Raw genomic sequence first — 115,343 nt, 5'->3', positions numbered from 1 at the left:
AGAAGGTAAGGTGATCAAACAAAACAATGGTATTATTGTTACCTCTAAAGATATCAGCAAACTAAAAAAAGTGGAAGCTCAATTAAGAGATTCTTTACGTCATTTAGAGTTTCAAAATACGATCCTTAATGACTCAGAACAGATATCAAAAACTGCTAGTTTTAGGTGGAATATCAACAAAAACATTTGGGTCTTCTCAGAAAACATAAGAGAACTTTTTAAAGACACAATTGATGCGAAATGCCTTCAAAATGAAGGAGTATTTTGCTTTTTGGATGAACAAAAAAGTGCTAAACTTCGTTCACTAATTGAGATTTTGCAGTATGAGGATGTATTACCTCCGTTTGAATTTTCTATACAAAATGATCATACGCTTTTATATTTTTCTTTAAACGCTCATTTTATTCCTTCAAGAGACGGCCAAATGATGCTAGGGGTTATTCGAAATGTTACCGAAGAAATCAAATCCGAAAAACTACTAAAGGAAAAAAATCAAGAGCTTCTCACCATAAATGAAGAACTAGATTCATTTAACCATATTGCTAGTCATGACCTACAAGAACCGTTACGAAAAATAAGAATGTTCATTTCACGCATACTTAACGTAGATCAAGAAACGATTCCTGATAAAATTCTTAACTATCTAGATAAAATAAGCGATTCTTCGGAGAGAATGCAGCAACTTATTCTTCATCTTCTAGACTATTCTAGCATTGGAAAAAGGCAGCTTCCTTTTGAAAAAATTGATTTGAATACCATTCTTCAAGATGCATTCATAGAACTAGAAGAAGAAATTAGTAAACATCAGGTGCAAATTCATACTATTAATTTTCCAGAAATATATGGAATACCGTTTCTAATCAAACAAGTATTTGTAAATCTGATTTCTAATGCTATAAAATATAGAAAAACTAACGCTATTCCTGAACTTTGGATACATCATAATTTATCCGAAAATCTAGAGAATTCATCATCTCATTTCTTAGAAATCACTTTTAAAGACAATGGTATAGGTTTTGACCCAAAACACAAAGAGTCTATTTTTAAGCTATTTCACCGTCTTCATGAAAAAACACAATATAAAGGAACAGGTATAGGTCTAGCGATTTGCCATAAAATCATGCAAACACATCATGGTTCTATATCCGCAATGAGCGAAAAAGGAGTCGGTTCAGAATTCAAATTATATTTCCCAATTACAAACAATTAGCAATCAAGCTAACATCTATATTTTTCACAATAACATTAGAGAAAGTCTTACTTATTTTTGTTGTTACTATTTGTAAGGAAATATCAAAAACTTTAAAATCATATTTTTTGGTATTTTTAACCAAATTGAATTACATCAAATCCAGGAAACTAAATATATAATTCTTGGAGAATATGATAAGAAAGGAAATAAATGTTACTTCCTGTCTTGTAAAAATGTTATGAAAATGAATAGACCTTATATAGTCTCTGTAGAAGATAGCCGAACTGATATAGAATTAATGAGACGTGTTGTCGAAAAAGAAATGAAGGATTGTGAGATAAAATACCTAGAAGATGGTGAATCTGCAATTCAGTTTTTTGAGTCCTCAGAATTTATTACTCATCCTCCAAAATGCATTCTTATGGACATAAAACTACCTAAAATGAACGGTTTAGAGGTTTTGAATTACCTAAGAAACAAAAAACAGATAAAAAATGTACCTGTTATAATTCTAAGCTCTTCTGAAAGACCTGAAGAGATTAAGGAAACATATTTATTAGGAGGCAATAGCTATATTACAAAACCTAAAAATTATTTAGATCTGAAAGAGAAATTACCAAAAGTAATTTCCTATTGGACAGAGTATAACAGATAAACTCTGATCTATAAATTTAAATATTCTACTTATGTTTTTCTTTCCAATAGAAAACCAAGTTTAATTATTTCGTAATGCATCAATAAGCTCTTCCTTGTTCATTTTTGATCTTCCTTCAATACCGATATCCTTTGCTTGTTCATATAACTCATCTTTTGTTCGGTCTTCATAATTTGTTGCTTTTCCTCCTTTTGTACCGCTATCTGGAGTGTTTGCAATTCTAGCTGATTTTTCTTTACTATATCCTTTTTCGCGCAGCGCCTCATACTGTGCCTCGTTTTTAATTCTTGGTCTATCACTCATCATAATATATTTTAAAGGTTTTATTTCATTTCATTAGTTGTAGTACTCAGGATTCTAACTTCACGTTGTGGGAAAGGTATAGAAATTCCATTTTCTTCAAGTCTCTTTTTAGCTTGCTCCATTGTGTAAAAATGTATCGCCCAAAAATCCTCATTTGATGCCCAATAACGTATGGATAAAGACACCGAACTGTCCCCTAAAGAAGAAACTACTACTTCGGGTAAGGGATCTTTGATTACCGCTTCTTGCTCATTCACTAGCCCTAATAGTATATCCTTCGCTTGTTTAATATTACTACTATAAGAAATTCCGATGTCTATTTTATTTCGTCTTTTATTTTCTGCTGAATAGTTTGTGATGTTGTCATTAGATAGTTTCCCGTTTGGAATTATGACTAATTGATTCCCAAAAGTATTTAGTTTAGTAGTAAAAATAGTAATCTCTTTCACTGTTCCTGATGTTCCTTGCGCTTCTATAAAATCACCAATTTTAAAAGGTTTAAAAAACAAAATTAACACGCCACCGGCAAAGTTTGCCAGAGAACCTTGCAGTGCTAATCCAACAGCCAAACCAGCAGCTCCCAATATTGCAACCAGAGACGATGTTTGGACTCCTAACTGAGTTATTACTAGTATGATTAATAATACTTTTAACCCTAAATTAATTAGATCATATAAAAATCGTTCTAAGGTTTCATCATAATCTCTTTTCTGAAAAAACTTCCTTAATCCTTTACTAAAAAGGTTAATAACCCATATACCTATAAAGAAAATTACAATAGCAGATAGAAGACTCGGCACGAAATCCCAAACCCATTTTAAGAAATATTCCCAATTTTCTTTTGTTAACCCCAAATTCTCTATGTCCATATGTATATAATTTTTTATCGATTTAATCAAAATATGCTTCAACCTCCTCTTTGATATTTTCCCATTGTTCTTTTTCTCCATTAAACGCTCTTAGCACTTCTTTTATCTTTGACATGCCAAAGCCTTTTACTTCTTCAAAACCTATTTTAGGTGGTAATGATAGCTCTGCATTTGTAACTACAGCATCTATCACAAATGGCTTACTTGACTTTTTCGCTAATGTGACTGCAGCAAGAATATCTTTCGCTTTTTCTACTCTAATACCGTCTCCTCCGCATAGTTTAGCATACTCAGCAAAATTGAAGTTATTGACTTTTAATGCGTCCATGTTAGGAGCTAATCCTGCTTCTTCCATTTCTATTTTTACAAACCCCAATTGTGAATTATTAAAAACTATAATTTTAATGGGAAGATTATTATGTACTGCTGTAGAAAAATCTTGTAATGACATATTAAAAGCTCCATCTCCAACAAGGCTCCATACTTCTCGATCGGTATGTAAAAGCTGCGCTCCTATTGCTGAGGGTAATCCTACAGCCATAGAACCATGATTAAATGATCCTATTACTCGTCTTTCTGCATTAAAATTCATAAAGTTTGAAGCCCAAATTGCCGCCGTTCCTGTATCTATCGTAAAAATGGCATCATCAGATGCTGTATCACTTATTGCTTTCGCAAATATTTGTGGATGTAATGGTTCCATATCTCGTGATGGATCTGCTTTGTCTCTATTTCCTTCTTTCCACTCTTCAAATTGTTGTTTCAATTTTTTTAAGAAAGTATCATCTTCTTTATCAGTTGTATTTAGTAACAGACTCTCTATCGTAGATTTAATATCGCCATGAAGACCAAGATTAATAGGACATCTATTTCCTAAATTCTCTGGTCTTATATCCACCTGAATGATTTTGGTGTTTTCGGGTAAGAAATCGCTATATGGAAAATCGGTACCTAGCATTAAAAGTAAGTCACAATCCATCACTGCTTTATATCCCGAAGGATTTCCAATCAAGCCTGTTAATCCTACTACATTTTGTGTAGAATGATCAAAAATATCAGACGCTCTTAATGAATGGGTAATTGGTGCTTTTAGCTTTTTGGATAATGCTAGCACTTCTTGCTTCGCATCTCTACATCCCGCTCCAGCTAATATCCCTACTGTAGATGCTTCATTAATTAAATTTACGGCTTCGATCAATTCATCATTTTGTGGTATGATATTACTTTTGGATCTAAAAACTTTATGGATATAATCGTGATTTTTAGCTTTCATTTGAGCTATATCACCAGGAAGTTCGATTCTACAAACACAATTATGATTAATAGCAATTTTAATTGCTCTCAGAATCACTCTTGGAGCCTCTTCTGGTGATCGTACGATTGCTTGATACTCGCATACATCATCAAATATTTTCTGTAAATCTGCTTCCTGATGATAATTTGTTCCTAAGAACTCTACAGGAACCTGACCTGTTATAGCAATTACTGGTGTTCTCTCCTTTTTTGCATTATACAACCCATTAATAAGGTGTAATGCTCCAGGTCCTACAGTACTTGCACACACTCCAAAATTATTACCAAGTTCTCCTTGTGCAAAAGCAGCATATGAGCCATTTCCTTCATGATTAACACCTACCCATTGTACCACATCTTGTTTTGCGATAGCATCAACTAATGGGTTTAGGGCATCTCCAGCCACACCAAAAATATGTCTTACTCCTTCATTTTGTAATATCGATAAAAGTTGTTCCGAAACGTTCATATTCTTATTATTTACTTTTAAATACTAATTGAGACTCAAATGGTTTAGACCAATTAGATACACGGTCAACAGCAGGTATCATGGTCGCAAACACTTCAAATTTTCTGGTATACACCGAAGTGTTTTCTTGCAGTTTCCCTAATTTCAAAATCATTGGTGTCTTTATGGTTACACTTTTTTTATTGATTTCGCTTGATCTGATAAGCACACTTTCTTTACATAAGAAATCATCTCTTCTATCATCTCTAGCCACTCTTAAGACCTTTGTATCATCCCAATTAGAAATCAATACTGGAACATCTTTCTTACCATGTACATCGTATACAAAAAGATGTAATATATACTCCATATTTGTTGCTATATCTAGTGGATGAAATTCAAGTTCTGTATGAATAAGCACCTCATTTGTTTTATCATCATCAACTTCAATAAAATCTGGTATTCTGTCTATTTTAACTTCTATTATTTTTGCCATTTTTTTTATTCTTTATAAACCTTATTATTCTTCTTTTCAAGAAAAAAGGGAGATGAATACCCCAAATTCAATCTCCCTTTAATCATCATCAATCAAACTTAATTATGAATCAACATACACAATTACTTACGGATCACAATCGATCCACCTAAGGTCTTATCTTGTTTTACTTTTTCGGGATTTCCATAGATTTCAATGATGCCTCCAGCGGTTACACTCGCATCCACGTACTCATCACTATTTATATAAGCTTTTCCTCCAGCAAGAACTGTAACATCTGTTTGTTCTGCGGATAATTTCTTTGCAAAATATTTTCCTCCTGTTCGTACTAAGACATCCTGATTTGGTACATCACCCGAAATACTAATCTTTCCTCCTGATACTGCTTTCGAATCCAAGTTTTTTGCATTAACTTTTAAATCTATTTCAGCACCTTCTTGGGCTCTAATAGTTATGTACTTTGATTCTATAGTACTATTTGAAGTAATCACCGAATTTTCATTTGCATCAATAAGGGCAAGATCTTCTGTATGGTAAATGGTAACGTTGGTATCTTTCCCATCGAGAATATTATCAATCTCCATTTTTACTTTTACTCTACCATTTTTAGAAACAATTGCTACTTGGTCGACATCATCACCAGTAATGACAGCTTTATTCTCTGCCGCTTTAATTAATGTAACATTGATAGCATCATACACTTTTAACTCATCAAACGCTGCGAGTTCTACCGTAGTCTTCTGTGCGAACATCATCATCGGACTTAGTAAAAACATATATATTATTTTCTTGATCATTTTTTATTTTTAAAATTCAACATCATTTAACTTCACATCAAAAATACTACGACTAAACAGGGTATGTTATCTTATTTCATAGCAACATTGACGCATTTGAAAATTTTAATCTACTACAAGTATTCTAAAAAAATTCCAGAGGCAACTACTCCTACAATTAAGAATGCTAATACAAGAAGTATGAACTTAGCTCCCAGTTTTGTTTTCTTATTTTTTTGAAAAATGTAATCTCTTCTTTCTTCATTTTCGTCTTTTATAAATTTCATATAGGTATTTTTCTTTTTTAAATTATTTTATATAAACTGTCTTTTTATTTACAAACTCTAATATTCCCTCTTTGGAAAGTTCTCTACCATAACCAGAGGCTTTAGTACCACCAAAAGGTAATCGAGGGTCCGATTTAACCATTTCATTAACGAATAGCGCTCCATCGGGAATCTCACTAATTAATTCTCTTACTTTTTGCTGGTCTTCGGTAAAAACCATTGTACCTAAGCCGTATTTAGAGTTTGATGCTAATTGTATCGCATGCTTTAGGTTTTCTGCTTTGATTATCGATGCTACCGGACCAAATACCTCTTCATTAAAAACTGGCATATCAGGAGTAACATCTGTTAGAATAGTAGGCTCTATGTAAGCTTTATCTCGTTTACCACCAATGAAAATTTTTGCACCTTTATTTACGGATTCAGTAATCTGTTGTTCCACTTCTTCTGCAAGATCTTCTCTTGCCATAGTAGCAATATCCGTTTCATGATGTAGCGGGTCTCCAAACTTTAATTTTTGAATTCCATTATTGTAATATTCTAAAAACTTATCATAAATTTTTTCTTCTACGATATATCGTTTAGCTGCGATACAACTTTGTCCGGTATTCTGAAGTCTAGCTTTAACAATTGTATCTATATACTTATCTAAATCAGCATCTTCTGATATGATACAGGCATTACTTCCTCCAAGTTCAAGGACTATTTTTTTAAGATATTTTCCTGCAAGCTCCGCAATTTTCTTCCCTGCCTTTTCGCTACCAGTAAAACTTACTCCTTTTATACGATCATCAGCTATGATATCTTCAACTTGGTCGTGAGTGGCAATTATGGTTTGAAAACAATATTCAGGATATCCTGCTTTTCTAAAAATATCTTCAATCATTAAAGCAGATCCTAAAACATTATTAGCATGTTTTAGTACAATGGTATTTCCTGCTGTTATCGTAGGTATAGCAAATCGTAAAGCTTGCCAAAAAGGATAATTCCAAGGCATGATTCCAAATATGATTCCCAAAGGATCCTTGCTGATAAAACTTTCTTCTGCATCAGTTTCGATAAGTTCATCTGATAAAAATTGTTCTGCATTTTTTGCATAAAAATTTATCAGCCAAATACACTTATCTATTTCTGCAATGCTTTGCTTAAAAGGTTTTCCCATTTCTAAAGTAATTAGATTGGCACATACCTTTTTATTCTCTTCTAAAATATCAGATAATCGCGCAAGAATCTCTACTTTTTCTTTTAGAGTAACTTTTCTCCAAGAGGTAAAAGTCTCAGCTGACTTTTCTAACGCATTTTCTATTTGATCATCTGTAAAAAGATCATATGTATTTAAAACTTCTCCTGTAAAAGGGAAATTTGTTTGAATTTTGTTTTTCATTTTATATTCTTTTAAGAGTTCATTACATCGTGAAAATGAAATCTAAACTCATTTACTTCTTGGTATAATGAGCTATTACTTTCTAAGATCAAATCAAAATTAAATGGAGAAGATGTAAAGTATGAACGCATTTACATCAAATCTTGATCCTTTTACTAAAGTTGATATCCGTTAACATCTCCATGATTTGAGTTAATACAATCTTATTTGATTGAAGATCTTTGTAATAAAGAAATATTAACCTTTAAAAAAGATTAAAATGAGTAATTCAAGTAATACCATATTAGGCGTGCTAGCTGGTACAGTAATAGGAACTACCTTAGGAATTTTATTTGCTCCTGATAAAGGATCAAATACAAGACAAAAAATTGCAAAAGAAACAACCGCCGCTAAAGATAGAATCGCAAATGAGGCTATTTCGCTCCAAGATAAAATAAATACGACCTTATCCTCAAAGAAAGAAACATTAGATGATCAACTAGAATTAATTGTTTCTGATGCAAGTCATAAGGCTGAGGATTTAATTACCTCTTTAGAAAAGAAATTAGAAAGATTGAAATCAAAAACTCAAAAATTACAAAAAACATCATAATGAGCGTTTTTGATTCCATTAATAACAGTGCCAGCACTGTTTTAGATACTAGTAAAACGTATGTAGAAGTTTCTGAAAAATACTTCAAACTGAAGATATTTCAGCAACTAACACGAACATTTTCCTATTTAAGCAAGCTTGCCATCATAGGCAGCTTGCTATTTTTAGGATTTATTTTTTTACTGGTTGCTTCTGTACTATGGTTAGGAGAAATTTTAGAAAGCTATAGTCTTTCATGTCTTCTTGTAGCAACATTCCTTTTTATCATGACTGGAATAAGTTACTTACTACGAAAATCAATCGATAAAAAAGTAATTAAGAAAATAGGTAAAGAATTTTTTGACTAAAAACTATGAGAAAAGAATATACTTCATTTAGCGAAATCCAAAAAGACTTGAAAGTTCTCAATTTACAACGACAAATTTGTATTGAGGAAATGAAAGTAACAAAAGATCAATTAAAACAAGATTTATTGCCAAATCAATGGGTTTCTACAATACTTAGTGCTGTTAAAAAGTACGGAATATTATATTTAATCCGTAAGATTTTTAAATAACAGCGTTTAGCTTGCCATAATTTGTTCAACTGGCCTTTCTACACTATTTTTAAAATCATTAGGACTGATATTATACTTCTCTTTAAAAATTTTGGAGAAATAACTTCTACTACTAAAACCAATAGAATACACAACTTCCGAGATATTCATATCCGTAGATCTAATAAGATCTCTAGCTACTTCTAACCGAACGTGACGAATATATTCTGTCACTGTTCTCGTATATAACACTTTAAAACCTTCTTGTAATTTTGCTTGGGACAATCCACTTTCTTCGGATAATTGTTCCAAAGAATAATCCTTCGATACATTATTAATAATTTTCTTAGCAAGCCTACGAATAATAGTCAACTCTCTTCTTAATAAGGTAGTAGGTAACACCTCTTTTTTCATAGCTCTATCATGCTGCTGTATATGCATTGAAAGAATTTGATATACCATTCCTTCGATTTGCAAAATTCGAATCATCCCTTTTTGCTTTATCTTTCTCAAAGCTGATATTTTATCTGCTAATCTAAGATTATAGGTGCCGAAATAGGCAAAAGCTTTTTCATGATCTTCATCCATAAAAACCTGATATAGTTTCTCATTTAATTGAGAAACATTATTAAGCTTCTTCTTCAGGTATTTTTTTCTAGCTATTTGTATGACATTAATTTCCAGCTTTTCTTCTTTAGGAAAGTATCCATAGTTGTAACCACCATCTCTACTGGTTATGATAACTGACTGAAATTTCTCGAGCGTATGTATCTCCTTCTGATAACCAAAACGATGACCACAAAATCCAGTGAGGCAATATGCAAAATGAATTGGATTATATTCAGAGGCATCCATAATAAGAACAACCTCTTTATGGAAGATAATATCATATTCTAACAAACTAACTCCCCAATCAAATGTGATGAATCGTATAGAACCGTGGGCGTTAAGGTTATTTACGATAAGTGTAAACTCTCCCCATCGCTCTTCGATGGTACCGCCAATAACTTCTTGAATTTGTTTAACAGTACCTGCAGTATCTTTGGCTGTGACATTAATTTCTAATGCCTGGTTAGAATAACTATACATAATAGGGTTTATTTAGAAAGAACTTTATGACTTGTTTAAGTTTTTAACAAAAATAATAAAACGATCTTGCTTACATTTTAGAGTAAGGTTGTAAATATTTGTTAAATAAAAAAATCTTTTTTTTAGCAAAACAACTAAAGACTCTCGATTGACGAGAGTCTTTAAATTAGTTTTGATATGTTATGATCTCCTAGATGGTATCAAATTCGTCTACAAAAAAGAAGTCTTTGTCTTCATTGTTTACAAAATATAGACCTTCTCCAAAAATGTACTCTACATTTTTTTGATCCACTACCACTTTAAAACCTTTGTCAGTTGGCTTTAATTCGAAACTATCATTAGGATCTTTTTCGTAACGTAAAACAATGTACTTGTCATAATCATCCCATTGATCGTTATCAACATAAATTAGCTTAGTTACTTGCTCATTCATGCTCTTTCTTTCCTGATTCAACTTACTCTTATCTGTCTTCTTAAGTTTTAGAGGCGTATTACTTGTTCTGTACACTGTTACTCTGTATGGAATCGTTTTTCCGTCTTTTTTAAACTCAAACGTTTTGGTTGTTTTTGTTTCTACAGTTTGTGAGTTACTTTGTGCGATCATATTTGTCATAGAAAAACTTAAGACAATTATCATCAATGTTTTTAAAATATTCATGTTTTGCGATTTTTAGTTATTATTACTCTATTCTGTTGTGTTAATTCTTATTTAATAAGACTGGTGTCTAAATTATCTGAAGTACTTTTTGACCAAGCATTTAACATCCAACTAAATTTCTCTAGTTCTCTTATATAAGCTCCAATCATATCAATCGTTCCCTCATCACCAGCTTCTTCTGAATGTTTCAATATTACTTTCATTTGTGTAAGAATCTTCACATGATCTTTTAGAAGTTCTTCGATCATTTCTGTATCCTTCATTGAGGAAGAAGATACCTCTTCGATATCTGATAATTTCAAATATTCTTGTAATCTACTAGCAGGATGGTGTTGTAATGTTAAGATACGTTCTGCTATTTCGTCGATTTTAACTTTCGCATCATTATACAACTCTTCAAATTTTACGTGCAAATCAAAAAAGTTTTTTCCAAGGATATTCCAATGAAACCCTCTTAATTTTTGATAATATAAATTGTAATCTGCTAATAAAACATTTAGCTCTAGTACTACTGGCAGCAATTTTTTTTCTTCTATATTCAAATAATTCATAGTCTTATTTTATTATTAATTAGTAATCTTTGAGGAGCATAAGTCTTTCTTATTACTCTCATTACAAAGATATTGTGTATAAGCACGGTTCTTTTGCTCATATACCATTTATCTTAACTCTATTGTAAGGCAGGAAATATTATCGTGATGTAGTAGTTGAAAAGATTTAATTTCAAAAATGTAAATAATTCCAATTCAATTATAAAATAGATAGATCATCTTAAAATCTTAGTATTTTAATTATAGAGGGCGCAGATCGATATAACTATAATTAATTTCACCTATATGTTTATATTCAGCTTTGCGATCGTGAAGTTCTCCCCAACCAAAATTACGTTCGATTGTGTTCTCTTTGTATTGAGAGCGTAAGTTTTCTGAAAGTAATATATATTCATCTATTGGTACTTTGTTTTTTAATAATCTATGTGCAATAATCACATCTTCCCCCATTAGTTTTATGTTTTTACCTATAGGAACCGAACTTATCTCACGGCCATAATGTAAAACAATTTTAAGACCAAGCATATCAGGAATACTCTTACCTTGATTACTGTTTTTGTACTTTTTATGAAGTATTTTTAGTTGTTCGTAGAATTCTGTATAAAATAATCGACATTGATTGACCAGCTCTGTAAACGTAGGTAATGGTCCCGTTTTATAAAACAAAATTGCATCTCCTTCAATTTCTGAAACTCTAAGATCTAATTTATTCGCATAAATCACTCTATTTAGTAGCGCAGGTATAACTTTTGAACTTAATTCTATATCAGTTGTACTCATAAATTGTGTAAATCCGCTGATATCCGGAATACAAATTAATGTTGGTTCTGCCTGCATGGAATTGTTCTATTTTATAACAACTCTAAGATACGTTTTAGATCCTTATCATTGCTGATATTATTGTTTAAATCGCTAACTAATGAGATAATTTCATTTTGTATGGCTGCTACATAGCCTGTATAAATCTCTTTACTATCTCTTATAAAAACCAAAGCATTTAAAAGCTCATAAGAAACTGAACTATCTGCTTTTGCATACATACGAATCGGTTGGATCACCACACGCATTAATTCTAAAGCGCTTATTTTATTATGTACAACAGTAATGTCACAGTTAGGTACACAAAAAAAGGTTTTTGGTTTAATTTTTAATGCTTTTTCTACCAATTGTCCTAACTTAGAAATAGCATTAATAGCAGTTCCAGGGTCATTAATTCCTGGAGACAAGGCTTTTACCGCTACTTCTGTTAATTTTATCATCCCACCCACACCACTATCATCTTGGTGACGATTAGATAGAATATATAAACAAATGTGTAAAGATTCTAATTCTTCTTTAGAAATAGGTTCTTTGATAATAAGCACTGGATCTCCTTTCCAGATATGTTGATCTGGATATGGAATAATTTCAATTATATTTTCTTTACTTTTTAGGGAATCTTTTAGTAGTTCAATATCGAAAGATCGGTAATAACCCGTTTTATTACTGTATACAACTTTCCAATATTTATCTGATATATTGTGGCTTTTAACCAGGTTATCCTCTTGTTCTGTTTTTTCTTTTCTTAGTAATTTGGAACTAGATATATAAATTTTATCAATAATGTTATGTATTTGTATAGCTTGTGATATGCTATGAATAAAATATACAAACAACCCGATACAAAATGTTCCCAATACCGCTGCAACCATCACCGAAAAACCAACCAAGTTTGAAGATGAGCCATATGCTCCCATGGACATTAACACAATTATTGTATACAAAATTGTTCCAATATAGAAACCTAAAATAATTTGATGTTTTTTGTTGGAGATTAATCCAGGCAGCAGTCTTGGTGAAAAATTAGAAGAAGCTTGGTTAAGAACTACCATTACCATGGTAAAACTAAATACTGTTAGTGACAATATGCCACCAAATAACGTAGAAAGAATTGTTCTAGCCGTCTCATTATCTTGCACTAAAAGATAGGGAACTTTTTTTTTAAAAGAATTAATGACTTCTAAATTTTCTGCAAATAATAGCGCAATTGCAAGAAACAAAAACCCAGTACTAATCAACACAGGATAAAATGCAATACTATGAAATATAGTACTCTTTATCCTTTTAAAAAACTTTAATGTAGATTTCATAATACCAACTCAATTGTTCTTAACGGTATTCGGGATTATCAAAACTCCATCTATTACCATTGTCCCAGTCTTTTCTAGAATTGCCATAAGCCGGAAATCCATTTTCTTTGTTCAAAATATAGGCTAGGTTTAATAAATTATAGGTCATAAATGTGGTATTCCTATTTGTAAATTCATTATTCTTTGCATTCGACTCCTCATCTAAATAACTTGGTCCAGGACCTGCTTCTCCTATCCACCCACAATCTGCCTGTGGAGGAATTGAAAACCCTAAATGCTGAAGAGCATATAAAATTCCCATTGCGCAATGCTTAATTCCATCTTCGTTTCCAGTGATAACACATCCTCCTACTTTACCATAATATATATATTGCCCTTTATCATTCATTTCTCCACTCATTCCATATAACCTTTCAATTAATTTAGTTGCAACAGATGATTTTTCTCCTAACCAGATGGGGGTTCCTATAACGATGATATCTGCTTCCATTATTTTTTGATAAATTTCTGGCCAATCGTCCTTTTCTTTTCCTTCTTCCTTCATATCTGGCATCAATCCATAAGCTATTTCATAATCTACCAATCGCAAATACTCTACCGATACATTTTCTGATTTCATAATATCCATAGATACTTTCATAAGACCTTCGGTATGGCTTTGCTTCGAAGAATCTTTTAAGGTGCAATTGATATAGATTGCTTTTAGCAATGAATAGTCCATGGTCTTCTTTTCGCTCATTATATATTCTTTTTTAATTATACCCTCACAATTTCTCTAATCATTTTTACCCATTTAGATGCGATCGACACAATTTTTAACCCAAAACATATTCTGAAAAATTTTAAAAGTGCACTTTTTCAAAACAGTTAATCATAATCGTAAATGCGCACACCTTTAGCCCGTACACATTATAATTTTGTAACTATAAAATTGAGCTATCCATAATATAAAATTCAAAAAAACATTTTTAGAGCAAATGTGATATGTAACTTACTAGATAGCTTTTTTAAATTTCTAATCTTTAAACATTTTTATTATGAAAAATTTTATAGGGATATTTATGATTATCCTTTTAATGAGTAGTTGTGATGTACAACAAAAAAAAGAGGCCAAGTTGCCTGAAGTGGATGTAGATGTGGAAACCGAATCAGGACAATTACCAACTTTTGATGTGGATTGGGCTGACGTAAATGTAGGTACCAAAACCAAAACAGTAAAAGTTCCTAAAGTAGTTATTGCGATGGAAGAAGTAGAGGTAGAAGTACCTTATGTAGATGTAGACATGCCAAACTCTGGAGAAAAAGAAGAACTAACATTAACTGTAGAAGCTGAAGTAAGTGATAAAGAACATACTATCGAAATTCAGGAAATCGTAGCTACAAACAATAATTTATATGTTATTTCTGAGCTAAATGAAACTGATCAAAAAATAGGAGACAAAACAATGCGCGTTTCTGATAGAGTAATTTTAAATGCTCCTGATCTAAATGTAAAACATATTATTGCTGGAGAAAAGCCAGATGAAGTGTTTAACGATCAATATAAATATGTAAAAGATATCGCTGAATTTAAATCTACTTTAGACAATACAAAAGTGATTTACACGAGATAGATTATAATTAGGGTTAATCAAAAATGATCTCTTTTATTAAATAAATAATTAGAGGTCATTTTTTGTTTAAAAAATATGCTCTTACCCTTTTTACCAATAATTCCAAAGTTTATAGTATTCATTTATGCAGGAAGTAATTACAAATACCTCTTCTATACAACAGCTAATAAAGCATCCGGAACAAGTGATTGATAAATTTAATCTCTTGTATGTAAACGACCGTGATTTAGATATTTTCCGTCATAAGGACGGGAATAGATTTATATACAAAAGATCTGGCAAGCTTATATCTGAAAAAAATGAACTCTTTAGAATTGAAAACCTTAAAATCCCGCCTAATTGGAAGAATGTACGAATAACTTCTATAAAAAATGGTCATTTACAAGCTACTGGTAGAGATCAAAAGCACAGAAAACAGTACCGTTATCATCCACTTTGGAAAGAAATCAGAAGTCAAACAAAGTTCTACAAAATGTCGGATTTTGGAGAACAACTTCCTAAAATCCGTAAACAAGTAGATAAAGATCTGGAACTAAAAGAATGGTCTCGACAAAAGGTTTTAGCACTCATTATAAGACTCATGGAGGAGACTCATATCCGTATCGGTAATACTCAATATGCTAAACGAAACAAAACATATGGATTGTCTACTATGAGATCTCGCCACCTACAGATAGAAAAGGATAAGTTAAAATTTGAATTTACAGGTAAAAAAGGCAAAAAACACTCTATCACCTTGCGGAACAAAAAATTAATCCGATTGGTAAATCGATGTGAAGAAATTCCTGGATGGGAATTATTCAAATTCTATGATCAAAAAGGAATAAAACATACAGTAGACAGCAGCATGGTGAATAATTACTTGCACGATATTTCTGGAAGCATGTTTACAGCAAAGGATTTTAGGACTTGGTCTGCCAACAAATTGTTTTTTGGAGAGCTCCTAGATTTAGGTGTTGCTAATAAAGAAAAACAAGTCAAAAAAAATATTCTGAAAGCTTATGATGCAGCTGCAACGGGTCTGGGCAACTCCAGGAATGTATGCAAAAAACATTATGTACATCCAATTTTAGTATCAGCTTATGAAAATGGATCTATCCATCAATATTTCGATAAGATTCATGAATGTACTATTGCTAGAGACCATTTCTCTACCTCTGAGTACTATATGCTATCCTTAATTAGGAATTATACCCCCAACTTCATAAAAACGATTTCAAAACAAAAAAATAACAATAATGGAAAAAAAATTCATAGACGCCTGGGATAAAATGATTGAAAAATTAGGATCTTGGATGGATACTATTGTAGTTAATCTTCCTAATGTCTTAATAGCTATATTCGTCTTCATATTATCATTGATCGCCTCTAAGTATATAAGTAAATTAATATTACGAGTTCTTAATAAAAGTAACTTAAGACCTTCTATGAAGAATTTGATATCCAAAATCATTTCTATTTTGGTAATCGCAATTGGTCTTTTTTTAATTTTAGGGATACTTAATCTTAGCAAAGCACTTAACACTATTTTAGCTGGTGCTGGAGTAGCTGGTTTGGCAGTAGGTTTAGCATTGCAAGGAGCACTCGCAAATACTTATTCTGGGATTGTACTCTCTTACATAAAGAATTTAAAGTTTGGTGATTGGATAGAAACGAATGATTATGAAGGAGAGGTTGTAGATATTGATTTGCGTGCAATAACAATAAAACAAGTAGATAACAACCTAGTTTACATTCCAAATAAATTAGTAGTGGAAAACCCGATTAAAAACTATTCTACGACATCGCAATCCAGAGTTATTTTAGAATGTGGTGTAGGCTATGAATCAGACCTTAGGTTTGTTAAAAAACTTACTATAGATACTATTGTTAATAATTTTGACGCTGTAGAAAACAAAGAAGATGTTTTGTTTTTATGGAGAGAATTTGGTGATAGCTCTATTAATTATGAGTTGCGATTTTGGATTAATTCTACCTCTGCGTTAGAAGTAGCTAAAGCAAAAAGCGAAACTATGATGTTATTAAAAGATGCTTATGACGAAAATGATATTAATATTCCATTCCCAATCCGTACATTAGATTTCCCGAAAGAGTTTACTATTGGTAACGAAAAGGATGTATCTAAAAACCAATAATAGAAACAGCACTATATTGAACATATGAAAAACATAAGCCCAAATATTATCAGGCAGATTTTTATCCTCTTGCTAATCCTATTATTAGGAGGGCTAATATTTAGAGAAATATTACCTTATTTATCGGGTATACTTGGAGCAATTACCATATATGTAATACTACGAAAATGGATGGTTCTTCTGGTTAGAAAAGGATGGCATCCAGATCTTGCGGCTGGTGTATTATTAGTAATATCATTTGTTGGAATATTAGTTCCGATTATTGGACTTATTTTAATGTTGAGCAATAAAATTGGAAATGTAACCGAAAACTCAGAAAAATTTATACGCGCCGTTAAAAAGCAATTAGATACTTGGGAACATCAAATTGGATACGATATTAGTTCTCAAATCGATCCAGATAATGTTTCTTCATGGATTGCCGAAAACCTTCAAAATTTGGCAGGTGGAACTTTTAATGTATTTATAGCTATCGGAATCATGTATTTCTTATTGTATTATATGCTTACAAACCGCAAGAAATTAAGAGAATCTCTTTTTGAATACATTCCTATCAATGACGGAAATCTAAAAATTATAGGAGACGAAAGTCAAAAGATGGTACGATCTAATGCCATAGGGATTCCATTGGTTGCCATTATCCAAGGATTGGTGGCACTAATTGGCTTTTTTATTTTTGGAATTCCAGATCCTCTTTTTTGGTTTGTGATTGTAACTGTAGGTTCTATGATTCCGTTTATAGGAACGCTAATCGCTATTATTCCGATCTTCATGATAATGCTATCTAACGGAGAAACTTTTCAGGCATGGGGAATTCTAATATACGGATTAGTAGTAGTTGGGTCTTCTGATAATTTGGTTCGTTTATTTGTATTAAAAAGACTGGATAATGTACACCCAATTATCACTTTAATAGGAGTGATAGTTGGTGTACCACTTTTTGGATTTATAGGGTTAATTTTCGGACCTTTATTGATTAGCCTTTTTCTTATTGTTGTTCAAATCTATAAATCCGAATATGGCCAATCCGATACTGGAGGACAAGATAAGCTTTGAACACGATTTCATGTGAAATCATATCAGACTACTATACCTACTTCTGTTATAATTTTGATGATAACACTTTCTTTTAAACATTTGAGCTACCTTATTCCCGTCGATTCCATAAAATATGAGTGATGTGGAGATTTTGGTTAGGACCTCCAAAATATCTAAAGGAATATTTTTAATGTTTAAGCAATTAATGCATTTCTGGATTAACTTTTGGTCGTGATCTAAACATTCTTCCATCAATTCTAAATACCCCTGTTTTTTAATATGTAATCCAGCGTACAAGTCATCTATATCAAATACGTGTTTTCGTTTTTCTACCTCAAAAACACTAAGTCCTATTTGTTTTTGTTCAAAAACTTCTACCAGTTTATTAATGTATCCATTTCTAAGGATATTTTGATGATTTAAAAATCGTAAAAGTTCTGGGTTTTGGACTTTTTGAGATGCCACAAAATATTTACGTTCTGATAGAAACATTGATTTTAAAACATCCTGCAATTCATTAACATATTCCATAATGACTTAATTATTGATTAACAATAAAAGCATGAATTACTCCTGGAATCCAACCTATAATTGTAAGGAGTAAACTAATTAAAAATGCAGTACCTAGACCGTGCTTTAAGAAAACTGCTAAGGGTGGTAAAAAAATATTTAAAAGTATTGTTAGTATAGACATTCGATTAATTTTATAAGGTTTATCATTATTTTATTTTTCGATTAAATAGACTTGTGTGTCATTTTTAAGAACATGAGTTCCATCAGCAACACGAATAAATAAAGCTAGACGGGCTTTCCTGGATGTATTAAGGATACTCTTTTTCACTTCTCGTCCGATGGAATACATATGTATTCCTTCAACAGTACCAGATAAAATTTTACTTCCTTGATTCCATTTAACCGTCATTCCTTTTTCTATCATGGTTTCAAATTTTATATAGAATTACTATTCTACTCTCTCAACTTCTTCTTCACTTTTTAGTACATGATCTCCATCCTCTTGTCTAATATATAGAGCTTTATTTCCTTGTTCACCATTTCGTGAAACTTCAGTTCCTTTGATGGTTTTGGTAATTTTATCAGTATAGGTTTCCACTACTTTACCTTCAGCCATTCCATTGCCCCATTTCCATTTAACTATAGTTCCTTCTTGTATCATTTTTTTTGGTGACAATTTGCTTTTTTAAATAGTTATAATTTGATTCAAACGGAATTTTTATTAACCCAAAACGATTCTTTAAAACTATACGCACTTTAAAAAAAAGTTAAAAATCATATGAGTTAACTTTTGTTCTATTTGAACCATTCTTTTTCCTAAATCAGAAATAATTTAGTGGCAAGAACCCGATGATATGATATTAGAAGCGCTTTTAATTTTTGTATGTGGATTTGCAACAGGAATAATTTTGGTTGTCCTCAAAGGATTTCTCAAAATTAATATCAGATATATTTTTTCTAAGAGAAAAATTAGAAATATAAGATGATTTATCGGTAATCATCCTAAAACAACATACCGTATAACTTAAAATTTAGTATAAATATGGAAACATATTCTGAAAAGGTAGGAAGTAAATTAAATGATCTATTAGAGAAGACGTATGATGCAGAAAAAGGCTTTAAGAAGGCCGCAGAAAACGTAAAACATTCGTCTCTTAAGAACTATTTCAATCAAAAAGCTCAAGAGCGTTATGAATTCGGTCACGAGCTAAAAAGTGAAATCAAATCCTTTGGGCAAGAAGTAGATAAAGGAGGAAGTATAACAGGAAATTTACATAGAACATGGATGGATGTTAAATCTTTAGTATCTGGTAATAATGAAGAATCCATGTTAGAAGAAGCCATAAGAGGAGAAAAAGCTTCTGTAGAGGAATATGAAGATGTTCTTGCAGAAACTACACTACCGCCAAGTACACAAACTATCTTAGCAAAACAGAAACAAAAAATAGAACTCGGCTTATCTAATATAAAGAGATTGGAAGACCTAAATTAATTCTACGATTCCCTGTTAATTAGTTGTAAAAGTTCCTCTTATAAGTCTTTTATCCCATGAAGGTTTGTAAGGGGGACTTTATTTATTGACAGATTAATTAAGGTATTAAAATTTTAAAAAAGGGAATTTTATTATTAAGAGGAGTAATGATTATGATGTTTTTTTTAGTTTATATTCTTTTGGACTACAGAGATATTTTTTTTTAAATATCTTACAAAAATAACTCCTACTTGTGAGCCCAACGGAGTATACAATTTCTGAAATCGATAAATCTGTATTTCTTATAAGTTTTGCGGCTTTTTCTAACCGCACATTGCGTACAAAATCAGATACGGTTCTTTCATAAATAAATTTAAACCCTTCTTGTAATTTTGCTGGAGAAATACTAGATTTAAGACATAATGATTTAATACTATGTTGAATTTCTGGATGATTTCTAATGAATTCCCCTAATGCTGAAATAGAAGTTAATTCGTTTTTTAGTAAACCAGTAGTGTTTGATTCATTTTCGATTTCTGTATAAAACTGCTCTATATGTTTAGCCAGGATAAGATAATATCTCCCCTTTTGAGAAAGTAATTCCGAAAACTCAATACTATGTTCTATACTAAATAACAATTTTAGTTGTTCGGCTATTTTTAAATTATAATTTCCTAGATGAAAACACTTTGATGTATTCTTTACATTGAATAATAAATCTTGAATTTTCTTATCAAAAAGGTTGTTTTGAAGGTTTGAGTAATCGAAATATTCATTTTTATCAATACAAATTATATTAAACATAAATGAACAATTCTTTTCTATATATATCTTATTAGTTGAAAAGTTATTACTGTGTGCAACTGCAGTATGATATTGTTCTATTTTTAATTGTTCAATAAACTCATCCGATCGGTGATAATAATATCCTTTCAGACAATATAAAAATTGTATAGAATTAGTTGTAATAGAATTTATTGGCAACATCAAATCTTTGAACAATTTGATATCAAAATCGTACGTATACAGACCTTTCTGTAAGTTTGTGTATCTAATATGACCAACCCCTATTGATGAATCAATGACAAGTGTATGAATATTATACTTTGTTTGAACACTTCCATGAAAAAGTTCATTTAGAGTTTTTAACTCTGATGGAATATTTGAAGTATTCATTTTTACACTTTTCATGTATTCATGGACAACATTTATCTTGTTGAATTTTAGAAGTTTAGCATTTTGTACTATTTGCAAATTTAATCCGCAAATAAACAATTCTTTATCTTTATTGGGTTTTTGATTGACTCTATCGCATAAAAAAATAAACGACTACTAATAATTTCTAAAAAGCATTTAAATGCGTTACTAATTAAATGATACGAGATAACTTTGTCTTGTATATTTTTTTTACTTGCAATCGTAAGAAGAAGAGATGTTTAAAAAAATTGCAAACATAGCAGATAAGGATACTATAGAAACTGAATTTAAAATTAAATACAAGTTTCCAAAACTTTATACCCAAAAATCCGTGATTGACGGTACTAGTGAATCAACAATATCCATTATTACTTCAGAAAACTTAAACAGCATATCTTTTGGTATTTGGGGTCTTTTGCCAAGTAACTATCAAGATGAATGGTCTGATTTTCAAAAAGTTTACAACACTCTTCATGTAGAGAAAGAGGAACTACATACGAATTTAGTGATAAAAAATTCTTTTGATATAAGGCATTGTGTAATAATCATTACAGGCTTTTACATATATCATTTACATAATGGAAATCTTTACCCATATTACGTTTATCAAAAAAATAGAAAACCATTTTTAGTAGCAGGAATTTATAATACGCTCGATGATGGGTTTATAACCTGCAGTATAGTAACTTCAAAAGCTACTGGAATTGTGCAAGCCATCCAAAATCTTTGTAATTCAATGCCAGTTATTATTACCAACAAAGATTACAAAGCATGGTTAAATTCAAAATTAACACTTAACGAAACTAACGAACTTTTGGACAATGCAACATCATCTGAATTAACAGCACATCCAATTGCCAAAGAGTTTTTTAAAAATGATATTTCTTTTGAATCTATGCTAGCCCCAGTTTATTACAACGACATTCCTATTCCCTAATATTTTCGATATCAAAATTTTCTCCAATTATTTCTTCTTTAATAGAACCTATATCTATTTTCAGTGTCATGGGAATCACTCCGTATTTTGGGCCTAAGCCATCGGTTAAGAATTTTCCGACGTATTGGTTTGCAAGGATCAAACTTTCAAAAATAAAAATACCTCCAATGGTTTTGGTTTCATCATTTGTATAGCAGAAAAACGATATCAATCCCTTTGTTTTTTTTAAAATGCGTTTCCGTTCCGTAGAGATCTTTTCCAGCTCTTCGATTGGCAACGTAGTTTTAAATTTTAGATTTACTAGTGTTCTTTCCTTTTGTGTTAAGGTCATATTTATTAAGATTTGGACAATATCTATCCTTTAAAATGTAATAATTACTACATTTTAGCAGATAGGTTTTAGCATTTAGAATTTGTATTAGTATTCCAAAAACAGCTCTTTCTATTACTCTTTCCTTACTTTTTTCCTGTATTCTGTTGGTAGAATTCCATAGCGCTCAAAGAAGATTTTAGAAAAATAACTTCTACTTTTTAAGCCTATTTTATAAACGATTTCTGATATAGAATCGTTGGTATTTTTGATATAATCTCTAGAAATTTCTAGCTTTAATTGTCTTATATACTCGTTAACAGATTTTGAGTACAATACCTTAAAACCCAATTGTAATTTCTTAGGGCTCATTCCCGCTCGTGTAGCCAGCGCACTAACGGATAACGGTTCTGAAATGTTATCCATAATATATCCCGATAATTTATGAATCCTTTTTATATCGTATCTGGACAATGATTCTGGAAGTCCCAGATTATTTTCATAATTATAATGTTCTAACATTTGCATAGCCATGATCAAATTTAACTGACCCTCTATAGAAAGGGTTCTTACAATTCCATGATCGTAACTTTCCTGCAATTGCTTGATCTGATCCGCAATTTTCAAATTGTAATTTCCAAAATGCTTATACGGCAAAACATTTTCTTCTTGATTGAATAAAGAAAGTAAACCTTTGCTCAAATAAGTTAGGTTGTTATTTCTTTTCTTTATAAACTTACCAGGCAATACGTAAATGAAGTTTACTTTTACACTAGTATTATTTGGAAAAATATAAGTCTCTTTAGATAACTTTTCACTGGAAATGATAATGTTTTGATAACGTTCGAAAGAATATGATCCTTCTCTGGAGCTGTTCTGGTACTCTAAACTACCCTCGGATATAAAAATAAACTCTATAGGGCTTGCATTGCCAACACTAAAGATAATCTTAGTGTCCTCGGTAAAGTTGACGTTGTAATCCACTAAAGTAATTCCCCAATCAAAGGCGATACTTCTTATAGATCCTTTTCCAAATCTATTGTCAAATTCTAGAATATACTCTCCCCATTGTTCTACAATATTACCGTCTAAGAATTCATTAAGTTGTTGTAAAATTTCCGCACCATCAATACTTCGTATTTCGATTCTCTGCATTTCTTGACTCAATCTAACTTGTAATTTAGCTTTTGTACAAAGAAATTAGATTTAGCCTAAACAGATTAACAATTTTGAAACTTATACTAACACTATTGGTCAGTTTTGCATAAGGAAAAATAGTTATAACAAGGGATTGGAAGCTATATGTACTGAATAAAGTTGCTCTACATTAGTAGTTTATGCAGATTTAGAATCATCTTTATTACCTCTCACTTTATCTAAGTAATTTTTTGGAGTCACACCGTACTTCTTCTTAAATAATTTAGAAAAATAACTTCTAGAATTAATACCAACTTTATAGGTGATTTCGGTTATATTAAGATCCGATTCTTCTAATAAATCTTTAGCTTTTTCTATCCTAAAGTTTTTAATAAACTCATTGACCGATGTGTTATATAATTTTTTAAAACCACTCTGAAGTGTATTTTGATTAAGACCAACTCTTTTTGCAAGATTAACGATATTGCCAATACCTTCTATTTCTTCTTCAATAATTGTTACTGCATTTTCAACAGCTTCGATAGTAGCTTGTCTAATTATTTGGCGTTTATCTGGATCTTTTAAATCATCCAAATACTGTTTTAGGAGTAATGTTAATATTTCATATGCTTTCCCTTCTAAATAAACCTGTCGCATAAAACCAGAAAGCTCGCATTCTGTAAATTCTGAAATAAGTTTCGAGATGTCTAGACTATAATTATTTTTACTGTAAAATGTATTGATTCCATTCACATCGCGAAATAGCATTCTGAGATCGTCATGCATATCGGGAAGGAACGATTCTATCTTTTCCTCAAACAGTTTTCTATTAATTTCTAAACTAAAAATACAAATTGGATTACCCGACGGCACCTTAAAAATATGATTATTTGAAGGGGTACTCGCTACAATAATGTTTTCTAACCTTCGTATCTCCTGAAATTTCTCTTCTTCTTCAAACTTATGAAAGATACTAGATTCTCTATTAAAAATTAATTTTAAAGGGTGTACTACTCCCTTTTGTAAATGAAATTGAAATTCTTTTTTTAATAAATAGTCTGTCTCTACAACTCCAACTCCAAAATCAAATTCAAAAGATCGAACGTACCCAGAGCCCAATTCTTCTGGTATACGTATACAATATTCTCTGTTAATTTGTTCATAGTCCACTCCCAAATCATTGGCCATGTCTATGACAATATTTTGAGTCTTTTGATCCTTTACTGAAATCTTTTTTTTCACTTAGATGATTTGTTGTATAATATAAAGATAATCTAATTTAACGAAGTCTTTTAAATTCTATGACCGAAAAGTAAAGGAGTTAAGATCTAAAGTGATACAGTTAAACAATTCCTCTTGATTTAAAGACCTTTACAGCAGTTAAGGTTTGAAAATCAAACCACTCTTTACAGAGCAAGTTAAATCATTAAAAACACACATTATGTTACGTTGGACCGTCATTTTTGTCATTTTAGCAATAGTTGCAGGAATATTTGGATTTGGAGGAATCGCTGCAGGAGCAGCTAGTATCGCCAAGATATTATTTTTCCTATTTATAATACTCTTTTTAGTATCCTTAATATTTGGAAAAAGATTCAAAGCCTAACCAATCCAAACCTTAAATAATTATATGATGAAAAAAACATTTATAACCATAACAACAGTGTGCCTGTTACTTATAGGATTCACTAGTTGTAGAGAAAAGAAAACCACTGGAGAAAAAATTGAAGATGCAGTAGAAGAAACCACGGATGCAGTAGAAGATGCAGCTGATGAAGTTGGAGATGCTGTGGAAGATGCTACTGATGACAATTAATATTTAAATATTAATTGTAAAGAAAAAAACAGGTGATTCTAGGGGTATGGTAATTGCCTGTTTTTAAAATAACCAATTCTAAAAACGCACTCATGAACAATATTCCACTAAAAAAAATTGTAAAGTACACTATAAACTTTTTTATAGTGCTATTTTTATTTATGTGTATTTACTTTATAAAAGTGCTAACCTAACTCTAGTTTAATCAAAAAAACATACTCCTGAATATCCATTCTTTGAATTCATCTCAATTAATAACTCAATATATATATTATAGATAAAACTGGGATAAATTTTGTTACTACAAGATTCCTAAAAACCAGAACCTTCTTCGCTTTTTTAAAGTCTAAAAAAAGAAATTATCTTTTGAACATTTATTTTACTAATTTCAATTTTTGAAGTTAATATTAGTATAGAGGCTTTTCAACAAGATCACATATTAAATATGATATATATTCTATGTCTTTATGGACTCCTAAATTTTTTTGCTACACTACATATCATATTGTATGGATCGAGACCTACAAAATCCTTAAGTTGGCTACTCATTATTTTACTTTTTCCATTTATTGGTATCATTCTTTATATCATTTTTGGAATCAACAGAAGAAAATTTAAATTTTTCAAACTAAAACAAACAGTACGAAGACGTCTTTATAACGAAAGTTTTAATCAAGAACTTATAAAAGAATACCAAAGCCAATTCGACGATAAAATATGCTTCAAACTATCGCAATTGATGAAAAAAAGCTCGGGCTTCACTACACTTTCTGGAAATGAAATTAACATACTACAAGATGGAAAAACGACATTTGATACCATTTTTACAGCACTAGAAAAAGCGAAAAAATTTATTCATCTACAATATTACATCTTAGAAGAGGGCGAATTAGTAGAAAAGTTATATCAAGTAGTAAAAGAAAAAATACAAGAAAATGTAGAAGTCCGCATATTATATGATGCCATTGGCAGCTATTCTCTGAAAAAAAGTACTATTTCGAAGTTTAAAAACGTAGGTGTAAAAATATTCCCTATAATGCCATTGCATTACGGTAGCTTTTTATTCACTTTAAACTATAGAAACCATCGAAAAATACTAATCATTGATGGTGAAATAGGATTTACTGGAGGTGTAAATATTTCTGATAAATATATCAATCCTGAATCCGATTTGGGCATTTGGGATGATACTCATTTATGTCTTAACGGACCCGCAGTTGATCATTTACATCGAGTTTTTATAAAAGACTATTACTTCGCCAGTGATAAAGAATTGCTTTTAACAGATTATTATCTTCCAAAAATAAAAATGGTAGATGATGTGCCTGTCCAGATAGTCTCTAGTGGTCCAGACTCTGATCATCCATCTATAATGCAGCAGTATATCACAATGATCAACCTAGCCGAAGAGTACATCCATATTTCTAATCCATACTTTATACCTAATAGTGCCATGCTGGAATCTCTGAGAATAGCAGCATTAAGTGGTGTAAAGATTAAATTATTAATTCCTAGAAAATCAGATTCCTGGTTAGCTAAATACAGTGTACTTTCTTTCTTAGAAGAATTGCTTTTCCTTGGGATTGAAGTATATCAACAAAAAGAAGACTTCTTGCACAGCAAATTAATTATTATAGATGATAAAATTGCCTCGGTAGGATCAGGAAACTTTGACCATAGAAGTTTTGAACATAATTTTGAAACCAATGTGCTAATTTATGATGAAAACGTTTCGAGAGAACTAACTAAGCATTTTATTGAAGATTGTGATACGAGCACTCAATTGGACTATGAATGCTTTAAGAACAGGCCTCTAAAAATGAAATTATTAGAAGGTATTGCTAGATTTTTTAATCCACTATTGTAATACAATTTTTAGAGTTTCAATTTTAAACCTCCACGGATATAGAAACTGTTTTGATCGTTTAAGGTTAATACATTTTCTTGATCGTCATTTCTAAGCCTAATATCATTTAAAATTGTAAATCCTCCATACGTATAAAAAACAAGGTTTTTAGTAATAAATCGTTCATAACCTAAGCCTGCTAATACAATTGTCATTGATATATTATGAGCAACTTTTTCTTCTGCAGTAATACTATCATTAAAGTTTCTATTGTTTTGAATATTGGCAAAAAATCCATCCAAGGTAGCGAAAGCCTGAACAGCATTCTTTTTCTTAAATCGATATTTGATATTAGACTTAGGAACTCCCAAAACAAAAGACCAATCAGGTTTAAATTCTCTATAATAGTTAATAAAAGGTAGTGGAAATGGTCTTCCTGCTGTGGTAGAATAACGGATCCCTAAAATAAGCCTCCAAGGTTTTGGGATCTCTTTTTTTGTATGGTCTTTTATGAAAAAAACTGATCCGGTAAATAAGATATCATCCTTGTCAATTTCTCCATTTTCAAAATTCGACGCTACAATTCCTCCCAATTGTGCAGCAAATCTCCAATCATTTTTTAATTTAAAAGTATATCCTAAACTTGCTTCAAACGAGCTGAATCGTTCCAAATCTGTTTTATCAAAATTCACTTCATCACGATACCTAAAGTTAAAATTTCTGTATTCTATTCCAGGAATCAGGTAGCTACCCTTATCATTTAATTTGATAGGATACTTTATAAATGTCCTGAATCTTCTAAAAGAATTATCACTATCTCTTTGCGGAAAATAGGTGTATTCTATCCTAGCCAAATCAGAAAGTTGGCCATACATCGTAAATGAACATAAAAAGAAAAGGATATAAAGTCTATGCATAAATTTTTAAAAGTTTAGTATTAAACAATAGTTCTAGAATCGATACGAGATACGTAGATTTTGTTCTCTAAAGCCTATGCTTGGTATTATCTTTAGGTTTCTATTCTTTTTTTTATGTAATTCTGGAACTAACACTCCCGTTAATGCACCAATTGTGTACCCTAGAATTACATCTGAAAGAAAATGTTTCCCAGATTGGATTCTAAAGTATCCTACTGCGGCAGGAATAATTGCAGCGCCAGCCCATACAAAAGGTTTTGCTTTAGAATCGGGAAAAAAATCACTAAAAACCTTCGCCGCAAAGAACGTTGCTGTTGCTGATGCAGCAGCATGACCACTATAAAAGGATCTCTGAGAGTCTTTTGATAATCGTTCGGATAAAGGAGCTTCTTCAGAATACACTAAAGGTCTAGGCCTATTTACTAAACCTGCAGTTATTGTAAAAAGTGCTCCCGTAGTAGCCATACTTTCTACAAGCATAATTGATAATTGACCTGCATGTCCTCTAGTATCTCCATTTAACAAGAATAAAAATGGAGTAGCAAAAGATGTATAGAAAGGAATATCACTTACTTTATTTATACTTTCAGAATAATTGCCAGCTGCCCATCTATCAAAAGAAGGTATATCATCTCTACTAAGATCATTAAGCTCTTGCTCATTAATCCCTTCCTTATTAACCAATAGCGTAAAACCGTATACGGATCCTGCCACACCTAAGGTTGTCCAAGCTCCATCAACCCATAAGTCGGTTTCGTAGGGTGAATCCTTTTGCGAATAACTATTTACTGTACAAAAAACAGTTAATAGAATTAATGTAAATGTTCTAACTATCATATGATTTGTTTTTTTGTTTAAAAATTAAATGAGAATCCAAATGAAAACCTCAACCCATCTTCACCTGTAAATAAATTTAGAGTACCCTGAATAGCATCTGTACTATTCAACCAAAATCCACCTCCAAAATCACTATGCCAGGTATTTGTGATATCTGCACCTTCTAACCACACTCTACCCGTTCCAGTTCCTACGAATACTCCAATTTGTAATGGAAGAAGACGCGTCTTAAATTGATCGAAACTGTACCTTAGGTCTACATTTCCTGCTAGAGCACTCTGACCAGAAAAACGTTGATTTCGATATCCTCTTAGTAGATTTTCTCCACCAATCTGAGCAGATTGATAGAACTCATAATTTCGTCCAATATTAAAATGTCCTAAAACTGCAGTTTTAAGTACTAGTTTCCTGTTTCTAATTATTGAATTGTAGAACCCTAAATAAGGTTTGATATAACCGTATGCTCTCTCAGAATCTTCTAAATTTAATTTACCACCTGCCTTCACTTCAAACTTCATTCCCTGAGTAGGATTCACATCCACATCGTAACTTTCATATCGATATGTAGTCTCTGCTCCTGCAAACCATAACCGATCAAAAACTCGGCTATTCCCTTCGGTAAAAATGGACTCAGAAATAAATCGGTCAGGAGTCTGTTCGGCCTCAACACCTTCTATAGAAATACGATGATTAAAATAACTTCCGAATCTTCCTAGTTTTACTACACCAATATGGCCTCCGTATCGACTTAATCGAACACGATTATAATTGAAATCTAATTCGTCCTGATTATTTTGACTATCATTACCAAATCCAAAAAAGTTGACAGCAAAATTCGGGTTGGAATACAATCCCGAGATTTCTACATTATAATCTCCTAAAAGCCCAGCAAATTCTCCAGTATATTCAATATCGAAACTTTGTGTCGCAAAATAATACCCAAGTCTTATTTGATGCTGACGTGTAAACGGATTTCTAAAAAAACCGTTAGAAGTGTATGTATTTGATAATCCTAATCTGACTCCATCATCCGGATTAAATCCAACAGTTGGAACGATTGAATTACTATTAAAAATCCGTTGATCCTTATTGAAATGATTTACTTCATAATTATCGGTAAACCTAAAAGATGCACCGCCTTTTTTCTTAACTGTATTTGGTTTTGTTTTATGATCATATACCGTAATTTTTCTTCCTTTCTTGATATTATATATATCATTATTTTGACCTCCTATTATTCTAATTTTAATAGGGTTTTCTGGTTTTCCTGATACCTCAAAAACATCATCATCATCCAAACCATAAATCCATATTTCCTTCGTATACTCTTTACTGTATATTTTCTCATTAACAATATCTGCTTTTTCACCATCCTTGATTCTAGAAATGGTAATTTTAGTTTTACCCTTAGGGAGCCTTTCTATTTCTATATAATCATCTTTATCCGTTCCTGTAACTATTGCTAATTTTGCCAAGTACTCATAGTAGCGCTCTGCTATATTTACCAAGTTATCTCTACGTCCTTTTAATTTAGTGACGATGTCAGTCGTTGTTTCATTTTGCACTTCAATAGGAAGGTGAGTAAAAGCTTCCTCTATATCTTGATCACTTAAATTGTTCTTTATGTATGTTGCTTGTTGAACCCAATTGTCTTTACTACTATTGTTCAATAGAGACCTATCCATTCTAAGAGCGGATATATTCATCCACTTTTCATCTTTGATATCATCGCCATACACCTGAAATTGGTTTGCAAAGCCAAGTAAACCACGAAGTGTTCCTAAAAAAGCTCCGTCGAAATTAGAAAACACCTGATCTCGATCTCTAGGGATCGGTTTAAAAAGTCTATTCCCATTTTCTAGTTTGTATTCTGACCATCTCCATTGATCCTCATGTCTATCCCAATCTCCTATCAACATATCAAATAATCGCGCTCTTATGTAAGCAGATTCATCGAGTTTGTATTTTTCATCTCTACGCAATCTTTCGAAAAGGTCATTTGTACTTTCTATATCATCAGGTTCTCCAAAAGATTTCAAATCTTTATGACCCTCTTCAGGACGTTCTTCTATCATATATAATTCGTCTCCATAACTCTTGTTATAGTCTTTTAAAGCTTCCTGTTTGGGTATATAATAAAGCTTTGGATTCGTGTGAAAAACACCTACCGCATCTGCTAATTTTGGAATTGCCAGAAAGGCAAATGGATGTGCAGCCGTGTAGAAATCTTGCAAAATGTCTTCTGAAACCGTGTTTTTTAGAGAATTACCTACGTAGTTATCTTTAAATAAAGTAGACTGTAGAAACAACACACTACTTTTTCTAAGTGCTCGCATATTATATTCTCTACCCTGCTTATCCACCAATCGTAAGGATCGTGTTTGATGACCTCCACCTCTTCTAACTACTGTAAGACCTCCATAAAGAGTGTCTAATTGGACAACGGGTGTTTCGATTTTAGTCCCATATAATTTTCTATAATGATCTCCCCATATTCCTTTATAAAATTCGGTGCGCCTAGTCCCTTCCAGATTATAAACTGACGCTTTTATTTTATTATTTGTAATTGGTTTAAGAGAAGAAGTATCGAACTTTTTATTGGCAGGAAATATTTCTTTGGTATATACTAATTCTGGTTTCCCATCTTTATTCACAAAAAATGACACTTCTGATGAACCATCCGTGTATATATTTAGCTTGGCAAAACCTTGCGCTCCATAGGCAAACAATCCATTGTTTCTAAGTGTTGCATATGAATTTTTAGATCCAGATCCTGATACGATCTGTTTTATACTACCTTCTTCTATATATTGCAAGGAATGTTCATGACCTGATGCAAATATGATATTTCCCGCAGTCGTTGCATTTGCTAAAGTCTCTAATCGATTAACCAGTTGTTTATATTGCTTATTTAAATTATCCTGACTAGAAACACCTCCACTGGTTCTAATCAACAATGATAAAGATGCTAATCCTGGTAAAGGTATTTTCTTTTGTGAAGGAAATAGATGTTTTTCTAAAGCGAAATTACCTCCATGGACTCCATTTGTGTAAAGAGGATGATGTAGGGCAAACAGAATAGTTTTGTTCTGATTTTTTTTGAATTCACTTTCTATTTCCAAGAACAATGCTTCTCTGGTCTTAATTTCCGGGCAGTTATCATTTATAGTAGGATGTTTGTCCCAATCTTCTAAAAACCATTGCGAATCAAATAATATCAATTGTACATTTTCACTAATCTCAATACTTTCTAATGCACATCCTGTCTTTGGTTTAAAAAGTTTATTATCATCTAATTGATCCTCTATATAATCTTCTTCTCGTTTTAATCCTTTAAGCCCTTTGTTGTACCAATCATGATTCCCTGGGATAAAATATACTTTACCACCGAAATCCTTTACCGCTTCAATCTGTGCGTCCAGTCTATGCTCTGCTAACTTTCTTTTCTTGCTTTCTTTATCAGGCATTCCTTCTGGATAAATATTGTCTCCTAAAAAAATTGTGTAATCTCCCTCTTGCGGATGCTCCTCTATGTATTTTTTTAAGGCTGTTAATCCTAAGGTACTTTGATTGGGCTTAGCATATCCTGCATCACCTATTAAATAAAAAGTTTTGTCTACTGTTTTTTCAGCAACTAAAACCCCAGATTCATCGAAAGGTTCTCGATATTTAGGCTCATATGTTGCACAACTGCAGACAATGAAAAGAATAAGACTATAACATGTATTTTTAAAATTCATAAAACGATTTCTATTTTGATATTTTTTCTGAGACAAAGGATTCCCATTCCAAAAATTTCTCTTCAGACATGACTCTTTCCATTTTTACCTGTCCCCCTTTTTTCTTTTGAGTTCCGCTCCATTCTGAGAAAATGGATACAGGAACTGTTGTAACTTTGACTCCTTTGAGAGATTTACTTCTAGCAACTTTATAGTTTTTGTTGCTATTTTTTAAAGATTGGTCTAAAGCTTCGGCCAACTCTTGATCATTAATCTCTGTCTCTATACCTAAATACCAACAGTGATAAAATTCGCCATCAATTCTTTTTGCGGATAGAGTAAATTCGGGTATTTCTGTATTAAATTTTTCTTCTAGTTCCCGAAGTGCTGTATTCATTTTGTTGACTGATAACTGAGACCCCACGACATTTAAGAAAAACTTAGTTCTTCCTGTGATTCTTATTTCAGCTCTATCAATATCTGTAAACTCAATAGTATCGCCGATGATATATCTCCATGCTCCAGAAACCGTACTAATGATTAACACATAATCTTGATCTGTTTCCACTTCATTAATTGTGATGGAAGGTGCATTCTGTTTAAGGGATCCATCTGGATTGATATATTCGGGTTTAAACGGCACAAATTCGAAATAAATACCATTATCAGTAATTAACTTCATGGCATCCGTTTCCGGTCTCTCTTGATAGGCTATAAATCCTTCAGAAGCCAAATAAGTGTCAATAACAGTGATGGGTTGTGCAAGTAATTTATTAAAGCTTTTTTCATAGGGTCCAAAAGCTACTCCTCCAGAAGTATACACCTGTAAATTTGGCCATATTTGGTGTATGTTATTAAGCCTGTAATACCTTATAATTTCCTGCAATAATAACTCCATCCATGAAGGGATTCCACTTAGTGCTCCTATATCCCATTCTTTTGCATGCTTGACAATATGTTTTACTCTTTGGTCCCAGTCATCGATTCTAGCAATTTCTTTTCCTGGTTTATAATACCCTTCGAACCAGAAAGGAATATTACTAGCACTAATTCCACTAATTTCTCCTTCTAAATGACCATCTTTCTGTTTTAAATCTGTGGAACTTCCTAACATCAAGATTTCTTTCTCAAAAAAAGCGGGTGGTAAATCAAAATTTGCAAGTGCTTCTACCTGCTTAATTCCTGCTTTACGAATTGCAGTAATCATATCTTCGGTTACAGGAATTCGCTTACTTTTTTTACCGGTAGTTCCAGAGCTTAATGCGAAATAATCTGGATTTCCTGGCCATGTCACATTCTCTTCTCCTTCTACCACTCTTTTCCAAAAATCATGATGTATTTGATGATAATCACTATAAGGAACTCTTTTCGCAAAATCTTTCTGAACCTCTTCTGATTTAGCTAGAGAATTAAAATCATACTTTTCTCCAAATTCTGTTTTTTCTGCCTTACGTAATAAATCGATGAGTACTTTTTTCTGGGATTCTATGTGATTAGGTTCATTTGATAATGCTCCTTTTAAATCAATGGCTCCTTTAATTAATGATCCTACAATTTCCATAAACTTCTATTTTGTTATTATTGGTTTAGCAACCTGCTCCGCAAAACTCATATCAGCAAAAGCCACAATAAATGCGATAACAGAAAGAATGATTCCGATTGTAAATACTATATAAGTTACCTTCAGTAGTCTGTATTTCTTTTTTAAAACAATCCCCAATAGATAGAGATCTTTTGTGAGCATTTTATAGACATATTTTTTATCATTAATCACTTCATCAATAGCTTCTTGGTAGCGGTCATATGGCATTTTGAAAAAATTCCCAAAAAACAAAAGGTTCACTTTTCTATTTTTCACTTGTTCTTTTGTGAACTCGCCTCCTGTTACTTTAGGTTGTGTTGATCTTATAGAAAGAATAATGGATGCCACACTAAACAAGATTAGTATAAGACTAGGAATCATTAAATGTCGGTTAGATGGTGCATCTAGCTTAGGAATCAAGTTTGCCAACGCAAGAGAAATAATAATCGCATTTACAGAAAGAAGAATATTTGCTTTTGTATCTGCTATATCACTTAACTTTATATGATTTCTAAGGGTAACTCTATATAGTGTTTGAATGCCTCTTTCAGGGCTTTCATTTTTATATTTAACTTTTAATTTTGCTTTTAGCTTTTCTTTATTTCTTTTTCTAATTCTCTTTTTTTTCTTCTTCAGAATTGATAATAAGTTCTTGTGTTTCTCTGGTTCCCAATGCTCTACTGCATATTTTGTATAATATCGATGCTCTTGTGTAAATAACTTTATATTTTCTTCTCTCCATTCTTCGATACTATATTCACAAGTACCTTCTAATTTTAATTCCTGAAGCAATAAATTACTAACCTTATCAAAATATTTCTTGGCTAAATGAGAAGTATCTGCATCTTTTAAAATCTCTTCACACTCGTTGATAGGTGGTTGATCAATTCTTGTTGCCAGAATGCAGTCAGTAATCAAAGTGATCTTTTCTGAACTTATTTGTTCCTTTTCCAAAAAGTCTCTAGCTAAATCAGCACTTCTTTCTTCGTGATTTTTGGAACCTTTTATATAGCCCGCATCATGAAACCAAGCAGAAATCAATACAATTTCGTGCAACTCTTCTTTAATATCGCTATGCTCCAATATTTCTAAAGCAGCTGTAACTACTCTTTTTGTATGCAAATAATTATGATACAAATAACTAGGTGAAAGCTCCTTTTTAAAGAGCTTAAAAATGTATGTTTCTGATTTTTTAAGTATTGATTCCATGTTAGTAAATTCCTTGATGATGCGTAAACGCTATTAGTTTTGCTCAAACTCCTTAGTCAACAAAAGAATTTCATCTGGTGATAAATACAATCTTCTTATTCTATCTTTATATTTCTGGGGTAAACTTGCATTATCTAGAATAAATCTTTTGGTCTGTAGGATGTAATGCTGCATATTATGAGTTAAAGCATATACATCAGCTGCTTTTTCAGCCTCTCGTATGTAATTTTGAGACAACAAATATCTAATGCCGTACCACACTAAGTTTATTGAACTTCTCTGTTGATAATCAATTATATGTCCTAGTTCGTGACCAAACCAACCAATCAAAACCTCAGAAGGAATATCTTCGATTTTTAATACCAATTCATCCAGGCTAAATGAATTACTAATTAATATTACATATTTTCTGTTTTTTTTAGATCGAAAAAATGAACTCAACTTTGGTTGAGCCTTCATAAATGATTTATTAAGAGATGGCTGTATTTTAAACTCTATAGCTACTTCTTTTAACTCTGGATAATACGAAAGCGCCTTAAGAATTTCATTCTTTAGATTGCCCGGTAATATCTTGTTATTTTTATGTATTATCTCTTGTGAAAAAATCATCATTGGTATTAATGTCACTACTAGGTGCAGGATATATTTTTTAATTCTTTTTATAACATTCGAATTTGAATAATGGCAAGATATATCAGATTTGATCCAGAGTTTGATGCATATGATAGAAAGGGTAACTCTTTCGCTTAAAGCGCTAATATTTATAGAGATTGAGGTATTATTATTCTTTAGCAAATAATATATTTACTATCAAAGCAAAAAAAATAAGGTTAGCCTTCTTCATCTACATAAGGGCTCTACCTTCTTGATTTATAAATTATAAAAATTGTGAGTAAAATATTTAAACATATCCAGTCCTTTCTTAAAACGTTGATTACAACTTTTAAAAATTGGAATGCAAATGAACCTTTTCAAATGAGTGCTGCAGTAAGCTATTATGCATTATTTTCTTTTCCAGCATTGCTTATCATCATCATTCAAACGACAGGTATTTTTTATGAAAAGCAACAAATTAAAAACAAAATTATTAAAGAGATATCAGAAGTTCTCGGCAGAGACGCTGCGAGCACTATAGAAAGTATGTTACAAAATGCAATTGATATAGAACAAACCTCGTTAGTAATAATTATCGGAATTATCACCTTATTATATGGAGCAACGGGTATGTTTATTGCCTTACAAAAGTCACTAAACACGATATGGAAAGTAAAACCTAAACCAAAAAATGAGCTTCTAAAAATGATTAAAGATCGTGTCTTTTCTTTAGGTTTAATTCTCGTAATAGGTTTTCTTCTTCTAACATCTTTAGTACTTACCGCTTTGATTACCGCAACTACTGACTGGATAGGAGAACATTTTCCCAACTTTATTATTTACATTATCCAGTTTATTAATTTCATTTTATCTTTTATACTAACTACTGTATTATTTGCATTGATATTTAAGGTTTTACCTGATGTTAAGATACAATGGAAAGATGTTTGGTTAGGTGCATTCATAACTACATTGCTATTTAGTATTGGTAAGTATGCATTAGGAATATATTTTGGAACTGTAAACCCACAATCTGCTTTTGGCGCAGCTGGATCTGTAATTTTAATTTTATTATGGGTTTCCTATTCTAGTTTAATACTATTTTTTGGTGCAGAATTTACTAAAGTTTTATCATCGCGATATGGCTCTGGAATTGAACCCGCTTCTTACGCCGAAAGAATCTCGTAGCATATCCGAATAGTCGGAACATAAGAATATCTAAAGTGCAATTTGAAGAAAATTCAAAATCTGATGATTCTTGTGAGTATTTTAAGAATCTTCTCAAAAAAACTTTTAATTAAAAGAGTTACTTTTAGATACACAAGACATGCCATATGAATCTTAAAATCTAACAAATGGAAATACAAATCAAAGAACGTGAAAATAAGGGATTTGCTATTGCTCGAGACAATGATAAAAAAGCAGGGATAATGACCTATTCTGATCCAGGAAGTGATTTCATAATTATCGATCATACAGAGGTAGAACCAGAATACAATGGTAAAGGTGTTGGTAAGCAATTGCTTTATAAAATTGTAGAAATGGCAAGAGAAAAAAATATAAAAATCCTTCCGTTATGTCCCTTTGCTAACGCTATGTTTAAAAAACTCAATGATATCAAGGATGTATTAAAACCCTAACTATGGAAAAAATAAAAGAATATAAGAAAGGTGATTTTACAGTCGTATGGGAACCTAAAAAATGTATCCATTCAGGCATTTGTGTTAAAACTTTACCTAAGGTTTATAATCCCAAGGACAGACCTTGGATTAAACCAGAAAACGCATCAATAGAAGCACTAAAAAATCAGATTACTGCTTGCCCATCGGGAGCATTAACCTTCAAGTAGTAAATTATTTATTAGACATTTGTCTTCAGCATATGATAACTTGATGATTATACAATAAAAAACAACTTAAAAAAATACTTACCTCAACTTATGACCGACTCACGATTTCCTGTATTAACTCAAAAACAAATTCATATTTTCAAAGAATATGGAACCTTTCTAGACTTTGAAACCGAAACACCAATATTTAACGTTGGAGATAAGGATTATGATTTTTTCATTGTTATTAAGGGAGAGGTATATATAAAGGATGAAAGCGGAGCAGAAAAAATCATAGTTACTCACGGTATTAATGAATTTACTGGTGATAATAGTATGCTGTCTGATAGAAAAGCACAATTTAATGGATATGCTTCAAAAGGTTCTACCTTATTACGTGTCAAAGCCGATAAACTTCGTAACGTAATCTCAACTCATAGCGATATTAGCGACATTCTTTTAAGTGCTTTTGTTCAACGACAGGAAACCATGTTACATGAATTCGAAGGAGGGATAAAATTAATTGGTTCGTTATCTTCTAAAGAAACATATGCACTTCGTGATTTTATGGAAAAAAACCATATTTGGTGTACTTTTTTAAATATAGATACTTCTGAAGAAGCACAGCAGTTATTAGAAAGCTTTGGTGTTAAGGAAAATGAATTACCAATACTATTAAACCCTGCCGGAGAGATTTGCAGAAAACCAAGTATTCCAGAACTTGCCAAGCAAGCAGGTGTTTTAATGGACTTTGGCAACGAGCTTTATGATGTCTTAATCGTTGGAGCAGGCCCTTCTGGACTAGCGGCAAGTGTATATGCTGCTTCTGAAGGATTAAGCGTAGTAACTATAGATAGTAATGCACCAGGAGGACAAGCCGGAAAAAGTTCAAAAATTGAAAATTATCTAGGATTTCCAACAGGCATCTCAGGAAATGATCTAGCCAATAAGGCTTATATTCAGGCTCAAAAATTTGGATGTAATATTTCTATTCCACATCGAGCTAAGACATTAGAATACAATCAGAATTACTTTACTATTTGTGCTACCAATGGAAAGACAATAAAAGCTAAAGCAGTAATAGCAGCCACAGGAGCACAATACCGACAATTACCTATAGAGACTATTGAAAAGTTTGAAGGCAGCGGAGTTTTCTATTCCGCAACAGTGATGAACGCCTCTTCTTGTAAAAATGAAATAGTAGGAGTTGTTGGTGGAGGTAATTCTGCCGGACAAGCTGCTCTTTTTCTAGCTGAACATGCAAAGGAAGTTCATATCATAATTCGCGGTACTAATATTGGAGCGAAAATGAGCGACTATTTAGTACAAAGAATAATTACAGAGCCTAACATTATACTGCATAAGGAAACCAATGTAGTTGACTTACATGGAAAACATCATTTAGAATCCGTTACGCTGCAAACTAATGGTAAAAAGGAAACTATATCCATTTCTAATCTTTTTACTTTTATAGGAGCAAAACCTTGCACGGAATGGCTTGGAGAAGTAATTGCAACTGATTCAAAAGGTTTTATTTATACGGGATCAGATGTTACTGAAAACGCTTTGACTAAGTGTGCGATTTTTGAACAAAGAAAACCACAATCCTTGGAAACAAGTGTACCAGGTTTTTTTGCGGTCGGTGATGTTCGAAAGGGTTCCGTAAAAAGAGTTGCTTCAGCTGTTGGAGAAGGTTCTATGGCTATTAGTCAAATACACCGATATCTAGAAGAAAGAAAGACTATTGATTAGAAATTACTTTCAACATTTTCTTTTTAATATTTAGAACTCATCAATAAATTTTAACTAGAAAATAACAAACAAAACTACTACTTGGAAAATACTAATAGACTTTTTTGTTTTTAAATAGGTTTTCATCTTTTACAAACTCTTTTTTCTCTCTATTCTAAAATTTATTAACTTTATTAAAGAACCAAAACATAGTAGAATGAAGACTTTGAAAAAATTTAGAAAATTAACTCGGCAAGAGTTATCGAAAGTAAATGGAGGTACAGATTATAGTGCAGGACAATGTGAAAACTTTATATACATACCACCGACAGCAGCCATGCCAGAACCTGGAAGATATTGTTTATCATAATAAACTATTGAGTTTAAAAAGAAAATCAATTGAATTCTAAAATTTCATAAAAATAATCGGCTCTTAAGAACTTTTTATTTCTTAAGCTATCTACTCTATAACTTTTTCGTTCCTTATTCAAGGACAACCCTGTTACAGTTTCATATTTGGTGTTTTCTATATAACTATAGGTATCACCATGGTGCACCATAGTACTTAAAAGTTTATAGGTTCTCTGATCAAAATAATACCACCATATGTTGTCAGGAGAACCATCTTCTTTAAAATAAATTACCTTCACAGTATATACACTTTTATTATCCACCACATCTGCTCCTTCATAAGATAGATGCAATCCTTCGTCCAATAATTTAAAAGGCTGCCAAATCACGTAATTCGCTCCAGTTATGGCACTACGGTATTTTTCTTTAAGTTTTAGTTCTTTTTGTTCAACGCCATTAAAATAGATCGAAATGTTATCGTTTTTAAGCAATACGATTTTACTAATACTATCTTCTATCCATTTCATTTCGGCAGTAAGTTTAGCACCAAATATATTCTTATGAGTTTGAATAGTTTTTTGCTCAACACTTCCCAGGCTATCATATAAAATAGTTGTTTTTACATAAGAAAGTTCTTTTGCAGACTTCCACTTATCAATACCTCCATGTGCTTCAATTGATTTTAACACAATCTTTTCGGGATCTAATTCTTTTTTGCAACACTGTAGGTTCAATATTGTGATATAAAGAACTGGTATTAGTTTGATGATCTTCTTCATCATTAGGCTTTTATCAGAATATTTGATTAAAATTTCAACCACTATTCTACATTACTCTAATATAAGGCATTAATATTACTTTATGTTGCCAGAGAAAAACTTAATTACTAGTTTTGCCAAAAAGTAAGAAAGGAAAAAATTATCTAACACCCCCTCCTCTAGATAATTAAAATACTATTTTAAATCAAGATAATGAGATAGGAACAATTCTCAATTATGAACTTTATAGCGCATAATTGTTACTTGCAAAAAATAGTACTGTTTAAAAATTGTATAAAAAGCTTTTATGGTTAAATTCTGTTCACAGAACTAATCAGCTATATCTGGAATAAAATGATAAAAAAATTAATTTCTATTTATCTACTTCTTTTACTGGGGAATCAATTATTATTCTCCCAAGCAGATTATATAAGTTGGGAATTTAGAGGAGGAAGCCTTCTCAATAACCCTGATGGAACATCAACTGGACCAGGACCCGAACCAGCTGGATTAGATGTAGCAACGATACCTAATACTTCCATTACCAGAGGTCGTCTACGATCGGCAATATTGGGTGACTTGGATAATGACGGTGATCTAGATTTTATTTCTGGTAGTCAAGGAGGAACCGTACATTATTTTGAAAACGATGGCACAATCACAGCCCCTAATTGGGTATCAGCGTCCATTCCTACTTTAGATACTATTTGGATAGAAAGAACGCTTACAGTAAGAAATCAAAACAGACCGCAACTTGCAGATATTGATGACGACGGAGATCTAGACTTGTTTATTGGTACTGATTATGATTATGAACGAGATAGAGATAATGATGTTCTTTTTTACAGAAATATAGGAACTCCAGAAACTCCAGTATTTGAATATATACCCGATGGATTGCCAGGACTCCATGATCAGGAGATAGCTGAATTTCCAGGTTTAGGTTTTGTTGATCTCGATAATGATTTAGATTTAGATCTTGTAGCACTTGGTAGCGACAAACTAACTTATTTCAAAAATATCGGAACGATAAACAATCCTATCTTCGAACGCCAATCCGAAGCAGATAGTCCATGGGATGACGAAAGTGCTTTTAATAATATGGATGTTCCGATACCTGTATTCGAAGATTTTGATAAAGATGGGGATCTTGATATGTTTTTTATGATTGATACAGGTTTTGTTAGATGGTTAGAAAATACTGGAACACCTACCGCTCCAAACTTTGCCTCCGTTCAAAGTACTTTCAATGGAGAATTAACTCGTGGTGAAATAGGAAGTTTTCCAACTATAGACTTTGGAGATGTGGATGGAGATGGTTTAAAAGATGCTATTTTAGGTAGTTTTAATGTAGCAAGATTTGCATGGTTTAAACAAATTCCTGTATGTATAGCCCCAAGTACACCAAATATTTCTGCAGCTACTGAAGTATGTGAAGGAGAAACAACTACTATCACTATAACTGGTGACTTAAACATTGCTTCTACCTGGTCTATTTACACTGATTCCTGTGGAGGAAATTTATTGGGAACTACCAAAAAAAATACTTCAACATTTGAAGTAATTCCAACAGCACCTAGTACCACCTATTATATAAGAGCAGAAGACGGTGATATTAGCTGTATCGATGAAACAACAGCTAATTGCTTAACCATCACAATAAATGTGAATCCTCTGGATGATCCTAGCTTTAGCTATGACCAATCCTTGTATTGTAAAGATCAATCCGAAACAACACCCACTGTTACAGGACTAACAGGTGGAGTATTCTCCAGTACAACTGGATTGGATATTGATCCTGATTCAGGAATTATTGATATCACAAATAGTAATCCGGGTGATTATATAGTAACCTATACCACAACTGGAACTTGTCCTAACTCCAGTCAAGTAAACGTAAATATAACAGATCTTGATGATGCTAGCTTTAGCTATGACCAATCATTATATTGTAAAGATCAATCTGAGGCAACACCTGCAATTACAGGATTAACAGGAGGGATATTCGCTAGTACAACTGGATTGGATATTGATCCTGATTCAGGAGTTATTGATATTACTAACAGTGATCCGGGTGATTATGTAGTAACCTATACCACAACTGGAACTTGTCCTAACTCCAGTCAAGTAAACATAAATATAACAGATCTTGATGATGCTAGCTTTAGCTATGACCAATCATTATATTGTAAAGATCAATCTGAGGCAACACCTGCAATTACAGGATTAACAGGAGGGATATTCGCTAGTACAACTGGATTGGATATTGATCCTGATTCAGGAATCATAGATATTACTAACAGTGATCCTGGGGATTATGTAGTAACTTATACCACAACAGGAACTTGTCCAAACTCCAGTCAAGTAAACGTAAATATAACTGAACTTGATGATGCTAGCTTTAGCTATGATCAATCCTTATATTGTAAAGATCAATCTGAAGCAATACCTTCTATTACAGGGCTAGCAGGCGGAGTATTCTCTAGTACAACAGGATTGGATATTGATCCTGATTCAGGAGTTATTGATATCACAAATAGTGATCCTGGGGATTATGTAGTTACCTATACCACAACTGGAACTTGTCCTAACTCCAGTCAAGTAAACATAAATATAACAGATCTTGATGATGCTAGCTTTAGCTATGACCAATCCTTATATTGTAAAGATCAATCCGAAACAACACCCACTGTTACAGGATTAACTGGTGGAGTATTCGCTAGTACAACAGGATTAGATATTGATCCTGATTCAGGAATTATTGATATCACAAATAGTGATCCGGGTGATTATATAGTAACCTATACCACAACTGGAACTTGTCCAAACTCCAGTCAAGTAAACGTAAATATAACAGCTCTTGATGATCCTAGCTTTAGCTATGACCAATCCTTATACTGTAAAGATCAATCTGAGGCAACGCCATCAATCACAGGATTAACAGGAGGGATCTTCTCTAGTACAACTGGATTGGATATTGATCCTGATTCAGGAGTTATTGATATCACAAATAGTGATCCCGGTGATTATATAGTAACCTATACCACAACTGGAACTTGTCCAAACTCCAGTCAAGTAAACGTAAATATAACTGAACTTGATGATCCTAGCTTTAGCTATGACCAATCATTATATTGTAAAGATCAATCTGAGGCAACACCTGCTATTACAGGACTAACTGGTGGAGTATTCGCTAGTACAACTGGATTAGATATTGATCCTGATTCAGGAGTTATTGATATCACAAATAGTGATCCCGGTGATTATATAGTAACCTATACTACCACTGGAACTTGTCCAAACTCCAGTCAAGTAAACGTAAATATAACTGAACTTGATGATCCTAGCTTTAGCTATGATCAATCCTTATATTGTAAAGATCAATCTGAGGCAACACCTGCTATTACAGGACTAACAGGAGGGATATTCTCTAGTACAACTGGATTGGATATTGATCCTGATTCAGGAGTTATTGATATCACAAATAGTGATCCGGGTGATTATATAGTAACCTATACCACAACTGGAACTTGTCCAAACTCCAGTCAAGTAAACGTAAATATAACAGATCTTGATGATGCTAGCTTTAGCTATGATCAATCCTTGTACTGTAAAGATCAATCCGAAACAACACCCACTGTTACAGGACCAACAGGTGGAGTATTCTCTAGTACAACTGGATTGGATATTGATCCTGATTCAGGAGTTATTGATATCACAAATAGTGATCCTGGGGATTATGTAGTTACCTATACCACAACTGGAACTTGTCCAAACTCCAGTCAAGTAAATGTAAATATAACTGAACTTGATGATCCTAGCTTTAGCTATGATCAATCATTATATTGTAAAGATCAATCTGAGGCAATACCTGATATTACAGGACTAACTGGTGGAGTGTTCTCTAGTACAACTGGATTGGATATTGATCCTGATTCAGGAGTTATTGATATCACAAATAGTGATCTCGGTGATTATATAGTAACCTATACCACAACTGGAACTTGTCCAAACTCCAGTCAAGTAAACGTAAATATAACTGAACTTGATGATCCTAGCTTTAGCTATGACCAATCATTATATTGTAAAGATCAATCTGAGGCAACACCTGCTATTACAGGACTAACTGGTGGAGTATTCGCTAGTACAACTGGATTAGATATTGATCCTGATTCAGGAGTTATTGATATCACAAATAGTGATCCCGGTGATTATATAGTAACCTATACTACCACTGGAACTTGTCCTAACTCCAGTCAAGTAAACGTAAATATAACTGAACTTGATGATGCTAGCTTTAGCTATGACCAATCCTTATATTGTAAAGATCAATCTGAGGCAACACCTGCTATTACAGGACTAACAGGAGGGATATTCTCTAGTACAACTGGATTGGATATTGATCCTGATTCAGGAGTTATTGATATCACAAATAGTGATCCGGGTGATTATATAGTAACCTATACCACAACTGGAACTTGTCCAAACTCCAGTCAAGTAAACGTAAATATAACTGAACTTGATGATCCTAGCTTTAGCTATGACCAATCCTTGTATTGTAAAGATCAATCTGAGGCAACACCTGCTATTACAGGACTAACTGGTGGAGTATTCGCTAGTACAACTGGATTAGATATTGATCCTGATTCAGGAGTTATTGATATCACAAATAGTGATCCGGGTGATTATGTAGTAACCTATACTACAACTGGAACTTGTCCAAACTCCAGTCAAGTAAACGTAAATATAACTGAACTTGATGATCCTAGCTTTAGCTATGATCAATCCTTATACTGTAAAGATCAATCTGAGGCAACACCTACTGTTACAGGACTAACAGGAGGGATATTCTCTAGTACAACTGGATTGGATATTGATCCTGATTCAGGAGTTATTGATATTACTAACAGTGATCCGGGTGATTATGTAGTAACCTATACCACAACTGGAACTTGTCCTAACTCATTTGATTTTAATATTACTATTAACGATTTAGATGACGCATCATTTTTATACACTGAATCCTCCTTTTCAACCACAGCTCCAAACGCAGTTCCTATTATTACAGGGATCACAGGTGGTGTTTTCAACGCAATACCAACTGGATTAGATATAGATGGTAGTACGGGAGAAATCAACCTAACCAATTCAGTACCGAATACATATACAATTACATATACCGTTGCCAACATTTGTGCTAATTCATCCAATATAAATATATTAGTCATAGATGATATACCTCCAATTGCAAGTATTACCTCTGCCGAAAGCAATCCTACGGCTAACTCTTCTTTTGAAATCACAATTAATTTTGATGAGGATATTAATAATTTTAGTTTGAATGATATTATTGTTGATAATGGAACAATAAGTAATTTTTCTGGAGGAGGTCTCTCCTATCAGGCAACTGTTACTGCTATCACCACGGGAACAGTAACCGTTTATATTAATCCTGGGAGCTTTACCGATCTGTATGGGAATGAAAATACCGTATTAACTGAATTTATGATTAATTTTGACAATACCTTAAGCGTTAATGATGAAAATCCTTTGGAAAGGCTTGCCATTTATCCAATACCATCAAAAAACACAATTAATATATCTGGTGAGTTAAATCTAAAATTAAAAAGTGTTGAATTTTACGATATTCACGGTAAACTAATATTTTCTGAAATATTAGACAGTCATAACACTTCTAATAGTATTGATATTTCTACATTTCATTCAGGTTTATATTTAATGAAAATATTTTCTGAAACATCAACAATTACTAAAAAAATTATCAAAGAATAAAGTTCTGTTTTGAAAGTGGTATGATGTAGAAATTAAATTGAAAAGGAAGTAACTTTAAAATACCTCTACCTCATTCAATTTAAAATTTTTGAAACAAAGACGTATTGGTAATGATTTAATTAGGTTGTTTTTTGTTTTTAAATTTTCGGATTCCCCAGGCAATTTTATAATTTCTATATAGCAAATCATAAAGAACCATCTCATGCAAACGATTTTTAGATCTAAACAACCTGTTCATAAGCATATGAATATAACTACTCATTCTATCATCTAATATTGAAGTATTCACCTTAGATTTTATACTACCAACTAAGGCTTTACTCTTGGTACTTTTTTCTTCAAGCAGATCAAGAATTGGTATATATTCAGGAGTTGCTTCTTTGCTAAGACTAAGAAAATTTTTAATCTTTTCTTGCTCATTTCTAAACTTCTTATCCATTTGCTTTTTGAGATTTTTATTCATCCCAAACTCTGCTCCAAAACCAGTTTTTAATCGCTCCATTAAAACCAATTTCTGGTCTTCATCATATCCAAAATCCGCAAGCAACTGATCGATTGCTCTTATCCCAAACAACCATCTTAACTCTTCCCCTTCATCTCCATCAATCAAATCGAGAAAATCTACGATCATCTTGCTATCCAGAAAAAATAATTCTTCTGAAGCTACCATTGTATCAACACCGTAACGTTCAATCTCCCTTTGATACGTATCCAACTGTATTTTCCATATTAAATCTTCATCAGAAAACTCTTTTAATCCTGCATACAATGCGTTAATGACAGCTGCTACATTTTCTGGTTCATTGTAGTGAAATCTAACTCTAATATGATGTTTAGGGTCGTTATACCGAATGAAGAACCACTTATCAATAACATCTTGTTCTAAAAGATGACTCGCTATAGGTTTTATAATTTCAGTTAGAATAAGGTCTGAAGTTTTAGGACCAGTATAGATTTTATAGTATAACCATTCACTACCTATAATAAAAGCTCTTTGTACTCCTTCCATTAATTCTGTATATTTTTTAGTTTCTTTTCGTTGTAAAAAGACACTACAATTTGGTTTGTAAATGCTTTATCACCACTCTTTACAATACTATCTTCGGTATGCAAAAACTCTTTTAATTTAAATCTTCCTCTTTTCTTTACAGTATTCAATAACATTTTTATTGACGTTGTGTTCCTAGTATTCACCAGCAACTCATTGTCTCCATCAGCGAGCAGCACAAAACGAGGTAGTTTCTTGGCATCAATAAATTTGTTTAATTCTTCCAAGAATTTCTCTTCATCTTTTAATACCCCCAAAAGCTCTTTAATATCTTTAGAGGATATATTCCATATTGCACTAGAGAGTATAACATCTTTATACTCTACCCTAGGCAAAAAATCGTATTCATCGGCAAAAGGTCCCCAATCAAATCCAATTCCGCCTCTTATATTTTGAGTTTGCATATTTGCTAAAAACTGATAGATAGGTAAAGCATTACTCGAATAATTATGAGCGTTTGTAAGATGTGGTATTACCTCTTTATCAAATTTTTTAGACCTAAGTTTCACTTTGCCTCTTGGAGTTGCTGAGATCATTAGATCATCTAATAATAATTGATCTTCATCTTTTAGAATAGATTTTGCTAAATAAGGTATTTCATATTTTCTAAAATTTGGTCTCATTAAAATATTCCCAACTCTCGATTCTGGTAAATGGACAATCTCAGCAAGAATTTTATCCGGATTTAATTTGGTTTCTACATCAATTATCTCATGCGTATATGTATTTAATTCTTTATCTCCATGACAGAATCTACCCAATAAATTGGCAGCACTCGAACCTCCACAACTGGACATTATTATTTTTTCCTCGGACTTGACTTTTACCAACTCTACCATCGCAGAAATGGTATCTGGTAAATCTTCCCAATTCTCTTCCAATCCTTTAAAGTCTTCATCGGTTACTACTAACGTTTGCTCTTCTTCCTTTATACTTTTTACCAATTTCTTCTGAAGTACCGAATTAATAGCTGACCATTTCACATCTCTAACAACTACTTTCTCCGAATTATAAGGCAGCATAAGATCATCTATAATCTGACTTACATCGCCCGAATCCTTATCTTGTAAAAAACCAATACCAAGTTCTACATCCAGAGCATTAGACAAGGAAACTTCTCTACTCTCATAACGTTCATAAAACGCTGTTCTAAATCTAGAAATAAAAGTTTCTTTTGGTGGTAAGGTTAATTTATTAATAATAGAAAGCCCCTTTCTTATTTTTTTAATGGTATCATAACTGAGGGTATTCGATTCTACAGATAAGCTCATATCTGTCTGAAACATATATTTTAATTCGAATTCTGTCCCCAGTTTCTTAAGAGATTCACTTAGTTTTATATACTCATATGCATTGTTACCTATATTTTCATCAATTCGACTTAGGGTAGACTGAACATTCTCTAGTTCGGAAATAATATATTCTGTCCCTGAAAGTCTTTTTAAAACTGGCATTATCTGATCCAAAAATTCTGGTCCAGACACTGAAGGTTCTAATTCGCTAATCAGTAATTGACTGTCCACTAATTGATCGAGAAACCCTGATGCATCTTCTAATGTAATATCATCATCTACCAGTAATGCCGCTAAATCTCTTAATAAAGCCCCTTTTCGCGCTTGTCCTAATATTATTTGTAAGTATTCAGAATCTTCTACTGCTACAATATGATGAACCCTTCTACTTTTAACATAAGAGTATTCTACATATCTTAATTGTTTGCCAGCTTTGTAGATACTAGTATTGGGATAGAAGAGTAATTGTTCTTTAATTTTTTCGTCCTTTACAATATCTTGGGACAGTGCTACCAAATAATTCATATCCAATCGTGTATGACGATTGTTTTTTGATTTATCTGAGAGTGTAATGTTTGCAATTTCCGAAAAGCTTCCTACCGAAGTTCCAGCAAAAATACCAAAGGGCGTACATCTTGAAGACATTCTACTTAAATACTTCAGCACAGAATACATCATACGCTCCGAAGCTGCTTTTTCGGTAAGATTCCCAACTAACCACTTTTCAAATTCTTGATATAAGGAAGGTGAAGCTAAAAAAATTGCCTCTTTAATAATCTGATCCGAACATATCTTTTTTAGCTTTTCTTCTTTCAGTTCATTATCCCCAGTTAATTCTTTAAAAAAGGAAAAAGAAAAAAGAGGAGCTCGCAAAACATATTTTGGAAAATTTTTATAGCTCATATTACTTTATACTTCAAATTAACTGATTAATAAACATTCATCCCATTTCGTATCAAATGGCGCCAAATAAGAGATAATACTTAACCCAATCCCAGCGATACCTTCTAATAAATTGATTTCCTTTCTCCAGCCTTGATCTTCTCCTCCAAACCATTGCTTATATCCTACGTACCCATCTTTGTGTATGGCCATATCGATCCCTTGCTCCATCCAAAAATTTGCGGTTTCCCTAAAAATCTCCTTTTTTGTTTCCTTGTACATATAATTGTAAATCTGTACCATACCAAAAGTACCATGACACAAACCATTGTCTTTTACTTTGGCTTCTTCCAGATCTCTTCGTTTGCAAGAATGTTCTACTGTTTTCATCCCTTTTTCGGTTATCATATCATTTTTTAATGCTCTTCCAACCCTAAATAAAGTAAGTCCAATCCCTAAATCACCATAACACCAAGCTAAACGTTCTTGGCCATTCTTTTCCATGCCTTCATAAATCCAACTTGGAAAAGACGAAGAACAAGAAGAATCTGTATTTTCATAACTTAGGATGAACTGAGTAGCTTTCTCTAAAAGAGGTCTAACCTCATCCTTAAAATCATCGTAGCCTAACAAACGTGATAAAAAATTAACAATGCTTGCCATACCATGAGACAAACTAAGATTGGCTCCAATTACTCTAGTATTATTACTAAAAGAGGTTTCCCATTTTAACATACTATCTTCTTCAATTGCGGTTCTTTTTAGGGAGGCAATAAGTTCTAAAAGTTTTGCTTTATAAGCATCCTTCAAAGTTTTAGACTTTGTGTTTTGATATCTTTTGAAGAAATAAAAACCAATTCCAATAGTTCCATGTAAGAAATCATAAAATTTATCTTTTTCTCCCATTTGAATGATTGCGCTAGTTAGGTATTCATCTAAATCTGCCAATAACTCATCACAATCCACATCAATAAAACCTTCATCGTCCAACAACTCAATAGTCCAACCTGCTCCCGCTATACCAGTACAAAAAGTAGGAAAACTATAGCCTTGATTTATTTTTTCGATCACTGTTGATATCATATCCACTCCAACATCAGCATGAGCATCATTCTCAGTAAATTTTGCATAATAAAACTGAAACAATGCAATTCCTGATATTCCGGATAAAACACCTACGTGTTGATTATCTGTATAATTTTCTGAAAGGATAGCACTAATCTTTTCTAGCTTATCTAATAAAATAGATTCTGTATTCATTTTTCTCTTTAAAACATACTATAAAAAAACTGCCTAAAAGTAAGGCAGTTTCAGCGTTCAAAATATTAAAAAAACTTGTATTATGACAGGTACTATGAAATCATTTTAAAAAATATAGTACTTGTCATAATTTTATTAGAAACAATATCTTCCTGGAGGAGGACAGCTGTTAAAAGCATCTAATGTAGGACAACAATGTGTTGGATCGATACCTCCTTTGATTTTATTAAGATTTAAGTCACTAATTGTTTGTTTTTTAAGCTCCAGCTTTTTCAATGATTTTTTCATGAATGTAATTTTAATTAAGACACCTACTCTTTTTCTAAGGTTTTCGGTTACCCCTTGCTAAAATGAATTGTTAACAATTTCTCATTTTGTTCTTCTACCAAATTAGCACAGAGAAACGCAGTAAAAAAGTATAATTTCCGCATTTTGGATAAAATAAGGCATAAAAAAAGCCTCATTTACTGATGAAGCTTTTTCTAATTATTTTTTTTTGTAGTTGATCTAATACCGATGTTGAGTGGATTCACATTCCATATGTGAATTACAATGATCAGTAGCTAAACAATCGCCTCCTTTAATTTTTGTCATACCATAATCATTAATTCTGGCAACGGTAAGCTTTTTGAGACTTACACTTTTCTTTAATTGCTTTTTCATTATGTAATATTTAAAAGATCCTAAAAACCGTTAAAAACTAATAAGATCTATAGAGTTAATATAATGAAATATACTTTTTACAAGCCTTAAATCATAATTGACAAACCTCATTTTAAACAAAATGCGGCATTCTTCTATTGACTTTTTTTAAGTTTTATAGTTTTACAGGTAACTTCTCAATATTCTTGATATAATAAGAAGGGTTTAACCCAGTCTTTGCCTTAAAATGTTTGGTAAAAGAATTATCACTTTTATATCCAATCTCGCTAGCAATCGAACTAATAGAAAATGACCTGAATTTGTTGTCATTTTTTAATCGTTTCAATACGTAATCAATTCTTAAGTCATTGATATAATCATTAAAACTTTTTCCTTTATAGTTATTTATAATTCTGGAAAGGTAGGTAGCATTGGTTTTCACCTTTTTCGCTATGGATCTTAAATTGCAATCGACACTTAAAAAATACTCTTGCTTTTCTAGTTTCTCTAATCCCTTTAGCACTGCATTAATTTTGTCATCATCGATATAAATTTCTTTAGTAGACTCTCTAGTTTCTATATTTTCTTGAGCTTCTTTTGATTCAAGATCAGAAATTTTTTGAATCAGTTTATTAAAAACCTTCTTATTTGCTTTTTGCTTTCTAAAATAAGTAATTAGTATAAAAACAAGGGATAATGCCACAATGACTAAAGCCCATAAAATATAACTCTTAAGCTTTTGTTCTTTTTCCTGTTCACTTTCTAGCTTTCTAATTTTGTTATCCAGTTGCTGTGTACTCTGATCATAGATTTTATGAACTGTTTTATCTTTATCTTTCTGAAATTGATCTTGAAGTTCCTGATGTTTCGAAAACCATACTATTGAGGCATCTGTATTTCCAATTTCCTTGTAGCTTTTAGCGAGAAGCATATGTGCATCTATCACTCTATTCTTTCTTAGGTCATTTTCCTTTAAGGCATTGATCGTTTTTAATAGATAGTCAACTGCTTTTTCATATGATTGCATGTCATAGAAATAACTCGCCAAAAAATAATTCACATTAATTCTCTGGTTGGATCTATCATTAACTTTTAATTTGTTTAAGATTTTTTCCGCTTTATATAAAAAGCTCAAAGCTTGATCATAGTCATTCCTTTTAAAGAAAACAATTCCTTTTTTGGTATATAAATCTGCTATCCCGATTTCATAATTTAAAGGAGTACTAATAGCAATACCTATATCCGCGTATTTTAGAACAGAATCAAACTGTCCTAGATCTAAATACACTTCACTTATAATCGTCAATACATTTACATGATTTTTCTTATTCTTATATGATGTCTTATCTATAAAACTCAATAAACCTCTGCAGTCTTCCAGTGCTTTATCTAACTGATTCATTCTTCTGAGCACAATTACAATATTGGATTTGGCAACAATTTCTTTTTTAAGATTCCCTCGTTCCTGTGCCATTTGTAACACTTGATGGTAGGTATCTAAAGCGTTTTGATTTTGCCAATCTTGCAAATAAGAATTTCCTAATTTTAAGTATGCATTAGCGAGGGTTTCATTATCCGAATTGCTTTTTGCTACATCAATCGCTTTTTGAAAATATGAAATACTTATTTCAGACTCTTCTCTTTTATAAAAGCTGTATCCAATGTCTATATAAATCTCAGAAAGATCGTTACCCGACAGGTTTTTGCTTTTTAATATGTTTTCATAAACTGCAGCTTTTTTCTTTCTGGAACTTTTAATCAAATCTACTAGTTGATCAATACTTTTGTTTTGGATTGTATCTATTCCTATAATTTCTTCCTTCTGCGCACTTAGCCAAAAAGTAGACAATAACATCCAATAAAATATACATCTTCGTGTATACCTATTAACAAAAAAGCTCATTCAGAATTGTATTGTGTGATCATCCAAATGTAGCAATTCTTTTTAATTGACCTTCAATAGCGAAGTGAAGTAAAAAATTATCTAAAGTTAATTGTGCAACTGGTAGACTGTCCAAACCACTTTACTCTGTTGCGAGAAGCTAGTTTATAAATTCCATCGCGTATCATTCGAGGAACAAAGGCTAACAGGGCTGCTACTCGTTTCCACTTTGGAATTTTAGAGACTATCTTAATAAAACCATCAGAGTGTGTATGTGCTCCATTTTCATCTATTAAAATCACTGTATCTAACCTTTCAGTTGGGTAGCCGTATTTTTTTAATAATTCTTGGCCTTGAGGAGATTGAAAAGGAGTAAAATGGAAAAGATCTTTCGGAGCAAATTTCATCAACCAGCCTACTACTCCATTGCATAAATTGCACTCACCATCGAAAATCACAATACTTTTATTAAAAGAAGTTTCCATTTTATTGATTTTTAAGTTTTTATACGATCATAGTCGTATAACTCCATCAATCATTTCAATACTTCTATCAGAATTATGATAAATTTTAGAATTATGGGTGGCAATTACTACAGCTTTATTTTTGGTTCCTGTAATTTCTTTAAGCAAATCGAATATTAATTCTGAGTTTTTTTGGTCTAAATTTCCAGTAGGTTCATCTGCAACAATTAATGAAGGATTATTTATTAAAGCTCTTGCAATAGCTACTCGCTGTTGTTGTCCACCAGAAAGTTGATATGCAGGGCGTTTAGCAAAGGATTTCATACCCACTTCTGCTAATAAACTCATAGCATCATGTTCTATCTCCTTTTTATTTTTTAAGGAAAGTTTCATAGCAGGCAACATTACATTCTGAAGGACATTAAACTCTGGAAGCAAATAATGAAATTGATATACAAAACCGATATGTTTATTTCTAAAATCAGTTAATTGCGAAGCAGTTAACCTTTTAATTTTGTGATCATATATTGTTAGATCACCATCAAAATCAGTATCTAACGTAGACAAAATATATAATAAGGTAGATTTACCGCTTCCAGACTCACCAAATACAGATACTAACTCGCCTTCAGAAATTGATAAAGAAACATCTTGTAAAACCTGATGCTTTTCTGGTTCTGTAAAATATTTATTGATCTGTTTAGCTTTTAAAATCATATCCCTCTTATAATCGTTACCGGATCCACTTTACTAGCTTTTTTAGATGGGAAATACCCAGCGAAAGCAGTTGTCAAAACACCAAAGAAAAATCCCAAAATGTAGTAAAAAACCTTAAAGTTAATAGGATACGTCTCTACTATAATAAAATCCGAAGTATCCAAGGGTGTTGTAGATATTAAATAACTAATACCATATCCAAATAAGACGCCTAAAAATGCTCCAAACACACCAATAATAATTGATTGTACCAAAAAGATAAATACAATATCTTCACTAGAATATCCAACGGTTTTCAAAACGGCAATATCCTTTCTTTTCTGAATTACGGTGATATTTAGAATATTATAAATTCCAAATCCTGCAACCAAAAGCAATGCAAAAGAAACTGACCATGTTAGAATGTCTCTTACTTTATTACCAATGACAATAGTTTTATTACTGTCCTTCCAATCTTCTGTAGTTATCCCTTGGAATTTTTGAACAAGATCATCTTTAATACTCACATCATCTCTATCTTTTAATTTAATGTGAATATTAGTGATATGATTCTTCTGACCTAATAAATGTTGTAATGTTTCTGAAGAGGTATAAGTTCGTACGTTATCAATTGTGGTAATCCCAAAACTAAATATTCCTGAAACTTCTAATTGTTGATTTTTACCATTAGGAAGAATCATTTTAATAGAATCCCCAACAGAAACTTGCAATCTTTTTGCCAAGCTTATACCGATAAGGATGGTGTTTTTTGCAGATAAACTCTGAAACCCTTTTCCTTCTACCAATCTTCTTTCGAGATCAACCATAGTATCTTCATGGGTCGGAAAAACTCCATTAATACTGCCAGGATGTTGCTTAGCATCACTTATTAAAATTGCTGGAGAGATTATTTGATGCGCAAAACTTCGCACATTATTCTTATTCTTTAAAAAAGAGTCGATTTTATCATAGTTATCTAAAAAACTTCCTTGACTTAAGATCGAATTAGCGTTTGGTTTTTCTACATCCTTACTAATAATTATATCAGGACTTCCATTAAAAACAGCATCATCTAAAAAATCGTTCACTCCAGTCATAAAGTTAATCATCACTATAAAAGTAGTTACTCCTAACAATACACCAATCATTGCCAAAAAAATTTGTTTTTTCCTAGCAAAAAGATACTGCATTGCAATAAATACGTTTGTTTTAGTAAAGATTGTTTTAGACATATGCAATAGGTCGCTATCGAACTTTAACAATTACAAAAACTATCTATTTTAAAATAGCATTTTAGAAACTTTTCATACCTATTTCTTCTTCTTACTACTTTTGGCTAAAGGATTAAAATCCAGACATAATTGTATCCAATATTCAAGATCTTCATCCATATCAAAACCTTCTGGAGTTACAAAAACATATCCTTTCATTGGTCTTCCTGTAAAATCCATTGGATAACACCCAGTTCTATTGATAGCAATAGCATAGGCTTCTTCTCCTATTCTTGCCATTAATAAATCGGTTTCCTTCTTTTTATCATAATGGATTCCACAACACATTTTGTCATCTACCATAAAACAAAGACCTCCTATCATTCTTTTGGTATAGAAATTTGTTCTTTTGTCTTTAAAAATCTGATGAATCCGATCCGAAAGGAACTCACTATACGCCATTATTGAATTGCTTTGGTTAAATACTCATTTATAGGACGCATTATCTTCCAATACTCCATTAATTTATCAATAAGAGAATCATTGGTGATCAATGAAGGTGATTCTTCTCCAACAAAATAGAATTGTTTGTTCCCAATTAAAGGTTCAATTTTGTAAGCTTCTTTCCATTCTCTTGGAATTCGTTTTATTGCTCGTCCTTTGATTTCTCCAAATCTCTCAACAAACTCTTTTTCTTCAATTAATTTTCTAAAATCTTTAGGATTATTACTAATCGTAGTTCTTAAATTAAACAATTGTTCCTTTGTAATACCAAAACATCCTCCCATAACTCCTACCATAATGGGTGACAATCGCAAAAACAAACCCGGAACACTTTTATCTTTTCGTCCTCCATTAGATATAAAGGCTGTGTAGTATAAATTATACGGGGATTTATCTTCAGAAAAACGAATATCCCTGTTTATACGTAGCACACACTCTTTAGCATCAATTTGCAATGTAGGATCGTACTTCTGAATTTCTTGAATCATTTTACCCACAAAAATCTCAAAAGGTCTCTTCACACTTGCTTCATATCTCTTTTTATTGGTATGAAACCACTCTTTATGATTATTAAATTCTAATTCCTTAAAAAATTCTACAAAGTCTTGTGTAAAATATTGCATGGTCTTATGTATCAGTTATTAAATATAGCAAAATACTATCTAGAGTAACATAAACATCCTGAATTTCTTAATGAACTTCTGTTGGATAGTATAATCTCTAGATAGTTTAGGAATGTATTAAATAGTTTATTTCATGGAATGAAATGCAACCCTATTTCCTTCGGTATCCAGAAAAATTGCCATAAAACCATTCTCTCCTATAGAAGTTTTAGGCATTAAAATCTTTCCTCCAGCTTTTTCTACTCTAGCTAAAGGAATGGAAAGATCATCTCCTCCATTAAGGTAGGCAAATGTACCTTCTTGTGATGGTGTATTTCCGTTTCCATGCGTAACACAGCCACCTACTCCACCATCTTTGTATGGAAAAAATGCCATTTTAAATTCCATCTCCATAGGTTGTAGTTCTACATCTAAAAGCTCATTGTAAAATTTTACAGCTCTTTCAAAATTGGTACTTGGTATTTCAAACCAGCTAATTGCATTTGACATAATAAAATAAAGTATTGATTAAGATTCTCTCAAAAGTATGTGATCAGAGTCATGAAAAAAAGTATTATTTTTGAAAAAACATAGGTTTCTAAAATGAAGAAAAACGAAGAATTATTCTATTTAATCAAATCATTGACAAAAAGTGAGAAACGTTATTTTCGACTCAGTTCTAAAGGAGGAGAAGACGCTGAATACCTATTGCTTTTTGACGCTATCGAAGCGCAAAAGATATATGATGAAACATTAATCAAAACACAATTCTCAGACAAAGCTTTTATCAACCAGCTAACAACCATAAAGAACTACCTAAAACAGCGTGTTCTGCAATCTCTCAGAAATTATCACGCCAAAATTTCGATACAAGCCGAACTAATCAGTATTATTAAAAATGTTGAAATTTTATATCACAAAGGATTGTATGCCATTTGTAATAGCGAATTAAAAAGAGCAGAAAAAAAAGCTATCAACTTTCAACAAAATGTATTGCTTTTTCAAATAAAAGATTGGAAAAGAAAAGTTTATCAAGCCTTACATCCTCAAGATTTCGAAACCTTAAAAGATATTATCACCGAGCAGAAACAATGCTTAGATTCTACAACCAACTATATCAATCTTTTATTAGCCAACACAGACCCCATAAACGCTTCTTTATCTCACAAAAAAACAAATCACCTACAGAACAAAACACTAAAGGCACTTCATTTATACCGAAAACATCTTGCCTCTAACAATCCAAAAAAGGCAAAACAACTCATAGAAAAACTGATCAAAGAATGGGAACAACAGCCTGAACTGCTTAAAGAGTACTTTACCACATATTTCTCGGTCTACAACAATTATCTAGGATATCTTGTTTTCGAAAAACTATACAAAGAAGCATTCGTTAGAATATTATTCTTAAAACAAAAAGCATCTGAAATTACGGTAAATTCTGCTTCATTAATTAAAGAAAAACTTCGTCTGTACAATATAGAATTAGAAATTCACAGAAACCTAAAAGACATTCACAACACACAAGAGGTTATAGAAAATATTCATGGTTTTATAGAGGAAAACAAAAATGTAATTCCAGATAATTATTGGCTTTCTTTTAGATTTCAGTTTGCCAACATCTACTTTCAAAAAAGAGATTTTCAAAAATCCCTTCACTGGATCAATGACATCCTAAACAATCAGACAAAAAAAGACCGAAAAGACCTTATCACCTACACCTATTGGCTCAACCTTCTAACACACTACGAACTAGGAAATGGATTTTCGATGAGATATTTAATAGATGCACTAAAAAAAAATATTAAAAAGCAAAAAAACATAGAAGTCTATGAAAAGCTCATATTGAAATTTTTAAGCAAAACTGTCGAACTTTCTGAAAAAGCAAAGAAGGATGCTTTTGAGGAGTTAGCTTTAGAACTAAAGAAAAACCCCATCCCAAATTTCATATTAGGTTATATCAATTTCAACCAATGGATTGAGCAGAAATACGAATTACATTCTTTATAAGTAATGTTGTGTTCTTTTTTTTAAAACAATACCTTAGTGCTTTACACAAAACAAAAGTTAGTTTACGTATAGTATGGACGATGCTATTAATCTTCTCAAAACCACTCTTCATAACTTTCATAAACTCACGGACGAAGAGTTTAAAGAATTTTTAAAGATTTCTGAATACAAAACATTAGCAAAAAAGGAATTTCTACTACAAAACGGACAGTACAATCACGGAATACTATTTGTTACCAAAGGCATTTTGGGTCTATACGAGCTCATTAATACTAAAGAGATTTACACTTCTTTTTTTAGTGTTTCTGATTTTGCCACAGAAATATCCAGCTTGGCTTCTCAAAACACTTCCAACAAAAACATTGTAGCCATAAGTGATACAGAAGGTTTTTTTATTAAGAGAACCGAACTTTTACAACTTTACGACAAATCAATATCCTTTGAACGTTTAGGAAGAAAACTACTCGAACATTTATTAAGTGAGCAGCATACCTTTACAACAATGTTAACATCGCTAAAGCCCGAAGATCGATATAAATATTTATTAGAACACAATCCAGAACTTATTCAGCAAATACCAGTTCAATATTTAGCATCTTATATTGGCGTTGCCAGAGAAACTCTGAGTAGAATTCGTAAAAGAATGTCCTAATTACACTTTGTGATCATCGTCACAAAAATCCTGTTTCCGTATTCTTAGTTTCACACCGTTTAAAATTCTAAAATTGATACTAATGAAAACTTTAGCACGAATTATGGTTTGTATTATATGTTTATGTACGGCCGATTGTAAATCTCAAACTAACGAAGAAGTTATGGAAAACGAAATTAAAACTGTGGTAGAAAAATTTGTAACCGCAGGAGCGCAACGCAACACAGCTATGTTTGGTGAAATTTTACATCCCGACTTTCGAGTTGTGGTAAATCGATATCCTACTTCTGATAAAACCACTGTCATTTCAGGAGCCGGATATATTTCATTAATGAATCAAAAGAAAATTGGCGGCACGCCTTATAAAACCTCTATTTTACATCTAGATATTAAAGGACATTCTGCAACCGTTATTGCACTACTAGAAGCTCCTGAAAATAGTATGCAAGTAACTTTTTTGCTAGTTAAAAATCAAGAAAACACCTGGCAAATCATTTCTGATCTCACTATACAAAACCCTAACCCTTAAATTTATCGACAAACAAATCACTGAAAATCAACCTGTTTGTAGGATTTTTACTTCTTATGTTACAAATGTTAACGTTTCCTGTTTTATGTCGCATTAAGTGTTAATTATTTATTAGAAAAATACTAATTGATGTGGTTTCTGGTTAGAGCAAGTGTTAATAACATAAAAACACAAACTCAAATGAAAATTAACAAATCAATCCTAATGCTAGGAACAGCATTAGCTATGTTCTCATGCTCTGAGAACGAGCCTATTTCGGATCTAGAGAATTTAGAACCAGAAACACCTCTTTTTGATGGAGCAGAAAGGGCTAATTTTAGCACGACAGGAACTATTGAAGAAGGATTCTATGCTGGTCTTCCTATTAATTACGAATCGCTAAATGGAGATCGTATTTTTGAAGGGGATATCATTCTTCCCAAAGATCACGTTTTCTCCGAAGATACTAACTTTGTTTTAGAAGATGGCCAAGATCCATCCGAAAGCAAAAGCGTTGGAAGAACTTCTGGAAGATGGCCGAACAATACGGTATATTACACAATCGCGAGTGATTTACCGAACAAGGCACGTGTTACTAATGCGATTGCAAGCTGGGAAAACAACACGAATCTAACATTTATTGAAAGAACAAACGAACCAAACTATATCTATTTTAGACCTGGTAGTGGTTGTTCTTCTAATGTTGGAATGGTTGGTGGAAGACAAAACATTAATCTTGCAAGCGGATGTAGTACTGGAAATACCATACACGAAATTGGTCATGCTGTAGGTTTATGGCACGAACAAAGTAGAGCAGGTAGAGATCAATATCTAACAATCAATTTTCAGAATATTCAATCTGGAAGAGAGTTTAATTTCAGAACCTATGTAGAACAGGGTTATGATGGTGACGAATATACAGATGCCTTAGATTTTGGATCTATTATGATGTATGGAGCTTATTCTTTTTCTAAAAATGGGCAACCTACAATCACCAAAAAAGATGGTAGCACTTATTCCGTTCAAAGAAATGCATTATCCTCTGGTGATTTACAAGGAATTGATAAAATGTATCCTGATGGAGATGGCGGCGGCGGAGAACCAACTTATGAAAATGGTCAATACTATACGGTATACGGATTAAGAGTATATAGATATAATGACAAATGGTATTACTATAGCTCGCGTTATGGTTGGAGAGAAGTGGTCTATGTAAATGGCGCTTGGTATTATGCGTAATATATAAATTAGTAATTGTTTTAAGCCTTAGGTAGATATACTTAAGGCTTTTAATTTTTAGTTGCAACGATATTCCCTATTTTTGGTCTGTTATTGAAAATTACACGATGAGATTATTGCTTTCTACATTATGTATTCTTACTATATTCTGTACAGGATGCAAAAAAGAAAATTCCAACACTGCTCAGGAAGAAAAAGAAATTATCCAACTAGATAGTTTATCTAAAGAAAAGGCTACGGTTGATGTTTTAAAATTGTCTCCAGAAGCTTCTAAAGACTTAGAAAGTTTTGAAGATTTTCAAAATCTTAAAAACTTAGTTGTATCCATGAAAGAATCTAATCCCTTTTATGTTAGAAAATATGCTGATAGCATGAATTTAATGGTTGAAAATTTTAAAGAAAATATTTCTGCAGATCTTAAAGTAAATACCATTATTTCTCGTATCGCTGTTTTAGCTACAGAATCGGGTTTACTATTGCAACTAAGCGAAAATAAAAAACAAGATTCACAGAAATTAATAAATGCTAATATTAGACTAATTACCGCATACAATAGTCTGATAATACAGTTAAACGAATTATCTCTTGCCATTCCAGAAAATATCGAAAAAGAGCTATTAAGAGAGCGAGACATTCTAAGAGATTCTATTGCAAACCCTGAAGAAGACATTATTGAAATTGAAGAATAGTATACTATGAAAAAAAATATCCTTTATTTATTGCTTGTAGTTTCCTTTTGTGGTTTTGCCCAAGAAAAAGAGCAAATTAATACCATATTAGAACAATGGCATAAAGCTGCTGCCGATGCATCTTTTGACAACTATTTTTCACTAATGACAGAAGATGCTATATTTATTGGTACTGACCCTACAGAAAATTGGGATTTGACTTCATTTAAAGCTTTTTCAAAACCTTATTTTGACAAAGGGAAAGCGTGGAGTTTCAGTACGCTTGAACGAAATATTTTTGTTCAACCAAACTCCAATCTAGCATGGTTTGATGAATTATTAGACACCCAAATGGGTATTTGTAGAGGTAGTGGCGTTTTAGAGAAAACTAGCAAAGGATGGAAAGTTAAACATTATGTTCTTTCGATAGCGATACCAAATGAAAATGTAAAAGAAATTACCCTTCTTAAGAAAAGTTTTGACACTGAATTAATAAAAAAGCTAAGAGCGCAATAAGACCTTAAAACAACTCTTTACTAAACTCCACTAAATTTGGGTAATATTGCGTAGCTCCATTATCGATAAGCTTTCTCTTATTCTTGTCTCCTATTCCAACAAAATCTAAAGATAAGTTTTGTGCCGTTTTTAAATCCCACAGACCATCACCTAACGAAACGATATTTTCAAAATATCTTTTATCATAAAAAGATTTTGCCCTTTCTATAGCATCTTTCACAAATCCTTCCCTTGACTCATGTGTCTTAGAAGTAGCTAATAATCGCTCATCGCACCATATATCACATTGATTTAATTTCTGTAAGGCAGGTTTAGGTAACGCTCCTGTTGCAAAACAAAATGGAATATTGTCACCTCTAAGTCTATCTATCAATTCTTTTGCACCACTAATCTCCTTTACAGGATCAAAATCGTTCATTGCTGATATCAAGTTATCTTCAAATTTATCTAGTAAATCCTTAGGTACACTTTTATTAAAATTACGTTCATAATTGTAACGCAACGCATAACTATCAGTATGATGTTTATAATTATTGTAATCAGTATCTATATCAACAATTCCTAAAGCTTGCATCGCCTTAGTAACAGAAATCAAGTACATAGGAACGCTATCTGTAAGTGTTCCATCGATATCAAAAATGTATAATGTATCTTTCAAATATATATGCTTTAGTCTACAACGAATATTTTAAGGAAGCAATAAAATTTCTACCGGCACCAGCGATTCCAGAAGAATAAGGTCTGTATCGTTGATCAGTAATATTTTCAATAGTAAAAGTAGCCTGCAAACTCTTTGTAAATTGATACCTAGAGCGAACGTTTAGCGTATACCACGATGGCGAATAAGGATTTCCATTTTCGTCCAATGCATATAAAAAAGCATTATTTTGTTGTGAAGGTGCTAAGTCTTCAAAATCAAACTGACCGTTGTAAACTGCGGAAAAATCGATCATCCATTTATGATTATCATAGGTTAGATTGGTACTTCCAAATTGCGGAGCTACATGTCTAGATGGAGAAACTGATCCATCATCTAACTCTTCTTCTCCTCCTGTAAACGTATATTTTGCTGCTAGGTTTAAATTTTTAGCAAAATCATAACGAAACCCTGCCTCAAACCCATAAACTTGAGCATTCGCTGCATTTTGGATAGCTTGTACATTACTCAACTCTCCTCCAAACAAAATTTCTGTTTCGCCATTAAGAGAAAAATCTCTTCGTACCAAAGCATTATCCAATTGGGTATAATAAGTTGCTAAATCAATCTTGAAATTTTTGCCAACATTTGCAGTCAATCCTAGTTCCCCATTATACGCATACTCTGGCTCTAAATCTGGATTGGGAACCACTACTGATCCAGGTTCCGAATCAAAAATCTTACCCACATCATCAATATTAGGAGCTCTAAAAGCTGTAGAAAAGTTTAATTTCCAATGTAAAAGATCATTTGGAAGCCAACTAAAACCTGCCGTACCAGTAAAAGCTTCAGTATCCAAATTAGCTTCGGTGAATGGAAAATCAAAAAAAGTATCATCAAACTCCGAATACAGAATAATTCTATTGTAACGCAATCCACCTTGGAATCTTAATTTTTCACTTAGCTTACTTTTTAGACTTACATAAGCTGCAATAGATTGCCAAGTAGATCCATCAGGATATCTGGATGGCGCAGCCATTAACTCATTCGTAGAAATATTGAATTCTGAACCGTCAGAAGACACTTGATTTAAAATATACTCCAATCCATAATGCATGGTTGTTTTATCATTAAATATTTTTTCAAAATCAAGATTTGCAGAATAAGCATCCACATTTTCTTTTGTTCTTGACAAAATCACGTCTCCAAAATCTCTATCATTCCTACTCTCCTGAAAGTTTTGGTATGCAGCCGTGAATTTTAGTTTATTATAAAATGTATTTTTCCACTTGTAGGTTAATTGAAGGTTTCCCATCAACCATTTTTGCGGTCCATAAAACCACTCTGCAGACCTTAAATGATCGTCGCTACGTCTAATCAAACGATCGTATCTCGGATAATCAGATGTTGCTGTATAAATAAATCCTGCATTGACATCCCATCTTTCATTGGGAATGAAATGTATTTTTTGCAAAAAATTAATTTGATCATATCCTGTAGAAACCTGCGTCCTCGGATCATCATTTTGAACAACGGTATCAACCCCACTAATCGTTTCTACAAATTCAGTTCTTAAATAATCGTCTGGTCCATGACTTCCCATTTTTAGATCATCAAAATCCGTATAGCTTACACTTGTCAAAAAAGCCCATTTTTCTAATCCAATATTAAAGTCAACATGTCCAGTTTTCTCATTACTTGCGCTAGCATATCTCATGATAGCATTACCACTCAACTTATTTTTACCACTAATTGCAAACTTGGGTTGTGCCGTATAAAAATTCATAACACCTCCCACAGCATCACTACCATAAACGACCGATCCAGGCCCTAAAATAACTTCTGTACGATCTATTGTAAAAGGATCTACCGAAATTACATTTTGAACATTTCCCCCTCTAAAAATTGCATTATTCATTCGCACTCCGTCCACGGTAAGCAATAATCTATTAGTAGAAAAACCGCGTATAATTGGACTACCACCACCTAATTGACTTTTTTGTATAAATACTTGACCACTATTTTGTAATAAATCCGCAGATGTTTGAGGAGTAGAAAAAGCTATTTCATCAGAAGTAATACTAACAATTTTTTGAGTAACATCTTTCTTATCCTGCTCCCATTTAGAAACCGAAATAACCACTTCTGATAACTGGTTCTCGTCGATCTCCATATAAAACATATTCGAAGATGTAATTATATTTGCTTTCGTCGTTGTTGCCGTAATATGTGAGATATGCACAAAATACAACTTTTCATTTTCCAAAAAAGCCGAAACATCTGCTACTCCATCAAAATCAGTTATTGCTGTTTTTGATTTTGATTTGTTATGTATTGTAACACTAGGAATAGGCTGACCATTTGCTCTACTAAGTACAGTAATACTTTGAGAAGCACTTTCCTGTAAAAAAAGTAACGTGAATACAACAACAAAAAATAAACGCATTGTTTAACTAAAAATTTCGTTCAAAACCGAAAGTGATTTTGGTTTTTTAAAGCCGTGCAAATGTAGCTCAAAATATACTAATAACATCCCAAGAATCTCATTTCTTACTATTCTAGACATTTTAATATCCATACTTGCCTCAAATGTCGTGCCTAAAAATTCCTTGAATAAGGAAATCACATTTCCATCCATACAATAAATGTTTGATGTATCATTCTGAAAACACCCTTCTTGCATATTAAAAACATCCAAATGAATATTTGATATATCTGGATAAAAGCCCAAATATTGTGTAAGTTTTATTAAAAAAGAAATATGAAAATTACTAATATTATCGTTAGCATCTAACCATAGAAAAGTAGTCTCTAAATAATTAAAAAGTTCATCATTAACTTCTTCTTCCTGAATTGTATTCTTAAGTATTTCTGAAAGAAAAAAGACTAAAGAGTTTTTAATTAAATCTGTATGCAGCGAAGAATAAGGAGTTAGAATTCTTGCTTCTCGAATTCTCTCTAAATTTCCCTTATCTCTATGATTAGCTTCAATTTCTAATAAAGTCAAAGGTTGAAACAAAGATGATCTAATTTTACCTCGCTTAGATTTCAGAATTCCCTTTAATAGATACGATTTAAGACCACTAGTCTTCGTCAATAAAGAAACAATTAAATCACTTTCACTATATCGCAAAGAATGAATGACTATTGCAGATGTTTTTACAACCATTATCTGACTACCAATAGCTTAGAAACAGTAGTTTCTCCTTGATCTTCTCCCGTGACCAAAATTAGATACACACCAGAAGCCACTTTATGCCTACCAAAAGCAGTAGTGTCCCATTGTATACTACCTCCTTCGCTTATTTCCTCATGAACTAAATTACCTTCTATATCGGTAATTTTTACATTAGCCCTACTAGTTAATCCTCTTATAGTTACTTGTCCATTAAATCCGGGTCTCACAGGATTTGGAAAAGCCACAACATTGTCCAAATTATTTTCTGGCCCTGTTGCAGTACCTTTAAACTCTAACAAGCCTTTTTCTGTAGCAAAAAAGACAGATCCAGTAGAATCATCAACAGAAATATCTCGAACGTTATTGGTAGGTAAAGGAGAATTATCTGTGGTAAAATGAGCTAATGTTTCTTGCCCGTCTGATGAAAAATAAAATACCCCAGAAGATGCAGTCGCTACCCATTTATTATTAGAACCATCTGCCTCTATATCCGTAATAGTCTCATCGAACAACAATTCCTGAGGCACACCTTCATCATCCAAAATAATGATTTGACTTGCCTGCGGATTACTTTGTTGAAAAACTCCTGAAGGATTAAACAAAACTCTTATCCCTCTAAAGGTACCGATCCATAATTGATTATTTCTATCTATTTCTAATGCTAATACATAATCACTAGGAATATTTGATCCTTCAGCTTCTCCTGATAACTGAACTTGATTACCAGTATCGGGATTATAACCAATAACTCCAGAATTCCAACCGCCAATAAAAAGGTTTCCATCTCTATCTATTACAGTATCAGAAAATCCAAGATTCCCTAAAGGATCCGAAATTATACCACTTAAATCAACATTTAAGGTTTGTGTAGCACCAGGCGAAAATCTTTTGAGACCATCATCTACTCTAGAATTATTAACCCACAAATTACCGTCATTATCAAAAACGGAACCGTTGAGGAATACAAAATCAGAATTATCTGGTATAAATGATTCGAACCCACTATTTACATCATTAAATAAATTAGTAACTACATTATTATTGACTTCTATCAACCCACTGCTCAAACTACTTATAAAAACCTGATCTTCATTATTTGGATTTATGGTAATATGAGACAAAGATGTTGCCCCCAACACTTCATCTCTAGAAATATTAAACCAACCATCTGCTGTAAGTTTACTGATCCCTCTTCTTTGTAATGGAAATGGGTTAAAATTCACATCATACTGACCAAACACCACCCATAAATTATTATTCAACGCTTCGATTCCAAAAGTAAAATTACTCAAAGGCCCTTCTGGAGAAACTAATGTTTTTGTATTTGGATTACTTAATTCAAGTTCTAGTAATCCTCTAGTATTTGTACCTAGATACACCTCATTATTGATAGTTAAAGCAGTGTTCAGTTCAAAACTATCTTCTGTAGTACTCGTTATGGATGCGGTTTCAGAAAAGTTTGTATCTAGAACCAGTGCACTATCTGCTAGCGAAATTGTTAAATTTCCAGAATCCGCATACATATCTCTAATTGGAGAAGGTGCGGTAAATACAGTAGTAAGTACATTATTTTCTAAGCTTTGAACTAGATCCAAGTTTTGATGGACCAAAATCTGATTATTGAAAATTACTATATCTCTAAAACTCCCGGGAATTGGATTAGCCCACTGGTTAAAATCTACCAGATTGGGATTGGTCACATCCGCTGAAAATATTCCATTATTCAATGTAGTAGCGTATATAGAATTTTCTGCAACAATTGTACCTGTAACGTTAATTTGGGAACCTCCTGGACCAATAAAGAAGGTATCTCCAAACTCTATTCTTTCCAAGTTAAATTCTACAATACCAAATTCTGTAGAAATATAAAGTTTATCATCATTTTCGAAAAAATGATTAATTCTTTTTTCTGTAGGTGGAATTGTGGGTTGATCCACTATATCGATAAAAGTTCTAACTTCATCATCTAATATCAATTCTAATAAACCATTATCATACCCTACTACAGTAATATCGTAAGTGGAACTATGATAAATGGAAGATATAGTTTCTCCAGACAATCCATTAATTGTAGAAAATGTCTCTGAGGTTCTGGTCTCAGTATCAAAAATAAAAACCGAATTTTCTGAAGCTGTATAAACACGATCTTCGGCAGCATATATATCATTAATCTCAAAATAAGAATAATGTCCAGTCCATTGATTACTGAAATCTTGAGAAAAAAGAAATAATGGGAAAATTAGAAATATTGATAGTCTGAGATACTGCATAATTTCTGAGTGCTATTTACTCTGCTTTGATAACATGCTAAAATACTAATTATTGCTTTTAGATAATGAAAAAGCCGTTCTAATATTATAAGAACGGCTTCTATAGTATGGATTATTATTAATTTATACTACTCCTTGTGCCAACATAGCATCCGCAACTTTTACAAAACCTGCGATATTAGCTCCTTTTACATAATCAACATATCCATCTTCCTGAGTTCCATATTCTAAACATGAAGAGTGAATATCTTTCATTATTTGCTTCAATTTTTCGTCTACTTCTTCGCGCGTCCAATTATATCTCAAGGAATTCTGAGTCATTTCTAATCCAGATGTCGCTACTCCTCCAGCATTTGAAGCTTTCCCAGGCGCAAAGAATATTTTTGCCTTATGAAAAGCAGCAATAGCTTCAGGTGTACTTGGCATGTTTGCTCCTTCGCTGATACAGATACAACCATTTGCGATTAATTGCTCTGCTTCATCACCATCAAGTTCGTTTTGTGTAGCACAAGGAAGTGCAACATCACATTTTACACTCCATGGTCTTTCTCCTTTGTGAAATTCTGCAGAAGGATATTTATCTACATACTCACTGATTCTTCCTCTTTTTACATTTTTCAGCTCCATAACAAAAGCCAATTTCTCTTCGTCGATACCATCCTTGTCATAAATATAACCTGATGAATCCGACAAAGTAACAACCTTTGCTCCTAACTGAGTAGCCTTTTCTGTAGCATACTGGGCTACATTTCCAGATCCAGAAACTGTAACTACCTTTCCTTCAAAAGAATCATTCTTTGTAGCTAACATATTTTGTGCAAAATACACAGCTCCATACCCTGTTGCTTCAGGTCTTATCAATGATCCTCCCCAAGTAATTCCTTTACCTGTAAGTACTCCCGTAAATTCATTACGTATTTTACGATACATACCGAATAAGAATCCTATTTCGCGACCTCCTACTCCAATGTCTCCAGCAGGAACATCGGTATCAGGCCCAATATGTCTACAAAGCTCACTCATGAAACTATGACAAAAACGCATAATTTCATCATCAGACTTTCCTTTAGGATCAAAATCGGAACCTCCTTTTCCACCTCCCATAGGAAGTGTGGTTAAGCTATTTTTAAATACTTGTTCAAAAGCAAGAAACTTAAGTATACTTAGATTTACCGAAGGATGAAAACGCAATCCTCCTTTATAAGGACCTATTGCAGAGTTCATTTGAATTCGATATCCTCTATTTACGTGTATCTCTCCTTTATCATCTACCCATGGTACACGAAACATAATCGCTCTCTCAGGTTCCACCATTCTTAAAAGAATGTTTTTTCCATTATATATTTCTTGTGTAGCGATATACGGTATTACAGTTTCTGCAACTTCTTGAACCGCTTGTAAGAACTCAGGCTCATGCGAGTTACGAGCTCTTACTTCTTCCATAAATGCATCTATTTTTGCTTGCATATGTTAATAGGATTAAAAGATTCTTATTTAATGGTTAATTTAACTTGTCAAATATATCATATTATCAAAATAATACCTATATTTTTTTGAATTTAATAACTAGTTAACCTATAGCCTGTTCTAAATCCGCAATTAAATCATCTACATCCTCTATTCCCACACTCAATCTAATTAAAGAATCTACAACACCAGTTTTTTCGCGTTCCTCTTTCGGAATAGATGCATGTGTCATACTTGCTGGGTGACCTGCTAGACTCTCAACACCACCAAGAGATTCTGCTAGTGTGAAAATCTTAAGGTTCTCCACGATTTTTATCGCTTCATCATAATTACTATCCTTAGTTACAAATGATATCATTCCACCAAAACCATCCATTTGCGCTTTGGCAACTTCATGGTTTGGATGATCCTCAAATCCTGGCCAGTACACTTTTTCTATTTTAGGATGTTTCTTTAAATAATGTGCAATTGCCTCACCATTTTCACAATGACGTTGCATACGAACGTGTAATGTTTTTATACCTCTTAAAGCTAAAAAACTATCCTGAGGTCCACAAACAGCACCACTTGCATTTTGAATAAAATACAAACGTTCAGCAATTTCATCATCTTTTACGATCAAAGCACCCATAACCAAATCACTATGCCCTCCAATATATTTCGTTGCACTATGCATTACAATATCAGCTCCAAGATCCAAAGGTCTTTGTAAATAAGGAGTAGCAAACGTATTATCCACCGCCAATAGTAAATCATTCTTTTTAGAAATCGCAGCAATAGCTTTGATATCTATAATATTCATCATTGGGTTTGTTGGTGTCTCTACCCAAATTAACTTAGTGTTTTCATTTACATAATTCTCTATAGCATCGGCATTTTCCATTCCAATAAAATGAAATTTGATTCCGAAATCTTCAAATATCTTTGTAAACAACCTATAAGTACCTCCATACAAATCATTTGTAGAGATCACTTCGTCACCTGGCTTTAGTAATTTAATTACAGCATCAATAGCTGCTAATCCAGATCCAAATGCTAAACCATGCTTTCCATTTTCTATACTTGCAAATGCATTCTCCAACGCCTTTCTTGTAGGATTATGTGTTCTACTATATTCAAAACCTTTATGTCCTCCTGGTGTAGTCTGGGCATAAGTAGAGGTTTGGTATATTGGTGGCATCACTGCTCCGTATGCTGGATCATGCTCCTGACCTCCGTGTATTGTTTTTGTATTAAATTTCACTAGTTTCGATTTTTATAATATTTCTTAATTTTTTGACGTTTCTTTAATCAAATTTTACTTTTTAGAGTCGAAAAAATCAACTTGAATAGTAATATGTTAAAAAACTGAACAAATGTATGATTTAATTCGTTCTAATCATATTTCAATGAATACCTTTAGTAGATGATTAACAGAAAAACTAACACTCCAATAAAGTTCATTTTCCTATTAGTAATTCTATCTTATTTCTATAGTTGTGAAAAACATGAACCACTACGTTTTCAGAAAAAAACAATAAGTATAGAAACCTACTTTGATTGTGAAAACACAGACTGCGTAATTACTGAAGTTTTACTTTTAGAATCTATAAGTGAAAACGATCTGTCGGAAAAGATAAACAAGCGAATTGAAAAAGCCGCTTGTGATGCTTTAAATATTGAAGATGACAACAAAGTTGATAATATTGAAAACGCATTAAAAAGCTTTAATAGTTCATATCTAGAAATGAAAAAAGAATTTCCAGATGAAATTATTCCTTATGAGGCTAGTATCAATTGCGACATTAGTTTTCAAAATGAAAATATGCTATCCGTTCTTATAGAATCTTATATTTTTACTGGAGGTGCACATGGTAGTGGTAATTCTAATTACCTAAATATCGATCTTAAAACGGGTGACATCATAAACAACGAAGGATTTATAAAAGATGATAAAGGTTTTAAAGATTTTGCAGAAAAGGTATTTAGAGAAACTCACAATATCCCTAAAAACGAATCTATCAATAGCACTGGATATTTTTTTGAGAATGACACTTTTCATTTACCATCCACTATTGGATTTACAGAGGAACATATTATACTTCTATACAATCAATATGAAGTTAGCTCTTATGCAGAAGGTCCTATTGAAATAAAATTAAGTAAAGAGAAAGCGTTAGCCTATTTAAATAAAAACGTATTATAATGACTTTTTTAGTGCTAAAATATACCCAAGATGTATTCCTTCATGAAAATTATTAAAACTCATAGCATCTTCTGTAGATTTTAAAACAAAACCTGTACTAGTTGGATATTCCTGATATTCTTTAAAAATAGAAGCTTCAATATCCTTTTCAGTTTGATCCAATGTACTAAACATTAACTCTTTTACTTTTTCAACTTCTGCCTGATCTACAAAACCCTCTGTTTTAGTTCCTTTTCTATACTTTAAAACCAATTCATCATCAATCATCATTGGTAGACCACTAAGTTTGTATACTAATAACTGCTGTGTTACCACTACATGAGCTATATTCCATATCAAATTATTCTTGAATCCTTCAGGAACTTTATTAAGATCTTCTAATGAATAATTATCCATAATTTTGGACATTAATCTTCTATTAGTTCTGGTAATTTCTAATTGATCTTTCATTGCTTCTTTTTAAATGTAATGATGATGTTCTTAATTTTTAGCCAAAAATATAAGTTTTCATCGTGAAATGAATTTCCTTTGTATGGATTTTGACATTTTAACTATTTTTCTCGTGAAAAAAATATACCATCTATCCACTTGTGACACTTGTAAACGAATTTTAAAAGAATTAAACCCTTCTTCAGATTTTGTTTTACAAGACATTAAAAGTGAAGCTATTACTCAATCTCAACTAGAAGAAATGAAATCACTTTCTGGAACGTATGAATCTCTGTTTAGCAAAAGAGCAAGACTTTATAAAGAAAGAGATTTAAAAAATAAGACTCTTTCAGAGAACGATTACAAAGACTTAATTCTAGAACATTACACCTTCTTAAAACGTCCGGTGATTATATATGACAACCAAATTTTTATTGGAAATAGTAAAAAAGTGGTTGAAGCAGCAAATAAGCAGATTAATGAATAAAAGAACCATAGCACTATTAGCTGCTTTTGGGGCAAGTTTGATTTACGCCATCAACCATACATTGGCTAAAGGTGTTATGCCTACCTACATTAAACCTTTTGGGTTTATCTTTCTTAGAGTTATAGGAGCCACTTTACTTTTTTGGCTTGCCTCTATATGGGTGCCAAAACAAAAAATTGATCGATCCGATTGGTTAAGAATTTTTGGATGTGCAATTTTTGGGATGGCTATTAATATGTTGATGTTTTTCAAAGGTCTACAACTATCAACTCCTATTAATAGTTCGGTAATGATTACCATAGCGCCAATTTTGGTATTTATCTTATCTGCCATTTTTCTGAATGAAAAAATCACCTGGTTACGATCTATTGGAATTTTATTAGGCTTCTCGGGCGCATTAGGACTTATACTATTTGGAGCCGAAGTACGACAAGACGCACCTAATATTCCATTAGGAAACGCCCTGTTTATAGTCAATGCCGCTTCTTACGCAATTTATCTTGTAATGGTAAAACCATTAACGGCTAAATATCATGCTATCACCTTAATGAAATGGTTTTTCTTATTAGGTGTTATTATTAATTTCCCTATTACGATTTCAGAATTTAATGAAGTTCAATGGACATCACTACCTTATGATGGTATTTGGAAAATGGTATTTGTAGTAATAGGAACCACCTTTTTTACTTACCTGCTAAATGTATTTGCTTTAAAAACTTTAAAAGCGTCTACAATTGGCGCTTTCATATATCTACAACCATTATTAGCCATAAGTTTTGCCATGGCAATGGGAGCAGATTCCTTAAAACTGATTCAAATAATAGCTGCAATACTAGTTTTTGTAGGAGTCTACCTAGTTACTAAAAAACCCAAAAAACTAACTTAAATCAGTTGGGATTTTGGCAAACTTTCGTGTGTCCTCTTTCGTAAGTATTTTAAAGCTATCTGGACGCTCTACTTTATCCATAAATTCGCGCATTTCTTCAGGAAGTGGAATTAATTTACGTGTTTTCAAATCTAACCAAGCCCCCATCATTTCACATCTTGCAAAATTTCTTCCTTTGTAATCATAAAAGTTATGCAAGAATTCAAAAAACTTTCCATCTTCACTCATACCTACAAGTTCCAAAGAAACTCTAACGGGTCTTCCATAAAAAACTTCTTTGAAATAATAGATGTGTTCATAAAAAACAACAGGACCTATATTAAGCTTACCTAAGAGTCTTTGATCAAAACCTAGCTCAGATAAAAATGTCATTCTGGTATGCGCAGCATATTCTATATACGCCTTATTTGCTAAATGACGATTAGCATCAATATCATTCCATCGAATTTCGAACTCTTTTAAATACATACTTAAGATTTTATTGGGTCAAAAATACAAAACAGATAATATGCTTGCATAATAAACTTTAGTTAATATTATCTCCCAACATTGAACTAGATTTTTAAATATTTCTATTTTGAAAACCAACGAGGTCTTCTTACTTTAGAACAAAAAATCACACATGTATATCAAACGTAATATTGGTTGGGGACTTATTTTAAGATTTGCATGGAAAAATCTACTCTTCTTTATCCTCTATACCGCAAGTATTTTCTCTCTCTATTATTTTTTTGACTTACAATTTATAGACATCCCCTTTCAACCATTATCTGTCATTGGTATTGCTGTAGCTTTTTATATTGGTTTTAAAAACAGTCAGAGTTATGATAGATTCTGGGAAGGAAGAAAAATTTGGGGAGGTATTGTAAATTATAGCAGAACTTGGGCAAATCAGGTTTTGAGCTTAGTAGACGATTCTCCAGAAACCAAGAGAATATTAATATATCGTCATATCGCTTGGATCAACGCCTTACGAATCCAACTAAGACAACCCTCTTCTTTTTCGATGAAAGAAAATGCCTCGGTAGAACGTTTACTTCAAAAACATGGAGAGCGAAATCCTGCTTGTGATGCCACTAAAAGTTTTGTTTCTGAAGAAGAATACAACGACCTTCTAAAAAGAAAAAATGCAGCGACTCATCTTGTAAAAAATCAGGGACTGCATCTAAAAAAGTTATTGAGTTCAGAAAAAATAAGCCCATTTGATAACCAGCTGTTACATGGTGTATTAGAAGAATTGTATAACTTACAAGGTAAATGTGAACGTATAAAAAACACCCCTTTTCCTAGACAATATGCATATTTCAGTACTGTTTTTACTTGGATCTTCGTATTACTATTACCCTTTGGATTATTAAATGTTTTTGAAAGTGAACTTGGTGATATGTCGCAACATTTACAGCCTTGGTTTATCTTTTTAATGATTCCTTTATCGGTACTAATTTCTTGGATATTTACTACGATGGAAAAAGTAGGTAGTAATAGTGAAGACCCCTTTGAAGGAAGAGTGAACGATGTTCCTATGACAGCATTATGTAGAACTATAGAGATAGACTTACGAGATATGTTGGATGAAACCAATCTGCCCGAAAAAGTACAACCAAAGGATAATATTTTATACTAATGCCTTTAGTCACCTCAAACTACAAACCATCATATTTTTTCCGAAATGGTCATTTTTCCACCATCTATCCTAATCTGGTTAGAACAGTAAAAGGTATAGAACAAAATCGAGAAAGAGTAGAACTAAAAGACGGAGATTTTATCGATATCGATTGGAGCTATTCTAGTGATCCCAGATCTAAAGGAAAAGTAGCTGTTTTGGTCCATGGACTAGAAGGAAACGCACAAAGGCAATATATCCTAGGTCTTGCGAAACATTTTGTCAAAAACCAATGGAATGTAGCTGCCATAAATCTTAGAAATTGTAGCGGTGAAGTAAATAGATTATACCAATCCTATAATGCTGGAGTAAGTGATGATCTTGCTGCTATTATATCTCATATTACAGAGAAAGACTATCATGCTATCTCTATATGCGGATTTAGTCTAGGCGGCAATATCACATTAAAATATTTAGGAGAAAGAAAAATACCTAAACAAGTAAAATCTGCTGTGGCTGTATCCGTACCTTGTGATCTTTATAACTCACTAAATGAAATTAACAAACCTAGAAACTTTATATACCAGCAACGTTTTATTCAGAGTCTAAAAAAGAAGTTGTTAGAAAGGCAACAAGTATTTCCAAATGAAATTAGTATATCCGATATCAAAGCTTGTAGCTCCCTTATAGATATCGACAATTTATACACAAGTGTTGCTCATGGCTATGTGGATGCTATTGATTATTATACTAAGTGTAGTAGCAATCAATTTTTAAAAGACATTTCCATCCCTACTCTAATCATCAATGCTAAAAATGACACTTTTCTAGGAACTACTTGTTATCCGCACAATGAAGCTCAAAGAAATTCAGACCTCTATTTAGAAACCCCAGATTTTGGAGGTCATGTAGGTTTTTATATGCCTTCGGGAATTTTTTACAATGAGTATAGAGCTATAGAATTTGTGCAAAAATCACTAGATTAAATAGTTAAGTTATTACTTTTTGTAATCCTTTACCTACTTACTGAATAAATGAAACAAACGTTAACTCTTTGTTAAGGTTTTGTATAGTCATTATTAAACCCTTTATCGAAAATCTTTTGCCAATTAGGAATAATTTAAGAGTTTTGGCTGTTTCTCAGATAAATCATCAGAGAAATTTAATTAAAGCTAACTCAAACTCAATAAAAATGAAAAAAAGTTACAAAAACCTTATTGGGGTTTTTGGCACTATGCCAAAAAGGTTTGGAAAACTTCGAACTCTCGCGTTTTCCACAATGTTTCTTCTTTCTGCTGGAGCATTTGCTCAAACACCAGCACAAAAGTCAAAAATTATGCAGAGTAGTAATTTGTCGGAACTTAACAAGTTACAAGTGCAAAATGCTGAAAAAGCTGCTATTCAAAAGAAAGAAGCTATTCAGGCTGCAAAACAAAATGGATGGCCTGTTCAAACCACTCTTAAAAACGGAAGTTTTGCAGAATTACAAAAAATTGCTGAAGATGGCACTCCTATTTATTACGTAACCTATAACGTGGATGCCGCTGAATCAACAAGAACAAATCATCTTAATTCTGGAGGTTCTTTAGGATTAAACTTAGATGGTCAGAACATGACGGCTCACGTTTGGGACGGTGGTCATGCTAGAGCATCTCACCAAGAATATGATGGGCCTGGAGGTAACAATCGTGTTACTATCCAAGATGCTGCATCTGAAGGTGGAACTCAATTAAACTTCCACGCTGCGCACGTAACAGGAACCATTATGGCTTCTGGTGTTCAAGCTGCGGCAAAAGGAATGGCACCTCAGGCAAGAGTAGATGGATATATGTGGAACAACGATGTTGCAGAAGCTACCAGCGCTGCAGCGAATGGAATGATTATTTCTAACCACTCTTACGGATTTAGAGGAGATCTTGTACCTGATCAATATTTTGGTGCTTATATAGATACTTCTAGAGATTGGGATGAAGTAATGTTTAACGCTCCTTTCTATCTAATGGTTGTAGCTGCAGGTAACGATGGTAACCAAAATGGTTACAACGGTCAACCGCTAGATGGGAATTCTTCTTATGATAAACTTACTGGACATTCTACTTCTAAAAATAATTTAGTTGTTGCAAATGCTCAAGATGCTAATATCGCTTCTGATGGTAGTTTAAATAGTGTTTCTATTAACTCTTCAAGTAGTGAAGGACCAACCGATGATTATCGTATCAAACCAGATATTACTGGAAATGGTACTGGAGTTTATTCTACTTACGAAAGTAGTAATACAGCATATGCTAGTATTACGGGTACTTCTATGGCATCTCCAAATGTTGCTGGATCATTGTTATTATTACAACAACATTATGACAATACAAATGGTAACCTGATGAGAGCTGCTACTTTAAAAGGTTTAGCTCTACATACTGCAGATGATGCTGGACCTTCTGGTCCTGACGCTGTTTACGGTTGGGGATTATTAAATGCTAAAAGAGCTGCTGAGACTATCACCTATGCAGGAAACGAAACAAAAATTGAAGAATTAACTTTAAACAGTGGACAGACGTACACAATTACTGTTGATTCTGACGGAACTAATCCGTTAATGGCTTCTATTTCTTGGACTGATAGACCAGGTACGGCAGTTACAGCTACCAACTCTAATAATGCAGTATTAGTAAATGATCTTGATATTAGAGTAACCCAAGGATCTACTACATTCCAACCATATAGATTAACAAGCATAACTACTAACGGAACAGGTGACAATACTGTAGATCCATTCGAAAGAATTGATGTAGGTAGTGCTTCTGGAACATATACAATTACAGTAACTCACAAAGGGTCATTAACAGGAGGAAGCCAAAACTTCTCTCTAATTGTAACTGGATTAACTGGAACTCCAGTAGTTTGTAACGCTACGGTTCCTTCTGGAGTTGGAGCATCGAATATCTCTTATGATAGTGCTACTATCAACTGGACATCAGTACCAGCGGCTACTTATGATGTTAGATATAGAGTAGCAGGAACTTCTTCTTGGACAACATTAAGTGATGTAAGTGGTACTTCTACCGCTCTAAGTGGATTAACTCAATTAACTTCATATGAAGTGCAAGTAAGAAGTAAGTGTTCTGATGGCACTACATCTTCCTATAGCAGTACAGCAAGCTTTACTACTACAGAATTCCAATTGACATATTGTGATTCTAACGGAAATAGTGTTGCAGACGAATATATTAGTAGAGTTCAATTAGGAACTATAGATAACGCGTCTGGTGCTGGAAGTGGTGGATATTCAGATTTTACTTCTGTTGCTACTGGATTAGCAAAAGGTGATTCTTACACAATTACTGTAACTCCTACTTGGACAGGAACAGTATATAGTGAAGGATATAGTGTTTGGATTGATTACAACCAAGATGGTGACTTTACAGACTCTGGAGAACAGGTATGGACACAAAGTGCTACACAAACAACTCCTGTAAGTGGAAGTTTTACTGTGCCAAGTGGTGCTGCAGACGGAAATACGAGAATGCGTGTATCTATGAAATATAATGGAGTGCCTACTTCTTGTGAATCTTTCCAATATGGTGAAGTAGAAGATTACACTGTTACTATAGGTGGCGCAACTGCTGATACTCAGGCTCCAACTGCACCAACTAGTTTATCTGCATCTAATGTAGAAGAAACCACTCTAACATTGAGCTGGAATGCATCCACTGATAATGTAGGTGTTACTGAATACGATGTTTATCAAGGAAGTAGTGTTATCGGTTCTACCTCAAATACTACTGCAAATGTAACAGGGCTTACCGCTAATACTTCTTACTCTTTTAGCGTACGTGCAAAAGATGCTGCTGGAAATGTATCAGGAGCAAGTAATACAGTAAATGTTACGACAACTGGTGGAGGTTCTGGAAGTGGATGTACCTCAGGAATTTCTTCCTTCCCATATAGTGAAGGATTCGAAAACACCATAGGAGATTGGACACAATCTACAGCAGATGACCTTAATTGGACTGTTGATGCTAATGGTACTCCATCCAGCAGTACAGGACCGTCTTCTGCTACTCAAGGATCTTACTATATTTATGTGGAAGCTTCAGGAAATGGAACAGGTTATCCAAGCAAACAAGCTATCATTACTTCTCCATGCTTTGATTTAAGTGGACTTAGCCAAGCTAATTTCTCATTCGCTTATCACATGTATGGAGCTTCAGATATGGGTAGTATCGCTGTTGAAGCAAGTACAGATGAAGGAGCTACATGGACTAGTATCTGGAGCGAAACAGGAAATCAAGGAAATTCTTGGCAAACAGCTACTATTGATCTTGCATCTTATGTAGGTGGAGGAGTTCAGTTACGATTTAACCGAATTACTGGTAGTACTTGGCAAGCAGATATCGCTATTGACAATGTATCTTTAAGTGATTCTAGCGGACCAGTGGACCAATGTGCTGGTGTACCTGAATGGAGTTCTAGTCAAACTTATCAAGTAGGTGATAAAGTTACATATCAAGGTAACTTATACGAAAGAACTGCTACAGGATGGACGAATTTAGGACCTTGTGGAACAACATCATCATTTGCAACAACATCTGATGATCTAGTTGGACCACCATTAGGATTATCTCTATATCCAAACCCTGTAACAGGATCAACTCTTAATGTTCATAACGGTAAATCAGGTTCTCAAAACTATATCATTTATAATATGCTTGGACAAACAGTTCTAAAAGGAACTTTCTCCAACACTATAAATGTTCAAAATCTTGAAGCAGGTGTATACATGCTACAAGTAAACACTCAAAAAGCTCGTTTTATCGTAGAATAAAAATTATAGATAGATAACCTTAATTTTTATAAAAAAGCCCAGAAACTTTCGTTTCTGGGCTTTTTGTATATTACCATTCTTGATATCAAAACTTCTTAGCATACATGAAACACTTTGAGACCGATAGATTATTATTAACACCCTCAGGTATTGGGGACGCTTCGTTTTATTTAGAACTTCTAAATACACCGAAGTGGTTACAAAACATTGGTGATCGCAATGTAAAATCTATTGAAGATTCAAAAACTTATATAGAACAAAAAATGCTCCCACAATTAGAAAGACTTGGGTTTTCGAATTATACGGTGATACGAAAATCAGACAACATAAAACTTGGTTGTTGCGGTCTCTATGACCGAGAAGGAATTGACGGATTTGACATAGGTTTTGCATTTCTACCAGCATATGAAAAAATGGGCTACGCTTATGAAAGTGCTTTTAAACTAAAAGAAGTTGCTATTACACAATTTAAAATAAAAAAAATCAGCGCTATTACAATTCCAGAAAATAAATCCTCTCAGAAGTTATTGGAAAAACTAGACTTCAATTTCATAAAAATCATTACAATTCCCAATGACAATGAAAAATTAATGTTATATGAATACAAAACTAGCTCATAGCATCATATCATACCTATAAAACATTACCAATGTACAATTATGTGCTGTGGTTCCATATTTCATAACTATGAAAAATAAATATTCACTTCTTGTTTTAATATATTTTATCTACATAGGTTTCAGCTACTCGCAAAAAACCAATAATGATACAAAATTCATAAGTTATGAAGTTGATCTAAAGAATCAACAATTACATTTCTTTTGGAAAAATAAAAACAATAAAAATTATGAAAGTTTTCAGAAGCTTAAGAAAGCCCTAAATGATGATGGCAAGGAACTCGTTTTTGCTATGAATGGAGGAATGTATAAGAAAGACTTATCTCCACAAGGATTGTATATAGAAAATAATATTATAAAATCACCACTAGATACTATTCAAAATGCATATGGCAACTTTTATCTACAACCAAATGGAATTTTCTATATTACCCATAATACCCCACATATTGTAACTACCAAAAACTTCTCTTTTGAAAAGAACATAATCTATGCCACCCAATCAGGTCCTATGTTACTGATAGAAGGAAAAGTTCATGAGAAATTTAACCAAGGATCACCAAATGTTCATATTAGGAACGGAGTTGGAATATTACCAAACGGTAATTTATTATTTGCAATGTCCAAAGAAAAAATAAATTTTTATGACTTCGCTTCCTTCTTTAAGGAGAAAGGTTGCAAGAATGCGCTATATTTAGATGGTTTTGTGTCAAAAACCTACTTGCCCGCTAAAAGCTGGGAACAACTAGAAGGCAACTTTGGTGTCATTATCGCAGAAATCAAATAACTTTAAATATAAAAAACCTGTTAAGCTCTATAGACTAACAGGTTTTTTATATTCATCGCGACTTGGGGAGGTTGCGATTTGTTAACAACAAAAAATCACATAACAAAAAGGAAAACCTTTTGTTAAAACAAAAATACTTTTTTTGCTAAATACATACAGTTAGAAATCAATTCGATTGTAGGTTTAACTGATTTCTGAATACGATTTAAACGCTTTTTCATAATAGGGCAATGTGTGAGGGTTAAAAATTTAATTAATTTTTAAAAGAGAACATTTAACTGTACTACTTTCAAGGGATTGCTAATATCCAAAATTAATTTGAAAATTACGTTTAAATACAATTAAAATCGACAAAAAACACAAAATTTTAACATTTAATAACATTTAACGCCTATTTACAAGTTAAAGCAAAGGTTTAGGTAAGGTAAAAACATATTTATTAAGTAAGTTTTATCTTACAAATATTGATTTTTTGTAAGTCTATTTTTACAAAAAAATCTAATCTCATTTATTATTCGTTCTCCTTATTTAGAAAAGTGTTCATTTTCATATAGAATTCGATTTGATTAATCCAAAACCATTTCTGGCACATTTCCTTCAATTATTAGCTTTCCTTCTGTAGCTTTTTCAATTTCTTCTACACTTACTCCTGGAGCTCTTTCTAACAATTTAAAACCATCTTCAGTTATACTTAATACCGCTAAATTAGTAACTACTTTTTTCACACATTTCACTCCTGTTAAAGGCAAAGAACATTTAGATAGTAATTTAGAAGCACCTGCTCTATTTGTATGCATCATGGCCACGATAATATTTTCTGCACTAGCCACCAAATCCATTGCACCACCCATTCCTTTCACCATCATACCAGGAATTTTCCAGTTTGCAATATCTCCATTCTCTGCGACTTCCATTGCTCCCAAAATAGTTAGATCTACATGTTGACCACGAATCATATTAAAACTTGTAGCAGAATCGAAAAAAGAAGCTCCTGGCATTGTTGTAATTGTCTGTTTTCCTGCATTAATGATATCTGCATCTTCTTCTCCTTCGTAAGGAAAAGGTCCCATACCTAATACTCCATTCTCACTTTGAAACTCCACTGCGATCCCATCTGGTATATAATTGGCTACTAACGTTGGAATTCCAATTCCTAAATTCACAAAATAACCGTCTTCCAGTTCCTTTGCTATACGTTTAGCTATTCCGTTTTTATCTAACATATGATTTATCTTTTTCGTACTGTTCTTTGTTCTATTCTTTTTTCATAGTTCTTGCCTTCAAAAATTCTTTGTACAAAAATTCCCGGGATATGAATATGATCAGGATCTAGTGTTCCTGCAGGAACTATTTCTTCTACTTCGGCAACTGTTATTTTTGCCGCTCCACACATACAAGGATTAAAGTTTCTTGCTGTTCCTTTGAAAATCAGATTACCGGCCTCATCACCTTTCCAGGCTTTTACAAAGGCAAAATCAGCTTTAAAAGCTTCTTCTAGTATGTACATTTTGCCATTAAACTCTCTTGTCTCCTTCCCTTCCGCTACTTCAGTTCCATATCCTGCAGGTGTATAAAATGCCGGAAATCCGCCTTGCGCAGCTCTACATCTTTCTGCTAATGTTCCCTGAGGAATCAACTCTACATCCAATTCTCCGCTCAACATCTGTCTTTCAAATTCATCATTTTCTCCTACATAAGAAGAGACCATTTTCTTTATTTGCTTTTGCTGTAGTAGCAGTCCTAATCCAAAATCATCCACACCTGCGTTATTGGAGATACAAGTTAACCCTTTGATATTTTTTCGAACCAATTCTGCAATCGCGTTTTCTGGTATTCCACAAAGTCCAAAACCACCTAACATAAAAGTCATATCATCTTTGACTCCTTCGGTAGCTTCCTGAACTCCGTTAACTATTTTACGAATCATATTATTCTATTTTTAGCGGATTAAATGTACCAAAAAAAAACAGTACTAAAACGTTTGAAAACTTATAGTTTTGGAAATATTTAAGAGATAGACAAATACGTTCTAAAAGCGCAGCTCGTCTTCGTATTTAACCTCTTTTTTATAAATATCGCAATCTAATTCCACAGAAAGATTTTGTGGTTTTTTAAATTCTGACTTAGATATATTTAAGACTGGATCTTCATAACATTTTCTCATGTAAAGCGCCCAAATTGGCAATGCCATGGTAGCTCCATTTCCGTAGGCAATCGATTCGAAATGGGTAGAACGATTATCACCACCTACCCAGACTCCTGTACATAAATTTGGTACGATGCCCATAAACCATCCATCACTTTGATTCTGGGTAGTTCCTGTTTTACCCGCTATAGGATTCTCAAATTTGTAAGGATGTCCTGTTACCAGCTTCTTATAAATGTATGAATTAGAAGCTTCAGTTCGTAATCGTTTCCCTGAACCTGTTTCTGTGACTCCTTGCATTAAATTGAGCGTTAGATAAGCAGATTCTTTATTTATAACATCTTTTTTGTTAGGAACATTCTCATACAATAAAGCTCCATTTTTATCTCTTATATGAGAAATAATATAAGGCTCACTATAGATTCCTTCATTTGCAAAAACGCTATAAGCTCCTACCATTTCCGAAAGTTTTATAGCCTCTGTCCCCAGAACAATAGAGGCAACGGTATCTAAAGGGGTGGTAATTCCCAGCTTTTTTGCAAGATTAATTACAGGTGCAGGTCCGATTCTATCAATTAATCTAGCCGAAACTGTATTAATCGATCCTGCCAAACCTTCTTTTAGTGTAACAGAGCCCGCATAATTATTATCAGGATTTGTTGGAGTCCAATCCTCTCCAGAAACACCATGTTTACCCACTGGTATCGTTACTTTGGCTCTTGGTATTCTGTAACAAGGAGCGTAATTCAACTGATCTATTGCAGTAGCATATACCAAAGGCTTAAATGTAGAACCTACTTGTCTCGCTCCTTGATTTACATGATCATATTTGAAATATCTATTATTAATTCCACCTACCCAAGCTTTAACTTCTCCGGTTTGGGGATCCATTGACATCAATCCTGTATGTAAAAACCGTTTGTAGTAAAGGATAGAATCTCTAGGCGTCATGATCGTATCGATAGTTCCTTTCCAGGAAAACACTCTCATTTTGGTTGGCTTATCAAACGAAGCAATAATCTCTTCTTCACTTGCACCTTGCTTTTTCATTATTGTTCTTCTCGAAGAACTTTTAATAGCTCTATTTACGATATCTTTTATTTGCCCAGAAGAAATACCTCGAAAAGGTGAAGTTCTATTAGTTTTTTCTTGCTTATTAAACTCCTTTTGAAGATTCGTCATATGTTCTTTAACAGCCTCTTCTGCGTACCTTTGCATTCGAGAATCTAACGTAACATAAATCTTTAGTCCATCTTTAAAAATATTATGGAATTCCGTAACACCTTCATCATTTACACCCTTAGGATGTTCTTTAATCCAAGTCTGAACCTCTTTCTTAACCACATTTCTAAAATAGGTAGCACTTCCTTCTGAATATCCTTCAGGAGTATATTGCAATTGAATAGGTAACTTCTTAAGGCTATCTTTTTCTTTAAATTGTAGATATCCATATTTTACCATTTGTGCCAGAACCGTATTTCTCCTGTTCAGAGCACGCTCTGGCTTCGTAATAGGATTATAATAGGTAGCGCTTTTTAACATTCCTATAAGCACTGCAGCTTCTTCTATTGTTAGATCCTTGGGTTTCTTATTAAAATAAATTCTGGATGCCGATCCTATACCTATTGCCTGTCTTGCAAAATCATATTTGTTCAGATACATTGCTATGATCTCATTCTTTGTATACTGCCTTTCGAGACGTGCAGCAATAACCCACTCCCTAATTTTTTGAGTGTACTTATCAATATTTTTTGATCTAAGACCTATAAAAAGTAATCTTGCTAGCTGTTGCGTAATGGTACTAGCTCCACCTTTTTTTCCTAATGATGTAAATGCTCGTAATGTACCTCTGGCATCTACTCCAGAATGCTCATAAAAACGTGCGTCTTCAGTAGCAATGAGAGCATCTACCAAATGCTGTGGTAAATCATCATATACAATAGGAGTTCTGTTTTCATTTGGTTGAAAAATTGTTCCCAACTGCACACCATCTGAAGAAATAATTTGTGCTGCCAAATCTGTCCTAGGATTTTCTAAATCTTCAAAAGTTGGCATTTTTCCGAGAACACCCCAACTCGCCAAAAGAAACAACAAAATCCCGATGCCAATCAAAGAAACAAAGCCGATCCAAAAACACTTGATATATAGCCTCTGATCCAGATTCACAAATCCTTCTTGTTCTTTTATGCTCGTATCCTTGTTCTCCATCATGGATAACAGAAATTTATTTTAAAGACCGAATTCGTCTTCTACCGGATCTTCAACCTTAATCCTTTTCTTAAACTCTTTGCAATCAACCTCAATGGTTAAGTTTTCAGGTTTACTAAAAGCTGATTTAGATACCTTTAATGATTTATCTGCGTAACATTTTCTCATATACAATGCCCAGATTGGTAAAGCCATAGTCGCTCCCTGACCATATCTGGTAGAATTAAAATGTGTAGCACGATCATCTCCACCAACCCATACACCGGTACATAAATTTGGTACAATTCCCATAAACCATCCATCACTTTGATTCTGTGTAGTTCCTGTTTTACCAGCAATAGGATTCGTAAATTGATACGGATAACCTGTTACCACATTTTTATAATCGTATCTATTAGAAGGTCCCGATCTAAGACGAGCTCCGGATCCTGATTGTGTAACTCCTTCTAATAAATTTAGGGTAACATAAGCAGCCTCTTTACTAATAACATCACGTGTTTCCGGTTCGAATTGATATAATGTTGTACCATTCTTATCTTCAATACTGGTGATCATTACAGGTTTATTATAAATACCTTCATTAGCAAAAGTACTGTAGGCGCCTACCATCTCTGATAGTTTGAGATCTACAGATCCTAAGGCAATCGATGCTACTTCAATAATTTCTGATTCAACGCCTGATTTTTTTGCTAATCTCACAATTGGTTCTGGTCCAATACGGTCCATTAAACGTGCAGATATGGTATTTACCGATTTTGCCAATGCTTCTTTAAGACTTAAATATCCCGTATAATCCGCGTCACTGTTTTTTGGTGTCCAATCCTCCATTACTCCATGAGATCCAGCTGGTATTGTAATCTGTGACATTGGTAATGTATCACAAGGTGATAATTTTAATTGATCAATTGCTGTAGCATACACAAAGGGCTTAAATGTCGATCCTACCTGACGTGCTCCTTGATACACATGATCATATTGAAAATGTTTAATATCTACTCCTCCAACCCAAGCCTTAACTTGTCCTGTCTGTGGTTCCATAGACATCATTCCTGATCTTAAAAAACTCTTGTAATATAAAATAGAATCCCTAGGAGTCATAATAGTGTCTATATACCCTTTCCAGGAAAATACTTTCATCTCCGTTTTAATATCAAATGATTTCAGAATCTCCTCTTCGCTTTTATTTTGAGACAACATCTTTTTTCTTCTCGCAGAACTCCTAATAGCTCGTTTGATAATACCATCAACTTCTTGCTTTGTAAGATCTCTAAACGGTGCTGTTTTATTTTTCTCTTCCTGCTTGTCAAATTCTTTCTGAAGATTTGACATATGTTCCTGCACCGCCTCTTCTGCATATTTTTGCATGCGAGAGTCGATAGTTACATTAATCCTTAAACCGTCTCTATAAATATTATAAAACTGTGTGTTTCCATCTTCATCTTCTCCTTTCGGGTTTTTCTTTACCCAATTTCCCATCCAACTTCTTACATATTCTCTAAAGTAAGTTGCTATTCCATCCGAATGCCCTTCTGGTGCATAATCTAGTGTCAAAGGCAACTGCTGTAAGCTATCTTTTTCCTTTTCTGTGATGTATTCATATTTTGCCATTTGTGACAACACTACATCTCTTCTGTTTTTAACTAATTCTGGACGTCTAAGCGGATTGAACAAAGAAGAATTTTTTAACATCCCTACCAATACAGCAGCCTCTTCCTGCTTTAACTCTTTAGGAGTTTTATTAAAATAAATTCGACAAGCAGAACTAATTCCAATGGCCTGATTAAGGAAATCATATTTATTAAGATACATTGCCATAATCTCGTCCTTAGTGTACTGTCTTTCCAGTCGAGCTGCAATTACCCATTCTTTGATTTTTTGGGTATATCGTTGCCAACCTCGAGATCTTGTACCTGTAAACAAAAGTTTAGCTAACTGCTGTGTAATCGTACTAGCTCCACCTCTACTTCCCAAAAATGTGACAGCTCTTAACGTACCTCTAGCATCTATGCCAGAATGATCATAGTAACGCACATCTTCTGTAGCGACTAAAGCTTCTACCAACTTCGGAGATAAATCTTCAAAACTCACTGGAGTTCTGTTTTCCTTGAAAAAAGTTCCTATTTGTTTTCCATCGGAAGAAATAATCTGAGTAGCTAAATCATTCTGAGGGTTCTCTAATTCATCAAAACCTGGCATTTCACCAAAATAACCCCAACTTGCAAAAAGAAATATCAGAATTACTAGGCCAATTCCTGAAGCAAAAGTGATCCAAAACCACTTAATATATTTTAAAACACTGATTTCTTTTGATGCCGACTTTTTCCTAGTCGATTTAGGTGTTGCTTTTGCCATTATTATTTAGGATTTTGTGCAAATTCTATTCTAAAACCAATATCTGTAATTCCTTCGAGTTCATTTATACCGAATGTCTCTCCATTCTTCCTCATAGCATGCTGAAGCGTAACTTTATACACCCCATTTTCTGTAAAACTAACGTTCTCCTTATACCACAGCTTATTCTCTTTTACATCAGAAAAACCTACACCTAACCATTCTCCATTTGGTTTTGCCATTTCATATTCTAATGTATCTGTAACGATCTTACCATTTGGAAATTCCATTTCACTAATCAAGAAAAGATTACTGAACTTATAATCATTATTGTTTCTTACATTAATGAATAAGTTATAGTTTTCTATAGAGTCTAATTCTGGTAAATTAAAAGTAACTTTTTCTTGTTTTTCCCAAGAACTGGAAACTGTTTTATATTCATCAAAAACCCTTGCATCATCACATGAATACAAGCAAACGCATAAAAAAAGTAGTATAATAAGTCTAAGATTTATCATTATTTTTTCGTTGCTGTGGTTTTCGTTTTTTATTACGTTGACTATTCTTTTTCCTATTAGAATTTTTAGTATTGGTATTGGAAGGATTCTCTTTAGTTTTTTGCGGGTTTTGCTTTTTAGCAGTAGTATCCGCAGTAACCTTTTTCTTATTTCTATTCCTATTCTTATTTCTTCTTCTTTTACTTCTTTTAGGTTGATCAAATCTTGTTAAACTATCTTGTCCTACAACGTTTTCAAAATCTACTTTAGTATCTTCTAATAGTTCAGAAGCAAATTCCTCTAGACCAAGTACTTTTTCATTTTTCTTATTAGCCTCTATAATTTCGTTTGCATGATCCGCAGATATTTTATGCCAATTCATCCATTCTCCTTCATAGGCATACCATAAGTATCCTTTGAAAATATCTATTTTCTGGCAAACAGCTGTACCCTTTTCCGTTTTCAATTTTACTTCGGTCTTCGGAAACTCCTTCAGCGCATCTATATAAGCATCCAATTCATAATTCAAACAACACTTTAATTTCCCACACTGGCCTGCTAACTTTTGAGGATTTAAAGATAGTTGCTGATATCTTGCCGCGCTGGTATTCACTGACCTAAAATCTGTAAGCCACGTAGAACAGCATAATTCGCGTCCACAAGATCCAATTCCTCCTAAACGAGCTGCTTCCTGACGAAAACCAATTTGTCTCATTTCTATCCTAGTACTGAATTCTTGTGCAAACTCTTTAATAAGCTGTCTAAAATCTACTCGTTCCTCTGCAGTATAATAAAAAGTACATTTGGATCCATCTCCCTGAAATTCTATATCAGAGATTTTCATTTGCAAATTTAAGCGAATGGCAATTTCTCTAGATCTTACCTGAATCTGTTTCTCACGATCCCTAGCTTTTTGCCAGATATCAATATCCTTTTGCGATGCTTTTCTGTAAATCTTTCTTACATCATCGCTATCGATATCTACCTTTTTCTTCTTCATTTGAATACGTACCAATTCGCCTGTAAGTGATACAATCCCTACATCATGACCAGGAGAAGCTTCTGTAGCTACAATATCTCCTATACTTAACGATAAATTTTCTGTATTTTTAAAGAAGCTTTTTCTTCCGTTTTTAAAACGAACTTCTACACAATGAAAAGGAGCTACACCACTTGGAAGCGACATATTCGCTAACCAATCAAAAACGGTTAACTTATTACAACCATCTGTGCCACAAGTACCATTATTCTTACATCCTTTTGGCTGTCCGTCTTTCCCGGAGGAACAACTACTACACCCCATATACTTTTATATATTGTAACTTGCTCGCAAAATATGCGACAAATATGATTCTTACTCAGGTCGGATGTTCCTCATCCAACATTCACTTAATCGATAAAGATACTATGATTTCTTTTAAATCCATAGCATCTAAATCATTTTAGCATTACTGCTTAAATTTTAATACCTCAGAACGTCCTTTTTTGAATATCTTATTGCTGTTCCCTTTTCCTTTACGAAGTGCTTTTTGCTCTTCATACGGCAAACTGTTAATGTCTTTGCATTCAACAGAACAACAATTATCCATTTTTGCCGCACATTCTGGACATTGAATAAACAACAAATGACATGCCTCGTTAGCACAGTTTACATGGGTGTCACAAGGTTTTCCACACTGATGGCAATTAGATATGATATCGTTTGATATTCTTTCGGACCTTCTATGATCAAAAACAAAGTTTTTTCCCAAATATTTGTTTTCAAGTCCTTTTTCTTCCACTTGCCTGGCATATTCTATAATACCACCTTCTAACTGAAATACTTTTTTAAAACCTTTATGCTTATAATATGCACTTGCTTTTTCACATCGGATTCCTCCTGTACAATACATCACCAGGTTTTTATCTTCTTTGTGCTCTTTTAAGTCTTCTTCTATAATATCTAATGAATCTCGAAATGTATCAACATCTGGAGTGATAGCTCCTTTAAAATGTCCTATTTCACTTTCATAATGATTACGCATATCCACCAAAATAGTATCGGGATCTTCTATTAATTGGTTGAATTTTTCAGCATCCACGTGTACTCCTTTATTGGTAACATCGAACGTATCATCGTTTAATCCATCCGCGACAATTTTCTTACGAACTTTTACCTTCAACTTTAAAAAAGATTTTACATCTTGCTCTCTTGCAATGTTTAATCTTACATTTTCTAAAAATGTAATGCTATCCAGATGTTCTTTAAAAGCATTAAAGTTAGGTGCAGGAACCGATAATTGACCATTGATTCCTTCATTGGCCACATAAATTCGACCAAGTACATCTAATTCATTCCAATTAATAAATAAGTGATTTCTGAAAATTTCGGTGTTACCGATGTGTGCGTATTTATAAAAAGAAAGCGTAAGACGATCCGTACCTGCCTCATCAATAAGGGCTGCTCTCTCTTTTGCACTTAATTTATTGTACAGTTGCATGCTATACTAATTTTTAAGTTAGAGAAATAATTTAATTTTTTGCAAAAGTACAAATCCTGCTATAATATCCAAGAGTATGATTGTCTCCATAAAAAAATGCCTTGAAAACCACTTCAAGGCATTTTTTGGCTAATTCGTTATTTGAATAATTATTTCATCTAAACGATTAAAATCAAATAAAGAAGCTAGCCACCTTCTACTATACAACTACTAATTTTCGTAGTCATATGTCCATAAAGGTTATGTCTTACGACTCTTTTAAGAAACTTCATCTACATCTTCTTTACGCACAATTGTTCTAGTATTGCTTTTTAGGTAGATGCCGTTATATAAAAAAGGTTGCGTCCATCATTAAAAAAAAATTAAGCAGCATAAAACGGGTTAAAGAACCAGATCATTGTTAATAAATTAGTTGCCTAAGTTGAATATTTGAAAGTATTATGCAAAAAACTTGTAGTATTTTAGCAAAAATCAATTACAAAAGAGAGTCAGCGCATGAGTACTGAAAAAGAAAAAGATGCAAAATTAAAAGCGTTAAAACTAACTTTAGACAAGCTAGATAAAGCTTATGGTAAGGGAACTGTAATGAAAATGGGCGATGATGCAGTTCAGGAAGTAGAAGTTATTCCTACGGGATCTCTAGGTTTGGATTTAGCACTTGGAGTTGGAGGATATCCTAAAGGAAGAGTTATAGAAATTTTTGGGCCAGAATCTTCTGGTAAAACCACTTTGACATTACATGCAATAGCGCAAGCGCAAAAAAATGGCGGAATTGCTGCTTTTATAGATGCAGAGCATGCCTTTGATAGATTCTATGCAGAAAAATTAGGAGTAGATATTGACAACCTTATTATTTCACAGCCTGATCATGGTGAGCAAGCGTTAGAAATTGCTGACAATCTGATCAGATCAGGAGCAATTGATATTATCGTAATTGACTCCGTTGCAGCCTTAACTCCAAAGAGTGAAATCGAAGGAGAAATGGGTGATTCTAAAATGGGACTTCATGCTCGATTAATGTCTCAAGCACTACGAAAATTAACCAGTTCTATTAGTAAAACTAATTGTACAGTAATATTTATTAATCAGTTGCGTGAGAAGATTGGAGTTATGTTTGGTAACCCAGAAACCACTACTGGAGGTAATGCACTTAAATTTTATGCATCTGTGCGCTTAGACATCAGAAGATCGACACAGATTAAAAACAGCAATAGCGAAGTGCAAGGAAATAAAACTCGTGTTAAAGTTGTAAAAAACAAAGTGGCGCCACCATTCAGAACTGCTGAGTTTGATATTATGTATGGAACAGGAATTTCTAAAACTGGCGAGATCATTGATATCGGAGTTGATTATGAAATCGTAAAGAAGAGCGGATCTTGGTTTAGCTATCAGGACACAAAACTTGGGCAGGGAAGAGATTCAGTAAAATCATTACTTAATGATAATCCTGAGCTTATGGAAGAATTAGAGGAGAGGATAAAAGAAGCTATCAAAATTGTTAGTGAATAAACAATTTTCAAATTCTATACGAAAATCCCGAGAACTCGGGATTTTTTTTTGTCAAAACACCAAAACAAAAGCAAATTTTTTTGCTGAAATATTAAATAAGTAAAATCTACTATTTTTTTATACTTTAAACGCAACCTTCGTACTAACTCATCATCTATTAGATAGAATTTGGTATGTATAACCCCAAAGTTAGCAGTATGAAAAGGATTAAAATAATAGCACTAATCATTGTAACAGCTTGTTTATCTAGCTGTTTAACAGATGATGATTTGGGCATTAACTTCTCTTATGAGTTAGTACCCATAGAGCAAGTGGATATTCCGGATCAATTTACAAGAGGAGAAACCTATGAAATAACTGTTTCGTATTTTAGACCTTCTGATTGTCATTCATTTAGTGGTTTTGATTATGACAGATTATCTAATGAACGTACGGTTTCGGTAGTAAATGTTGTTGTAAATGATCGTGAATGTGAAGATCTATCACAAAGTGATCTCATCGATGCATCTATTAATTTTATTGTAGGTTCAGAAGATTCTTATGTTTTTAGATTTTGGCAAGGAAGAGATGATCAAGGAGAGAATCAATTTTTAATCAGGGAAGTCCCTGTTGTAGATTAATATTTCGTTTAAACTTTTTAACTCAAACAAAATTGTTCGTGAGTTTAGAGCAACTCATAAAAAAGTGTAAAAAACAAGATGCTAAGGCACAAGAGCAACTGTATAAATTATACGGTAGCAAATTATTTTCAATATGTTTAAAATATTCGAATAATTACTCTAGTGCTGAAGATACCTTGCAAGACGCTTTTATTACAATTTTTGATAAGATAGGACAATATAACGGAAAAGGCTCTTTTGAAGGATGGGTTAAACGAATAACCATAAACACTGCTTTACAAAAATATCGAAAACAAAAAGTATTCGAAATTATTGGAGAAGAGCAGATTGAAGATGTAGAGGTAGAAATAGATGAAGACAATGTTTCTTTAGACTATTTATTAGAGATCATCCAACAATTACCTGATAGATATAGATTGGTATTTAATCTATATGTTTTAGATGGTTATTCTCATAAAGAGATAGCCAAAATGCTAGAGATCTCTGTAGGAACATCTAAGTCTAATTTAGCGAGAGCAAGAAATATTTTAAAAGAAAAAATAGAAAGTAATCAAGAACATCGTGTTCAATCAATTGAAGGATGAAGATGGATGATAAAAAAAATATAGACAGATTATTTCAGGAGAAATTCAAAGATTTTGAAGTTACTCCTAATGATGCGGTCTGGGAAAAAATAAAAGCCCGTAAAAATGATGATCGCAAACGTATATTAATAATACCTTTTTGGTACAGAATTGCTGGAGTAGCTGCTTTAGTTGCGGTTATTTTATCAGTAGGTTCTTTTTTATTACCTGACACGGCTAATAAAAATAATGTAATTGTTACCAATGATAATGTTCAGGATGAAAATGTAATTACACCTAAAAACCCTAGTATCGAGTTAAATAAACCTAAAGAAGGTGTCGTAAATCAGGAAGCTAGTTTTACAGATGGTGAAGAAGAGAATATGAGCACGAATAATGAGGCTCTTACAGATACTTCTATATCCGATTCTAACAAAACACAGCCATTTACTGATAATATAAACCCTTCTAATCATACTGCTAATAAACACAATACATCAATTACATCTGTAACTGAAGAAAAACAAGACACGAATAATCTAAATCGTAACGATATAAGAAATAACACTACTATCCAAGAAGAAAAATTTACATCTGATATTGCTACTGTATCTAAAAGCACAAATTCTAAAATAGAAAAGCAAAACCTAACAACTACTTCTAACAAGAATGAACTACAGAAAATAGCAACGCAAGAAAGTACAACCGTTGATGGTAAAAAGCAGTCAATTATTGATAATGATTCTAATTTTGTAGATCCTACCATTATTGACAATAATATTAAAGAAGCTATTGCTAGTGATACTGGAGAGTCAAAAGAAATTGAAAATCCAGATAATACTGGTAAAAAATCAATCTTTGATGCTATTAAAGAAAAGGAAAACAAAGAAAAAGTTGTTGCCACTGCGGATCCTGAAAAAGAAAAAAGATGGAATATTGCTCCTAATGTAGCACCAGTTTATTATGATTCTTTTGGCGGTTCTTCAATAGATCCGCAATTCTCGGATAATACAAAACAAGGAGAAGTTAATCTTAGTTACGGAATACAAGTTGCGTATGCTATCAATAAAAGATTAATTGTAAGATCTGGTGTAAGTAAAGTAGATGTAGGGTATAACACCGAAGATGTAGGTTTTGGAATTGCTGCATTAGGAAGAGATGCCAACGGAGCTGGCAATACACAAAGCATTGTAGTATCGGATTATCGTAATGGTTCTGTTTCCCTTGCACCTCCACCTGGAGATGTTAACAGTGAAATTCTGGTTACTTCACAAAATCCTGGACTGCTTAATCACAGTATAGGATATATTGAAGTTCCTTTAGAACTGAAATATGCCCTTACAGATTCTAAAATGGGTATTCATATGATAGGAGGAGTAAGCACTTTATTTTTAGAAAGTGATGAAGTTTCTGTGATTGCCGGAAGTTTTAGAAATGATAATGTATCAAGAGAGCAGACCGTAAATGATGTTAGCTTTAGTGGTAATATTGGCATAGGGTTTGATTATAAATTATCAGATCAATTTAAGATCAATATGGAGCCTATCTTTAAATATCAGTTTAATGGTTTTAGAGATAACGCTCAAAATTTTAGGCCTTATTATTTTGGTGTATATACCGGAGTAAGTTTTAGGTTTTAGTATCATGAAAAAGAAAGAATACCTAAAAATGTGTTAGGTAAATTTAGTTGGTTAGGTTAAATTATTGCTCTAGGGAAGCAATGATGACAAAGCTGTTTCTGGGGAGGAACAGCTTTTGTTTTTAAACAATATATTCTATAAGGAATTTGAACTTAGTTTATTCAAAATAACAGTTCTCGTTTTACTCTTAAGTTCTTTTTTATGATCTTGAGTAAAATCTTTGGTAGGAATTTCATTATGTACAAAAGCTCTCATCAAACCTGGACTTCCACTAAAAAAAGTATAAGAAAATCGTTTCTTGTTATCCAGAAAAGTTAACGGAAGAATAGGGATTTGATGATCGATCGCAAGTCTAAACGCTCCGTCTTTAAACTCATCCAACATAACCGATTCATCATCTGGCACTCCTCCTTCTGGAAAAATACAAATACTGGTACCACCTTTTAATCTTTCTTGAGCTCTATCAAAAACCTCTTTTCTACTCTTTTGGCTACTTCGATCTACCAAAATACACGTTCTTTTATAGAAAAAACCAAATATTGGAATTTTTGCCAATTCCTTTTTTCCAACAAAAACGAAAGGATTCTTTATACAATATAACATCAACATAATGTCGGCCATAGAGGTATGGTTAGCAACAAACATATAACTTCTATTTCGATCGACTTCTCCCTCCTGTTTCACTTTTGGAACAAAACCACTACCATACAATACTATCTTTGCCCAAAAACGAGCTACTACAAAGAATTTAGCATACCATTCTTCTCTAGAAGTCAATATCAGCAACACTGGAAATAATATAATAATAGGAACTCCCATCATTATATAAAACCAAATACGCCAAAGAAGTATTAATATATACCTTAGGATCATAATTTCAAAAATACATAATTGGTTTGAGGTATGTGAACAAAAAAATTACCTTTGCCGGAAACTAAAAAATACTATGGCAAGAATTCTAACAGGAGTGCAAAGTACAGGAACTCCTCATCTAGGAAATTTACTAGGTGCAATCATTCCTGCAATTCAGATGGCAAATCAGCCAGAGAATGAATCTTTCTTATTTATTGCAGATATGCATTCGCTCACACAAATTAAAGACGCTAACATATTAAGGGAGAATACCTACTCTACTGCTGCAACCTGGTTAGCTTTTGGTTTAGATATAGAAAAAACTGTGTTTTATCGTCAAAGCGATGTTCCACAGGTAACAGAACTTGCCTGGTACCTTAATTGTTTTTTCCCGTATAAGAGGTTGACCTTAGCACATTCTTTTAAAGATAAAGCGGATCGATTAGAAGATGTAAATGCTGGGTTATTCACTTATCCTATGTTAATGGCAGCGGACATTTTATTATATGATGCTGAAATTGTTCCTGTGGGAAAAGATCAAGAACAACATTTAGAGTTTACACGTGATGTAGCAGAAAGAATACACAACAAAGTAGGAGAAATTTTTGTTTTACCTAAAGCTCAGTTTAGATCAGAAACCATGCACGTTCCAGGAACTGATGGAGCTAAAATGAGTAAGTCTAAGGGAAATACTATTAATCTATTTTTACCAGACAAAAAATTACGTAAAGATATTATGTCTATTCAAACGGATAGTACTCCTCTAGAAGAACCTAAAGATCCAGATACTTGTAATGTATTTGCCTTGTATCAACTAGTTGCATCACCTGATGAAATATCAGAAATGCGAGCAAATTATGAAGGAGGCAACTACGGATATGGACATGCAAAACAAGCATTGTACGAACTTTTAATAACCAAGTTTGCTGAAGAGCGTAAACGCTACAACTACTATATGGAAAATCTTGAAGAAGTAGATAAAGCCTTAGCAGTTGGAGCAAAAAAAGCTTCAGAAGTAGCCGCAAAAGTACTTTCTAGAGTACGTGAAAAAGTGGGATACTAATTAGTGCCATACATCAAATATAGGAAAGCCAGTTGTTCTAGAACTGGCTTTCATTTTTTACTACGCAATTAAATGTTTAGAATCCATTTTCTACTACTACTAATAAATTGTGTGTTTTATCTTCCTTGTTAACCATAACAGGATATTTTCCAGGCAGAATCACATTTCCTTGTAATCCCATTTTTTTCGCCATTACTGGATCTAAAACAATTTTGTTTTCCAAATAGAATACACTTGGTTGCGGAGTTGGATCTCCATAAGCAATTTCATGATATTGTAATCCAGATGTTGGTGTTTCATAAAACTGTACTCCCAATACATTTTTATTTAATGCGAACGGAATACCTTCTACGCTTTCATCAATCCTTAGCTCATAGAGTTCTTTAAAGGATCTAAACTCTTTAGGATTGATTCGTTCATTGATAATCCAAGGATCAATAAAATCTATGCCACACGGAACTACTAAACATGGATCCCAAATAACTGGAGGTAATTCAAAAATAATATCTGGATCGGGTATACATTCTACAATAGCGCAAACATTACCTGCACTATATCGGCATACAAGATTTCCTGTAATAGGATCAATTACACTTCGAGCATCAATCTGTAACGTAAATCTACAAAACTCACCAGATCTTTTTTCCTGTAGATCGATACTATTTTGTTCTATATTCATTTCCGAAATACCAGTTTCTTCTGTTACATTTTCCTTTTGACAAGCTACTAACGCAAATAACATTGCCCCAATGATTACTAATGATCGTTTTTTCATGATTATATGGTTTTAAGTTAAAAAATAAAAAAGAACTTCCCAGACCATTTACAACTCTTAATCGTTGTGGTCTTGTGAAGTTCTTTGACCATTAGTATAAACCATAATATAGAAGTAAACATGTGGAAATAAAAATTATTCATCAAAACTTTCATTACATCCAGCTTTTCATAATATTTGTTTTCATAAGCATATTTTTTTATCTTAAAAGATCTAAAGAAATAGGTAAAAGTTATGAAAGTAAATTGCAGTTTAGTGTTCGTATTTCTCTTTTTACAAGGTTTTTCTCAAAATATTTATAAAACCTTGCTTCATGATAAAGGAGCAGATGTTTTAAATGATAAACAAGTATCCGAAATTACAACCTTGATCACTTCTTATACCGAAGAAGGTACAGAAATAGTAAAAGACATAACTACATTAAATGATCATCATAAAATTGTTTCTTGTATTAGATATAATGATAAAGATTCTTTAAAAAGTAAACTTATCAGAAGTTTTGACGAAACTGGCCTTAGAAGTTTATCCGCAAAACGTGAAACTTGGAATAAGATGCTTGGATATAGCTCAGAAACTTCTAAATATCAATATGATCAAAAAGGGAATATTATTAAAATGATTGAAAGTAACAACTTTAATATCATTATGAGAGAAGTTATGATTAACAATAATGAAAAAGGAGATCCTATCGCAATTAGCATAGAACGACCTAAATCTAAACCTAGTGGGTTTATTGAGATTGCTGAATATGATTACCCAAACAATACTGTAATTACAAAATTATTGGATCCCGAAGGGAATATATTAAAAAGAGACTATCTAAGTCTGGACGGAGACATTATAAAATTAGAAAAATCGTACGATCAACAGGGGAAACTTATAAAACCAGATGCATATGAGTATGAATATAAGTATGATGAAAAACAAAATTGGGTTGAAAAAAGGGTTTACAAAGTAGAAAATGGAAAACGTATAAAACACCAAACGTTCATCAGAACAATACGATATAATTCATGATTTTAACTAAAAAAACTTTATATAATATCATCTGATAGAATTCCCTTTATGAACTTTCATTTCTAATAAATTATACTTTTCCCTGATTTTAAAAGGATCTGCTTTAACATCCTTTTTTAGGTGTTTATCAAAGAATTCAACTATCAACTCATTCGTTATTTCTAAACCTAATTCAGCATTAATAGTGCCTGTACCAGCAATCGATTGTATAGGGATCATAAGAGGGATATCCATAAAGTTTGGATGTCCAGACGTCAGCAACTTACATTCATAAAAATAATCGGTACTCTTGTTTACATATGCATGAGCACTTATATTTTCGTGATCTTCGGGCCAGTCTGCAGATAAGAAAAGAAAAGGTTTTTGAAATATCGTATCCATCATTTCACCCCATTGAATCCCATCTATATTAGCAGCAGCTTTTACTCTTTTGTCTTTTAACGCTGTTTGTCCTGCAGCTCCACCACCTCTAGAATGCCCAAAAGCACCAATTTTATCTAAATCCAGTCGCTCCTTGAAAAATCCATCATTATTCAATTTTTCCAAATGATTTATAACAGATATTAAATCTTTAGACCATCTTTCTACAATATGAGTTACAAAATAGTCTTTAGAGGCTTCTCTTACTATTTTATGACGCTCCTCAAAGGAAATATCTTTGCTAAAAGCTTCTTTTATGGGCAAGATATGTTCCATGGATGAAGCGTCTTGTTCGTACTGATATTCATAATCAAAAAACTTCTGTGTGCCATCTGGAAAAGTAGTTCCCAAGCTCTCATATGTATGAGATACGTTAACAATGATATATCCATGGCTTGCTAATTCCGATAATAATGCATAATACCCTGTAGATTTAGAGCCATAACCTGGAGAGAAAATTAGGACAGGAAACTTTTGTTGGGCAATAGGCACTCCTTCATACACATATGTTTTAACTCTATCTAGGTAATTAATAGTCCATGAAGGTAAAATCCCCATACTATACTTTCTGATAAAACCTAATCGATTAGCCTCATCCACATAAGGCTCTCTCTCGCCTTTTGAAATATCATCGGTGGGAAACCACATTTTTACCATGAGTTCTCTTTTATCAAAAGGATCCTTTGTAATTACTTCATCAAGGTCTGTTTTCACGTGTATCCATTTACTTCCTACCTGGTATATACCTGTTGGTTCTGGTAAAGAAAAAACAGGAAGTACTTGTGGTATAAACCATCCTACAATAAGAACTAAAACCAGTAATAGATATCCAAAAACGCGAATAAAGGTTGGCTTAACGGTCTTCATAAAATCAATACGACTAATTCTCCAAATCAGAATAGCCATGATTACATAAGCAGGAAACATCTGCCAGCGCCAACCATCTATTAGAAGGTGTAATACGGTTAGTACTAAAAGAAAATAAATAGTATGTTTTTTAGATACAACCTGAAGTAATGGTCGTTTCATAAAAGGTAAAACTGTTATAACAATAAGAAAAAATATCTCTAAAACTCTCATTTTACAATAGGATCAAGTGATTATATCGCAAGATTCTTAATTTGTTTTTAATATTTTATTTTAAGCGATAAACTACCATTTTTAAAGGCTTTTCTACCTTCTCAACACCTTTAATACGATCCTAATTCATGTTAAAATGTAAATTTAAAACTAAAATATTAGTTCAAACTAAATATTTAGTTTATATTAGCATTCTCAAACTAAGACCTTAGTTTGAAAGTAAAAATCATTCAAAAATGAAACAATTAACGAAAGCGGAAGAAGACATCATGAAAATCCTATGGGATTTGCATGAAGGAAGTGTAGTTCAGATTCTTGAAGAGTTGCCAGAACCGAAGCCGGCATATAATACCGTATCAACCATCGTAAGGATTCTAGAAGATAAAGGTTTTGTAAACTACCGAAAAGAAGGAAGAATTCACATTTATATTCCTATAGTCCAGAAAACTGAATATAGCAATCAAAGTATTACAAAACTAATCGATGGATATTTTCAGGGATCTTTTAAAAGCATGGTTTCATTTTTTATGAAGAAAAATGATATCAGCATTGCCGAAATGGAAGACGCTCTCAAAGAAATTAATCAGGAAGAAGAATAATATTATGATACATTACATTTTACAAATCATTGCATTTCAATTACTTTTCTTATTAACCTATGACCTATTTCTTAAAAAAGAAACCTTTTTTAATTGGAATAGAATCTACTTGCTTCTCACACCAGTTTTAAGCTTACTACTTCCTTTACTTAGGTTCGATTTTATTAGAAATACCATCCCAGATACATATAGTATTCAATTGCCAGAAGTATTGATTACGAATTCGCCAATGCAAGTTTATAACCTACCAGAAGTAGTTATAGCTTCCCAAACCGAAGCTTTTAATTATTATTCACTAATACCCATATTAGGATATATATGGTATGTAGGTATAACAGCTAGTTTATTATTATTTATCTATAAAATATTTAAAATTGTAAGGCTAAAAAAGACAGGAACCAAAGTAAAATCCAAAGATATTACATTTGTTTCCTTGCCTAATACAACCGCTGCTTTTTCCTTTTTTAAAACCATTTATATAGGAAATAATCTATCACAACTTAAAAAAACTAATGTGATAGAACATGAAAAAATTCATGTAAAAGAATATCACTCTTTTGATCTCATCTTTTTCGAAATACTCCGCATATTATTCTGGTTCAATCCATTAATCTATATATATCAAAACAGAATGGCAATGCTTCAGGAGTATATCGCAGATGCCAAAGCTATTTCAATCACTAATAAAAAAGCTTACTACCAAGACCTTTTATCGCAGGTTTTTCAAACCGAAAAAATATCATTTATCAATACATTTTTTAATCATTCACTAATTAAAAGTCGACTAGTTATGTTACAAAAGTCAAAATCAAAAAAAATCTATCAATTAAAATATTTATTGCTAATTCCAGTCATTGCAGCCATGTTAGTATATAGCTCTTGTTCTGAAGATCAGCGTGCAATAGAAAACAAAGAAGTTCCTCTAACAACCCTTACTGAAAGAGCAGAGTATCTCTTAAATAAGATAGAAAATGAAGGTGCTTATACTGAAGAAAGTGAGAAACTATTTTCTACACTGATGCAGGATATAAATAGTATGCCCGGAAACGGATTAACTCCTGAAAACATTGAGATTTTCAAGAATTTAATGCAAACTATTTCTCAAGTAAAACCTATAATCACTGAAAAAGTAGAAGTAGAAGGTGTTCCTTTCATGAAATTAGATGCTGCTCCAATACACCCTAATTGTAGTGATCTATCTGGTGCAGAAGCTAAAAAATGTTTTTCCCAAGAAATAAGTAAGCATGTGGCAAATGAGTTTAATACCAAACTTGGTAACGACATTGGCTTAACAGGACGATTACGAATATATGCTCGATTTAAAATAAATAAGAGCGGAGATATCGAGGATATAAAAGTAAGAGGGCCTCACCCTAGCTTAGAAGAAGAAGGTTCGCGTGTCATAAAAATGTTACCTAAAATGCAACCAGGAATTAAAGATGGAGCTCCTGTAAGTGTTTTATACTCCTTACCTATTATATTTGAAGTACAAGAATAAAAGGAATAATCATATTATAAAAAGGCTGATATGTGTATTACATACCAGCCTTTATTTTTACCAACATTTTTTATCCACATCGTGGATTTCAATCTTTAAGATGATTTTACATGAATATTATCTTTCGAAACCTTTTTCTACAGCCAAAATGACATTAAAAGTTTCACTCTCTTTGTTAATAATAACAGGATACTCTCCTGCTTTTACCACATTCCCCTGTAATCCAAGCTCCTTAGAAACCTCAGCATCCAAAACGAGATTTTCTTTAATTACAAAAGTCTCTCCTTTTAGTATACCCTCTTCGTTATATACTTGTAATCCAGCAATTCTTTCATTTAAAGCAAAAGGAATTACGGCTTCTTTTGGATCTATATCCAATTCCAATTTATCCTTGATAGAAATAAACTCTCTCGGATCTATCTTTTCATAAATAATCCAAGGGTCAAAAATATCTATCCAGCACGGTACGAACCAACATGGATCATATATAATATCTGGTATACAAATTTTGTACATTTTACAGATACTTGGAAATGTAGTATAGCATCTCCCTTGAAACTTCAATCCAGGCTCTATTAAATAGAAACATCTACCATATCCTTTGCCTTCAATTTCTGTTGCATCTACAGCTTCAATGGCTTCAACTTCTGTTTTTTCTTCTACAGTTTCTCTTTCGCATGCGTAGAATACCCCAATCGTTATTGCTATCGCTAAAAAAAATACTTTTTTCATATTATTTAGGTTTTAAGATTAAAAAATCCCCACCACCATTGGCTGTTGGTATACCAATGATACTGGGGAAGATTTTGATAACTTTATAAATGCTCAATTCACTATAAAGTTATTTGTGAAAGTTTTAATTACGAAATATGAAACAAATGTACATGCTTACGCACATCTATACACAGGGTATTTAACTGTTTTTAAGGAAGTTATTTAACTGAATTATTTAAGAAACCAAAACACCACGTTGTTCCATAACAGGAAGATCACGAAAAGCATTTTCATTTATGGTGTTTTTTCTGAAGATGTATTTCTTATCATATAATTTACCTTCCGAAAAGAACGAAACTGCAAACTCATTGTTCATTACAAACAACTCTTCTTGGATCATCTCTATTTTAGCAGATGATTTAGCTTCTACAGTACCTATTCCGTGACGTAATAAAGAAGTCTTTTTTTCGGTATTGTAGCCTTTTGTTACCACAAATACCATTTCTATAGGTGTTTCTTGATCATTTATGATATATGAGTTCCAATCATATCCACCGAATTCTTCATTCCATTCTTTTACCACAGCAATGTGAACGTCTTTTACAACAGGTATTTCTATGTCCTTTCTCAATTACAAGGCTGATTTAAACTGTTCTAAAAAGCGTACGTCATTTTCGCTAAGCATACGAATATCCGAAACTCCGTATAATAATAATGCAATACGGTCGATTCCCATACCAAATGCAAAACCACTATATTCTTCTGGGTCTATGTTACAGTTTTTTAAGACATTAGGATCTACCATACCACAACCCATGATCTCTAACCATCCCGTTCCTTTGGTCATTTTATAATCCGTTTCGGTCTCTAGTCCCCAATACACATCCACCTCTGCACTTGGTTCTGTAAACGGGAAATAAGATGGACGCAGTCTGATCTTGGATTTACCAAACATTTCGGTAGTAAAATATTGTAACGTTTGCTTCAGATCTGCAAAAGAAACGTCTTTATCTATATACAATCCTTCTACCTGATGGAAAAAACAATGTGATCTTGCTGAGATCGCTTCATTTCGATATACTCGTCCTGGAGAAATCGTTCTGATCGGTGGTTTATTCTCTTCCATATATCTCACCTGCACGGAAGACGTATGGGTACGCAATAAGATATCAGGATCGGTTTGTATAAAGAATGTATCCTGCATATCACGTGCTGGATGATATTCTGGTAAATTAAGTGCAGTAAAATTATGCCAATCATCTTCAATCTCAGGACCTTCACTTACATTAAAACCAATACGAGAAAATATATCTATAATCTGATTCTTTACCAATGATATCGGATGCCTAGAACCAAGAGCTATTGGCTCTGATGGTCTTGTTAGATCTCCATAAGCTCCTTTTTCCTCTTCTTTAGATTCTAATTCGTCTTTCAGCGCTCTCACTTTCTCTTCAGCTGCAACCTTAAGCGCATTGATAGCTTGACCAAATTCTTTTTTCTGATCGTTCGCTATATTTCTGAATTCTGCAAAAAAATCATTTACCAATCCTTTTTTACCAGAAAACTTTATTCTGAATGCCTCTACTTCTTCTTTGGTTTTTGCTGAAAAATCTTCAACTTCCGATATATACTCTTTAATCTTGTCGATCATGATCTTGTGCTTATTAGAGAGGGCAAATTTAACATTTGTAATACATAAAATCATACATGTGATCTAAAAAATGCATGATTTAGCCAATAAAATGTTCATTTTTAAGAAAAATCACTCTTCCGAAAGTATTTTGTGTTGTCATGCACTATCATACAACTAAAAAATGCAAAGAAGAATATTGTCTTTTACTAGATAAGATGGCCGAACGAATGACACTTTTTGTACAAAAATCAGTTCTGCCTAAGATATTTATACTCTTAAAAACTGATTACAACTATAAAAAGCATAAAAGACTGTAAAAAAGATCGTTAAAGCTCGTTAAAACTCTTGAAAATACTTCAATAATTTGTTATATTTAGGTGTATTAAAATAGATAGTATATCTTTTAATACAATCTTCCCAAACAACTTTACCTAACTGAATAAATGTAATGTATTGGTGCATAGCTAAAAGTTAGCTATGGTATAATGTTTAATTAAAAATTGCCGGATATGAAAAAGTTATTTTTTGGAATTCTGATTATTGATATGAAAGGATTAAAAGACTTAATTAGTAATCTTCCTTCGGCTTGCTGGTATGCCATGAGTAGATAATTACTAAATAAATATCAATAAAAAAGGGAACCAAGTAGGTTCCCTTTTTTGGTTTATCTTGTCTATAATTTAGATTCTTGTATACACTTCTCTGTATACTGTAGTTGTACCTTCGAAAGTTTCCGAGTACTCAATAGAAAAAGTGTTTGCAGAGAAAGTAATAGTTTCTGTATCAGTTTCCCCATCGCTGGTAAAACTATATACATTGTTTCCACCATTTTCCCAAGTACCTGTAATTCCTTCTAACTCTACACAAGTTCCTGTTCCATCATCCTCAAAAGATCTTCCCGTAAACGTTCCATCAGCATTAAAAGTTAACACATCCTGAAGATCACAAGGATCTGAAGTAATCAATTCTCCATTTTCAAATTCTTGAGAAAATTGCCAAGAACCAATTAATGCATCCTGACTTACACCATCATCATCACTTCCACAAGAGGTAATACATAAAGAAAGAGTCGCTACAAATAATACAATAAGTTTTTTCATTTAGATTGTTTTTTTAATTATTATCTTCTTAAGATGACAAGTTATTCGATTGGTTGCGTCATTTTTTAAAAAATATACTCACTAGCCAAAAAATAATTTACAATAGCTTCTTTCATTAAAACAGATTGTTCTCCCGCTTTCAGGTTTGGTAGTTGTTCTTTAACGATATAATGAGGCCAGCCATCATCATCAAAATAATCAAATTCATAATATCCATAGGGTTCTAGTAATCTACAGATAGCAATATGCATGAGATCCAATTTTTCATCTTTCTTAAACTTGCGATGCACCTGACCTAATTCCTGAACACCTATTAAATATATGATTGCATCCAAATCTAGTTCTTCACCATCACCAAATTGAGCAGATAATTTTTGTACTAGTATCTCCCATCGTTCTTTAAGCTTCTCGTCTCTAGCCATACTCAAATATTTTGCTTGTTATATATAAAAAATTAAGCGCTACAAAAGTAACGCTTAACTAAAAAACCAACCATCAATTCGGGAGAAATCTTAAAACTCCCACAATATGCCTATACCAGCATATTGATTTCTATAATTCCTAAATGACCTGGCGTCTATATCGGTATAATTTGTACTTCTAATTCTAGAAAACAACGTAGTCGTGATAGAAAAACCACCACCTATTTTTTGAGATGCATTTAATTGAAAGTTAGCATACTCATACTTTAAATTTTCTCCAATTGTTCCTTCCGTATTTCTAGCCTCAATATCTGTGTAATCTCGAGTTATAAATGAAAAAGAGCTACGCACCTTAGTATTCTTCTTCTTATACCTTAATGCGATTCCTGGACCAAATTGATTAAATCCAGAGCGATTCGTAGAATTATCGATACGCATATAATACACAAAACTAGGCTTAACTTGTAGGTGCTTATTAATTGGTAATCCATAAGACAAGGTACCTTTCACATAATCCCAATCTCTTTCTCCATCGGGTTCTACATCACTTGCATTAAACGTATCATACAGTCTTTTTTTGGCATATACATTAAGCCCTAATTTATGTTTCAACCGACCTATTTTGAACGTTTGCACGGAAGCTAGTTGCACACCAAACTCACTATATTGTAAATCTCTGACTCCAAATGCATCAAAATTTCTGAAATTGTAAAATCCTTCTATAGAACTCTCATTGTTTGTGATCGGAACAAACTCTACTCCCAATGTTCCTCCGTAATTGGTATATCCTAGTGGATTAATAAGCACATCTTGATCTCCTCCAAGTCCTTCTCGATTCATTCTCATCAATCTAGCTTCGGCAATAAGAGCGGTTTTTCTATTAAACTTATAATCATATTTTGCTACGGTATTAAGGCTCCAATAGCTATCATCGCTGTTTTCATAAAAAATCCTAGCGAATGGATTTGCCGAAATTCTAAATCGATTGTTTTTCCATCGATATCTAAATTTGTAGTTCACTTCGATATCCTGATAAAAACTACTTGATATTAAATCACTTTCATTTAAAATTCCTTCATCAGTGCGTATCTCTTTTGGACTTCTGAAATAATTGTATTCATAGCCACCTTCAGTACCTATATTGAACGTATTTTTAACCTGACTAAATGATTGCATATATATAAACCCCAACAAAACGGTCATCCAAATCTTTATTGTATTCATAAATTTCTTCTCCTTTTTAATAATTTTTTATTTGTTCTTTGATTGCTTTTTTTAATCCTTGTTTATTCACCAATTGAATCCCCAATCCCGGACGCACATTGATCTCCATAATCTGAGGACCTTTGTTTTTGTCTATTACGATATCAATCCCTAGATAGTTTAGAGGAAAAGCTCTTGCCGTATCAATCGATATTTTCAGAATCTCTTCCCAATATGGAATAGGCATATTTTGTATCACAAATCCACTATCGGGATGATGATCAAAGTAATTTTTGCCGTCATATACTTCCGTTAATGTTCCCGCAGTTAAATCTACTCCAATCCCTACTCCATTCTGATGAAGATTTGCTTTCCCGTCGGATCTATCGGTTGGCATTCTTAGCATTCCCATCACAGGGTTTTGATGGAGTGTGATGATTCTAAAATCAGGAACTCCCGCCGGATAAATTTTATGGAAAAAGGGATGTGGTTCTATGCATTCTTCAATCAAAACCCTATCATGAGAACCTAGAGAAAAGAATCCCATAATAATCGCAGCCATATGCTGAAATATTTGTCGTTCTGTAATTACTTTTCCGCTACTGATCCAATTCCCATTACGATCTTTTTTAATGATTTTGATCCCTCCACCACCGCATCCATTTGCAGGTTTAATCGCCATCGCATCATATTGTTTGCATACTTCCCAGGCTTTTTTGATATCATTATTATACGCTACGACTGCATATGTTTTAGCACAAGGAATCTGATGTTGATGTAGAATTTCTTTGGTTCGAACTTTATCATCCGCCAAGGGATAATCCTTTTTCTTATTATTGGGATAGATGAATTTTATATTCCTTTCGTTTAAACCCACCACTTCATTTTTTTTGGATGGTTTTATTTTTAAAAATGTTGAAAGCATAGTCTTTTGTTTATTGATGGCACATAGTTATAAGGCATGTTCGTTATAGGGTAAAAGCACCTATTGTAGTACCGGTTTGAATCTGTATAGTTCTGTCCATCGAATTCCTATGTATCTTCCTAGAAGCATTGCTGATGAGATAATGAGTAGAATAATTTCTGGAAAAATGATAAGGATAGAAGGCAGTACTTTCCAGGATAATAATCCATAGCATAGTGTTGTAGCCAAGATCGTTTGGAAAAGCTTATCAATTGCAATTTTATAGCCATCTTCGACCGTAGCTCTAGAAAACCGTTCGGCTGCTATGGTTAAAATGATCGTTGGAAAAAATGTTAATGTAGTTAACCAACTGATATCAAAAGTTAACCCAATATTAGTAGCAATAATCATTAAACCCACCATAATGGTGAGCGAGACTACTAATTTTGGTGTGTACAATAGTCCAATATTATCAAATGGATACGAGATCAAACCAACCAATAGAATCAATCCAACAAACAGGATAATTCCTGTAAAAAAACCGGTATGCAATAAAGAAAATGCAATTAAAACAGGAAGAAAAATCCCAAAGGTTTTTATTCCCACAACATTTCTTAAAAATGCCACTAGTAATCCTCCTAATGGCAATAGTAATAATAGATGTAAGGAAGATTTCGAGATAATTCCGGATTCAACCATACTCCAAAGAGAAATACCAGACAGCTTTGAAATTTCTTCAGAGTTCATCTTCAAAAAAGCGATATGATTCATTTCTTCGATCTGATAGGTATAATCAAACTGAATTCCAGATGTATGTGTGATTAAAAACTCATCTCCCTGATATATTTCTAAATAATTAGAGGGTAGATATGCGAAATGATTGTTGAGCGTATCAAATGGAATCCAATTTTCATTGATAAGTACTTCTGCCCATACGTGGGATGTTCTTTTTGTTGTATTCTCAGCTATAATTCCTCCTTTAATTCGAGCTGGATATCCTAAATTCCGTAATAAGGCAACAAATAACCTACTTTTTCCATTACAGGAAGCTCTATTCTGTTTAATCGTAGTAAGCGCATCCGTAAGGGTAATAATTGGTGCTGAAGGAATGCTAGAAACATATTCAAAAACAGTACTAACTATTTCCTTATCAGTACTAGCATTTTGTACCAGTTGTTTTGCTAAATCAGTGATCATATCATGATCCGATTGAATATTTTCTGTAGGTTGTAAAAACAACTCATATCCACCAGCAGTTTTCAGAAAATTCTTGGGAATGATATAGCTTTTATCCTTTCCTTCAAAAATAAATTCATAATTCACATTATGGTATGAATCCTTACTATCAGTACTCCAAACAGCTCTTAGATTTTCATGCTGTTCTTCCTTTTTACTAAAGTGTAGCGTACTATCTAAATAGATGCTTCCTACCGAAATTCTTTGTCTCGAATTATTCTTCGGAACAAATGCTTTTACATAGGTGTTTTTATTTCCAGACTTAAAAAAATAATTGTAATTTACTTTATAAACTTTGTCTGGATTAAAATCATCATAGCTAGATATGATGGGTTTTAATTTAAAAGCAATAGAGGTTAAGGCGATAACTGTAATTAGGAGTACCACAGTTCTAAGATTTGTTTTGGAATTCATAATAAGTTATTTTTGGCTGTATAACCGGGCAGAAAAAAAATACCCTACCCTGGACCGAAAAAAATTCACATATGAGTGTATCCTCCAAATCTGTTTGTGAACAAGACGTGTTTAACGAATTGTTCAAAACGCACTCCAGAACCATCAGAAATCATATCTATTATAAATGTGGAGATCCTGACCAGGCAGAAGATATCATGCAAGAATCTTTTATTCGTTTATGGAATAATTGTAAAAAGGTAATCCTGGAAAAAGCCAGAGCTTTTTTATATAAGGTATCCACCAATTTATTTTTAAATCAGGTAGAACATCAAAAAGTAAGATTAGCCTACTCCAAACTTTCACATCGCGACAGAAACCATGAATCTCCTGATTTTATTCTAGAAGAAAAGGAGTTTATGATAAAGCTTCAAAATGCCATTGGTGATCTTTCTGAAGCACAACGCGAAGTATTTTTACTTAATAGAATCGATAAAAAAACATATAACGAAATCGCCGAAATGCTAGGTATTTCGGTGAAATCAGTAGAAAAAAGAATGCATAATGCCCTTAAAAAACTAAGAAAGATTATAAAAAATATTTAAGCAAGGTAGGGTATTTTGCAAAACGCCGGTTATACGGATATTAAACCTGAATGATATAGTAAAACATCTGAGTATTCGAAACATAACTACACTACATGGAAGAGGATAAAGATCCATATTTAGCAAAATGGTTAAACAATGATTTAACCAATGATGAGCTAGCACAATTTTCTACATCTGAAGAGCTTGAAGATTATGAGAAAATTGTAAAAGGGCTGGAGTATTTTCATGCGCCTCCTTTTGATGAAGAAACCTCTCTTTCGGTAACCTTAGAAAAATTACAACACCAAAAAAAGAAGAAGGTTATTCCATTAAAACCTATTCTTTACACCATTTCTGCTGCAGCATCTATACTGCTGGTGATAGGATTGTTTTTTAATAAAGTTACCCATGAAGCAGCCAATGGAGAACAACTTGCCATCACATTCCCAGATGGTAGCAAAGCAGATCTAAATGCGGGATCATCGCTATCGTACAATCGTTTCTTTTGGTCTCAAAACCGAGAAATAGATTTAAAAGGTGAAGGATTGTTTACTGTAAAAAAAGGAGAAACCTTTACGGTAGCAACTACCGCTGGAGAAGTCGAAGTATTAGGAACTATTTTTAATGTAAAGTCTAGAGATCACATTTTTGAAGTGGCCTGCTATGAAGGAAAAGTAAAGGTACAAACCATTGCAGATGTACAAGAAATCATTACGCAAGGAGAGTCTGTTCTTTTAAAGGATAACACCCTAAATAAAGTAAAAATTTCGGAGACCCAACCACTATGGAAACAAGGAGAAAGTTTATTTAAGAGTATTCCACTAAAAGAAGTGTTAGACGAGCTAGAACGACAATACAATGTAACTTTTGTGAGAACCTCTATAGATGAACATAAATTGTTTTCTGGAGGCTTTGTACATAACGATGTTAACCTTGCTTTAGAATCTGTACTGGTTCCTATGAATATTGAATATATCGTAAACGGAAAAGAGGTAAAACTGTCTAATAAATAAAAACTCCCACTGTTATTTAACACAACAAGCGTGAAGAAAACTATTGTATTCCTTTTACTAGTAACCTACTCAGCACAAGCGCAAATTGTAAAGGAGTATAAAAATGCTCCATTGCAAGAAGTACTTACCGATATTTCTGAATCTTACGGACTGATTTTCTCTTACAGCAACGATATTATACAAGGCAAATCCGTTTCTATTAGGATCAATGATACTCCTATTGATGAGATACTGATTACGCTACAATCCCTAACGAAACTTTCGTATAATAAGATTTCGGAAAGACAAATTACGGTGAGTACGCCAGATACCAAAACAACCATTTGTGGATATCTATATGATGGTGAAACCAACAGTCCTTTATCCTATGCCACCATTGTGATAAACGAATCTAATGAAGGTGTGATCTCCGATGAAAATGGTTTTTTCATATTCGAAAAAATTAATAAAACCGCTACCATCTCCATTCAGTATGTGGGATATAGCGAAAAAGCCATTCCTGTCACTGCTTTTAAAAAATCAGATTGCCAACGCATTCAGTTGATCAAAGAAAGTACCACATTAGACGAGGTACTTATCATAGAGTACATTACCAAAGGACTGGGAAAAAATATCGATGGATCCCTTATCATCACCAATGAGGAGTTGGGAATCTTACCCGGACAAATCGAGCCCGATGTTTTTCAGAGTATACAATCCATTCCTGGCATCAACAGTCCGGATGAAACTGCTACCGGAATTCAGATTAGAGGAGGTTCTCCTGATCAAAATTTAATCCTTTGGGATCATATAAAAATGTATAATACCGGACATTTGTTTGGGTTAATTTCTGCTTTTAATCCCTATGTGGTATCAGATGCAAAAATATTTAAAGGTGGCGCTGATCCTAAATATGGAGACAGAGTTTCTGGTGTAATCGACATTTCTAGTGATCACAAAATTCCTGAAAAGCTAGAAGGCGGTCTTGGTATTAATGGTACGCATGCAGATCTATTTCTAAAAGCTCCTATCGGAAAAAAAATAGGAGTCATTGTTTCTGGAAGAAGAGCGTATACCGATTATCTCGAAACACCTACCTATTCCGCTTATTTCCAGAAAGTGTTTCAGAATACGAAAATCACCGAAGCTTTAAATCCCATTGATGCAGAAGAAGAAGATGAAATCGAGGAAGAAGTTTCGGACAACAATTTCTTTTTCTATGATACTAGTGTAAAGCTCATTGCAGATATAACCGAGCATAATAACCTTAGCGTAAGTGGAATTTATACCAAAAACGATCTCGCTTTTGAGATCAATAATGAAGAAGATCAACTGCGTGATAATCTTACGATCCAAAATGAAGGCGTCAGTTTTTCTTGGATCCATACCAGTTTTAAAAACATTGAGGCGAATATCCAAGGGTATTATTCTAAGTATGATTCTGATTATAACTTTACAGAAACCCAAGAAACGGTTATCGAAGAACAATCCATCCGAAAAAATACGGTAGGAGATATCGGTTTTGATGTGGATCTGCAATACAAATTTAACAACAGACACTTGCTAGCATTGGGATATCAGTTTTCTAATAACGAAGTGTCTTATACGGTCACCAGAGAAGGAACCTTTGAAACTCCTATTAATGAAACAGACCTTATAAAAAATAGCGCGAACACGCTCTACAGCAATTATAAATATACTACTGATCATAAAGGTTCTGTGAACCTTGGATTTCGTGCTTCGCATTATTCGGTGGTGGATCAATTCTATGTAGAACCGCGTATTAATATAGAATATCCGATCACGAATTCTTTACGCATCAAAGCTACTGGAGAACTGCGATATCAACCTATCAGCCAATTAGTAGAGTTTGAAGATACCCAACTACGATTAGAAAATAACCTATGGATTCATTCTGATAATGATGAAATACCTGTTTTAGAAAGTTTACAATTCTCTGGAGGGTTCTTATTCTCTAAAAACAATTGGAACGTCGAAATCGATGGTTATTATAAAAATATTGATGGTCTCACCTCTCTTACCAATGGATTTAACAATATTAATAATGATTTATCTACTGGAAAAAGTGATGTGGTAGGTGTCGATGTTTTAGTAAAAAGAAGATTTAAAAATTTTAGAACCTGGATTGGATATACGTTTAACAACATCGAATATACATTTCCAGAATTTCAGGAAGCTTCTTTTCCTGGCAATAATGATATCACCCATAATTTTAGGATTTCGAATACCTTAGAAATAGATGATTGGGAGTTTTCTTTGGGTTGGCTATGGAGGTCTGGCGCTCCTTTTACCGATGCTGATCTGGTAGATGAAGAAATCGAATTTGGCACTCCCAATGCATTAAATTTACCAAATTATCATCGATTGGATGCTTCACTGACCTATCATTTTGATATTATAAAAAATAAAGATTGGAAAGGACAGATTGGAATCTCAGTATTAAATCTTTATAACAGACAAGTACCTATTGCGATCAATTACCAATTAGATGAAAATGCAGATGGCGATGCAGAGTTAGATATCATACGCCAACAGTCTTTGGGCATTACGCCTAATGTTACATTTAGAATGAGTTTTTAGAAACGTGTGTTTATGCATTAATAAACGATTATTCTTTAAAACTGTTTTTCTTTTTTTCATTGCCAAACCAAGGGTAATGTTATTAAATTAAGTATTCTTGTTGTCAGTCTGAGCTTGTCGCAGACCTATAAAAACTTAGTTTTCAATTTCACTTCGACAAGCTCCTTTAGATTTGTTTTTTAGATATTTATGAAAGAGAAAGGAAACAAAAGTAACCTATGACAAGG

Annotated in this window: 111 protein-coding genes (1 of these 111 running past the window's edge); 45 read left to right on the top strand and 66 right to left on the bottom strand. The window is 32.8% G+C overall.

The window, feature by feature from the left end:
* Nucleotides 1-1,210, top strand: the 3' portion of a protein-coding gene (locus Q1B37_RS00555; RefSeq protein ID WP_299894236.1) for an ATP-binding protein. The gene continues 338 nt to the left of window position 1, outside the view; only the last 1,210 of its 1,548 coding nucleotides appear in the window; its start codon lies off the left edge, out of view; it ends in the stop codon at nt 1,208-1,210.
* Nucleotides 1,211-1,436: 226 nt separating this feature from the next.
* Nucleotides 1,437-1,847 carry a response regulator gene (locus Q1B37_RS00550; protein WP_299604525.1) on the top strand — a complete coding sequence of 137 codons (411 nt, stop codon included), beginning with the start codon at nt 1,437-1,439 and terminating at the stop codon, nt 1,845-1,847.
* A 60-nt stretch (nt 1,848-1,907) separates the two neighbouring features.
* Here the strand turns inward: Q1B37_RS00550 and Q1B37_RS00545 are convergent, their stop codons facing one another.
* The 7 genes from Q1B37_RS00545 to Q1B37_RS00515 all read right to left on the bottom strand — a co-directional run bounded on the left by Q1B37_RS00545 (nt 1,908) and on the right by Q1B37_RS00515 (nt 7,703).
* Nucleotides 1,908-2,150, bottom strand: a complete 243-nt coding sequence (locus tag Q1B37_RS00545; protein ID WP_299604527.1) for a Rho termination factor N-terminal domain-containing protein — start codon at nt 2,148-2,150, stop codon at nt 1,908-1,910.
* 20 nt (nt 2,151-2,170) lie between these two features.
* On the bottom strand, nt 2,171-3,019 hold the full coding sequence (locus Q1B37_RS00540) for a mechanosensitive ion channel domain-containing protein (protein ID WP_299894233.1): 849 nt from the start codon (nt 3,017-3,019) through the stop codon (nt 2,171-2,173).
* Nucleotides 3,020-3,041: 22 nt separating this feature from the next.
* On the bottom strand, nt 3,042-4,781 hold the full coding sequence (locus Q1B37_RS00535) for a thiamine pyrophosphate-dependent enzyme (protein ID WP_299894230.1): 1,740 nt from the start codon (nt 4,779-4,781) through the stop codon (nt 3,042-3,044).
* 7 nt (nt 4,782-4,788) lie between these two features.
* Entirely contained in the window at nt 4,789-5,256 is a 468-nt protein-coding gene (locus Q1B37_RS00530; protein WP_299894228.1) for a hypothetical protein, read from the bottom strand.
* Nucleotides 5,257-5,378: 122 nt separating this feature from the next.
* Nucleotides 5,379-6,053 carry a head GIN domain-containing protein gene (locus Q1B37_RS00525; protein WP_299894227.1) on the bottom strand — a complete coding sequence of 225 codons (675 nt, stop codon included), beginning with the start codon at nt 6,051-6,053 and terminating at the stop codon, nt 5,379-5,381.
* Between the two features lie 113 nt (nt 6,054-6,166).
* On the bottom strand, nt 6,167-6,319 hold the full coding sequence (locus tag Q1B37_RS00520; RefSeq protein WP_299604537.1) for a hypothetical protein: 153 nt from the start codon (nt 6,317-6,319) through the stop codon (nt 6,167-6,169).
* 22 nt (nt 6,320-6,341) lie between these two features.
* Complete coding sequence (locus Q1B37_RS00515; protein ID WP_299894225.1) at nt 6,342-7,703, bottom strand: NAD-dependent succinate-semialdehyde dehydrogenase; 1,362 nt, start codon at nt 7,701-7,703, stop codon at nt 6,342-6,344.
* A gap of 259 nt (nt 7,704-7,962) precedes the next feature.
* On the opposite strand from Q1B37_RS00515, the gene Q1B37_RS00510 reads away from it, so the two are divergent.
* Genes Q1B37_RS00510 through Q1B37_RS00500 form a run of 3 tightly spaced genes read left to right on the top strand, consistent with a single transcriptional unit; the run spans nt 7,963 to nt 8,851 of the window.
* Nucleotides 7,963-8,295 carry a YtxH domain-containing protein gene (locus tag Q1B37_RS00510; RefSeq protein WP_299604543.1) on the top strand — a complete coding sequence of 111 codons (333 nt, stop codon included), beginning with the start codon at nt 7,963-7,965 and terminating at the stop codon, nt 8,293-8,295.
* On the top strand, nt 8,295-8,642 hold the full coding sequence (locus tag Q1B37_RS00505; RefSeq protein WP_299604546.1) for a phage holin family protein: 348 nt from the start codon (nt 8,295-8,297) through the stop codon (nt 8,640-8,642). Before Q1B37_RS00510 ends, Q1B37_RS00505 begins: the two co-directional genes overlap by 1 nt.
* A 5-nt stretch (nt 8,643-8,647) precedes the next feature.
* A complete protein-coding gene (locus Q1B37_RS00500) occupies nt 8,648-8,851 on the top strand; it encodes a DUF6327 family protein (RefSeq protein ID WP_299604549.1) in 204 nt (67 codons plus the stop codon).
* A 6-nt stretch (nt 8,852-8,857) separates the two neighbouring features.
* Here the strand turns inward: Q1B37_RS00500 and Q1B37_RS00495 are convergent, their stop codons facing one another.
* The 6 genes from Q1B37_RS00495 to Q1B37_RS00470 all read right to left on the bottom strand — a co-directional run bounded on the left by Q1B37_RS00495 (nt 8,858) and on the right by Q1B37_RS00470 (nt 13,996).
* Entirely contained in the window at nt 8,858-9,919 is a 1,062-nt protein-coding gene (locus Q1B37_RS00495; protein ID WP_299604550.1) for an AraC family transcriptional regulator, read from the bottom strand.
* Nucleotides 9,920-10,109: 190 nt separating this feature from the next.
* Nucleotides 10,110-10,577 carry a hypothetical protein gene (locus Q1B37_RS00490; protein WP_299604552.1) on the bottom strand — a complete coding sequence of 156 codons (468 nt, stop codon included), beginning with the start codon at nt 10,575-10,577 and terminating at the stop codon, nt 10,110-10,112.
* 47 nt (nt 10,578-10,624) lie between these two features.
* Entirely contained in the window at nt 10,625-11,128 is a 504-nt protein-coding gene (locus Q1B37_RS00485; RefSeq protein ID WP_299894223.1) for a DNA starvation/stationary phase protection protein, read from the bottom strand.
* Between the two features lie 240 nt (nt 11,129-11,368).
* Nucleotides 11,369-11,965 (bottom strand): DUF2652 domain-containing protein, encoded by a 597-nt coding sequence (locus tag Q1B37_RS00480; protein ID WP_299894222.1) that lies wholly within the window; start codon nt 11,963-11,965, stop codon nt 11,369-11,371.
* Between the two features lie 14 nt (nt 11,966-11,979).
* Nucleotides 11,980-13,257 carry a DUF2254 domain-containing protein gene (locus Q1B37_RS00475; protein WP_299894221.1) on the bottom strand — a complete coding sequence of 426 codons (1,278 nt, stop codon included), beginning with the start codon at nt 13,255-13,257 and terminating at the stop codon, nt 11,980-11,982.
* A gap of 19 nt (nt 13,258-13,276) precedes the next feature.
* Nucleotides 13,277-13,996 (bottom strand): flavodoxin family protein, encoded by a 720-nt coding sequence (locus Q1B37_RS00470; protein WP_299894220.1) that lies wholly within the window; start codon nt 13,994-13,996, stop codon nt 13,277-13,279.
* A gap of 298 nt (nt 13,997-14,294) precedes the next feature.
* Between Q1B37_RS00470 and Q1B37_RS00465 the strand changes: the two genes are divergently transcribed.
* From Q1B37_RS00465 to Q1B37_RS00450, 4 genes are all read left to right on the top strand, one after another.
* Nucleotides 14,295-14,870 (top strand): hypothetical protein, encoded by a 576-nt coding sequence (locus Q1B37_RS00465; protein ID WP_299604565.1) that lies wholly within the window; start codon nt 14,295-14,297, stop codon nt 14,868-14,870.
* A gap of 124 nt (nt 14,871-14,994) precedes the next feature.
* Nucleotides 14,995-16,140, top strand: a complete 1,146-nt coding sequence (locus Q1B37_RS00460) for a DNA topoisomerase IB (RefSeq protein ID WP_299894219.1) — start codon at nt 14,995-14,997, stop codon at nt 16,138-16,140.
* Nucleotides 16,109-17,005 (top strand): mechanosensitive ion channel family protein, encoded by an 897-nt coding sequence (locus Q1B37_RS00455; protein WP_299604570.1) that lies wholly within the window; start codon nt 16,109-16,111, stop codon nt 17,003-17,005. The genes Q1B37_RS00460 and Q1B37_RS00455 overlap by 32 nt, the downstream gene beginning before the upstream one ends.
* Before the next feature lie 24 nt (nt 17,006-17,029).
* Nucleotides 17,030-18,061 (top strand): AI-2E family transporter, encoded by a 1,032-nt coding sequence (locus Q1B37_RS00450; protein WP_299894218.1) that lies wholly within the window; start codon nt 17,030-17,032, stop codon nt 18,059-18,061.
* An 18-nt stretch (nt 18,062-18,079) separates the two neighbouring features.
* On the opposite strand, the gene Q1B37_RS00445 is transcribed toward Q1B37_RS00450, so the two are convergent.
* The 4 genes from Q1B37_RS00445 to Q1B37_RS00430 are packed head-to-tail and all read right to left on the bottom strand — an operon-like array spanning nt 18,080 to nt 19,217.
* Complete coding sequence (locus Q1B37_RS00445; protein WP_299894216.1) at nt 18,080-18,574, bottom strand: hypothetical protein; 495 nt, start codon at nt 18,572-18,574, stop codon at nt 18,080-18,082.
* 10 nt (nt 18,575-18,584) lie between these two features.
* On the bottom strand, nt 18,585-18,737 hold the full coding sequence (locus tag Q1B37_RS00440) for a YqaE/Pmp3 family membrane protein (protein ID WP_299604576.1): 153 nt from the start codon (nt 18,735-18,737) through the stop codon (nt 18,585-18,587).
* A 30-nt stretch (nt 18,738-18,767) separates the two neighbouring features.
* Nucleotides 18,768-18,980: a hypothetical protein gene (locus Q1B37_RS00435; protein WP_299894214.1), complete on the bottom strand. Its 213-nt coding sequence runs from the start codon at nt 18,978-18,980 to the stop codon at nt 18,768-18,770.
* Nucleotides 18,981-19,004: 24 nt separating this feature from the next.
* Nucleotides 19,005-19,217: a DUF2945 domain-containing protein gene (locus Q1B37_RS00430; protein ID WP_299894212.1), complete on the bottom strand. Its 213-nt coding sequence runs from the start codon at nt 19,215-19,217 to the stop codon at nt 19,005-19,007.
* 381 nt (nt 19,218-19,598) lie between these two features.
* Here Q1B37_RS00430 and Q1B37_RS00425 point away from each other — a divergent pair, with 381 nt between their 5' ends.
* Entirely contained in the window at nt 19,599-20,048 is a 450-nt protein-coding gene (locus tag Q1B37_RS00425) for a PA2169 family four-helix-bundle protein (protein ID WP_299604584.1), read from the top strand.
* Between the two features lie 150 nt (nt 20,049-20,198).
* Here the strand turns inward: Q1B37_RS00425 and Q1B37_RS00420 are convergent, their stop codons facing one another.
* A complete protein-coding gene (locus Q1B37_RS00420) occupies nt 20,199-21,203 on the bottom strand; it encodes an AraC family transcriptional regulator (protein ID WP_299894210.1) in 1,005 nt (334 codons plus the stop codon).
* A gap of 256 nt (nt 21,204-21,459) precedes the next feature.
* On the opposite strand from Q1B37_RS00420, the gene Q1B37_RS00415 reads away from it, so the two are divergent.
* Nucleotides 21,460-22,161, top strand: coding sequence for an SOS response-associated peptidase family protein (locus Q1B37_RS00415; protein WP_299894200.1), 702 nt, complete (start codon nt 21,460-21,462; stop codon nt 22,159-22,161).
* On the opposite strand, the gene Q1B37_RS00410 is transcribed toward Q1B37_RS00415, so the two are convergent.
* The 3 genes from Q1B37_RS00410 to Q1B37_RS00400 form a co-directional block, all read right to left on the bottom strand.
* Nucleotides 22,151-22,492, bottom strand: a complete 342-nt coding sequence (locus Q1B37_RS00410; RefSeq protein ID WP_299894198.1) for a hypothetical protein — start codon at nt 22,490-22,492, stop codon at nt 22,151-22,153. The two genes, Q1B37_RS00415 and Q1B37_RS00410, sit on opposite strands and share 11 nt — an antisense overlap.
* Nucleotides 22,493-22,606: 114 nt before the next feature.
* Nucleotides 22,607-23,626: a helix-turn-helix domain-containing protein gene (locus Q1B37_RS00405; protein ID WP_299894196.1), complete on the bottom strand. Its 1,020-nt coding sequence runs from the start codon at nt 23,624-23,626 to the stop codon at nt 22,607-22,609.
* A gap of 180 nt (nt 23,627-23,806) precedes the next feature.
* Complete coding sequence (locus Q1B37_RS00400) at nt 23,807-24,850, bottom strand: helix-turn-helix transcriptional regulator (protein WP_299604598.1); 1,044 nt, start codon at nt 24,848-24,850, stop codon at nt 23,807-23,809.
* Between the two features lie 199 nt (nt 24,851-25,049).
* Between Q1B37_RS00400 and Q1B37_RS00395 the strand changes: the two genes are divergently transcribed.
* The 3 genes from Q1B37_RS00395 to cls all read left to right on the top strand — a co-directional run bounded on the left by Q1B37_RS00395 (nt 25,050) and on the right by cls (nt 27,291).
* Entirely contained in the window at nt 25,050-25,214 is a 165-nt protein-coding gene (locus tag Q1B37_RS00395) for a DUF1328 family protein (protein ID WP_299604601.1), read from the top strand.
* A 27-nt stretch (nt 25,215-25,241) separates the two neighbouring features.
* On the top strand, nt 25,242-25,424 hold the full coding sequence (locus Q1B37_RS00390) for a hypothetical protein (protein WP_299604604.1): 183 nt from the start codon (nt 25,242-25,244) through the stop codon (nt 25,422-25,424).
* A gap of 445 nt (nt 25,425-25,869) precedes the next feature.
* The gene (gene cls, locus Q1B37_RS00385; protein ID WP_299894194.1) at nt 25,870-27,291 is read left to right on the top strand and encodes a cardiolipin synthase; all 1,422 of its coding nucleotides are present in this window, start codon (nt 25,870-25,872) and stop codon (nt 27,289-27,291) included.
* An 8-nt stretch (nt 27,292-27,299) separates the two neighbouring features.
* Here the strand turns inward: cls and Q1B37_RS00380 are convergent, their stop codons facing one another.
* The 6 genes from Q1B37_RS00380 to Q1B37_RS00355 are packed head-to-tail and all read right to left on the bottom strand — an operon-like array spanning nt 27,300 to nt 36,146.
* The gene (locus Q1B37_RS00380) at nt 27,300-28,187 is read right to left on the bottom strand and encodes a DUF6268 family outer membrane beta-barrel protein (RefSeq protein ID WP_299894192.1); all 888 of its coding nucleotides are present in this window, start codon (nt 28,185-28,187) and stop codon (nt 27,300-27,302) included.
* A 33-nt stretch (nt 28,188-28,220) separates the two neighbouring features.
* Nucleotides 28,221-29,024: a phosphatase PAP2 family protein gene (locus tag Q1B37_RS00375; RefSeq protein ID WP_299894191.1), complete on the bottom strand. Its 804-nt coding sequence runs from the start codon at nt 29,022-29,024 to the stop codon at nt 28,221-28,223.
* 17 nt (nt 29,025-29,041) lie between these two features.
* Entirely contained in the window at nt 29,042-32,764 is a 3,723-nt protein-coding gene (locus Q1B37_RS00370; protein ID WP_299894189.1) for a metallophosphoesterase, read from the bottom strand.
* A 10-nt stretch (nt 32,765-32,774) separates the two neighbouring features.
* Nucleotides 32,775-34,304 (bottom strand): GH3 auxin-responsive promoter family protein, encoded by a 1,530-nt coding sequence (locus Q1B37_RS00365; protein ID WP_299894188.1) that lies wholly within the window; start codon nt 34,302-34,304, stop codon nt 32,775-32,777.
* Nucleotides 34,305-34,310: 6 nt separating this feature from the next.
* Complete coding sequence (locus Q1B37_RS00360; protein ID WP_299894186.1) at nt 34,311-35,534, bottom strand: Pycsar system effector family protein; 1,224 nt, start codon at nt 35,532-35,534, stop codon at nt 34,311-34,313.
* Nucleotides 35,535-35,567: 33 nt separating this feature from the next.
* Nucleotides 35,568-36,146 (bottom strand): hypothetical protein, encoded by a 579-nt coding sequence (locus tag Q1B37_RS00355; RefSeq protein ID WP_299894184.1) that lies wholly within the window; start codon nt 36,144-36,146, stop codon nt 35,568-35,570.
* Between the two features lie 276 nt (nt 36,147-36,422).
* Here Q1B37_RS00355 and Q1B37_RS00350 point away from each other — a divergent pair, with 276 nt between their 5' ends.
* The 5 genes from Q1B37_RS00350 (at nt 36,423) to Q1B37_RS00330 (ending at nt 40,057) form a co-directional block, all read left to right on the top strand.
* The gene (locus Q1B37_RS00350; protein WP_299604624.1) at nt 36,423-37,316 is read left to right on the top strand and encodes a YihY/virulence factor BrkB family protein; all 894 of its coding nucleotides are present in this window, start codon (nt 36,423-36,425) and stop codon (nt 37,314-37,316) included.
* 167 nt (nt 37,317-37,483) lie between these two features.
* Nucleotides 37,484-37,768: a GNAT family N-acetyltransferase gene (locus tag Q1B37_RS00345; RefSeq protein WP_299894183.1), complete on the top strand. Its 285-nt coding sequence runs from the start codon at nt 37,484-37,486 to the stop codon at nt 37,766-37,768.
* Between the two features lie 2 nt (nt 37,769-37,770).
* Nucleotides 37,771-37,977: a (4Fe-4S)-binding protein gene (locus tag Q1B37_RS00340; RefSeq protein ID WP_299894181.1), complete on the top strand. Its 207-nt coding sequence runs from the start codon at nt 37,771-37,773 to the stop codon at nt 37,975-37,977.
* A gap of 90 nt (nt 37,978-38,067) precedes the next feature.
* Nucleotides 38,068-39,708: an FAD-dependent oxidoreductase gene (locus tag Q1B37_RS00335; RefSeq protein WP_299894179.1), complete on the top strand. Its 1,641-nt coding sequence runs from the start codon at nt 38,068-38,070 to the stop codon at nt 39,706-39,708.
* Nucleotides 39,709-39,904: 196 nt separating this feature from the next.
* The gene (locus tag Q1B37_RS00330) at nt 39,905-40,057 is read left to right on the top strand and encodes a hypothetical protein (RefSeq protein ID WP_299894178.1); all 153 of its coding nucleotides are present in this window, start codon (nt 39,905-39,907) and stop codon (nt 40,055-40,057) included.
* A gap of 25 nt (nt 40,058-40,082) precedes the next feature.
* Here Q1B37_RS00330 and Q1B37_RS00325 read toward each other — a convergent pair whose 3' ends face one another.
* Complete coding sequence (locus Q1B37_RS00325) at nt 40,083-40,817, bottom strand: DUF6503 family protein (protein ID WP_299894176.1); 735 nt, start codon at nt 40,815-40,817, stop codon at nt 40,083-40,085.
* Nucleotides 40,818-41,150: 333 nt separating this feature from the next.
* Here Q1B37_RS00325 and Q1B37_RS00320 point away from each other — a divergent pair, with 333 nt between their 5' ends.
* On the top strand, nt 41,151-46,589 hold the full coding sequence (locus tag Q1B37_RS00320) for an Ig-like domain-containing protein (protein ID WP_299894175.1): 5,439 nt from the start codon (nt 41,151-41,153) through the stop codon (nt 46,587-46,589).
* A gap of 115 nt (nt 46,590-46,704) precedes the next feature.
* Here the strand turns inward: Q1B37_RS00320 and Q1B37_RS00315 are convergent, their stop codons facing one another.
* The 12 genes from Q1B37_RS00315 to Q1B37_RS00260 all read right to left on the bottom strand — a co-directional run bounded on the left by Q1B37_RS00315 (nt 46,705) and on the right by Q1B37_RS00260 (nt 57,582).
* Nucleotides 46,705-47,598, bottom strand: coding sequence for a thiopeptide-type bacteriocin biosynthesis protein (locus Q1B37_RS00315; protein WP_299894171.1), 894 nt, complete (start codon nt 47,596-47,598; stop codon nt 46,705-46,707).
* A complete protein-coding gene (locus Q1B37_RS00310; RefSeq protein WP_299894169.1) occupies nt 47,598-49,832 on the bottom strand; it encodes a lantibiotic dehydratase family protein in 2,235 nt (744 codons plus the stop codon). Before Q1B37_RS00310 ends, Q1B37_RS00315 begins: the two co-directional genes overlap by 1 nt.
* 18 nt (nt 49,833-49,850) lie before the next feature.
* Nucleotides 49,851-51,071 carry a lanthionine synthetase C family protein gene (locus Q1B37_RS00305; RefSeq protein WP_299894168.1) on the bottom strand — a complete coding sequence of 407 codons (1,221 nt, stop codon included), beginning with the start codon at nt 51,069-51,071 and terminating at the stop codon, nt 49,851-49,853.
* 135 nt (nt 51,072-51,206) lie between these two features.
* Entirely contained in the window at nt 51,207-51,359 is a 153-nt protein-coding gene (locus tag Q1B37_RS00300) for a hypothetical protein (protein ID WP_155839727.1), read from the bottom strand.
* A gap of 219 nt (nt 51,360-51,578) precedes the next feature.
* Nucleotides 51,579-51,734, bottom strand: a complete 156-nt coding sequence (locus tag Q1B37_RS00295) for a class I lanthipeptide (protein ID WP_299894165.1) — start codon at nt 51,732-51,734, stop codon at nt 51,579-51,581.
* Between the two features lie 154 nt (nt 51,735-51,888).
* A complete protein-coding gene (locus Q1B37_RS00290) occupies nt 51,889-53,616 on the bottom strand; it encodes a helix-turn-helix domain-containing protein (protein ID WP_299894162.1) in 1,728 nt (575 codons plus the stop codon).
* Nucleotides 53,617-53,693: 77 nt separating this feature from the next.
* On the bottom strand, nt 53,694-54,080 hold the full coding sequence (locus tag Q1B37_RS00285) for a thiol-disulfide oxidoreductase DCC family protein (protein WP_299894159.1): 387 nt from the start codon (nt 54,078-54,080) through the stop codon (nt 53,694-53,696).
* Between the two features lie 27 nt (nt 54,081-54,107).
* Nucleotides 54,108-54,776 (bottom strand): ABC transporter ATP-binding protein, encoded by a 669-nt coding sequence (locus Q1B37_RS00280; protein ID WP_299894157.1) that lies wholly within the window; start codon nt 54,774-54,776, stop codon nt 54,108-54,110.
* Nucleotides 54,773-55,987, bottom strand: a complete 1,215-nt coding sequence (locus Q1B37_RS00275) for an FtsX-like permease family protein (RefSeq protein WP_299894154.1) — start codon at nt 55,985-55,987, stop codon at nt 54,773-54,775. The genes Q1B37_RS00280 and Q1B37_RS00275 overlap by 4 nt, the downstream gene beginning before the upstream one ends.
* A 78-nt stretch (nt 55,988-56,065) precedes the next feature.
* Nucleotides 56,066-56,428: a TfoX/Sxy family protein gene (locus Q1B37_RS00270; protein WP_299894151.1), complete on the bottom strand. Its 363-nt coding sequence runs from the start codon at nt 56,426-56,428 to the stop codon at nt 56,066-56,068.
* Nucleotides 56,428-57,093 carry a DUF2461 domain-containing protein gene (locus Q1B37_RS00265; RefSeq protein ID WP_299894149.1) on the bottom strand — a complete coding sequence of 222 codons (666 nt, stop codon included), beginning with the start codon at nt 57,091-57,093 and terminating at the stop codon, nt 56,428-56,430. The genes Q1B37_RS00270 and Q1B37_RS00265 overlap by 1 nt, the downstream gene beginning before the upstream one ends.
* A gap of 126 nt (nt 57,094-57,219) precedes the next feature.
* Entirely contained in the window at nt 57,220-57,582 is a 363-nt protein-coding gene (locus Q1B37_RS00260; protein WP_299894146.1) for a VOC family protein, read from the bottom strand.
* A 93-nt stretch (nt 57,583-57,675) separates the two neighbouring features.
* On the opposite strand from Q1B37_RS00260, the gene Q1B37_RS00255 reads away from it, so the two are divergent.
* The 6 genes from Q1B37_RS00255 (at nt 57,676) to Q1B37_RS00230 (ending at nt 62,665) form a co-directional block, all read left to right on the top strand.
* Entirely contained in the window at nt 57,676-59,082 is a 1,407-nt protein-coding gene (locus tag Q1B37_RS00255) for a hypothetical protein (RefSeq protein WP_299894143.1), read from the top strand.
* 73 nt (nt 59,083-59,155) lie between these two features.
* Nucleotides 59,156-59,734: a Crp/Fnr family transcriptional regulator gene (locus Q1B37_RS00250; RefSeq protein WP_299894141.1), complete on the top strand. Its 579-nt coding sequence runs from the start codon at nt 59,156-59,158 to the stop codon at nt 59,732-59,734.
* 82 nt (nt 59,735-59,816) lie between these two features.
* Nucleotides 59,817-60,263 (top strand): nuclear transport factor 2 family protein, encoded by a 447-nt coding sequence (locus tag Q1B37_RS00245; protein WP_299894138.1) that lies wholly within the window; start codon nt 59,817-59,819, stop codon nt 60,261-60,263.
* A gap of 180 nt (nt 60,264-60,443) precedes the next feature.
* A complete protein-coding gene (locus tag Q1B37_RS00240; RefSeq protein ID WP_299894135.1) occupies nt 60,444-61,481 on the top strand; it encodes a M12 family metallopeptidase in 1,038 nt (345 codons plus the stop codon).
* A 107-nt stretch (nt 61,482-61,588) separates the two neighbouring features.
* A complete protein-coding gene (locus Q1B37_RS00235) occupies nt 61,589-62,170 on the top strand; it encodes a hypothetical protein (RefSeq protein WP_299894132.1) in 582 nt (193 codons plus the stop codon).
* A gap of 6 nt (nt 62,171-62,176) precedes the next feature.
* The gene (locus Q1B37_RS00230; protein ID WP_299894129.1) at nt 62,177-62,665 is read left to right on the top strand and encodes a nuclear transport factor 2 family protein; all 489 of its coding nucleotides are present in this window, start codon (nt 62,177-62,179) and stop codon (nt 62,663-62,665) included.
* A 4-nt stretch (nt 62,666-62,669) separates the two neighbouring features.
* On the opposite strand, the gene Q1B37_RS00225 is transcribed toward Q1B37_RS00230, so the two are convergent.
* The 6 genes from Q1B37_RS00225 to Q1B37_RS00200 form a co-directional block, all read right to left on the bottom strand.
* Nucleotides 62,670-63,323, bottom strand: coding sequence for an HAD family hydrolase (locus tag Q1B37_RS00225; protein WP_299894127.1), 654 nt, complete (start codon nt 63,321-63,323; stop codon nt 62,670-62,672).
* Between the two features lie 16 nt (nt 63,324-63,339).
* Entirely contained in the window at nt 63,340-65,748 is a 2,409-nt protein-coding gene (locus Q1B37_RS00220) for a TonB-dependent receptor (RefSeq protein WP_299894125.1), read from the bottom strand.
* 3 nt (nt 65,749-65,751) lie between these two features.
* Entirely contained in the window at nt 65,752-66,471 is a 720-nt protein-coding gene (gene recO, locus Q1B37_RS00215) for a DNA repair protein RecO (RefSeq protein ID WP_299894123.1), read from the bottom strand.
* Nucleotides 66,471-68,750 (bottom strand): two-component regulator propeller domain-containing protein, encoded by a 2,280-nt coding sequence (locus tag Q1B37_RS00210; protein ID WP_299894120.1) that lies wholly within the window; start codon nt 68,748-68,750, stop codon nt 66,471-66,473. Before Q1B37_RS00210 ends, recO begins: the two co-directional genes overlap by 1 nt.
* Before the next feature lie 123 nt (nt 68,751-68,873).
* Nucleotides 68,874-70,217 (bottom strand): NADP-specific glutamate dehydrogenase, encoded by a 1,344-nt coding sequence (gene gdhA / locus Q1B37_RS00205; RefSeq protein ID WP_299894117.1) that lies wholly within the window; start codon nt 70,215-70,217, stop codon nt 68,874-68,876.
* 103 nt (nt 70,218-70,320) lie between these two features.
* A complete protein-coding gene (locus Q1B37_RS00200) occupies nt 70,321-71,460 on the bottom strand; it encodes a cystathionine gamma-synthase (protein ID WP_299610810.1) in 1,140 nt (379 codons plus the stop codon).
* 162 nt (nt 71,461-71,622) lie between these two features.
* On the opposite strand from Q1B37_RS00200, the gene Q1B37_RS00195 reads away from it, so the two are divergent.
* Nucleotides 71,623-72,402, top strand: a complete 780-nt coding sequence (locus Q1B37_RS00195) for a DUF3298 and DUF4163 domain-containing protein (protein ID WP_299894114.1) — start codon at nt 71,623-71,625, stop codon at nt 72,400-72,402.
* On the opposite strand, the gene Q1B37_RS00190 is transcribed toward Q1B37_RS00195, so the two are convergent.
* On the bottom strand, nt 72,397-72,852 hold the full coding sequence (locus Q1B37_RS00190; RefSeq protein ID WP_299894111.1) for a DinB family protein: 456 nt from the start codon (nt 72,850-72,852) through the stop codon (nt 72,397-72,399). The two genes, Q1B37_RS00195 and Q1B37_RS00190, sit on opposite strands and share 6 nt — an antisense overlap.
* 112 nt (nt 72,853-72,964) lie before the next feature.
* Between Q1B37_RS00190 and Q1B37_RS00185 the strand changes: the two genes are divergently transcribed.
* Together Q1B37_RS00185 and Q1B37_RS00180 are read left to right on the top strand one after the other, a co-directional pair.
* Entirely contained in the window at nt 72,965-73,318 is a 354-nt protein-coding gene (locus Q1B37_RS00185) for an ArsC/Spx/MgsR family protein (RefSeq protein ID WP_299894108.1), read from the top strand.
* Nucleotides 73,311-74,204, top strand: a complete 894-nt coding sequence (locus tag Q1B37_RS00180) for a DMT family transporter (RefSeq protein WP_299894105.1) — start codon at nt 73,311-73,313, stop codon at nt 74,202-74,204. Before Q1B37_RS00185 ends, Q1B37_RS00180 begins: the two co-directional genes overlap by 8 nt.
* Here Q1B37_RS00180 and Q1B37_RS00175 read toward each other — a convergent pair.
* Nucleotides 74,196-74,672, bottom strand: coding sequence for a thioesterase family protein (locus Q1B37_RS00175; protein WP_299894102.1), 477 nt, complete (start codon nt 74,670-74,672; stop codon nt 74,196-74,198). The genes Q1B37_RS00180 and Q1B37_RS00175 overlap by 9 nt on opposite strands.
* Nucleotides 74,673-74,826: 154 nt before the next feature.
* Here Q1B37_RS00175 and Q1B37_RS00170 point away from each other — a divergent pair, with 154 nt between their 5' ends.
* The 5 genes from Q1B37_RS00170 to Q1B37_RS00150 all read left to right on the top strand — a co-directional run bounded on the left by Q1B37_RS00170 (nt 74,827) and on the right by Q1B37_RS00150 (nt 82,033).
* Entirely contained in the window at nt 74,827-75,828 is a 1,002-nt protein-coding gene (locus Q1B37_RS00170; protein WP_299894098.1) for a bestrophin family protein, read from the top strand.
* Nucleotides 75,828-76,793 carry an alpha/beta fold hydrolase gene (locus Q1B37_RS00165; protein WP_299894096.1) on the top strand — a complete coding sequence of 322 codons (966 nt, stop codon included), beginning with the start codon at nt 75,828-75,830 and terminating at the stop codon, nt 76,791-76,793. The genes Q1B37_RS00170 and Q1B37_RS00165 overlap by 1 nt, the downstream gene beginning before the upstream one ends.
* A gap of 206 nt (nt 76,794-76,999) precedes the next feature.
* Nucleotides 77,000-80,629 carry a S8 family serine peptidase gene (locus Q1B37_RS00160; RefSeq protein ID WP_299894094.1) on the top strand — a complete coding sequence of 1,210 codons (3,630 nt, stop codon included), beginning with the start codon at nt 77,000-77,002 and terminating at the stop codon, nt 80,627-80,629.
* 104 nt (nt 80,630-80,733) lie between these two features.
* Nucleotides 80,734-81,249: a GNAT family N-acetyltransferase gene (locus Q1B37_RS00155; protein WP_299894091.1), complete on the top strand. Its 516-nt coding sequence runs from the start codon at nt 80,734-80,736 to the stop codon at nt 81,247-81,249.
* A gap of 67 nt (nt 81,250-81,316) precedes the next feature.
* Nucleotides 81,317-82,033 carry a phosphodiester glycosidase family protein gene (locus Q1B37_RS00150; protein ID WP_299894088.1) on the top strand — a complete coding sequence of 239 codons (717 nt, stop codon included), beginning with the start codon at nt 81,317-81,319 and terminating at the stop codon, nt 82,031-82,033.
* A gap of 566 nt (nt 82,034-82,599) precedes the next feature.
* Here the strand turns inward: Q1B37_RS00150 and Q1B37_RS00145 are convergent.
* From Q1B37_RS00145 to Q1B37_RS00115, 7 genes are all read right to left on the bottom strand, one after another.
* On the bottom strand, nt 82,600-83,256 hold the full coding sequence (locus Q1B37_RS00145; protein WP_299894085.1) for a 3-oxoacid CoA-transferase subunit B: 657 nt from the start codon (nt 83,254-83,256) through the stop codon (nt 82,600-82,602).
* Between the two features lie 5 nt (nt 83,257-83,261).
* A complete protein-coding gene (locus Q1B37_RS00140; protein WP_299894083.1) occupies nt 83,262-83,960 on the bottom strand; it encodes a CoA transferase subunit A in 699 nt (232 codons plus the stop codon).
* 102 nt (nt 83,961-84,062) lie between these two features.
* Nucleotides 84,063-86,390 (bottom strand): transglycosylase domain-containing protein, encoded by a 2,328-nt coding sequence (locus Q1B37_RS00135; RefSeq protein WP_299894079.1) that lies wholly within the window; start codon nt 86,388-86,390, stop codon nt 84,063-84,065.
* An 18-nt stretch (nt 86,391-86,408) separates the two neighbouring features.
* Complete coding sequence (locus tag Q1B37_RS00130) at nt 86,409-88,739, bottom strand: transglycosylase domain-containing protein (RefSeq protein ID WP_299894075.1); 2,331 nt, start codon at nt 88,737-88,739, stop codon at nt 86,409-86,411.
* A gap of 2 nt (nt 88,740-88,741) precedes the next feature.
* Complete coding sequence (locus Q1B37_RS00125) at nt 88,742-89,236, bottom strand: gliding motility lipoprotein GldH (RefSeq protein ID WP_299894072.1); 495 nt, start codon at nt 89,234-89,236, stop codon at nt 88,742-88,744.
* A complete protein-coding gene (gene ricT, locus Q1B37_RS00120) occupies nt 89,223-90,518 on the bottom strand; it encodes a regulatory iron-sulfur-containing complex subunit RicT (RefSeq protein WP_299894070.1) in 1,296 nt (431 codons plus the stop codon). Before ricT ends, Q1B37_RS00125 begins: the two co-directional genes overlap by 14 nt.
* A gap of 145 nt (nt 90,519-90,663) precedes the next feature.
* Nucleotides 90,664-91,695 (bottom strand): rhodanese-related sulfurtransferase, encoded by a 1,032-nt coding sequence (locus tag Q1B37_RS00115; RefSeq protein WP_299610771.1) that lies wholly within the window; start codon nt 91,693-91,695, stop codon nt 90,664-90,666.
* A 495-nt stretch (nt 91,696-92,190) separates the two neighbouring features.
* On the opposite strand from Q1B37_RS00115, the gene recA reads away from it, so the two are divergent.
* The 4 genes from recA to Q1B37_RS00095 all read left to right on the top strand — a co-directional run bounded on the left by recA (nt 92,191) and on the right by Q1B37_RS00095 (nt 96,027).
* A complete protein-coding gene (gene recA / locus Q1B37_RS00110) occupies nt 92,191-93,204 on the top strand; it encodes a recombinase RecA (RefSeq protein ID WP_299894068.1) in 1,014 nt (337 codons plus the stop codon).
* A gap of 197 nt (nt 93,205-93,401) precedes the next feature.
* On the top strand, nt 93,402-93,824 hold the full coding sequence (locus tag Q1B37_RS00105) for a hypothetical protein (protein ID WP_299894066.1): 423 nt from the start codon (nt 93,402-93,404) through the stop codon (nt 93,822-93,824).
* 38 nt (nt 93,825-93,862) lie between these two features.
* Complete coding sequence (locus Q1B37_RS00100) at nt 93,863-94,408, top strand: RNA polymerase sigma factor (RefSeq protein WP_299610763.1); 546 nt, start codon at nt 93,863-93,865, stop codon at nt 94,406-94,408.
* Between the two features lie 2 nt (nt 94,409-94,410).
* Nucleotides 94,411-96,027 (top strand): hypothetical protein, encoded by a 1,617-nt coding sequence (locus Q1B37_RS00095; RefSeq protein WP_299894063.1) that lies wholly within the window; start codon nt 94,411-94,413, stop codon nt 96,025-96,027.
* Between the two features lie 135 nt (nt 96,028-96,162).
* Here the strand turns inward: Q1B37_RS00095 and Q1B37_RS00090 are convergent, their stop codons facing one another.
* Nucleotides 96,163-96,900 (bottom strand): 1-acyl-sn-glycerol-3-phosphate acyltransferase, encoded by a 738-nt coding sequence (locus Q1B37_RS00090; protein ID WP_299894060.1) that lies wholly within the window; start codon nt 96,898-96,900, stop codon nt 96,163-96,165.
* A gap of 73 nt (nt 96,901-96,973) precedes the next feature.
* Between Q1B37_RS00090 and trpS the strand changes: the two genes are divergently transcribed.
* On the top strand, nt 96,974-97,942 hold the full coding sequence (gene trpS / locus Q1B37_RS00085; RefSeq protein WP_299610756.1) for a tryptophan--tRNA ligase: 969 nt from the start codon (nt 96,974-96,976) through the stop codon (nt 97,940-97,942).
* A 76-nt stretch (nt 97,943-98,018) separates the two neighbouring features.
* On the opposite strand, the gene Q1B37_RS00080 is transcribed toward trpS, so the two are convergent.
* Complete coding sequence (locus Q1B37_RS00080; RefSeq protein ID WP_299894058.1) at nt 98,019-98,717, bottom strand: hypothetical protein; 699 nt, start codon at nt 98,715-98,717, stop codon at nt 98,019-98,021.
* Between the two features lie 234 nt (nt 98,718-98,951).
* Here Q1B37_RS00080 and Q1B37_RS00075 point away from each other — a divergent pair, with 234 nt between their 5' ends.
* Nucleotides 98,952-99,734, top strand: a complete 783-nt coding sequence (locus Q1B37_RS00075; protein WP_299894054.1) for a hypothetical protein — start codon at nt 98,952-98,954, stop codon at nt 99,732-99,734.
* Between the two features lie 27 nt (nt 99,735-99,761).
* On the opposite strand, the gene Q1B37_RS00070 is transcribed toward Q1B37_RS00075, so the two are convergent.
* Complete coding sequence (locus tag Q1B37_RS00070; RefSeq protein WP_299894051.1) at nt 99,762-101,183, bottom strand: hypothetical protein; 1,422 nt, start codon at nt 101,181-101,183, stop codon at nt 99,762-99,764.
* 287 nt (nt 101,184-101,470) lie between these two features.
* Between Q1B37_RS00070 and Q1B37_RS00065 the strand changes: the two genes are divergently transcribed.
* Complete coding sequence (locus Q1B37_RS00065) at nt 101,471-101,833, top strand: BlaI/MecI/CopY family transcriptional regulator (protein ID WP_299610748.1); 363 nt, start codon at nt 101,471-101,473, stop codon at nt 101,831-101,833.
* Between the two features lie 4 nt (nt 101,834-101,837).
* A complete protein-coding gene (locus Q1B37_RS00060) occupies nt 101,838-103,331 on the top strand; it encodes a M56 family metallopeptidase (protein ID WP_299894048.1) in 1,494 nt (497 codons plus the stop codon).
* 117 nt (nt 103,332-103,448) lie between these two features.
* On the opposite strand, the gene Q1B37_RS00055 is transcribed toward Q1B37_RS00060, so the two are convergent.
* From Q1B37_RS00055 to Q1B37_RS00020, 8 genes are all read right to left on the bottom strand, one after another.
* Complete coding sequence (locus Q1B37_RS00055; protein WP_299894045.1) at nt 103,449-104,063, bottom strand: hypothetical protein; 615 nt, start codon at nt 104,061-104,063, stop codon at nt 103,449-103,451.
* Between the two features lie 217 nt (nt 104,064-104,280).
* Nucleotides 104,281-104,676 carry a hypothetical protein gene (locus tag Q1B37_RS00050; protein WP_299610740.1) on the bottom strand — a complete coding sequence of 132 codons (396 nt, stop codon included), beginning with the start codon at nt 104,674-104,676 and terminating at the stop codon, nt 104,281-104,283.
* Nucleotides 104,677-105,696, bottom strand: a complete 1,020-nt coding sequence (gene pheS, locus Q1B37_RS00045; protein WP_299894042.1) for a phenylalanine--tRNA ligase subunit alpha — start codon at nt 105,694-105,696, stop codon at nt 104,677-104,679. It lies immediately after the preceding gene.
* Between the two features lie 662 nt (nt 105,697-106,358).
* Nucleotides 106,359-106,778 (bottom strand): lipocalin family protein, encoded by a 420-nt coding sequence (locus tag Q1B37_RS00040; RefSeq protein WP_299894039.1) that lies wholly within the window; start codon nt 106,776-106,778, stop codon nt 106,359-106,361.
* A gap of 65 nt (nt 106,779-106,843) precedes the next feature.
* Complete coding sequence (locus tag Q1B37_RS00035; RefSeq protein ID WP_219006421.1) at nt 106,844-107,200, bottom strand: hypothetical protein; 357 nt, start codon at nt 107,198-107,200, stop codon at nt 106,844-106,846.
* Nucleotides 107,201-107,290: 90 nt separating this feature from the next.
* Nucleotides 107,291-108,424, bottom strand: coding sequence for a hypothetical protein (locus Q1B37_RS00030; RefSeq protein WP_299894030.1), 1,134 nt, complete (start codon nt 108,422-108,424; stop codon nt 107,291-107,293).
* 16 nt (nt 108,425-108,440) lie between these two features.
* Nucleotides 108,441-109,328: a sugar-transfer associated ATP-grasp domain-containing protein gene (locus tag Q1B37_RS00025; RefSeq protein ID WP_299894027.1), complete on the bottom strand. Its 888-nt coding sequence runs from the start codon at nt 109,326-109,328 to the stop codon at nt 108,441-108,443.
* 60 nt (nt 109,329-109,388) lie between these two features.
* A complete protein-coding gene (locus tag Q1B37_RS00020; RefSeq protein WP_299894025.1) occupies nt 109,389-110,957 on the bottom strand; it encodes a 7TM domain-containing protein in 1,569 nt (522 codons plus the stop codon).
* 71 nt (nt 110,958-111,028) lie between these two features.
* Between Q1B37_RS00020 and Q1B37_RS00015 the strand changes: the two genes are divergently transcribed.
* The 3 genes from Q1B37_RS00015 (at nt 111,029) to Q1B37_RS00005 (ending at nt 115,116) form a co-directional block, all read left to right on the top strand.
* Nucleotides 111,029-111,541: an RNA polymerase sigma factor gene (locus Q1B37_RS00015; RefSeq protein ID WP_299894022.1), complete on the top strand. Its 513-nt coding sequence runs from the start codon at nt 111,029-111,031 to the stop codon at nt 111,539-111,541.
* A gap of 95 nt (nt 111,542-111,636) precedes the next feature.
* The gene (locus tag Q1B37_RS00010; protein WP_299894019.1) at nt 111,637-112,536 is read left to right on the top strand and encodes a FecR family protein; all 900 of its coding nucleotides are present in this window, start codon (nt 111,637-111,639) and stop codon (nt 112,534-112,536) included.
* A 30-nt stretch (nt 112,537-112,566) separates the two neighbouring features.
* Nucleotides 112,567-115,116, top strand: a complete 2,550-nt coding sequence (locus Q1B37_RS00005) for a carboxypeptidase-like regulatory domain-containing protein (protein WP_299894016.1) — start codon at nt 112,567-112,569, stop codon at nt 115,114-115,116.
* Nucleotides 115,117-115,343 lie beyond the last annotated feature (227 nt).

It is taken from the genome of uncultured Aquimarina sp. (assembly GCF_947492965.1).
Taxonomy (GTDB): Bacteria; Bacteroidota; Bacteroidia; order Flavobacteriales; family Flavobacteriaceae; genus Aquimarina.
This window is presented reverse-complemented; position numbering and strand designations above follow the sequence as displayed.

Bases quoted from the DNA above. Each gene is read 5' to 3' on its own strand.
- Q1B37_RS00175 (WP_299894102.1), bottom strand. From the start codon at position 74,672: ATGTATTTAAAAGAGTTCGAAATTCGATGGAATGATATTGATGCTAAT.
- Q1B37_RS00255 (WP_299894143.1), top strand. From the start codon at position 57,676: ATGAAGAAAAACGAAGAATTATTCTATTTAATCAAATCATTGACAAAA.
- Q1B37_RS00115 (WP_299610771.1), bottom strand. From the start codon at position 91,695: ATGCAACTGTACAATAAATTAAGTGCAAAAGAGAGAGCAGCCCTTATT.
- Q1B37_RS00330 (WP_299894178.1), top strand. From the start codon at position 39,905: ATGAAGACTTTGAAAAAATTTAGAAAATTAACTCGGCAAGAGTTATCG.
- Q1B37_RS00065 (WP_299610748.1), top strand. From the start codon at position 101,471: ATGAAACAATTAACGAAAGCGGAAGAAGACATCATGAAAATCCTATGG.
- Q1B37_RS00250 (WP_299894141.1), top strand. From the start codon at position 59,156: ATGGACGATGCTATTAATCTTCTCAAAACCACTCTTCATAACTTTCAT.
- Q1B37_RS00060 (WP_299894048.1), top strand. From the start codon at position 101,838: ATGATACATTACATTTTACAAATCATTGCATTTCAATTACTTTTCTTA.
- Q1B37_RS00510 (WP_299604543.1), top strand. From the start codon at position 7,963: ATGAGTAATTCAAGTAATACCATATTAGGCGTGCTAGCTGGTACAGTA.
- Q1B37_RS00425 (WP_299604584.1), top strand. From the start codon at position 19,599: ATGGAAACATATTCTGAAAAGGTAGGAAGTAAATTAAATGATCTATTA.
- Q1B37_RS00015 (WP_299894022.1), top strand. From the start codon at position 111,029: ATGAGTGTATCCTCCAAATCTGTTTGTGAACAAGACGTGTTTAACGAA.
- Q1B37_RS00495 (WP_299604550.1), bottom strand. From the start codon at position 9,919: ATGTATAGTTATTCTAACCAGGCATTAGAAATTAATGTCACAGCCAAA.
- Q1B37_RS00445 (WP_299894216.1), bottom strand. From the start codon at position 18,574: ATGGAATATGTTAATGAATTGCAGGATGTTTTAAAATCAATGTTTCTA.
- Q1B37_RS00325 (WP_299894176.1), bottom strand. From the start codon at position 40,817: ATGAAGAAGATCATCAAACTAATACCAGTTCTTTATATCACAATATTG.
- Q1B37_RS00460 (WP_299894219.1), top strand. From the start codon at position 14,995: ATGCAGGAAGTAATTACAAATACCTCTTCTATACAACAGCTAATAAAG.
- Q1B37_RS00525 (WP_299894227.1), bottom strand. From the start codon at position 6,053: ATGATCAAGAAAATAATATATATGTTTTTACTAAGTCCGATGATGATG.
- Q1B37_RS00490 (WP_299604552.1), bottom strand. From the start codon at position 10,577: ATGAATATTTTAAAAACATTGATGATAATTGTCTTAAGTTTTTCTATG.
- Q1B37_RS00535 (WP_299894230.1), bottom strand. From the start codon at position 4,781: ATGAACGTTTCGGAACAACTTTTATCGATATTACAAAATGAAGGAGTA.
- Q1B37_RS00035 (WP_219006421.1), bottom strand. From the start codon at position 107,200: ATGGCTAGAGACGAGAAGCTTAAAGAACGATGGGAGATACTAGTACAA.
- Q1B37_RS00530 (WP_299894228.1), bottom strand. From the start codon at position 5,256: ATGGCAAAAATAATAGAAGTTAAAATAGACAGAATACCAGATTTTATT.
- ricT (WP_299894070.1), bottom strand. From the start codon at position 90,518: ATGGGGTGTAGTAGTTGTTCCTCCGGGAAAGACGGACAGCCAAAAGGA.
- Q1B37_RS00470 (WP_299894220.1), bottom strand. From the start codon at position 13,996: ATGAGCGAAAAGAAGACCATGGACTATTCATTGCTAAAAGCAATCTAT.
- Q1B37_RS00220 (WP_299894125.1), bottom strand. From the start codon at position 65,748: ATGCGTTTATTTTTTGTTGTTGTATTCACGTTACTTTTTTTACAGGAA.
- Q1B37_RS00020 (WP_299894025.1), bottom strand. From the start codon at position 110,957: ATGAATTCCAAAACAAATCTTAGAACTGTGGTACTCCTAATTACAGTT.
- Q1B37_RS00125 (WP_299894072.1), bottom strand. From the start codon at position 89,236: ATGATAAATCTTAGACTTATTATACTACTTTTTTTATGCGTTTGCTTG.
- Q1B37_RS00235 (WP_299894132.1), top strand. From the start codon at position 61,589: ATGAGATTATTGCTTTCTACATTATGTATTCTTACTATATTCTGTACA.
- Q1B37_RS00040 (WP_299894039.1), bottom strand. From the start codon at position 106,778: ATGAAAAAACTTATTGTATTATTTGTAGCGACTCTTTCTTTATGTATT.
- Q1B37_RS00195 (WP_299894114.1), top strand. From the start codon at position 71,623: ATGATTAACAGAAAAACTAACACTCCAATAAAGTTCATTTTCCTATTA.
- Q1B37_RS00155 (WP_299894091.1), top strand. From the start codon at position 80,734: ATGAAACACTTTGAGACCGATAGATTATTATTAACACCCTCAGGTATT.
- Q1B37_RS00465 (WP_299604565.1), top strand. From the start codon at position 14,295: ATGAAAAATTTTATAGGGATATTTATGATTATCCTTTTAATGAGTAGT.
- Q1B37_RS00275 (WP_299894154.1), bottom strand. From the start codon at position 55,987: ATGTCTAAAACAATCTTTACTAAAACAAACGTATTTATTGCAATGCAG.
- Q1B37_RS00230 (WP_299894129.1), top strand. From the start codon at position 62,177: ATGAAAAAAAATATCCTTTATTTATTGCTTGTAGTTTCCTTTTGTGGT.
- Q1B37_RS00285 (WP_299894159.1), bottom strand. From the start codon at position 54,080: ATGGAAACTTCTTTTAATAAAAGTATTGTGATTTTCGATGGTGAGTGC.
- Q1B37_RS00405 (WP_299894196.1), bottom strand. From the start codon at position 23,626: ATGCAGAGAATCGAAATACGAAGTATTGATGGTGCGGAAATTTTACAA.
- Q1B37_RS00390 (WP_299604604.1), top strand. From the start codon at position 25,242: ATGAAAAAAACATTTATAACCATAACAACAGTGTGCCTGTTACTTATA.
- Q1B37_RS00365 (WP_299894188.1), bottom strand. From the start codon at position 34,304: ATGGAAATTGTAGGATCATTAATTAAAGGAGCCATTGATTTAAAAGGA.
- Q1B37_RS00070 (WP_299894051.1), bottom strand. From the start codon at position 101,183: ATGAAACGACCATTACTTCAGGTTGTATCTAAAAAACATACTATTTAT.
- Q1B37_RS00305 (WP_299894168.1), bottom strand. From the start codon at position 51,071: ATGAATACAGAATCTATTTTATTAGATAAGCTAGAAAAGATTAGTGCT.
- Q1B37_RS00520 (WP_299604537.1), bottom strand. From the start codon at position 6,319: ATGAAATTTATAAAAGACGAAAATGAAGAAAGAAGAGATTACATTTTT.
- Q1B37_RS00135 (WP_299894079.1), bottom strand. From the start codon at position 86,390: ATGATGGAGAACAAGGATACGAGCATAAAAGAACAAGAAGGATTTGTG.
- recA (WP_299894068.1), top strand. From the start codon at position 92,191: ATGAGTACTGAAAAAGAAAAAGATGCAAAATTAAAAGCGTTAAAACTA.
- Q1B37_RS00410 (WP_299894198.1), bottom strand. From the start codon at position 22,492: ATGACCTTAACACAAAAGGAAAGAACACTAGTAAATCTAAAATTTAAA.
- Q1B37_RS00360 (WP_299894186.1), bottom strand. From the start codon at position 35,534: ATGGAATCAATACTTAAAAAATCAGAAACATACATTTTTAAGCTCTTT.
- Q1B37_RS00380 (WP_299894192.1), bottom strand. From the start codon at position 28,187: ATGCATAGACTTTATATCCTTTTCTTTTTATGTTCATTTACGATGTAT.
- pheS (WP_299894042.1), bottom strand. From the start codon at position 105,696: ATGATCGACAAGATTAAAGAGTATATATCGGAAGTTGAAGATTTTTCA.
- Q1B37_RS00455 (WP_299604570.1), top strand. From the start codon at position 16,109: ATGGAAAAAAAATTCATAGACGCCTGGGATAAAATGATTGAAAAATTA.
- Q1B37_RS00160 (WP_299894094.1), top strand. From the start codon at position 77,000: ATGAAAAAAAGTTACAAAAACCTTATTGGGGTTTTTGGCACTATGCCA.
- Q1B37_RS00485 (WP_299894223.1), bottom strand. From the start codon at position 11,128: ATGAATTATTTGAATATAGAAGAAAAAAAATTGCTGCCAGTAGTACTA.
- gdhA (WP_299894117.1), bottom strand. From the start codon at position 70,217: ATGCAAGCAAAAATAGATGCATTTATGGAAGAAGTAAGAGCTCGTAAC.
- Q1B37_RS00480 (WP_299894222.1), bottom strand. From the start codon at position 11,965: ATGCAGGCAGAACCAACATTAATTTGTATTCCGGATATCAGCGGATTT.
- Q1B37_RS00430 (WP_299894212.1), bottom strand. From the start codon at position 19,217: ATGATACAAGAAGGAACTATAGTTAAATGGAAATGGGGCAATGGAATG.
- Q1B37_RS00355 (WP_299894184.1), bottom strand. From the start codon at position 36,146: ATGATGATTTTTTCACAAGAGATAATACATAAAAATAACAAGATATTA.
- Q1B37_RS00025 (WP_299894027.1), bottom strand. From the start codon at position 109,328: ATGCTTTCAACATTTTTAAAAATAAAACCATCCAAAAAAAATGAAGTG.
- Q1B37_RS00140 (WP_299894083.1), bottom strand. From the start codon at position 83,960: ATGATTCGTAAAATAGTTAACGGAGTTCAGGAAGCTACCGAAGGAGTC.
- Q1B37_RS00180 (WP_299894105.1), top strand. From the start codon at position 73,311: ATGAATAAAAGAACCATAGCACTATTAGCTGCTTTTGGGGCAAGTTTG.
- Q1B37_RS00310 (WP_299894169.1), bottom strand. From the start codon at position 49,832: ATGAGCTATAAAAATTTTCCAAAATATGTTTTGCGAGCTCCTCTTTTT.
- Q1B37_RS00345 (WP_299894183.1), top strand. From the start codon at position 37,484: ATGGAAATACAAATCAAAGAACGTGAAAATAAGGGATTTGCTATTGCT.
- Q1B37_RS00340 (WP_299894181.1), top strand. From the start codon at position 37,771: ATGGAAAAAATAAAAGAATATAAGAAAGGTGATTTTACAGTCGTATGG.
- Q1B37_RS00080 (WP_299894058.1), bottom strand. From the start codon at position 98,717: ATGAAAAAACGATCATTAGTAATCATTGGGGCAATGTTATTTGCGTTA.
- Q1B37_RS00440 (WP_299604576.1), bottom strand. From the start codon at position 18,737: ATGTCTATACTAACAATACTTTTAAATATTTTTTTACCACCCTTAGCA.
- Q1B37_RS00265 (WP_299894149.1), bottom strand. From the start codon at position 57,093: ATGCAATATTTTACACAAGACTTTGTAGAATTTTTTAAGGAATTAGAA.
- Q1B37_RS00075 (WP_299894054.1), top strand. From the start codon at position 98,952: ATGAAAGTAAATTGCAGTTTAGTGTTCGTATTTCTCTTTTTACAAGGT.
- Q1B37_RS00210 (WP_299894120.1), bottom strand. From the start codon at position 68,750: ATGCAGTATCTCAGACTATCAATATTTCTAATTTTCCCATTATTTCTT.
- Q1B37_RS00130 (WP_299894075.1), bottom strand. From the start codon at position 88,739: ATGGCAAAAGCAACACCTAAATCGACTAGGAAAAAGTCGGCATCAAAA.
- Q1B37_RS00540 (WP_299894233.1), bottom strand. From the start codon at position 3,019: ATGGACATAGAGAATTTGGGGTTAACAAAAGAAAATTGGGAATATTTC.
- Q1B37_RS00145 (WP_299894085.1), bottom strand. From the start codon at position 83,256: ATGTTAGATAAAAACGGAATAGCTAAACGTATAGCAAAGGAACTGGAA.
- Q1B37_RS00315 (WP_299894171.1), bottom strand. From the start codon at position 47,598: ATGGAAGGAGTACAAAGAGCTTTTATTATAGGTAGTGAATGGTTATAC.
- Q1B37_RS00515 (WP_299894225.1), bottom strand. From the start codon at position 7,703: ATGAAAAACAAAATTCAAACAAATTTCCCTTTTACAGGAGAAGTTTTA.
- Q1B37_RS00165 (WP_299894096.1), top strand. From the start codon at position 75,828: ATGCCTTTAGTCACCTCAAACTACAAACCATCATATTTTTTCCGAAAT.
- Q1B37_RS00290 (WP_299894162.1), bottom strand. From the start codon at position 53,616: ATGAGCTTTTTTGTTAATAGGTATACACGAAGATGTATATTTTATTGG.
- Q1B37_RS00550 (WP_299604525.1), top strand. From the start codon at position 1,437: ATGAATAGACCTTATATAGTCTCTGTAGAAGATAGCCGAACTGATATA.
- Q1B37_RS00415 (WP_299894200.1), top strand. From the start codon at position 21,460: ATGTTTAAAAAAATTGCAAACATAGCAGATAAGGATACTATAGAAACT.
- Q1B37_RS00435 (WP_299894214.1), bottom strand. From the start codon at position 18,980: ATGATAGAAAAAGGAATGACGGTTAAATGGAATCAAGGAAGTAAAATT.
- Q1B37_RS00095 (WP_299894063.1), top strand. From the start codon at position 94,411: ATGGATGATAAAAAAAATATAGACAGATTATTTCAGGAGAAATTCAAA.
- Q1B37_RS00335 (WP_299894179.1), top strand. From the start codon at position 38,068: ATGACCGACTCACGATTTCCTGTATTAACTCAAAAACAAATTCATATT.
- Q1B37_RS00090 (WP_299894060.1), bottom strand. From the start codon at position 96,900: ATGATCCTAAGGTATATATTAATACTTCTTTGGCGTATTTGGTTTTAT.
- Q1B37_RS00260 (WP_299894146.1), bottom strand. From the start codon at position 57,582: ATGTCAAATGCAATTAGCTGGTTTGAAATACCAAGTACCAATTTTGAA.
- Q1B37_RS00320 (WP_299894175.1), top strand. From the start codon at position 41,151: ATGATAAAAAAATTAATTTCTATTTATCTACTTCTTTTACTGGGGAAT.
- Q1B37_RS00055 (WP_299894045.1), bottom strand. From the start codon at position 104,063: ATGAAAAAAGTATTTTTTTTAGCGATAGCAATAACGATTGGGGTATTC.
- Q1B37_RS00450 (WP_299894218.1), top strand. From the start codon at position 17,030: ATGAAAAACATAAGCCCAAATATTATCAGGCAGATTTTTATCCTCTTG.
- Q1B37_RS00375 (WP_299894191.1), bottom strand. From the start codon at position 29,024: ATGATAGTTAGAACATTTACATTAATTCTATTAACTGTTTTTTGTACA.
- Q1B37_RS00295 (WP_299894165.1), bottom strand. From the start codon at position 51,734: ATGAAAAAGCAATTAAAGAAAAGTGTAAGTCTCAAAAAGCTTACCGTT.
- cls (WP_299894194.1), top strand. From the start codon at position 25,870: ATGATATATATTCTATGTCTTTATGGACTCCTAAATTTTTTTGCTACA.
- Q1B37_RS00370 (WP_299894189.1), bottom strand. From the start codon at position 32,764: ATGAATTTTAAAAATACATGTTATAGTCTTATTCTTTTCATTGTCTGC.
- Q1B37_RS00300 (WP_155839727.1), bottom strand. From the start codon at position 51,359: ATGAAAAAATCATTGAAAAAGCTGGAGCTTAAAAAACAAACAATTAGT.
- Q1B37_RS00395 (WP_299604601.1), top strand. From the start codon at position 25,050: ATGTTACGTTGGACCGTCATTTTTGTCATTTTAGCAATAGTTGCAGGA.
- Q1B37_RS00280 (WP_299894157.1), bottom strand. From the start codon at position 54,776: ATGATTTTAAAAGCTAAACAGATCAATAAATATTTTACAGAACCAGAA.
- Q1B37_RS00545 (WP_299604527.1), bottom strand. From the start codon at position 2,150: ATGAGTGATAGACCAAGAATTAAAAACGAGGCACAGTATGAGGCGCTG.
- Q1B37_RS00420 (WP_299894210.1), bottom strand. From the start codon at position 21,203: ATGAATACTTCAAATATTCCATCAGAGTTAAAAACTCTAAATGAACTT.
- Q1B37_RS00190 (WP_299894111.1), bottom strand. From the start codon at position 72,852: ATGAAAGATCAATTAGAAATTACCAGAACTAATAGAAGATTAATGTCC.
- Q1B37_RS00505 (WP_299604546.1), top strand. From the start codon at position 8,295: ATGAGCGTTTTTGATTCCATTAATAACAGTGCCAGCACTGTTTTAGAT.
- trpS (WP_299610756.1), top strand. From the start codon at position 96,974: ATGGCAAGAATTCTAACAGGAGTGCAAAGTACAGGAACTCCTCATCTA.
- Q1B37_RS00030 (WP_299894030.1), bottom strand. From the start codon at position 108,424: ATGAATACAATAAAGATTTGGATGACCGTTTTGTTGGGGTTTATATAT.
- Q1B37_RS00245 (WP_299894138.1), top strand. From the start codon at position 59,817: ATGAAAACTTTAGCACGAATTATGGTTTGTATTATATGTTTATGTACG.
- Q1B37_RS00240 (WP_299894135.1), top strand. From the start codon at position 60,444: ATGAAAATTAACAAATCAATCCTAATGCTAGGAACAGCATTAGCTATG.
- Q1B37_RS00150 (WP_299894088.1), top strand. From the start codon at position 81,317: ATGAAAAATAAATATTCACTTCTTGTTTTAATATATTTTATCTACATA.
- Q1B37_RS00270 (WP_299894151.1), bottom strand. From the start codon at position 56,428: ATGGCGTATAGTGAGTTCCTTTCGGATCGGATTCATCAGATTTTTAAA.
- Q1B37_RS00500 (WP_299604549.1), top strand. From the start codon at position 8,648: ATGAGAAAAGAATATACTTCATTTAGCGAAATCCAAAAAGACTTGAAA.
- Q1B37_RS00170 (WP_299894098.1), top strand. From the start codon at position 74,827: ATGTATATCAAACGTAATATTGGTTGGGGACTTATTTTAAGATTTGCA.
- recO (WP_299894123.1), bottom strand. From the start codon at position 66,471: ATGGTTGTAAAAACATCTGCAATAGTCATTCATTCTTTGCGATATAGT.
- Q1B37_RS00475 (WP_299894221.1), bottom strand. From the start codon at position 13,257: ATGAAATCTACATTAAAGTTTTTTAAAAGGATAAAGAGTACTATATTT.
- Q1B37_RS00105 (WP_299894066.1), top strand. From the start codon at position 93,402: ATGAAAAGGATTAAAATAATAGCACTAATCATTGTAACAGCTTGTTTA.
- Q1B37_RS00010 (WP_299894019.1), top strand. From the start codon at position 111,637: ATGGAAGAGGATAAAGATCCATATTTAGCAAAATGGTTAAACAATGAT.